The organism is Jannaschia pohangensis, from assembly GCF_900113875.1.
Classification (GTDB): Bacteria; Pseudomonadota; Alphaproteobacteria; order Rhodobacterales; family Rhodobacteraceae; genus Jannaschia; species Jannaschia pohangensis.
On the sequence record NZ_FORA01000002.1, the window covers coordinates 331045 to 440013 of the forward strand.

General features: G+C 66.7%; 118 protein-coding genes, 1 tRNA gene and 2 riboswitches (1 of these 121 only partly in view). Of the genes, 63 read left to right on the forward strand and 56 right to left on the reverse strand.

The annotated features are described in order from the left end of the window. Nucleotides 1–47: the 5' end (the start) of a hypothetical protein gene (locus BM002_RS08595; RefSeq protein ID WP_092779513.1), read on the reverse strand. The gene continues 253 nt to the left of window position 1, outside the view; only the first 47 of its 300 coding nucleotides appear in the window; it begins with the start codon at nt 45–47; its stop codon lies beyond the left edge, outside the window. Next, complete coding sequence (locus BM002_RS08600) at nt 44–643, reverse strand: riboflavin synthase (protein WP_092779515.1); 600 nt, start codon at nt 641–643, stop codon at nt 44–46. The genes BM002_RS08595 and BM002_RS08600 overlap by 4 nt, the downstream gene beginning before the upstream one ends. A gap of 138 nt (nt 644–781) precedes the next feature. On the opposite strand from BM002_RS08600, the gene BM002_RS08605 reads away from it, so the two are divergent. The 3 genes from BM002_RS08605 (at nt 782) to BM002_RS08615 (ending at nt 5239) form a co-directional block, all read left to right on the forward strand. Then, nucleotides 782–2065, forward strand: a complete 1284-nt coding sequence (locus tag BM002_RS08605; RefSeq protein ID WP_092779517.1) for a capsule biosynthesis protein — start codon at nt 782–784, stop codon at nt 2063–2065. A gap of 77 nt (nt 2066–2142) precedes the next feature. Continuing rightward, the gene (locus BM002_RS08610; protein ID WP_245749180.1) at nt 2143–3282 is read left to right on the forward strand and encodes a polysaccharide biosynthesis/export family protein; all 1140 of its coding nucleotides are present in this window, start codon (nt 2143–2145) and stop codon (nt 3280–3282) included. Next, on the forward strand, nt 3269–5239 hold the full coding sequence (locus tag BM002_RS08615) for a capsular polysaccharide biosynthesis protein (RefSeq protein ID WP_245749181.1): 1971 nt from the start codon (nt 3269–3271) through the stop codon (nt 5237–5239). The genes BM002_RS08610 and BM002_RS08615 overlap by 14 nt, the downstream gene beginning before the upstream one ends. On the opposite strand, the gene parA is transcribed toward BM002_RS08615, so the two are convergent. Both parA and BM002_RS08625 read right to left on the reverse strand, forming a co-directional pair. Beyond that, the gene (parA, locus tag BM002_RS08620) at nt 5240–5878 is read right to left on the reverse strand and encodes a ParA family partition ATPase (RefSeq protein WP_092780510.1); all 639 of its coding nucleotides are present in this window, start codon (nt 5876–5878) and stop codon (nt 5240–5242) included. A gap of 101 nt (nt 5879–5979) precedes the next feature. Continuing rightward, nucleotides 5980–6055, reverse strand: a tRNA-Ala gene (locus BM002_RS08625). 127 nt (nt 6056–6182) lie between these two features. Between BM002_RS08625 and BM002_RS08630 the strand changes: the two genes are divergently transcribed. Further along, the gene (locus tag BM002_RS08630; RefSeq protein WP_092779523.1) at nt 6183–7445 is read left to right on the forward strand and encodes a DUF2254 domain-containing protein; all 1263 of its coding nucleotides are present in this window, start codon (nt 6183–6185) and stop codon (nt 7443–7445) included. Here the strand turns inward: BM002_RS08630 and gcvP are convergent. The 3 genes from gcvP to gcvT form a co-directional block, all read right to left on the reverse strand. After that, nucleotides 7424–10258, reverse strand: a complete 2835-nt coding sequence (gene gcvP / locus BM002_RS08635; protein WP_092779525.1) for an aminomethyl-transferring glycine dehydrogenase — start codon at nt 10256–10258, stop codon at nt 7424–7426. The two genes, BM002_RS08630 and gcvP, sit on opposite strands and share 22 nt — an antisense overlap. Nucleotides 10259–10357: 99 nt before the next feature. Then, a complete protein-coding gene (gcvH, locus tag BM002_RS08640; RefSeq protein ID WP_092779527.1) occupies nt 10358–10717 on the reverse strand; it encodes a glycine cleavage system protein GcvH in 360 nt (119 codons plus the stop codon). Between the two features lie 15 nt (nt 10718–10732). Continuing rightward, on the reverse strand, nt 10733–11842 hold the full coding sequence (gene gcvT / locus BM002_RS08645) for a glycine cleavage system aminomethyltransferase GcvT (RefSeq protein WP_092779529.1): 1110 nt from the start codon (nt 11840–11842) through the stop codon (nt 10733–10735). A 40-nt stretch (nt 11843–11882) separates the two neighbouring features. Beyond that, nucleotides 11883–11948, reverse strand: a riboswitch (glycine riboswitch). 2 nt (nt 11949–11950) lie between these two features. Then, a riboswitch (glycine riboswitch) is annotated at nt 11951–12039 on the reverse strand. A 129-nt stretch (nt 12040–12168) separates the two neighbouring features. Here gcvT and BM002_RS08650 point away from each other — a divergent pair. After that, a complete protein-coding gene (locus BM002_RS08650) occupies nt 12169–12687 on the forward strand; it encodes a gamma-glutamylcyclotransferase family protein (RefSeq protein ID WP_092779531.1) in 519 nt (172 codons plus the stop codon). A 3-nt stretch (nt 12688–12690) separates the two neighbouring features. Here BM002_RS08650 and BM002_RS08655 read toward each other — a convergent pair whose 3' ends face one another. Further along, entirely contained in the window at nt 12691–14694 is a 2004-nt protein-coding gene (locus tag BM002_RS08655; protein WP_092779532.1) for a protein-disulfide reductase DsbD family protein, read from the reverse strand. Between the two features lie 140 nt (nt 14695–14834). Here BM002_RS08655 and BM002_RS08660 point away from each other — a divergent pair, with 140 nt between their 5' ends. Continuing rightward, the gene (locus BM002_RS08660; protein WP_092779534.1) at nt 14835–15566 is read left to right on the forward strand and encodes a DsbA family protein; all 732 of its coding nucleotides are present in this window, start codon (nt 14835–14837) and stop codon (nt 15564–15566) included. Here BM002_RS08660 and BM002_RS08665 read toward each other — a convergent pair. From BM002_RS08665 to metF, 3 genes are all read right to left on the reverse strand, one after another. Continuing rightward, the gene (locus BM002_RS08665) at nt 15563–15925 is read right to left on the reverse strand and encodes a PaaI family thioesterase (protein ID WP_092780512.1); all 363 of its coding nucleotides are present in this window, start codon (nt 15923–15925) and stop codon (nt 15563–15565) included. The two genes, BM002_RS08660 and BM002_RS08665, sit on opposite strands and share 4 nt — an antisense overlap. 53 nt (nt 15926–15978) lie before the next feature. Next, on the reverse strand, nt 15979–16461 hold the full coding sequence (locus tag BM002_RS08670) for a PaaI family thioesterase (protein ID WP_425431853.1): 483 nt from the start codon (nt 16459–16461) through the stop codon (nt 15979–15981). A gap of 80 nt (nt 16462–16541) precedes the next feature. Beyond that, entirely contained in the window at nt 16542–17399 is an 858-nt protein-coding gene (gene metF / locus BM002_RS08675; protein WP_092779536.1) for a methylenetetrahydrofolate reductase [NAD(P)H], read from the reverse strand. A 106-nt stretch (nt 17400–17505) separates the two neighbouring features. Here metF and BM002_RS08680 point away from each other — a divergent pair, with 106 nt between their 5' ends. From BM002_RS08680 to BM002_RS08690, 3 genes are read left to right on the forward strand one after another with little or no spacing between them, the layout of a single operon-like run. Further along, the gene (locus BM002_RS08680) at nt 17506–18417 is read left to right on the forward strand and encodes a LysR family transcriptional regulator (protein ID WP_092780518.1); all 912 of its coding nucleotides are present in this window, start codon (nt 17506–17508) and stop codon (nt 18415–18417) included. Between the two features lie 6 nt (nt 18418–18423). Next, nucleotides 18424–19023 (forward strand): nicotinamide riboside transporter PnuC, encoded by a 600-nt coding sequence (pnuC, locus tag BM002_RS08685; protein ID WP_217641162.1) that lies wholly within the window; start codon nt 18424–18426, stop codon nt 19021–19023. Continuing rightward, the gene (locus BM002_RS08690) at nt 19020–19997 is read left to right on the forward strand and encodes an AAA family ATPase (protein ID WP_092780524.1); all 978 of its coding nucleotides are present in this window, start codon (nt 19020–19022) and stop codon (nt 19995–19997) included. The genes pnuC and BM002_RS08690 overlap by 4 nt, the downstream gene beginning before the upstream one ends. Here BM002_RS08690 and BM002_RS08695 read toward each other — a convergent pair. Next, complete coding sequence (locus BM002_RS08695; protein WP_092779538.1) at nt 19994–20563, reverse strand: TetR/AcrR family transcriptional regulator; 570 nt, start codon at nt 20561–20563, stop codon at nt 19994–19996. The genes BM002_RS08690 and BM002_RS08695 overlap by 4 nt on opposite strands. Nucleotides 20564–20641: 78 nt before the next feature. Between BM002_RS08695 and BM002_RS08700 the strand changes: the two genes are divergently transcribed. Then, complete coding sequence (locus BM002_RS08700) at nt 20642–21310, forward strand: glutathione S-transferase family protein (protein WP_092779540.1); 669 nt, start codon at nt 20642–20644, stop codon at nt 21308–21310. A gap of 45 nt (nt 21311–21355) precedes the next feature. Continuing rightward, the gene (locus BM002_RS08705; protein WP_092779542.1) at nt 21356–21721 is read left to right on the forward strand and encodes a hypothetical protein; all 366 of its coding nucleotides are present in this window, start codon (nt 21356–21358) and stop codon (nt 21719–21721) included. Between the two features lie 88 nt (nt 21722–21809). On the opposite strand, the gene radC is transcribed toward BM002_RS08705, so the two are convergent. Beyond that, nucleotides 21810–22514, reverse strand: coding sequence for a RadC family protein (gene radC / locus BM002_RS08710; RefSeq protein WP_245749223.1), 705 nt, complete (start codon nt 22512–22514; stop codon nt 21810–21812). Between the two features lie 412 nt (nt 22515–22926). Here radC and BM002_RS08715 point away from each other — a divergent pair, with 412 nt between their 5' ends. Continuing rightward, entirely contained in the window at nt 22927–23721 is a 795-nt protein-coding gene (locus tag BM002_RS08715) for an inositol monophosphatase family protein (protein ID WP_092779546.1), read from the forward strand. A gap of 6 nt (nt 23722–23727) precedes the next feature. On the opposite strand, the gene BM002_RS08720 is transcribed toward BM002_RS08715, so the two are convergent. Continuing rightward, nucleotides 23728–24759 (reverse strand): phosphotransferase, encoded by a 1032-nt coding sequence (locus tag BM002_RS08720; RefSeq protein ID WP_092779548.1) that lies wholly within the window; start codon nt 24757–24759, stop codon nt 23728–23730. A gap of 112 nt (nt 24760–24871) precedes the next feature. Between BM002_RS08720 and deoC the strand changes: the two genes are divergently transcribed. Both deoC and BM002_RS08730 read left to right on the forward strand, forming a co-directional pair. Then, entirely contained in the window at nt 24872–25825 is a 954-nt protein-coding gene (deoC, locus tag BM002_RS08725) for a deoxyribose-phosphate aldolase (RefSeq protein ID WP_245749182.1), read from the forward strand. A gap of 65 nt (nt 25826–25890) precedes the next feature. Next, a complete protein-coding gene (locus BM002_RS08730; protein ID WP_092779553.1) occupies nt 25891–28200 on the forward strand; it encodes an aldehyde dehydrogenase family protein in 2310 nt (769 codons plus the stop codon). A gap of 49 nt (nt 28201–28249) precedes the next feature. Here the strand turns inward: BM002_RS08730 and BM002_RS19280 are convergent, their stop codons facing one another. Continuing rightward, nucleotides 28250–28414: a hypothetical protein gene (locus BM002_RS19280; RefSeq protein ID WP_175484843.1), complete on the reverse strand. Its 165-nt coding sequence runs from the start codon at nt 28412–28414 to the stop codon at nt 28250–28252. 292 nt (nt 28415–28706) lie between these two features. After that, a complete protein-coding gene (locus BM002_RS08735; RefSeq protein WP_092779555.1) occupies nt 28707–29627 on the reverse strand; it encodes a hydrogen peroxide-inducible genes activator in 921 nt (306 codons plus the stop codon). A gap of 99 nt (nt 29628–29726) precedes the next feature. On the opposite strand from BM002_RS08735, the gene BM002_RS08740 reads away from it, so the two are divergent. From BM002_RS08740 to mnhG, 7 genes are read left to right on the forward strand one after another with little or no spacing between them, the layout of a single operon-like run. Beyond that, nucleotides 29727–31964: a putative monovalent cation/H+ antiporter subunit A gene (locus BM002_RS08740; protein WP_092779557.1), complete on the forward strand. Its 2238-nt coding sequence runs from the start codon at nt 29727–29729 to the stop codon at nt 31962–31964. A gap of 13 nt (nt 31965–31977) precedes the next feature. Then, nucleotides 31978–32400, forward strand: a complete 423-nt coding sequence (locus tag BM002_RS08745; RefSeq protein WP_092779559.1) for a Na+/H+ antiporter subunit B — start codon at nt 31978–31980, stop codon at nt 32398–32400. Further along, on the forward strand, nt 32400–32759 hold the full coding sequence (locus BM002_RS08750; protein ID WP_092779561.1) for a Na+/H+ antiporter subunit C: 360 nt from the start codon (nt 32400–32402) through the stop codon (nt 32757–32759). The genes BM002_RS08745 and BM002_RS08750 overlap by 1 nt, the downstream gene beginning before the upstream one ends. Further along, entirely contained in the window at nt 32756–34255 is a 1500-nt protein-coding gene (locus tag BM002_RS08755) for a Na+/H+ antiporter subunit D (protein WP_092779563.1), read from the forward strand. The genes BM002_RS08750 and BM002_RS08755 overlap by 4 nt, the downstream gene beginning before the upstream one ends. Next, nucleotides 34252–34731, forward strand: coding sequence for a Na+/H+ antiporter subunit E (locus tag BM002_RS08760; protein WP_092779565.1), 480 nt, complete (start codon nt 34252–34254; stop codon nt 34729–34731). Before BM002_RS08755 ends, BM002_RS08760 begins: the two co-directional genes overlap by 4 nt. Continuing rightward, on the forward strand, nt 34728–35072 hold the full coding sequence (locus tag BM002_RS08765; protein ID WP_245749183.1) for an MrpF/PhaF family protein: 345 nt from the start codon (nt 34728–34730) through the stop codon (nt 35070–35072). The genes BM002_RS08760 and BM002_RS08765 overlap by 4 nt, the downstream gene beginning before the upstream one ends. Next, nucleotides 35062–35424 (forward strand): monovalent cation/H(+) antiporter subunit G, encoded by a 363-nt coding sequence (gene mnhG / locus BM002_RS08770; RefSeq protein WP_092779566.1) that lies wholly within the window; start codon nt 35062–35064, stop codon nt 35422–35424. The genes BM002_RS08765 and mnhG overlap by 11 nt, the downstream gene beginning before the upstream one ends. 11 nt (nt 35425–35435) lie before the next feature. On the opposite strand, the gene BM002_RS08775 is transcribed toward mnhG, so the two are convergent. From BM002_RS08775 to BM002_RS08825, 12 genes are read right to left on the reverse strand one after another with little or no spacing between them, the layout of a single operon-like run. Further along, a complete protein-coding gene (locus tag BM002_RS08775) occupies nt 35436–36086 on the reverse strand; it encodes a DUF1523 family protein (protein WP_092779568.1) in 651 nt (216 codons plus the stop codon). A 13-nt stretch (nt 36087–36099) separates the two neighbouring features. Then, a complete protein-coding gene (locus BM002_RS08780; protein WP_092779570.1) occupies nt 36100–36366 on the reverse strand; it encodes a hypothetical protein in 267 nt (88 codons plus the stop codon). A 1-nt stretch (nt 36367) separates the two neighbouring features. Further along, nucleotides 36368–37672: a DUF6638 family protein gene (locus BM002_RS08785; RefSeq protein WP_245749184.1), complete on the reverse strand. Its 1305-nt coding sequence runs from the start codon at nt 37670–37672 to the stop codon at nt 36368–36370. Next, nucleotides 37669–37803 carry a hypothetical protein gene (locus BM002_RS19635; protein WP_281243815.1) on the reverse strand — a complete coding sequence of 45 codons (135 nt, stop codon included), beginning with the start codon at nt 37801–37803 and terminating at the stop codon, nt 37669–37671. Before BM002_RS19635 ends, BM002_RS08785 begins: the two co-directional genes overlap by 4 nt. A 40-nt stretch (nt 37804–37843) precedes the next feature. Beyond that, complete coding sequence (locus BM002_RS08790; RefSeq protein WP_092779574.1) at nt 37844–38257, reverse strand: hypothetical protein; 414 nt, start codon at nt 38255–38257, stop codon at nt 37844–37846. Beyond that, nucleotides 38247–38624 carry a hypothetical protein gene (locus BM002_RS08795; protein ID WP_217641163.1) on the reverse strand — a complete coding sequence of 126 codons (378 nt, stop codon included), beginning with the start codon at nt 38622–38624 and terminating at the stop codon, nt 38247–38249. The genes BM002_RS08790 and BM002_RS08795 overlap by 11 nt, the downstream gene beginning before the upstream one ends. Then, a complete protein-coding gene (locus tag BM002_RS08800) occupies nt 38621–38932 on the reverse strand; it encodes a hypothetical protein (protein WP_092779578.1) in 312 nt (103 codons plus the stop codon). The genes BM002_RS08795 and BM002_RS08800 overlap by 4 nt, the downstream gene beginning before the upstream one ends. Nucleotides 38933–38937: 5 nt before the next feature. Next, nucleotides 38938–40854 (reverse strand): AAA family ATPase, encoded by a 1917-nt coding sequence (locus BM002_RS08805; protein ID WP_092779580.1) that lies wholly within the window; start codon nt 40852–40854, stop codon nt 38938–38940. A gap of 18 nt (nt 40855–40872) precedes the next feature. After that, nucleotides 40873–41988, reverse strand: coding sequence for a hypothetical protein (locus tag BM002_RS08810; RefSeq protein ID WP_092779582.1), 1116 nt, complete (start codon nt 41986–41988; stop codon nt 40873–40875). A 4-nt stretch (nt 41989–41992) separates the two neighbouring features. Beyond that, nucleotides 41993–42490 carry a hypothetical protein gene (locus BM002_RS08815; RefSeq protein WP_139212319.1) on the reverse strand — a complete coding sequence of 166 codons (498 nt, stop codon included), beginning with the start codon at nt 42488–42490 and terminating at the stop codon, nt 41993–41995. Further along, on the reverse strand, nt 42487–43272 hold the full coding sequence (locus BM002_RS08820) for a hypothetical protein (protein WP_092779586.1): 786 nt from the start codon (nt 43270–43272) through the stop codon (nt 42487–42489). Before BM002_RS08820 ends, BM002_RS08815 begins: the two co-directional genes overlap by 4 nt. Next, nucleotides 43262–44332: a coiled-coil domain-containing protein gene (locus tag BM002_RS08825; RefSeq protein ID WP_092779588.1), complete on the reverse strand. Its 1071-nt coding sequence runs from the start codon at nt 44330–44332 to the stop codon at nt 43262–43264. Before BM002_RS08825 ends, BM002_RS08820 begins: the two co-directional genes overlap by 11 nt. A gap of 131 nt (nt 44333–44463) precedes the next feature. Here BM002_RS08825 and BM002_RS08830 point away from each other — a divergent pair, with 131 nt between their 5' ends. Continuing rightward, nucleotides 44464–45732, forward strand: coding sequence for an acetylornithine deacetylase/succinyl-diaminopimelate desuccinylase family protein (locus BM002_RS08830; RefSeq protein ID WP_092779590.1), 1269 nt, complete (start codon nt 44464–44466; stop codon nt 45730–45732). Between the two features lie 47 nt (nt 45733–45779). On the opposite strand, the gene BM002_RS08835 is transcribed toward BM002_RS08830, so the two are convergent. Continuing rightward, entirely contained in the window at nt 45780–46418 is a 639-nt protein-coding gene (locus BM002_RS08835; protein ID WP_092779592.1) for a LysE family translocator, read from the reverse strand. A 287-nt stretch (nt 46419–46705) separates the two neighbouring features. Further along, the gene (locus tag BM002_RS08840; RefSeq protein ID WP_092779594.1) at nt 46706–47182 is read right to left on the reverse strand and encodes a GNAT family N-acetyltransferase; all 477 of its coding nucleotides are present in this window, start codon (nt 47180–47182) and stop codon (nt 46706–46708) included. A 51-nt stretch (nt 47183–47233) separates the two neighbouring features. Between BM002_RS08840 and BM002_RS08845 the strand changes: the two genes are divergently transcribed. After that, nucleotides 47234–47440: a hypothetical protein gene (locus BM002_RS08845; protein ID WP_092779596.1), complete on the forward strand. Its 207-nt coding sequence runs from the start codon at nt 47234–47236 to the stop codon at nt 47438–47440. Here BM002_RS08845 and BM002_RS08850 read toward each other — a convergent pair. Beyond that, nucleotides 47418–47822: a BLUF domain-containing protein gene (locus BM002_RS08850; RefSeq protein WP_092779598.1), complete on the reverse strand. Its 405-nt coding sequence runs from the start codon at nt 47820–47822 to the stop codon at nt 47418–47420. The genes BM002_RS08845 and BM002_RS08850 overlap by 23 nt on opposite strands. Before the next feature lie 347 nt (nt 47823–48169). Here BM002_RS08850 and BM002_RS08855 point away from each other — a divergent pair, with 347 nt between their 5' ends. From BM002_RS08855 to BM002_RS08880, 6 genes are all read left to right on the forward strand, one after another. Further along, nucleotides 48170–48517, forward strand: coding sequence for a YigZ family protein (locus BM002_RS08855; RefSeq protein WP_092779600.1), 348 nt, complete (start codon nt 48170–48172; stop codon nt 48515–48517). 38 nt (nt 48518–48555) lie between these two features. Next, a complete protein-coding gene (locus tag BM002_RS08860) occupies nt 48556–49194 on the forward strand; it encodes an endonuclease III domain-containing protein (RefSeq protein WP_092779602.1) in 639 nt (212 codons plus the stop codon). Nucleotides 49195–49250: 56 nt separating this feature from the next. After that, nucleotides 49251–49691, forward strand: a complete 441-nt coding sequence (locus tag BM002_RS08865; RefSeq protein WP_092779604.1) for a hypothetical protein — start codon at nt 49251–49253, stop codon at nt 49689–49691. Beyond that, nucleotides 49688–50269 (forward strand): hypothetical protein, encoded by a 582-nt coding sequence (locus tag BM002_RS08870; protein WP_092779606.1) that lies wholly within the window; start codon nt 49688–49690, stop codon nt 50267–50269. Before BM002_RS08865 ends, BM002_RS08870 begins: the two co-directional genes overlap by 4 nt. Then, on the forward strand, nt 50269–50865 hold the full coding sequence (locus BM002_RS08875; RefSeq protein WP_092779608.1) for an SCO family protein: 597 nt from the start codon (nt 50269–50271) through the stop codon (nt 50863–50865). The genes BM002_RS08870 and BM002_RS08875 overlap by 1 nt, the downstream gene beginning before the upstream one ends. Before the next feature lie 62 nt (nt 50866–50927). After that, nucleotides 50928–52385, forward strand: coding sequence for an ABC transporter substrate-binding protein (locus tag BM002_RS08880; RefSeq protein ID WP_092779610.1), 1458 nt, complete (start codon nt 50928–50930; stop codon nt 52383–52385). Nucleotides 52386–52416: 31 nt separating this feature from the next. On the opposite strand, the gene BM002_RS08885 is transcribed toward BM002_RS08880, so the two are convergent. Next, entirely contained in the window at nt 52417–53226 is an 810-nt protein-coding gene (locus BM002_RS08885) for a protein NO VEIN domain-containing protein (protein ID WP_092779612.1), read from the reverse strand. A 99-nt stretch (nt 53227–53325) separates the two neighbouring features. On the opposite strand from BM002_RS08885, the gene BM002_RS08890 reads away from it, so the two are divergent. From BM002_RS08890 to BM002_RS08900, 3 genes are read left to right on the forward strand one after another with little or no spacing between them, the layout of a single operon-like run. Next, on the forward strand, nt 53326–54258 hold the full coding sequence (locus tag BM002_RS08890) for a bifunctional riboflavin kinase/FAD synthetase (protein WP_092779613.1): 933 nt from the start codon (nt 53326–53328) through the stop codon (nt 54256–54258). Continuing rightward, entirely contained in the window at nt 54251–54727 is a 477-nt protein-coding gene (locus tag BM002_RS08895) for a YcgN family cysteine cluster protein (RefSeq protein WP_092779615.1), read from the forward strand. Before BM002_RS08890 ends, BM002_RS08895 begins: the two co-directional genes overlap by 8 nt. Continuing rightward, nucleotides 54720–55748, forward strand: a complete 1029-nt coding sequence (locus BM002_RS08900; protein WP_092779617.1) for a threonine aldolase family protein — start codon at nt 54720–54722, stop codon at nt 55746–55748. The genes BM002_RS08895 and BM002_RS08900 overlap by 8 nt, the downstream gene beginning before the upstream one ends. A 15-nt stretch (nt 55749–55763) precedes the next feature. Here BM002_RS08900 and BM002_RS08905 read toward each other — a convergent pair whose 3' ends face one another. Then, nucleotides 55764–56012 (reverse strand): accessory factor UbiK family protein, encoded by a 249-nt coding sequence (locus BM002_RS08905; protein ID WP_092779619.1) that lies wholly within the window; start codon nt 56010–56012, stop codon nt 55764–55766. A 95-nt stretch (nt 56013–56107) separates the two neighbouring features. On the opposite strand from BM002_RS08905, the gene lgt reads away from it, so the two are divergent. From lgt to BM002_RS19640, 4 genes are all read left to right on the forward strand, one after another. Next, entirely contained in the window at nt 56108–56995 is an 888-nt protein-coding gene (gene lgt, locus BM002_RS08910; RefSeq protein WP_092779621.1) for a prolipoprotein diacylglyceryl transferase, read from the forward strand. Then, the gene (locus BM002_RS08915; RefSeq protein ID WP_092779623.1) at nt 56992–58053 is read left to right on the forward strand and encodes a class I SAM-dependent methyltransferase; all 1062 of its coding nucleotides are present in this window, start codon (nt 56992–56994) and stop codon (nt 58051–58053) included. The genes lgt and BM002_RS08915 overlap by 4 nt, the downstream gene beginning before the upstream one ends. Further along, nucleotides 58050–58793 (forward strand): peptidoglycan editing factor PgeF, encoded by a 744-nt coding sequence (gene pgeF, locus BM002_RS08920; RefSeq protein WP_092779625.1) that lies wholly within the window; start codon nt 58050–58052, stop codon nt 58791–58793. Before BM002_RS08915 ends, pgeF begins: the two co-directional genes overlap by 4 nt. Before the next feature lie 99 nt (nt 58794–58892). Continuing rightward, on the forward strand, nt 58893–59021 hold the full coding sequence (locus BM002_RS19640; RefSeq protein WP_281243817.1) for a hypothetical protein: 129 nt from the start codon (nt 58893–58895) through the stop codon (nt 59019–59021). A 108-nt stretch (nt 59022–59129) separates the two neighbouring features. Here the strand turns inward: BM002_RS19640 and BM002_RS08925 are convergent, their stop codons facing one another. Together BM002_RS08925 and BM002_RS08930 are read right to left on the reverse strand one after the other, a co-directional pair. After that, a complete protein-coding gene (locus BM002_RS08925; protein ID WP_092779627.1) occupies nt 59130–60521 on the reverse strand; it encodes a pyridoxal phosphate-dependent decarboxylase family protein in 1392 nt (463 codons plus the stop codon). Next, the gene (locus BM002_RS08930) at nt 60518–62149 is read right to left on the reverse strand and encodes a thiamine pyrophosphate-binding protein (protein WP_092779629.1); all 1632 of its coding nucleotides are present in this window, start codon (nt 62147–62149) and stop codon (nt 60518–60520) included. Before BM002_RS08930 ends, BM002_RS08925 begins: the two co-directional genes overlap by 4 nt. 53 nt (nt 62150–62202) lie before the next feature. Between BM002_RS08930 and BM002_RS08935 the strand changes: the two genes are divergently transcribed. Continuing rightward, nucleotides 62203–62730, forward strand: a complete 528-nt coding sequence (locus BM002_RS08935) for an NADPH-dependent FMN reductase (protein ID WP_092779631.1) — start codon at nt 62203–62205, stop codon at nt 62728–62730. Here the strand turns inward: BM002_RS08935 and BM002_RS08940 are convergent. Continuing rightward, nucleotides 62714–63448, reverse strand: coding sequence for a sulfite exporter TauE/SafE family protein (locus BM002_RS08940; protein WP_092779633.1), 735 nt, complete (start codon nt 63446–63448; stop codon nt 62714–62716). The genes BM002_RS08935 and BM002_RS08940 overlap by 17 nt on opposite strands. After that, nucleotides 63441–63833, reverse strand: a complete 393-nt coding sequence (locus tag BM002_RS08945; RefSeq protein ID WP_092779635.1) for a VOC family protein — start codon at nt 63831–63833, stop codon at nt 63441–63443. Before BM002_RS08945 ends, BM002_RS08940 begins: the two co-directional genes overlap by 8 nt. Nucleotides 63834–63869: 36 nt before the next feature. On the opposite strand from BM002_RS08945, the gene BM002_RS08950 reads away from it, so the two are divergent. Next, nucleotides 63870–64664, forward strand: coding sequence for an HTD2 family dehydratase (locus tag BM002_RS08950; protein WP_092779637.1), 795 nt, complete (start codon nt 63870–63872; stop codon nt 64662–64664). On the opposite strand, the gene BM002_RS08955 is transcribed toward BM002_RS08950, so the two are convergent. Together BM002_RS08955 and sseA are read right to left on the reverse strand one after the other, a co-directional pair. Beyond that, nucleotides 64661–65845, reverse strand: coding sequence for an amino acid aminotransferase (locus BM002_RS08955; RefSeq protein ID WP_092779639.1), 1185 nt, complete (start codon nt 65843–65845; stop codon nt 64661–64663). The genes BM002_RS08950 and BM002_RS08955 overlap by 4 nt on opposite strands. A gap of 1 nt (nt 65846) precedes the next feature. Continuing rightward, nucleotides 65847–66707 carry a 3-mercaptopyruvate sulfurtransferase gene (gene sseA, locus BM002_RS08960; RefSeq protein ID WP_092780530.1) on the reverse strand — a complete coding sequence of 287 codons (861 nt, stop codon included), beginning with the start codon at nt 66705–66707 and terminating at the stop codon, nt 65847–65849. Between the two features lie 187 nt (nt 66708–66894). On the opposite strand from sseA, the gene BM002_RS08965 reads away from it, so the two are divergent. Further along, the gene (locus BM002_RS08965) at nt 66895–67545 is read left to right on the forward strand and encodes a 50S ribosomal protein L25/general stress protein Ctc (protein ID WP_092779641.1); all 651 of its coding nucleotides are present in this window, start codon (nt 66895–66897) and stop codon (nt 67543–67545) included. Between the two features lie 77 nt (nt 67546–67622). Here BM002_RS08965 and BM002_RS08970 read toward each other — a convergent pair whose 3' ends face one another. From BM002_RS08970 to BM002_RS08985, 4 genes are all read right to left on the reverse strand, one after another. Then, nucleotides 67623–68609, reverse strand: a complete 987-nt coding sequence (locus BM002_RS08970) for a Gfo/Idh/MocA family protein (RefSeq protein ID WP_092779643.1) — start codon at nt 68607–68609, stop codon at nt 67623–67625. A 181-nt stretch (nt 68610–68790) separates the two neighbouring features. Further along, nucleotides 68791–69150 carry a DUF1428 domain-containing protein gene (locus BM002_RS08975; RefSeq protein WP_092779645.1) on the reverse strand — a complete coding sequence of 120 codons (360 nt, stop codon included), beginning with the start codon at nt 69148–69150 and terminating at the stop codon, nt 68791–68793. 130 nt (nt 69151–69280) lie between these two features. After that, nucleotides 69281–70177, reverse strand: a complete 897-nt coding sequence (rpoH, locus tag BM002_RS08980; protein WP_092779647.1) for an RNA polymerase sigma factor RpoH — start codon at nt 70175–70177, stop codon at nt 69281–69283. 235 nt (nt 70178–70412) lie between these two features. Continuing rightward, the gene (locus BM002_RS08985; RefSeq protein ID WP_092780534.1) at nt 70413–71417 is read right to left on the reverse strand and encodes an RluA family pseudouridine synthase; all 1005 of its coding nucleotides are present in this window, start codon (nt 71415–71417) and stop codon (nt 70413–70415) included. Between the two features lie 13 nt (nt 71418–71430). Between BM002_RS08985 and BM002_RS08990 the strand changes: the two genes are divergently transcribed. Next, a complete protein-coding gene (locus tag BM002_RS08990; protein WP_139212320.1) occupies nt 71431–71709 on the forward strand; it encodes a DUF6476 family protein in 279 nt (92 codons plus the stop codon). 7 nt (nt 71710–71716) lie between these two features. Here BM002_RS08990 and BM002_RS08995 read toward each other — a convergent pair whose 3' ends face one another. Next, entirely contained in the window at nt 71717–72313 is a 597-nt protein-coding gene (locus BM002_RS08995; RefSeq protein ID WP_092779651.1) for a LysE family translocator, read from the reverse strand. Between the two features lie 73 nt (nt 72314–72386). On the opposite strand from BM002_RS08995, the gene BM002_RS09000 reads away from it, so the two are divergent. Continuing rightward, on the forward strand, nt 72387–72839 hold the full coding sequence (locus BM002_RS09000; protein ID WP_092779653.1) for an Lrp/AsnC family transcriptional regulator: 453 nt from the start codon (nt 72387–72389) through the stop codon (nt 72837–72839). Between the two features lie 4 nt (nt 72840–72843). On the opposite strand, the gene BM002_RS09005 is transcribed toward BM002_RS09000, so the two are convergent. Then, nucleotides 72844–73266 carry a GNAT family N-acetyltransferase gene (locus tag BM002_RS09005; RefSeq protein WP_092779655.1) on the reverse strand — a complete coding sequence of 141 codons (423 nt, stop codon included), beginning with the start codon at nt 73264–73266 and terminating at the stop codon, nt 72844–72846. Between the two features lie 224 nt (nt 73267–73490). On the opposite strand from BM002_RS09005, the gene BM002_RS09010 reads away from it, so the two are divergent. Further along, nucleotides 73491–75380 carry a PhoX family protein gene (locus BM002_RS09010; protein WP_092779657.1) on the forward strand — a complete coding sequence of 630 codons (1890 nt, stop codon included), beginning with the start codon at nt 73491–73493 and terminating at the stop codon, nt 75378–75380. A gap of 76 nt (nt 75381–75456) precedes the next feature. Here the strand turns inward: BM002_RS09010 and BM002_RS09015 are convergent, their stop codons facing one another. The 3 genes from BM002_RS09015 to BM002_RS09025 form a co-directional block, all read right to left on the reverse strand. Continuing rightward, a complete protein-coding gene (locus BM002_RS09015; protein ID WP_092779659.1) occupies nt 75457–76677 on the reverse strand; it encodes a type 2 periplasmic-binding domain-containing protein in 1221 nt (406 codons plus the stop codon). 359 nt (nt 76678–77036) lie between these two features. Beyond that, nucleotides 77037–78020, reverse strand: coding sequence for a glycosyltransferase family 2 protein (locus tag BM002_RS09020; RefSeq protein ID WP_092779661.1), 984 nt, complete (start codon nt 78018–78020; stop codon nt 77037–77039). A gap of 212 nt (nt 78021–78232) precedes the next feature. Beyond that, nucleotides 78233–78790, reverse strand: coding sequence for a DNA-3-methyladenine glycosylase I (locus tag BM002_RS09025; protein ID WP_092779663.1), 558 nt, complete (start codon nt 78788–78790; stop codon nt 78233–78235). Between the two features lie 140 nt (nt 78791–78930). On the opposite strand from BM002_RS09025, the gene BM002_RS09030 reads away from it, so the two are divergent. The 4 genes from BM002_RS09030 to phbB all read left to right on the forward strand — a co-directional run bounded on the left by BM002_RS09030 (nt 78931) and on the right by phbB (nt 82718). After that, on the forward strand, nt 78931–79764 hold the full coding sequence (locus BM002_RS09030; RefSeq protein ID WP_092779666.1) for an EAL domain-containing protein: 834 nt from the start codon (nt 78931–78933) through the stop codon (nt 79762–79764). A 150-nt stretch (nt 79765–79914) separates the two neighbouring features. Continuing rightward, nucleotides 79915–81090 (forward strand): acetyl-CoA C-acetyltransferase, encoded by a 1176-nt coding sequence (locus BM002_RS09035; protein WP_092779668.1) that lies wholly within the window; start codon nt 79915–79917, stop codon nt 81088–81090. Between the two features lie 34 nt (nt 81091–81124). Further along, complete coding sequence (locus tag BM002_RS09040) at nt 81125–81970, forward strand: patatin-like phospholipase family protein (RefSeq protein WP_175484845.1); 846 nt, start codon at nt 81125–81127, stop codon at nt 81968–81970. A gap of 22 nt (nt 81971–81992) precedes the next feature. Then, nucleotides 81993–82718, forward strand: coding sequence for an acetoacetyl-CoA reductase (gene phbB, locus BM002_RS09045; protein ID WP_092779672.1), 726 nt, complete (start codon nt 81993–81995; stop codon nt 82716–82718). A 72-nt stretch (nt 82719–82790) separates the two neighbouring features. Here phbB and BM002_RS19285 read toward each other — a convergent pair whose 3' ends face one another. Further along, complete coding sequence (locus tag BM002_RS19285; protein WP_175484846.1) at nt 82791–82931, reverse strand: hypothetical protein; 141 nt, start codon at nt 82929–82931, stop codon at nt 82791–82793. Nucleotides 82932–83043: 112 nt separating this feature from the next. Here BM002_RS19285 and BM002_RS09050 point away from each other — a divergent pair, with 112 nt between their 5' ends. Beyond that, entirely contained in the window at nt 83044–83985 is a 942-nt protein-coding gene (locus tag BM002_RS09050) for a LysR substrate-binding domain-containing protein (RefSeq protein WP_092779674.1), read from the forward strand. A 72-nt stretch (nt 83986–84057) separates the two neighbouring features. On the opposite strand, the gene BM002_RS09055 is transcribed toward BM002_RS09050, so the two are convergent. From BM002_RS09055 to BM002_RS09065, 3 genes are all read right to left on the reverse strand, one after another. Next, complete coding sequence (locus tag BM002_RS09055) at nt 84058–84234, reverse strand: YdcH family protein (protein ID WP_092779676.1); 177 nt, start codon at nt 84232–84234, stop codon at nt 84058–84060. A 104-nt stretch (nt 84235–84338) separates the two neighbouring features. After that, nucleotides 84339–85085: a tRNA1(Val) (adenine(37)-N6)-methyltransferase gene (locus BM002_RS09060; protein ID WP_092779678.1), complete on the reverse strand. Its 747-nt coding sequence runs from the start codon at nt 85083–85085 to the stop codon at nt 84339–84341. Further along, a complete protein-coding gene (locus BM002_RS09065) occupies nt 85082–85297 on the reverse strand; it encodes a putative signal transducing protein (protein ID WP_092779680.1) in 216 nt (71 codons plus the stop codon). The genes BM002_RS09060 and BM002_RS09065 overlap by 4 nt, the downstream gene beginning before the upstream one ends. A gap of 48 nt (nt 85298–85345) precedes the next feature. On the opposite strand from BM002_RS09065, the gene BM002_RS09070 reads away from it, so the two are divergent. Then, nucleotides 85346–86338 carry a polyprenyl synthetase family protein gene (locus BM002_RS09070; RefSeq protein WP_092779682.1) on the forward strand — a complete coding sequence of 331 codons (993 nt, stop codon included), beginning with the start codon at nt 85346–85348 and terminating at the stop codon, nt 86336–86338. Nucleotides 86339–86420: 82 nt separating this feature from the next. Here the strand turns inward: BM002_RS09070 and BM002_RS09075 are convergent, their stop codons facing one another. From BM002_RS09075 to BM002_RS09085, 3 genes are all read right to left on the reverse strand, one after another. Continuing rightward, complete coding sequence (locus tag BM002_RS09075) at nt 86421–87221, reverse strand: 4-(cytidine 5'-diphospho)-2-C-methyl-D-erythritol kinase (protein ID WP_092779684.1); 801 nt, start codon at nt 87219–87221, stop codon at nt 86421–86423. Beyond that, complete coding sequence (locus tag BM002_RS09080; protein ID WP_092779686.1) at nt 87218–88897, reverse strand: tetratricopeptide repeat protein; 1680 nt, start codon at nt 88895–88897, stop codon at nt 87218–87220. The genes BM002_RS09075 and BM002_RS09080 overlap by 4 nt, the downstream gene beginning before the upstream one ends. Nucleotides 88898–89021: 124 nt before the next feature. After that, entirely contained in the window at nt 89022–90671 is a 1650-nt protein-coding gene (locus BM002_RS09085) for an electron transfer flavoprotein-ubiquinone oxidoreductase (protein WP_092779688.1), read from the reverse strand. A 211-nt stretch (nt 90672–90882) separates the two neighbouring features. On the opposite strand from BM002_RS09085, the gene BM002_RS09090 reads away from it, so the two are divergent. From BM002_RS09090 to BM002_RS09110, 5 genes are all read left to right on the forward strand, one after another. Continuing rightward, nucleotides 90883–91191: a DUF2834 domain-containing protein gene (locus BM002_RS09090; RefSeq protein WP_092779690.1), complete on the forward strand. Its 309-nt coding sequence runs from the start codon at nt 90883–90885 to the stop codon at nt 91189–91191. Further along, a complete protein-coding gene (lysA, locus tag BM002_RS09095) occupies nt 91191–92459 on the forward strand; it encodes a diaminopimelate decarboxylase (protein ID WP_092779692.1) in 1269 nt (422 codons plus the stop codon). The genes BM002_RS09090 and lysA overlap by 1 nt, the downstream gene beginning before the upstream one ends. Before the next feature lie 39 nt (nt 92460–92498). Then, complete coding sequence (locus BM002_RS09100; protein WP_342707310.1) at nt 92499–95096, forward strand: DUF4175 domain-containing protein; 2598 nt, start codon at nt 92499–92501, stop codon at nt 95094–95096. Nucleotides 95097–95165: 69 nt separating this feature from the next. Next, entirely contained in the window at nt 95166–96233 is a 1068-nt protein-coding gene (locus BM002_RS09105) for a bifunctional transcriptional activator/DNA repair enzyme AdaA (protein WP_092779694.1), read from the forward strand. Beyond that, entirely contained in the window at nt 96230–96973 is a 744-nt protein-coding gene (locus tag BM002_RS09110; RefSeq protein ID WP_217641164.1) for an isocitrate lyase/PEP mutase family protein, read from the forward strand. Before BM002_RS09105 ends, BM002_RS09110 begins: the two co-directional genes overlap by 4 nt. On the opposite strand, the gene BM002_RS09115 is transcribed toward BM002_RS09110, so the two are convergent. Then, complete coding sequence (locus tag BM002_RS09115) at nt 96970–97950, reverse strand: zinc-ribbon domain-containing protein (protein WP_425431837.1); 981 nt, start codon at nt 97948–97950, stop codon at nt 96970–96972. The genes BM002_RS09110 and BM002_RS09115 overlap by 4 nt on opposite strands. A gap of 142 nt (nt 97951–98092) precedes the next feature. Here BM002_RS09115 and BM002_RS09120 point away from each other — a divergent pair, with 142 nt between their 5' ends. From BM002_RS09120 to BM002_RS09165, 10 genes are all read left to right on the forward strand, one after another. Further along, a complete protein-coding gene (locus BM002_RS09120; RefSeq protein WP_092780543.1) occupies nt 98093–98770 on the forward strand; it encodes a cell division ATP-binding protein FtsE in 678 nt (225 codons plus the stop codon). A gap of 41 nt (nt 98771–98811) precedes the next feature. After that, entirely contained in the window at nt 98812–99690 is an 879-nt protein-coding gene (locus BM002_RS09125; protein WP_092780546.1) for a cell division protein FtsX, read from the forward strand. Between the two features lie 9 nt (nt 99691–99699). Next, nucleotides 99700–100485, forward strand: a complete 786-nt coding sequence (locus BM002_RS09130; protein ID WP_092779698.1) for a lysophospholipid acyltransferase family protein — start codon at nt 99700–99702, stop codon at nt 100483–100485. A gap of 7 nt (nt 100486–100492) precedes the next feature. Continuing rightward, nucleotides 100493–101944: a cobyric acid synthase gene (locus tag BM002_RS09135; RefSeq protein WP_092779700.1), complete on the forward strand. Its 1452-nt coding sequence runs from the start codon at nt 100493–100495 to the stop codon at nt 101942–101944. 72 nt (nt 101945–102016) lie between these two features. Next, on the forward strand, nt 102017–102808 hold the full coding sequence (locus BM002_RS09140) for a lytic murein transglycosylase (protein WP_092779702.1): 792 nt from the start codon (nt 102017–102019) through the stop codon (nt 102806–102808). A gap of 138 nt (nt 102809–102946) precedes the next feature. Beyond that, complete coding sequence (locus tag BM002_RS09145) at nt 102947–104386, forward strand: FAD-linked oxidase C-terminal domain-containing protein (RefSeq protein WP_092779704.1); 1440 nt, start codon at nt 102947–102949, stop codon at nt 104384–104386. A gap of 15 nt (nt 104387–104401) precedes the next feature. Next, nucleotides 104402–105514, forward strand: coding sequence for an FAD-binding protein (locus BM002_RS09150; RefSeq protein ID WP_092779706.1), 1113 nt, complete (start codon nt 104402–104404; stop codon nt 105512–105514). Further along, complete coding sequence (locus BM002_RS09155; protein WP_092779708.1) at nt 105511–106662, forward strand: hypothetical protein; 1152 nt, start codon at nt 105511–105513, stop codon at nt 106660–106662. The genes BM002_RS09150 and BM002_RS09155 overlap by 4 nt, the downstream gene beginning before the upstream one ends. 11 nt (nt 106663–106673) lie before the next feature. Continuing rightward, complete coding sequence (gene glcF, locus BM002_RS09160) at nt 106674–108023, forward strand: glycolate oxidase subunit GlcF (protein WP_092779710.1); 1350 nt, start codon at nt 106674–106676, stop codon at nt 108021–108023. Between the two features lie 60 nt (nt 108024–108083). After that, on the forward strand, nt 108084–108899 hold the full coding sequence (locus tag BM002_RS09165) for a trypsin-like serine peptidase (RefSeq protein WP_092779712.1): 816 nt from the start codon (nt 108084–108086) through the stop codon (nt 108897–108899). Nucleotides 108900–108969 lie beyond the last annotated feature (70 nt).

Consider the following 108969-nt stretch of genomic DNA (forward strand, 5'->3'; position numbering starts at 1 on the left):
CGGTCGCCACCCTCATCCTCGAGCGAGGCGAGGACCAGGCGCTTCATCCCGCTTCGGCCAGCCGCGCAACATAGCGGGCGAGCGTGTCGATCTCGAGATTGACGGCATCGCCCACGGCCAGATCGCCCCAGGCCGTGACCTGTTGGGTGTGGGGGATCATGTTGATCCCGAAGCGGTTTCCCTCGACCTCGTTCACAGTCAGGGACGTGCCCTGAAGCGCGACCGACCCCTTGGGCGCGATGAACCGGGCGAGGGCCTGGGGCGCCTCGAAGAGGTAGCGCAGGGAGTCGCCCTCGGGCGTGATCGACAGGATCGTGGCGACACCGTCCACATGGCCCGACACGATGTGCCCACCCAGTTCGTCGCCCACCCGAAGCGCCCGCTCCAGATTGACGCGGGTGCCCTCCTGCCAGCGACCAAGCGCGGTCTTCGACAGGCTTTCGGCGCTGACGTCCACGTCGAACCAGCCGCCCGCGTCGTCCGCGCCCCGGTCCACGACGGTCAGGCAGCAGCCGTCGCAGGCGATGGACGCCCCCAGATCGATGCCCGCCGGATCATAGCGGGTGCCCACGCGAATCCGCAGGTCGCCCCGATTTTCCAGCGCGCGAATCCGTCCGATGTCGGTTATGATGCCAGTGAACATTGGAGCCCTTTCTGCGACGTCCATTCCAGCTAGCGCTGTGGGGAATTGGTCGCAAGTGCCCCAATCGTGCCACAAACGCGCCTTTCCCCTGCCAATGCGCGGCCCGATAAAAGGCAGGATACAATCTTGAGGGCCGCAATGCGTCCGACGCGCCGATTCCTGTTCCTGCAAGGGCCACATGGGCCTTTCTTCCACCGTCTGGGGGCTCTGCTCCGGTCGGCGGGGGCGGAGGTGTGGCGCGTGGGGTTCAACCGCGGGGACGAGGCGTTCTGGTTCCACCCGGGCAGTTACATCCCCTATCAGGACAGCCCCGAAAACTGGCCCGCGACCTGCGAAACCTTGATGGAAACCAAGGGGATCACCGATCTGGTCCTCTATGGCGACGTGCGCACCATCCACGCGCAGGCCATCGGGATCGCCAAGGCGCGGGGCATCACCGTGCATGTCTTCGAGGAAGGGTATCTGCGCCCCTGGTGGGTCAGCTATGAACGCGGCGGGTCCAACGGCAATTCGCGCCTGATGGACAAGAGCGTGCCGGAAATGCAGGCCGCGCTGGCCGAGCTGGACCTGCATCTGCCCGATGCGCCGGCACATTGGGGCGATATGCGCCATCATGTGTTCTATGGCGCGCTCTATCATTGGTTCGTGATCTCGCGCCCGGGCAAGTACCGCGCCTATCGCCCGCACCGCGATATCACCGTCCTCAAGGAATTCCGGCTCTACCTGCGTCGGCTGGTGATGATGCCGTTGACTTCACTTCGGCGGAGGATCGCCACCCGTGCCATCACGCGCGGCGGCTTTCCCTATCACCTGTGCCTGATGCAGCTGTCCCATGACGCCAGTTTCCGGGCGCATTCGCCGTTCAAATCGATGGATGAGTTCCTGGAATCGGTGATCGAAGGCTTCGCCAAGGGCGCGCCGACCCATCACCACCTGGTCTTCAAGGCGCATCCCCTGGAAGACGGGCGCACCCCGGTGCGGGCGACGTTGAACCGGCTGATTGCCGCCCATGGCCTTCGGGGCCGGGTGCATTACCTGCGCGGCGGCAAGCTGGCCTATCTGATGAACGAAGCGCGCAGCGCGGTGACCGTCAATTCGACTGCGGCGCAACAGGCGCTCTGGCGCGGCCTGCCGGTCAAGGCAATGGGCACTTCGGTCTATTCCAAGCCCGAATTCGTCAGCGATCAGGACATCGCCGACTTTTTCGCCGACCCCGCGCGGCCCGACAGCCGGGCTTACCGCGATTATCGCCACTACCTGCTGGAAACCAGCCAGGTCGCCGGCGGGTTTTATTCCGCCCGGGGCAGACGGCAACTTTTACGCCAAGTTGTGGACATGATGTTGTCCGACCTTGACCCGTATGATCGGCTGGCGACGGGAAAACCCGCGCCACGTCAGAATTTGAAACTGGTATCCGGATAAGGTACCTTTAACCAAGCAAAGCCCGGACGGGGGTCAACCCCCGCAAGAGGCAAGAGGCAGATCGAAAGGCAGTTCACGTGAGCAGACAGGCATCCCGACGGGCGCGGTCCATCGCCCTATTCCTGGTCGTGACCATGGTGGCATCCTGCGGGACGTTGCCCCGGTCCGGTCCGAACAAACGCGAAATCTTTGCGGGATCCGTCCTGCAAGAGGGCGACGCCTTCGTGGTAAGCGTGAATCCGCGCGTCACGGCGGCGACAGCTGTTGTGCCCGCCCTCGGGTTTTCGTCCGTCTTCCGCGACGCGGGCGAGTTGGGGGCCGATACGATCCGTCCCGGCGACACGCTCGGCCTCATCATCTATGAGAACGTCGAGGACGGCCTTCTGACATCGACCGGGGCCTCGGCCTCGCTGATCGACGAGGTTCAGGTCGACAGTTCCGGCTTCATCTTCATCCCCTATGCCGGCCGCTTGCGGGCCGCCGACAGCACGCCCGAGCAACTGCGCCGCCTGATCACGCGCCGTCTGGACGAGCAGACCCCCGACCCGCAGGTCGTGGTGCGCCGTCTCGCAGGCGACGGGGCCACGGTCAGCATCGTCGGCGGGGCCGGCGCGCAAGGCGTCTATCCCATCGAGCGACCGACCCGGACCCTGTCGGCCATGATCGCCGCCGCCGGTGGATTTTCGATCGCGCCGGAAATCGCGCTGGTCACCGTCACGCGCGGCAACCGGTCCGAGACGGCCTATCTGTCCGATCTCTACAAGAACCCGCACATGGACATCGCCCTGCGCAACGGCGACCGCATCTTCATCGAGGAAGACACGCGGGCCTTCACCGTCCTGGGTGCGACCGGCACGCAGAACCGGCTGGAGTTCGAGACCGAGACGTTGTCGGCCATCGAAGCCCTGGCCCAGGTCGGCGGTCTGAACGCGAATGTCGCCAACCCGACCGGCGTCTTCGTCTTCCGCAACGAACCCGAAGAGATCGCCCGCGCCGTGATGGGCCGCGACGACCTGATCGGGACGCAGCGGCTGGTCTATGTTCTCGACCTGACGCGGCCCAATGGCATGTTCGACGCCCGGGACTTCGTGATCCGGGACGGCGATACCGTCTATGTGACCGAGGCCCCGATCGTCGGCTGGAACCGGTCCGTCGCGGCTATCTTCGGCTCTCTCGGGCAGGTGACCGCTGCGGGGTCCGCCGTTGGCATCAACTGACGGCGGCGACAGGATCACCGCCCGATATGTTTCGGGCGGGTTTCTGAACCGCCGTATCCGCCGCATTGCATCGCTGGCCGGGGTCGATCTTCGCCCCGGCCTGCCGCGTTCCGGCGACTGGGTCGCGGCCTGGGGCCATGCGGGCACATCCGCGCGGGCCGAAGCCGTCGCCGCACGGCGCGGTGCCCGGATCCTGCGGATCGAGGATGCCTTCCTGCGCTCGCTCCACCCCGGGCGCAGCGGCGAGCCGACCCTGGGCCTGACCATCGACCGGCGCGGCGCCTGGTTCGACAGCCGCTCGCCGTCGGACCTCGAAGTCTTGCTGGCCACCGACAGTTTCGAAGACGGGTCCCTGATCGCGCAGACACGCGTGTTGATGGACGAATGGGCGCGGTCGGGGGTCACGAAATACGCGGCGACACGCGCCGACCTCACGGCCCCTGCCCCGGGCTATATCCTCGTCATCGACCAGACGCGGGGCGACGCCTCGATCACCCTGGGCAATGCGCGTGACACGACATTCCGCGAGATGCTGCTGATCGCGCGGGAGGAAAACCCCGGTCAGCCGATCCTGATCAAGACCCACCCCGAGACGAACGAGGGCCACCGACCCGGGCACTACGGCCTTGAAGACGTGGTCCATGGGGCGACGCTGGAAACCCGGCCCATTGCGCCGTCGATCCTGCTGTCGGGGGCGCAGAAGGTCTATACCGTCAGCAGCCAGATGGGGTTCGAGGCGATCCTGCACGGCCACCGGCCCGTCACCTTCGGACAGCCGTTCTATTCCGGCTGGGGGCTGGACGACGACCGGAACCCGCTGGATCGCCGCCACCGCAAGCTGACGCGGACGCAGCTGTTTGCGGGTTGTATGGTGCTCTATCCACATTGGTACGATCCGCATCGCGATGCGCTTTGCGACCCGGTCGATGTCGTCCGCATCCTGCAGGCGCGGGCGCGGGCCTGGGCCGAGGATCGGGCGGGGTGGTCGGCCCCCGGCATGCGCCTGTGGAAGCGCGCGCCCCTGCGCCGGTTCTTCGACGGGCCCCTCGATTTCAAGGATGGATCGGACAAGCCGCGCCTGCTCTGGGGGCAGGCGAAGGCACCCGAGGACCGGCCCGTGACCCGGCTGGAAGACGGGTTCCTGCGGTCGCGGGGTCTGGGGGCCGAGTTGATCCCGCCCCTGTCGCTCGTCCTCGACAGACAGGGACTCTATTACGATCCGACGAAGCACAGCGATCTGGAGGCGGCGGTGATCCGCGCCGCCGCCTTGCCGCCCGAGGCGCTGGACCGGGCGCGCCGCCTGCGGACGGCCATCGTGAAAAACAACGTCACGAAATACAATCTGCAAGGCACCCTGCCCGACCTGCCCGAAGGGCCGATCCTGCTGGTTCCCGGACAGGTGGCCGACGATGCGTCGGTCCGGCTGGGCACCACGGATGTGGCCGACAACGCCGCCCTTCTGGCCGCGGCGCGGGCGGCCAACCCGGACGCCTTCATCGTTTACAAACCGCACCCGGACGTGGAGGCGGGCCTGCGCGAGGGCGCCATCGACGCCACTGACGCGGACCTGGTGGCGACCCGCGCCGACCCGCTGGCCCTGATTGCCCGGGCCGAGGCGGTCTGGACGATGACATCCCTTCTGGGGTTCGAGGCGCTCTTGCGGGAAACCCCCGTCACCACGTTGGGCGCGCCGTTCTACGCCGGCTGGGGCCTGACCGATGATCGCGGAAAGATCCCGGCCCGGCGGCGCGCGGCGCGCCCGTCGCTCGATGCGCTCGTGCAGGCGGTATTGATCGACTATCCGCGCTATTTCGATCCGGTCACCGGCTCTGCCTGCCCGCCCGAAACGGTGGTCCATCGCCTGGCCCATGGGCCGCTTCCCACGCCCGGCCCGCTCAATCGCGTCCTGTCTAAGGCGCAGGGCGCGCTGGCCTCGCAGGCCTGGCTCTGGCGCTGATCAGAGGTCGAGGCGGCCCAGGATTTCATCCACAAGGGCGGCGATTTCGGCCGCCGCGGCCTTGGCCCCCGGATATTCGCGCACGCCCTGCCCCGTGCCCATGGCCTCGGCATAGGCGACGCGGTTGGCGATGATGGATGCGGCGGGGTCCGCCTCCAGATCCGACAGGGCGGCCTGCACCGATGCGGTCAGATTGGTGCCCGCCCGCGCGCGGTTCAGCACCGCAAGGGGGCGCTTGCCGTCACGTGCGGCCATTTCCAGCACGCCTTCGGTGGCCCAGAGGTCGACCTGGCTGGCCGTGACCGGCACCACGACCAGATCCGACACCTTGAGAGCCGGACGCAGGTCGCTGTCGATCTTGGGCGGTGTGTCGATCAGCACGAAGTCATGGCTGTCCTTGTATTTCCCGGCCTCGTAGCTGACGCCCCAGGCCGACGAGGTCGAAAAAGTCAGATCGCCCTGAAGGCCCTTGGTCCGCTCGTACCGGGTCATGAACCACCGCCCGAGCGAACCCTGCGGATCGCTGTCCAGAAGGGCCACGCCATGTCCGCGCGCCGCCAGTTCGACAGCAAGGTTGGCGCAGAGCGTCGTCTTGCCGGAGCCGCCCTTCTGCTGGGCAAGGGTGATGATCGTGGCCATGGGCCCTCCGATGCTGCGTTGCAGCATTTACCTTGCGGCATATCCGGGGGCGGGTCAATGGAGAGGCAGGCTTCGCGGCAGGGTTGAACCCGAAAGGCGCTTGGTGGAGCCGAGGGGAATCGAACCCCTGACCTCGTCATTGCGAACGACGCGCTCTACCAACTGAGCTACGACCCCAACGGCTGCCGATATGGCCGCGCCCCCGGGCCCTGTCAAGCGAGGGGGCACGGGATGGAACCCGGGGCCCCGGCTTGCGCGTTGGCAGCCGTGGCCTTACGGCTGAACAGGCGGAAGGGCCCGTTGCATGTTTCTGACCCAGAACATTTGGAAATTGCGCGAATGGGCGCGACAGGTCTGGCCGCGCGTCGCGATCTTCTGCGTCGGTGCAATCATCTCTGCGGCCATCGCGCCGCTGATCTCGCCGTTCGTCCCCGACCGCCTGCGCCAGACGATCGACGAGGTGGCGGTGCTTGCCCTGCTGTCGATCCTGACGAGTTCCATGCTGGGTGTCGCCGCATTCTCCCTGACCGTGATGGTGACCGCGCATCACTTCGCCTCCGGTCAGGTCACCCCCCGCTCGCACCGGCTGCTGCGGCAGGACGGCCGCACCCAATCGGTGATCGCGACCTTCATCGGGGCCTTCGTCTTCGCGCTGGTGACGACGGCGGCGATTCATGCCGACCTTTATGGCGGCCTCGATTTTGTGGTGATCTATGGCGTGACCATCCTGGTCATAACGGCGGTGATCGTCGCGCTGATCCGGTGGGTCCATCAACTGGCCAGCCTCGGCTCGATCGAGACGACGACGGCGCGGGTCGAGGATGTGACACGCGATTCCCTGTCGATCCGGATGCGCGCGCCCTTCCTTGGGGGGCATCCCCTGCGCTCGGACGATCGGGAAACGGGCGAGCCGGTGGTCGCCACGGCTTACGGCGTTGTCCGGCATGTCGACGTGCAATCGCTGTCAGAGATCGCCGAGGAGGAGGATGGCTGGGTGCATCTGATGGTTGCGCCGGGCGACCAGGTGGTGCCGGGCGATCTGATCCTGCGGCTGGACAGGTCCGACGGCGGTGCCCTGTCGGACGAACTGACGGACAAGCTGCGCGACCGGGTGTCGGTCGGCGATATGCGATCTTTCGATCAGGACCCGGTTTTCGGTCTTCAGGTCCTGTCGGAAATCGGCCAGCGCGCCCTGTCGCCCGGCATCAACGACCCGCGCACGGCCGTCGACGTCGTGTCTCGCCTTATGGGGCTTTTGGGAAGCTGGGCACCCGATGATGGCAATGACCCGCTGCCCCGGCTGCGCGCCCCCGATCTGGACCGGCGCGTCATGGTCGAGGCGGCCTTCGATGCCATTGCCCGCGACGGCGAGGACCTGCTGGAAGTGCAACTGGCCGTGCAGGCCGCCCTCTCCCATCTGGCCGGGCACGAGGACGGCGCACTGGCGCGCGCGGCGCGGGAGATTTCCGCCCGCGCACTCGCCCGATCCGACACTGCCCTGACTCTGGAGGAAGATCGCGCCCGGGTCAGGGCCGCAGCCCCCGCCTATTCCGCCGCTTCGAGATAGGTGTCGAGCGGCGGGCAGGTGCAGATCAGGTTGCGGTCGCCCGCCACGTTGTCGACCCGATTGACCGGCGGCCAGTATTTGTCGACGCGGAAGGCACCCGGCGGGAAGCACCCGGCCTCGCGGCTGTAGGGGCGGTCCCAGTCGCGGACCAGGTCCTCCATCGTGTGCGGCGCATTCTTGAGCGGGTTGTTCACCGCGTCCATGTCGCCCCGCTCGATCGCCCGCACCTCCTCGCGGATGGCCAACATCGCGTCAATGAAGCGGTCGAGTTCGGGCTTGGGCTCGCTCTCGGTCGGCTCTACCATTAGGGTGCCCGCGACCGGCCAGGACATGGTCGGCGCATGAAAGCCGTTGTCGATCAGGCGCTTGGCAACGTCGTCGACGGTCACATGGGCGGTCTCGTCGAAGGGCCGGGTGTCGAGGATGCATTCATGAGCGATGCGTCCGTTCCGCCCGGTGAAGAGGATGTCATAGGCCCCCTCCAGCCGCTTGGCGATGTAGTTGGCCGACAGGATCGCGACCTTGGTGGCCTGGGTCAGACCGGCGCCGCCCATCATCATCACATAGGCATAGCTGATCGGCAGGATCGACGCGCTGCCATAGGGGGCGGCGGACACCGGCCCCTCGCTCGACCCTTCGGCCTCGGGGTGGCCGGGCAGATAGGGGGCCAGATGCGCCTTGACGCCGATGGGCCCCATGCCGGGGCCGCCGCCGCCGTGCGGGATGCAGAACGTCTTGTGCAGGTTCAGGTGGCTGACGTCGGCCCCGATCTCCCCGGGTTTGGCCAGGCCCACCAGCGCGTTCAGGTTCGCACCGTCGAGATAGACCTGCCCGCCATGCTTGTGGGTGATCTCGCAGACCTTCCGGACGGTATCCTCGAACACGCCGTGGGTGGAGGGATAGGTGATCATGCAGGCGGCCAGATCGTCGCCCGCCGCTTCGGCCTTGGCCGCCAGATCCTCGAGGTCCACATCGCCGTTGTCGGCGGATTTCACCACCACGACCTTCATCCCCGCCATCTGGGCCGAGGCGGGGTTGGTCCCATGGGCCGAGGTCGGAATAAGGCAGATGCGCCGGTTCGCCTGACCGTTCGCACGGTGATAGGCGGCGATGGTCAGAAGACCCGCGTATTCGCCCTGTGCGCCGGAATTGGGCTGCATCGACATGGCGTCATAGCCGGTGATGACACAGAGACGCTGCGCCAATTCGTCGATCATCTCCCGATAGCCCTGCGCATCCTCGGCGGGGGCAAAGGGGTGCAGACGCCCGAATTCGGGGAAGGTCACCGGCATCATCTCGACCGCGGCGTTCAGCTTCATGGTGCAGGACCCGAGAGGGATCATCGCGCGGTCCAGCGCCAGATCGCGGTCGGCCAGGCGGCGCATGTAGCGCATCATCTCGGCTTCGGCGCGGTTCATGTGAAAGATCGGATGGGTCAGGTAATCGCTGCGCCGCTGCAACCCTTCGGGAATGTCGATGCGGGGGGTCGGCGTCGCCTCTACCCCGAAAGCCCGCAGCAGACGGGCCAGGATGTCGCCATCCGTCAGCTCGTCACAGGCGATCCCGATCCGGTCCGTCCCGATCTTGCGCAGGGTGATTCCTTCGGCGCGGGCCGACCGCCAGATGACACCCTGCATCGCGCCCACCTTGACCGTCAGCGTGTCGAAAACATGGGCAGGGTTCACGTCGAAACCCGCACCGGCAAGGGCGTCTCGCAGGGCCACAGCATGGCTGTGAACATGGGTGGCAATGTGGTGAAGGCCCTTGGGGCCGTGGAACACCGCATAGAAGCTTGCCATTACGGCCAGCAAGGCCTGCGCGGTGCAGACGTTGGACGTCGCCTTTTCGCGGCGGATGTGCTGCTCGCGGGTTTGCAGCGACAAACGGTAGGCCTTGTTGCCGTGGCTGTCGACCGAGACGCCGACCAGACGCCCGGGGATCGACCGCTTGTAGGCATCCGCACAGGCGAGGAAGGCGGCATGCGGCCCACCATAGCCGAGCGGCACGCCGAACCGCTGCGCCGAGCCCACGGCGATGTCGGCGCCCATGGCCCCCGGCTCCTTGAGCAGGCAGAGCGCCAGCAGGTCCGTCGCCACGATACCCAGCGCCTTGGCCGCGTGCAGCGCCTCCATCTGGGGGGTCAGGTCGGTCAAGCCGCCGAAGGTGTCGGGATACTGGAAGATCGCGCCGAACACCGCCTCGGGGTCGAGATTGGCCACCTCGTCCACGATGACCTCGATCCCCAGCGGTTCGGCCCGGGTCCGCATGACGGCGATGTTCTGCGGATGGCAGCGCGCGTCGATGAAGAACCCGGTGGCCTTCGACTTGGCGACCCGCTGCGCCATGACCATGGCCTCGGCACAGGCGGTCGATTCATCCAGCAGGGACGCGTTTGACACCGGCAGCCCGGTCAGGTCGCTGACCATGGTCTGGAAGTTCAGCAGCGCCTCGAGCCGACCTTGGGCGATTTCGGGCTGATAGGGGGTATAGGCCGTGTACCACGCCGGGTTTTCCAGGATGTTGCGCTGGATCGCCGGGGGGGTCACCGTGTCGGAATAGCCCTGCCCGATCATGCTGACCGTGACGGTGTTGCGGCTGGCGATGTCCCGCATCCGCGCCAGGATCGCGTGTTCCGTCATCTGCGGCCAGGGCAGCGGGTCGGCCTGACGGATCGACTGCGGCACGGTTTCGTCGATCAGCGCATCGAGGCTGTCGCAGCCGACGACCGCCAGCATCTCTGCCATCTCGGCGGGCGAGGGTCCGATGTGGCGGCGGTTGGCGAAATCGTAGGTGTCGTAGTCGGTCAGGGACATGGGATCGCTCCGGGGGGATTGGCACGTGGTCTGGAAGGTGGGGCCGCGACGGTCACATCCCGTGACCATCGCCATGCCGCCGTCGGGTTCGGTGGAACCCTAGTCTCCGATGAATTCCTTGTAGCCGTCTTCATCCATCAGGCCGTCCATCTCCTCGGGGGTGGTGGTCGTCATGCGGAAGAACCAGGCGGCTTCGGCATCTTCGTTCACAAGGCCGGGCGTTGCGGCCAGCGCGTCGTTCACCTCGACGATCTCGCCGTCGAGCGGGGCCATGATGTCGGACGCGGCCTTGACCGATTCGATCACGACGATCTCTTCGCCCTTGGTGACGGTCTGGCCGATCTCGGGTAGCTCGACAAAGACGACATCGCCCAGTTGGGTCGCCGCATGTTCGGTGATGCCGACGGTGATGACGCCGTCATTGTCGTCAAGCCATTCGTGGTCTTCGGTGTATTTCATCTGGGCCTCTCGGAGTCAGCGCTTGTAGCGCGGCTGGTGGAAGGGAAGTTCGGCCACGGCAACCGGCAGGCGTTTGCCCCGGACGTCGCCGAACAGGATGGTCCCCGGCGCAATATCCGCAGGAATGTAGCCCATGGCAATCGGGGCGCCGACCGTGGGGCCAAAGCCGCCCGAAGTGACGATGCCGCAGGGTTGCGCGTCCGTCTCGGACGCATAGAGCGCGACACCGGCCCGCATGGGCGCGCGGCCTTCGGGGCGGAGACCCGCGCGGCGACGGGCCGGCCCGCCGTCCAGTTCCGCGAGGATCCGGTCAGCCCCGGGAAAGCCCCCGGCCCGGTCGCCACCGGTGCGCCGGACCTTCTGGATGGCCCAGGCCAGATCGGCCTCGACGGGCGAAATCTCGGCCGTCAGGTCCTGTCCATAGAGCGGCATCCCCGCCTCGAGACGCAGGGAATCGCGCGCGCCCAGACCGATGGGCAGAACCGCGTCATCGGCCAGGATCGCGCGGGCCAGCGCCTCGGCGCGGTCCACCGGCACGCTTATCTCGAAGCCGTCTTCGCCGGTATAGCCCGACCGGCTGATCCAGAGGTCCGCGCCGTTCCAGGCCAGCGTCGCCACGTCCATGAACCGCAGGGCGGCCACGCCCGGCACCAGCGCCTCGAGCACCGTTTCGGCGGACGGACCCTGCAACGCCAGAAGGGCGCGGTCCTCCAGCATCTCGACCGACAGTCCGGGCAGGCCCGCGCGCAGGATTTCCATGTCCTGATGCTTCATCGCCCCGTTGACCACGAGGAACAGGTGATCGCCCCGATTGGCGAACATCAGGTCGTCGGCCACACCGCCATCGGGCAGGGTCAGCAGGCCGTAACGTTGCCGCCCTTCGCCCAGGCCCATGACGTTCACCGGGATCAACGCCTCGAGTGCCGCCGCAGCGCCGTCGCCCCGCACGATCACCTGACCCATGTGGGACACGTCAAACAGACCCGCCTTCGACCGCACGTGCAGATGTTCGGCCATCACCCCGGCGGGATACTGAACGGCCATCGAATAGCCCGCGAAGGGCACCATCTTGCCGCCAAGGTCCGCGTGGAGCGCCGCCAGCGGCAGGGGGATCGGATCGGACATGGTCGCACCTCGCAGGGGTCGGGTTGACCCGGTCAGTGCCCCCTCTGTCCCTTCGCCTGAGATCGCTATCCCTTCGGCGGACGCAAATGCGCCTCTCTCCAGAGTGTTCCGCGCGACAGGTCCGTTTGCCTGAGAGTTTACCGGGGCGGTTGCTCCTTCGGCCCTGCCCATCCGGCAGAGTCTCCCGTGTCGCGCGTTTCCTATAGGAAACTACCCCCTGCCCCCGCAAGTGCGAAAATGCGGGGTCCGTGGCCAATCGACCGGCTTGCGTCCGACGCGGCGGTCTGTTCACCCTGCCACCTGTCGACCAACCCCGCAGGACCCGCATGACACCGCGCTTTTTCGGCTATGGCAGCCTCGTCAACCTGACCACCCATGACTATCCGAACCCGCAGCGTCTACGCGTTGCAGGCTGGCGGCGGGCCTGGCGTCACACGCCACTGCAACCTGCGGCCTTCCTGACTGCCGTGCCCGACCCGGGCAGCGTCATCGACGGGATCATGGCGGACGTGCCCGCCGACGACTGGGCCGCGCTGGACCAACGCGAAAGCGGCTATATCCGCAGCCCGGTGGCCGAAGGGGCGCAGATCTATCACATCCCCCACGACCTGCATGGCCCGGCGACGCAAGCCTGCACCATTCTGCTCAGCTATCTGGATGTCGTGGTACAGGGATATCTGCGCGAATTCGGCACCGACGGCGTGGCGGCGTTCTTCGAGACGACGGACGGATGGGACACCCCGATCCACGATGATCGCACCGCGCCGCTCTATCCCCGGGCGCGAACGCTCAGCCCCGAGGAGCTAGCGCTGGTCGACCGCCAATTGGCCCGGGTCCGGTCCTGAGGGTCAGTCGGCCGCACGGGCCAGCGCCTCCAGCACGACCGCCTCGGTCAGAAGCTCGGGCAGCACGATGCCGTCCGGCGCGCCAGGGCCGAAAACCTGATTGAACGGAATGCCGAACCGCCCGTTGGCGCGCAGGTATTCGGTGATCGTGTCGCTTGGACGGGTCCAGTCGGCCTGAAGTGCGGTCACCTGCGACAACGCCTCGGCCACCGCGCCCTGATCCAGGACAAGCCGCTTGTTGGCCTTGCAGGTGAGGCACCAATCGGCGGTGACATCGACGAAGACGACTTGGCCCGCGGCCACCTCATCGCGTACCCGATCCTCGGACCAGACATCCCAGCCGGTCGCAACCGAGGCGACCGCGACCGGTGCCGTGGGCACGACCATCGCGACGGCCAGCACGGCGGCAAGGCCCACCGATCCGACCAGAACCGGCCAGCGACGCAGGGCCAGCGCGGCGAACATCGCGGCGGCAAGACCGCTGACGGCCAGCGCCAGGGGCCAGCCCGCCGAGGCTGCAAGAACGCTGACCAACCAGACCGCCGTCAGCAGCAGCAGGCAAGCCAGACCCGCCTGCACCGTCTTCATCCAGCGCCCCGGGCGGGGCAGCAACCGGATCAGCCCGGGCCAGACCGCCACGGCCAGATAGGGGGCCGACAACCCGAGCCCCATGGCCAGAAACACCGCCAGCACTTCGGTCGGGCCATGGGTCAGCGCATAGGTGACGGCGGTCCCGATGAAGGGCGCGGAGCAGGGCGTCGCCATGACGGCGGCAAAGGCCCCCGTGGCGAAATCGCCGCCAAGGCCCCCGCGGCTTTCGGTGCGGGCCATGCCGGTCATGGCCCCCGACCCGATTCCCACGGCAAAGAAGCCCAGCATATTGGCGGCGAACAGCACTATGAGGCCGATCATCAGCGCAAGGAACACGGGGTTCTGGAACTGGATGCCCCACCCCACGGCGACGCCCGCCGCACGAAGGGCGATCACCAGTCCCGACAGGACGGCGAAGAAGGCGAGGACACCGGCGACCGACGCAAGGAACCCTGCCCGGACCCGGGCCCGCGACTGGTCGGCCATGGCCAGCGCCGAGGTCAGCTTGATCGACAGAACCGGAAGGACGCAGGGCATGACGTTGAGGATCAGCCCGCCCAGCATCGCCACCAGCAGGATGCCCCAGAGGCCGGTCCCGGTCGTGGGCCTTGCGGGCGGTGCGGCCCCGGGATCGGCGCGCAAGGTGGCCGCGCGGTCACCGTCCACCAGCGTCAGGTCCAGTGCGCCGTCACCCGGCGACAGGACCGGCAGGCGCGCCCAGAGGGTCTGACCCCCGTCCGCCAGCACGATTTCGGGCAGACCGAAGGCGGCGTAGTCGCCATGTTCCGGGAAGACGTCGACACCGCCGAATGACACCTCAGAGCGGGCCAGGAAGGTGAGCGCGGCGTCGTCCAAATGGACCTGCTCCAGGGTGATTCCCGCCTCCTCGCCCGTCTTTGGAACTTGCGCGATCCAGGTCGACAGCCGGTCGGCAGCGGCCATGTCGATGCCGCCCCCCCGAGGCAGGTCGAGCGTCATGGACAGCGTTTCGGGGATGCAGACATCGGCGCAGACGAGGATATTCGCATCCAGGGACAGGCGCGCGGGCTTCCCCGCCTCGGTCAGCATCACGGTCAGGGGAAAGAGCACCTCTTGCCCATAGCCGAAGTTCTGAATCTCGAAGGCCTCGAACCGGGTGGGGGCGGGATAGGACAGGGTAACGGAGGCGATGTTCTCGCTGCCGTCCCAAGACAATTCCGGCGGCAATCCGACCTCGCCCGGCGACCGCCAATAGGTCTTCCATCCGTCATCGAGCGCGATGGCCAGGCCCGCCGAAACGGTGCGGCCACCCGGCCCGACCCCGTCTTCGACCGAGATGATCTGTCCGCGCGACACGGCGCCCGCGGACACCGGCGATTCCGCCGCCCAGAGCGGTGCGGCAAGAATCGAAAAAAGGGCGACAAGTCGGGCAAACATGGCCTTTCAATATGTCCTCTGCGCCGCACCAGCGAGGGGGTGCCGCACAGAATGACGCGAACGTGACCATCTGTCCCGCTTGCGCCCGCCCGCATCCGCGTCCAACCTGTCACGGACCCGTGACCGTACTGGAGCCCCGGATGCCCCGTCTCGCCCCCCTCGCCATCGCCGCGGCCCTTGCCATGTCGCTGGCCGCCCCTGCCACGGCGCAGGACTTCACGCCCGAGGAAATCAAGCAGCTGGCCCTGCAGGCGATCCTGGAAAACCCCGAGATCGTGATGGAGGCCGTCGGCATCCTGCAGGCCCGCGACGCCGCCGAAGCCGAGGCGCAGGCGCAGGCCACCCTGGGCGACAACCGCGACCTGCTGGAGCGCGACCCGAACGCCCCAGTCCTTGGCAACCCCGATGGCGATGTGACCGTGGTGGAGTTCTTCGACTACAATTGCCCCTATTGTCGGCGCGCCGGGGACGAGGTGGCCAAGCTGAAGGATGCCGATGACAACGTCCGGATCGTCTACCGCGAATGGCCGATCCTGGGCGAAGGGTCCGACTTTGCGGCACGGGCGGCGCTCGCCTCTCGGGCGCAGGACAAATACGGCGAATTCCACGAGGCGCTGATGGGCGCTCGGGGCCGGGTGGACGAGACATCGGTGCTGCAGATCGCCGTCGAAGTTGGTCTGGATCTCGACCGGCTGCGCGCCGACATGGAAGCCCCGGACGTGCAGGCGCATATCGACACGTCGATGCGGCTGGCACAGGAGCTGGGCTTTACCGGCACGCCCAGTTTCGTGATCGGCGACACCCGCGCCCCCGGCCTGATCGAGGCCGCGCGCATGATCGAACTGGTCGAAGCGGAGCGCAACGGCGGCTAGACCAGGCTGGCCCTGACCGGCACCATCGTGCCCAAGGCGGTCGCCACATGGGCACCGTCGTCCCCGTAGACATCGGCAGCCACCGCAATCAGGCGACGGCCCGGGCGCAGAACGCGGCCCTCGGCCACCAATTGCCCGCGCGCGGGGGCCAGAAGGGATATCCGAAATTCGCTGGTGACGACCTCCGCATCGGGGTCCATCAGGGTGAGCGCGGCATAGCCGGCGGCGGAATCGGCCAACGCAAAGGTCAGCCCGGCGTGGCCAGCCCCCTGCTGCTGACTGCTGGCCTCGGTCACCTGCGCCTCGACCCGGACGCGGCCCGGTTCGACATGGGCCAGCGTCGCGCCAAGGGTGCGCATCAACCCCTGCTGTTCGAAACTCCGACGAATGCGCGCCCGCAACGCGTCGTCGGTCACGGTCTGCCCGCCATGATGAGGCACGTCGTCGACCCGGTGGCATAGAGCTTGCCGTCCTCGACCCCCCGGATCACACCCTCGGCGACACCCGTGGATCGCCCGGCGTGGGACACGGTGCCGATCGCCTCGATCGCCATGCCGATGGGCAGGGCGCGGGTCACGTTCACCTTGTATTCGAGGGTGGTGTAGTAACTGCCCTGCGGGACGCGGGTCATCACCGCACAGGCCATGCAGCTGTCCAGAAGGGTGCCGTACCAGCCGCCGTGAACCGTCCCGAGCGGGTTGCAGTGATCGAATGTCGGCGTGCCCGCGAAAACGACGCGTCCGGGGGCCACCTCGGTCACGCGGTAGTTCAGGAGCCGCCCGATGGGCGGTTGCGGCAGGGTGCCGTCGCGCACCGCCTCCATGAATTGCAGGCCGGACATCGACAGGACGGTGTCGCGGCTGGCCAATGCGTCAGGGCCGTTTGCATAGAACAGCGGCGGAAGATCGTCGGTTGTCTTGGTCAAGGTCGTCCCCGCAGGCAATCAGCCCGCGAAGACTAGCCGCATGGGCGGGGTCAGGCCACCCTGCTCAGTGCCGGTTCCGGGACCAGACCCAGGGCGGAACAGACATCGCGGGTCAGCTCCGGACGGTTGAGCGTGTAGAAGTGCAGATGCTCGCAACCTTCCTCGACCAGACGGTCCGCCAGCTCCGCCGCCTGTGCAATCGCCAGCAGGTCGGCGCGGTCGTCCCGCAGCGCGACTTCGAAGGCGGCGGCCAGATCGTCGGGGATATAGGCGCCGCAGCTGCGGGCGAATTTGGAGGCCTTGGTCCAATCCTCGATCGGCAGCAGACCGGGTACGATGGGCGCATCGATGCCCGCCTTTACGCAACGGTCGCGGAACCGCAAGAAGCTGTCAGCATCGAAGAAGAACTGGCTGATCGCTTCGGAGGCCCCGGCGTCGATCTTGCGCTTGAGCCATGCGATATCGGCCTCGGCGCTGGCGGCTTCGGGGTGAACATCGGGATAGCAGCCGACACGAACGGTGAAATCCTCCTGAGCCAGCGCCGCGATCAACTCGACCGAATCGGCAAACCCGTCGGGATGGGGCACGAAGCCCTTGGCGCCCTTGGGCGGATCGCCCCGCAAGGCGACGATGTCGGTGACACCGGCGGCCTTGAAGCCGCGGGCGACCTCCAGCGTTTCCTCGCGGCTGGCATCGACGCAGGTCAGGTGTCCGGCCACGCGCAGGCCGAACTGCTTGCCCAGCGTCGCCACCGCTTCGCGCGTCAATTCGCGGGTGGTTCCGCCCGCGCCATAGGTGACGCTGACCCATTCGGGGGCAAGCGGAGCAAGAGTGTTGACGCAATCCCACAGGCGGAAGCTGCCTTCGAGGGACTTGGGCGGGAAGAATTCGAACGAAACGGTGGGCATGACAGGCATCCTTTGACGGTTGTCCTGTTGTGCCCTGTTCCGGTATCGTGAGACAGGCTCATAATCTTCAACATCAACATGAGCGATCCGGGGATTGGACATGAAGCTGCATCTGGAATTCCGGCACCTGCGGACGATCCGCGCGATCCACGATTGCGGCGGGTTGGCGCGGGCAGCGGACCGGTTGAACATCACGCAGAGCGCGCTCAGCCATCAGGTCAAGAACCTGGAGGATCAGATCGGCGTCGAGCTGTTCGTGCGTCGCTCCAAGCCGATGAAGCTGTCGGCGGCCGGGCAGCGCCTGCTCAAGCTGGCGGATCAGGTGCTCCCTCAGGTCGAGGCGGTGGAGCAGGATTTTGCGGGCCTTCTGTCGGGCAAGACGGGTCGACTGCACATCGCCATCGAATGCCACGCCTGTTTCGAATGGCTGTTCCCTGTGCTGGAGCAGTTCCGCCGCGCCTGGCCCGAGGTCGACGTCGACATTCGCCCGGGCCTGCAATTCCAGGCCCTGCCCGCACTGGAGCGGGAGGAGGTGGACCTTGTCGTCTCCTCTGACCCCGACACGATCCCCGGCGTGGAATTCGCGCCGCTCTTCGACTATGAGCCGGTCTTTCTGGCGTCGTCGCAGCACCCTCTGGCGACGAAGCCCTTCATCGAAGCGCAGGATTTCATCGGCGAAACCCTCATCACCTATCCGGTGGAGCGGCCCCGCCTCGACGTCTTCAGCCAACTTCTGACCCCCGCCGGGGTCGAGCCCGCCGCCATCCGGCAAGTGGAGCTGACGGCAGTGATCCTGCTGCTGGTGGCGTCGAACCGGGGGGTCAGCGTGTTGCCCGATTGGGTGGTGCGCGAGGTGCGGTACAATTCCGACTACGTGACCCGGCCCCTGACCGAAAAGGGCCTGACCCGGCGTCTCTATGCAGCCGTGCGCGAGACGGACGCCGCCAAACCCTTCATGGCCCACGTGCTGCGCCTGATGCGGACGGAACCGCTGAAACTGCAACGGCAACCCGCCTGAGACCCCATGCTCGACTTCCTGATCCAGATGATCGGCACGCGCCCGATCGAAATCACCGCCGTGCTGTGCGGCCTGGCCAACGTGATCCTGATCGTCCGGCGGTCGATCTGGAACTATCCCTTCGGCTTCCTCGTGGTCATTCTCTATGCGCTGATATTCTTTGAATATCAGCTCTATAGCGACGCGCTGTTGCAGGTGTATTTCTTCTTCATCCAGATCTACGGCCTATGGAACTGGCTGCGTCACCGGCAGGATGACGGGCGGATCGTTGTCGAGGTGCTGACCCTGCGGGAACGGGCGATCTATGGCGCGGTCACGGTTGCGGGTTGGGCCACGCTCGCCACGCTGATGGGCCGCTACACCGACGCCTCCTTCCCCTGGTGGGACGGGGCCATCGCGGCGCTGTCGGTGCTGGCGCAATTCCTGCTGTCTCGGCGCAAGCTGGAGAACTGGGTTCTGTGGATTGCCGTCGACGTGCTGGCCATCGGCCTTTTCTGGATCAAGGGGCTGCAACCGACGGCGGCGCTTTACGGGGTGTTTCTGGTCCTGGCCACCATGGGCCTCCTGCAGTGGCTGCGGGCCTGGCGCGAACAGCGGCCCCTATGACGACGCGCGGTTTCCTTCTGGGAAAGTTCATGCCGCTGCATGCGGGCCACCTGTTCCTTATCGACGTCGCCGCGCGGCACGTGGACCAGCTGTCGGTGATGCTCTGCACAAGGGACGTCGAACCGATTGCCGCCGACCTGCGCGCGGGCTGGATGCGCGCCTCGCTGCCCCTGGGCGTCCGACTCCTCCACATGCACCGCGACATCCCGCAGGAACCCGCCGACCACCCCGACTTCTGGGCGATCTGGCGGGCGGCGGTGCGCGAACACCACCCCGCGCCCATCGACGTCGTCTTCGGCTCCGAGCCCTATGTGGAGCCATTCGCCCGGGTGCTGGACGCCCGCCCCTTCCCGGTCGACATCGACCGGCAGACCGTGCCGATTTCGGCCACGGACATCCGCCTTGATCCGGCGGCGCATTGGCCGCATGTGCCGCCCGCCGTCCGTCCGCATTTCCAGCGGCGCATCTGCCTGATGGGGCCGGAAAGCTGCGGCAAGTCCACTCTGGCCGAGACGCTGGCCCACGATCTCGGCACGCTGCACATCCCGGAACAGGGTCGCGCCTATGATGCGCTGTTCCGGCAGGGGGCCGACTGGACGCCGGACGATTTCACCGACCTGGCCCGGCGGCACATGTCCGTAGCCGGGGCCATCGCGGCGCGCGCGGGGCCGGTACTGCCCGAGGATACCGACCTGCTTCAGACGATGATCTGGGCACGGTTCCTGCTGGGTCATGTGCCGGAAGCCCTGCTGCGGGTGCTGGCCGAATTCGTGCCCGCCCACCTCTATCTGCTGATGACGCCCGATGTGCCCTGGGTGCAAGACGGCACCCGGTATCAGGTGGACCCGAGCGAGCGGCGCGCCTTCTTCGAGGAATGCAGGGCTCTCCTCGACCGGGTCGGGGCGTCCTATGTCGTGGTGAGCGGGCCCGACCACGGCGATCGCCTGCGCCAGGCGCGCGCGGTCATAGCCTAGATCAGGCGCAACGCCGCCGTCCGAAGCGTCTGATCGTCCATCCCGGACCGGGCCGCTGCCGACAGGCCCATCATCGCGACGGAAATCGCGCTGACCTCTGCCCGGGCGGTGTCCGCATCGGCCCCGAGCTCCATCGCCCGCGCCATCATGGCGGCCCGGCGCGCGGCGACGATCGCGCCCAGATCGTCGCGAAGGGCGCTGTCCCCGGTGCTGCCAAGGGTGCCGAGCACGAGGCACCCGACTCCGCCATCGCGCAGATAGAGGTCCAGCGCCGCCAGCAGCACCCGACGCCGCAGATCGGCAAGATCCGACGCCCCGGATATCGCCTCCTCATAGACCTGACCGCTGGCCGCACCATAACGTGCCACGGCCCGGTCAAAGAGCGCCCGCTTGGAACCATAGGCCGCGTAAAGGCTGGGCGGTTTGATCGCGAGCGCATCGCACAGGTCGGACACGGACACATCGTCATACCCCCGTCGGGCAAACGCCCGCAGGGCCAGATCGACGCCCGCCTCGGCATCGAAGGTGCGGGGACGGCCCCGGCAGGGTTTTTCTATAGGGGCCACTAATCAATCCTTGACGGCACAGCCTTTCTATAGCACCCGCTATACATATCTCTCAACCCCCACCCGAAAGGTCGCGTCATGCAGTTCTATTTCCACACCACGCCCAATCCCTTCAAAGTCGCCCTGATGATCGAGGAACTGGGCCTGTCACCGGAGATCATCCCCGTCGACACCCGCAAGGGTGAGCAGCATGCACCCGATTTCCTGAAGGTGAACCCGAACGCCAAGCTGCCCGCGCTGGTCGACGGGTCGCAGGCCATTTTCGACTCCGGCGCGATCATCCTCTATCTTGCGCAGAAGCACGGAAAGTTCCTGCCCACCGGCGACGCGGCCATGGGCGAGGTCCTGTCGTGGTTCTTCTTCATCGCCTCGGGGATCGGTCCCTATTCGGGTCAGGCAGTGCATTTCACCCGCGTCCACAAGGACAGCGCCTATGCGACGAACCGCTATAGCAGGGAAATCGCCCGCCACTACAAGGTGCTCGACGACCGGCTGGGGGCGTCCGACTGGATCGGCGGTGCGGACTACGGCATCTGCGACATCGCCGCCTGGGGATGGGTCCGCGCGGCGGGCTTCGTGATGGAGGGTCAGGGAGGTCTGGCCAATTATCCGAACGTCCAGGCGTGGTTCGACCGCGTCAATGCCCGCCCCGCTGCGACCCGCGCCGACGAATACGCCAAGAAGTTCGAATTCAAGGCCGAGATGGACGAAGCCGCCATGCGCGCGATGTTCCCGCAGAACTTCTGATCCGATCTTGAGAACCCGCCCCGGGACCACCATCTCGGGGCGGTCATGAACAGGCTAGTCGCGATCCTGACCGCAGCGGTCCTCTTGCCATCCGCAGTCCATGCGGACGCCGCAGATCAACTGGCCGTTTGCGTGGGCGATACCCTCGCGACCCTGAACCAGGACGAGCCGGTCGAGACGATATCCGTGCGCCACGAAGAAGATCGGCCGGACGGCATTGGGACCTTCATCTCCGGTCGCGTTGGCCAACATGAGATCTGGGTCGTTCTGTTCGACTCCGAGCAGACGCCACCCGTTGTCTGGGAAACCGACACCGGCGAAACCGGCATCCCTTTCCGAACCCCGGTTCCAGCCAAGGTTCTTGCCGCTTTCGCAGGGTGCGGTGCGGGATTCGCGGGGACATGGCGGTAAGAGCTTTGGACGGAACCGGTCATGCCGGATCGGCCATCGTCGAACATGACCCCCAAAGATTTCCCCTCGCCGGAACGCGATCGAACCGTCACCCCTCGATCAGGCCGAGCGAGCGGAAAGACACTTCCTGATCCTTGCCGATGATCATGTGGTCGTGGATCACGATATCTAGCGCGCCGCAGGCGGCCATGATCCGCCCCGTCATTTCGATATCCGCCTCGCTCGGCGTGGGGTCGCCCGAAGGGTGGTTGTGGACGAGGATCAGCGCGCTGGCATTCAATTCCAGCGCCCGGCGCGTCACCTCGCGCGGATAGACGGGGACATGATCGACCGTCCCCTCGCCCTGCGCCTCGTCCGCGATGACGCGGTTCTTGCGGTCCAGAAAAAGGATGCGGAACTGTTCGGTGTCGCGGTGCGCCATGGTCGTGCGGCAATAGGTGACGACATCCGACCAGGACGACAGAACCTCCCGATTGAGGATCTTGGCTTGACCCATGCGATGCGCAAAGGCTTCGACGATGCGCAGTTGCAGGAACACCCTGTCCGTCGCTCCCTCCACCCGAAGGATGTTGCGCTCGGATGCCGCGACGACGCCGTTGAGATCGCCGAAGGCCAGCAAGAGACGTTTCGCCAGGGGTTTCACGTCGATCCGGGGGATGGCGTTGAACAGCATCAGCTCCAGAAGCTCGTATTCCGGCATCGCCTGATGGCCGCCCGACAGGAACCGGCCGCGCAGCCGTTCGCGGTGCCCCCAGTAGTGCGGCCGCTGCGCGCCATCGGCGTCGCGCACCATGCCGCCCCCGGCGCTCTCCGAGGGGGCAAGCCGGTCCGGTCGGCGCCATGTCCTGGCATGTGCGGGTTGCGTGACGACACCGGGCGGCGGCAGGCGCGCCTCCAGTTCGTCCAATCCGCGCTGCGCGGCCTCGCCGAACCCACCGGCTGACCGGTCCTCAGCGGCGACATAGATCGGGATTTCGGGGCGGGTGGTGGCAGACGCCGGCAGTTTGTCCTGAACCCAGTTCTTGAGCGTGGAAAGATCGAAACGAGTGTTCTTCATGCGCCCCCCGGCCCTGCGATCCGACGACACTAGGGCGACACTGGTAAACGGATCGTTAATGGCGCGCCATCTCGGGACCTCCGCCGCCCGTTGCCCATTGCCGCAACACCGGTTACACGCGCCGCCTGACCGGACCCGGAGTGCGACGATGCAAGGCAGTGCCAACCTCAACGTGATGATCAAGGCCGCCCGCAAGGCCGGACGCTCCCTGCTGAAGGATTTCGGCGAGGTCGAGAACCTTCAGGTGTCGACCAAGGGCCCCGGCGATTTCGTCAGCCGGGCCGACCGCCGGGCCGAGGAGATCATTCGCGAAGACCTGACCGAGGCGCGCCCCTCCTATGGGTGGCTGGGCGAGGAATCGGACCCGGTCGAAGGCAAGGATCCGACCCGCCGCTGGATCGTGGACCCGCTGGACGGCACGACGAACTTCCTGCACGGGATGCCCCATTGGGCAGTGTCCATCGCGCTGGAACACAAGGGCGAAATCACCTCTGCCGTCATCTACGACCCGACCAAGGACGAGCTGTTCTGGGCGGAAAAGGGCACCGGTGCCTGGCTTGACGGGCGCTCGCGTCTGCGGGTGTCGGGTCGCACCTCGATGATCGAGACGGTCTATGCGACGGGCCTGCCCTTTGCCGGGGGCAGATACCTGCCTGCCGCGCTCAAGGATCTGGGGAACCTGCTGCCGGTCTGTGCGGGCGTGCGCCGCTTCGGGGCCGCCTCCCTGGACCTCGCCTATGTCGCTGCGGGCCGCTACGACGGCTATTGGGAGCGGGGCCTGAAGCCCTGGGACATCGCGGCAGGCATCCTGATCGTGCGCGAGGCAGGCGGCTTTGTGGAGCCGATCCGCGCGGCGCAGAACATGCTGGAAGACGGGCACCTGATCGCGGGCTCCGGCGGCGTGTTCGACAAGTTCGCCAAGATCATTCGCGACGGCGACTGACGTCCCTCAGGCCTGCGCGGTCGGATAACGGTTGCGCAGCGCGCCTGCGACATCGGCGAACCAGGGTGCAAACCCTGCTGTCTGGCTGTCGGTGTCTGCAATCTCGCCCATCCGATGGCAAAGCCCGTCGACAACCGACGGCACCGCCCCCATCCGGTCCAGGCGCAGGGCCTCCTCCGCGTCGGTCCAGCCCGCTTCGGCCAGCCGCATCGCGATCTTCTTGAGACGGTTGGCCGCCACCAGCACCGCAAGGCGCCGCGCAAGTTTGCGAGCGGTCTCGTCAGGGATGAATTCCGCCAGCAAATCGTCGGTCGGGGCCCGGTCGATCCCCCACCAATCGTCGGCGATCATCCAGCTCAGATCCTCGACCCCGCTGCGGCGACCGAACATGTCCCAGTCAAACCACAGGACGGTTCCGTCGGGCTGCACCGATCCGTTGGCCAGCCGCGCGTCCCAACGGGTGAAGCGCGACGGTGCCGCGGTCAGCGACCGGGCAAGGGCATCGGCATCGACCTGAGGGCGGGCGATGGCCAGATCACCCGACAGGAAATACGGCTGTGACACCAGATCCTCGGCCCAGCCGGGACGGGTGCCGAGACCGGGCAAGCGGGCCAGGACATCCAGACGGCGGTCCATCGCGGCGCGGCAGGCATCAAGCGATGCCATCGCCGCGCGGGCAAGGGCAATCCGCCGGTCGGGGTCGGCCTTGACCATCGCATGGGACAGGCGGTTCCGGCCCCCGTCCTGCTGGAGCAGCAAGCCCTCGCGAAAACCGATCACACGCGGCACCGGGGCGCCTTCGGAGGACAGAACCTGCAGCAGCCCCGCCTCGGCTTCGGCCCGGGCGGCGGCGGCCCGTCGCGTGGCGATCACGGTGCTGCCGTCGTCGAGTTGCAAGCGCACCGACTGACGTCCCTTGCCGCCGGGCGCGGTCACGGCATCGACCGACTTGCCGGTCATCTGAACCGTCAAGGCCTTGATCCAGCCCAGAGAGCCTGGCTTGAAAGAGATCGTCGGGGCGTCGGACACGGTCAGCATACTCCTGAAAACGTCGATCGGCCCCCAGATCGTCGCAGGGGCAAGGTTGCACTCAGGCCTTGGGCCATGCAACGCTTTTCCAGAAACCTGATGGCAAAATCCCGGAATTTCCGTGTCCAATACCGAACTGCCCCGAAATGACGGCCTGGCCTTCGACCCCGCGGTGGTCGAAGCGGTCCGCGTCAACACACCCGCATCCCAGCGTCGGGCGGCCTCTCTGCCCGCGCGTCGGTCGCTCAAGAAAGACCATCAGGCGGCCTGGCTGGCCCGCGCGATCAGCATGATCGACCTGACGACGCTGTCGGGCGACGACACGCCGGGCCGGGTAAAACGCTTGTGCGCCAAGGCGTTGCAGCCGGTGCGTCCGGACCTGCTGGAGGCCATCGGCCTGCCGGACCTGACGACCGGGGCGATCTGCGTCTATCACGAGATGGTGCCGGTCGCGGTCGAAGCGGTCCGGGGTCGCATCCCTGTCGCCGCCGTGTCGACCGGCTTTCCGGCGGGCCTGTCGCCCTTCGATCTGCGCTTGGCCGAGATTGAGCGGTCCGTCGCCGAAGGCGCCACCGAGATCGACATCGTCATCTCGCGTCGCCATGTCCTGACCGGAAACTGGGCCGCACTTTATGACGAGACGGCACAGATGCGCGCCGCCTGCGGGCCCGCCCACATGAAGGCGATTCTGGCGACCGGAGAGCTTGGGACGCTGAAGAACGTGATGAAGGCCAGCATGGTCACGATGATGGCCGGGTCGGATTTCATCAAGACCTCGACCGGCAAGGAAGCCGTGAACGCCACGCTCCCCGTCTCGCTGACCATGATGCGTGCGATCCGCACCTATGAGGCGATGAGCGGGTTCAAGGTCGGCTACAAACCGGCGGGCGGCGTGTCGAAGGCCAAGGATGCGGTGACCTATCTGGCGCTCCTGAAGGAAGAACTCGGCGATCGTTGGCTGCGCCCGGATCTGTTTCGCTTCGGGGCCTCGTCCCTGCTCGGTGATATCGAGCGGCAGTTGGAGCATCACGTGACGGGCCGGTATTCGGCCAGCTATCGCCACGCCGTAGGCTGAGGGCGGGAGCGAGGGGCCAGCCCCTCGCGCTCCCCGGAGTATTTGGAAAGCAGAGAAGGCGCAAAATGACCGTGGCCGAGATTTTCGAGAGCATGGAATGGGGCCCCGCCCCCGAGAGCCGCGCCGAGGCGGATGCCTGGTTGGACCGGCATGGACGCAGCTTTGGCCACTACATCGGCGGCACGCGCGGCAAGCCGGGCAAGACATTTGACACCGTGAACCCCGCGACGGGCGAGGTTCTGGCGCAGGTGACCCAAGGGACGGACGCGGATGTGACGGCGGCGGTCAAGGCCGCGCGCAAGGCCCAGAAGGGGTGGGCCGCGACGTCAGACCATGACCGGGCGAAGGTGCTTTATGCCATCGCGCGGGGGCTGCAAAAACACGCGCGTCTGTTGGCCGTGCTCGAGGTGCTGGACACCGGCAAGCCCATCCGGGAGGCCCGCGATATCGACGTGGCCCTGGCCGCGCGGCACTTCTATCATCATGCGGGCCACGCGGAGTTGCGCGCCGAGCTGATGCCGGACGCGGAACCATGGGGCGTCTGCGGGCAGATCGTGCCGTGGAATTTCCCCCTGCTGATGCTGGCCTGGAAGATCGCCCCGGCGCTGGCCATGGGGAACACGGTTGTGTTGAAGCCCGCCGAATGGACGCCGCTGACCGCGCTGGCCTTTGCCGACATCTGCGATGGAGCGGGCGTGCCGCCGGGGGTCATCAACATCGTCACCGGCGACGGCGAAACCGGGGCCGCGCTGACCGCCGCCCAGATCGACAAGCTTGCCTTTACCGGCAGCACCGAAGTGGGCCGCATCCTGCGCCGGGCCACGGCCGGGCGCGAGATGGGGCTGACGCTGGAGTTGGGGGGCAAATCCCCCTACGTCGTCTTCGAGGACGCCGATATCGACGGTGCGGTCGAGGGGCTGGTCGATGCCATCTGGTTCAACGGCGGACAGGTCTGCTGCGCCGGATCGCGCCTGTTGGTGCAGGAGGGGATCGCCGAGGATTTCCTGACCCGGCTCAAAACCCGCATGGCCCGCATCCGTGTTGGCGATCCCTTGGATAAATCGGTCGACATGGGTGCGCTCGTCCATGCCGACCACAAGGCCCACGTCGAGGCGATTCTGACCCGCACCACTGGCACCATCACCCGGGGCGAGGCGCCCGAGGGGTGTTATCTGCCGCCGATCCTGGTGACCGACCTGCATTCGGCCGATCCGCTGATGCAGCAGGAGGTGTTCGGCCCGGTCCTTGCCGCGATGACCTTCCGCACCCCCGCCGAGGCGGTGCAGCTGGCCAATGACACGCCCTATGGTCTGGCCGCGTCGGTCTGGTCACAGGACATCGACATGGCGCTGGACACCGCGCCGCGCATCCGGGCCGGTGTGATCTGGGTCAATGGCGCCAACATGCTGGACGCCGCCGCACCCTTTGGCGGCATGCGCGAGTCGGGGTTCGGTCGCGAAGGCGGGGTCGCCGGACTGGCCGCCTATGTGCGCCCCGTGCAGGGGGCCAACCTGACCGCGTTGAAGGTCTACGACGACCCGAAAGGCGTGACCCCGGCGATGGACCGGACCGCGAAGATGTTCATCGGCGGCAAGCAGGCCCGGCCCGACGGGGGCTATACCCGCGCCGTCATCGGCCCCAAGGGTCGGGTGGGCGAGGTCGGCATCGCCAACCGCAAGGATCTGCGCAATGCGGTCGAGGCGGCCCACGCCGCGAAATCCTGGAGCGGGTCGACGGGGCATCTGCGGGCGCAGATCCTCTATTACCTGGCCGAGAACCTGTCCGCGCGCGAAGCGGAGTTCGACGCGCGGCTGACGGCTCAGACCGGCAGCAAGGGCGAGACATCCGAGGCGATCCGCCACCTGTTCCGATGGGCCGCCTGGGCCGACAAGAATGACGGGCGGACCCTGGGTGTGCCGATGGGGGGGCTGGCGCTGGCGCTCAACACGCCGATGGGCGTGGTCGGAGCCTTCGCCCCGGAGGAGGCCCCGCTGACGGGTCTGGTGCAGATCATCGGGGCGGCGCTCGCCACCGGCAACCGGCTGGTCGTCGCGGCACCGGAAACCGCGCCGCTGACCGCGACGGACCTGTATCAGGTTCTGGAGACGTCGGACGTCCCCGCCGGCGTGGTCAACATCCTGACCGGAGACCACGCCGAACTGGCCGCGCAAATGGCGGGCCACCGGGACATCGACGCGGTCTGGAGCTTTTCGTCAGCCGATATCTCTGCGGTGATCGAGAGGGAGGCCGCAGGCGACCTGAAGCGCACATGGGTCAACAACGGTCGCACGCGCGACTGGTCATCGGGCGACACGGCACCGTGGCGCGCGGCGTCCACGGACGTCCAGACCATCTGGATCCCGTTCGGCGTCTGACCCCGATGCGAAGGCAATTCCGGGCGCAACCGGCGCCCGGACCGGCGGATCAGCGAACCGGCGACCGGAAAATGAACACGCCGAGCACGACAATCGTCACGAGGGCCGCTCCCCATCCGGGGTGAGTCGGATTGATCTGGTAGCCCGCGAATTCAAAGGCGAGATCACCGATGCAGGTCATGCCAAGGACCGGAATATCAAAGCAATTCGTCATTTTCGATTACCTGTGTTTTACCAATTCAAACCCGGGGCCACACCACCCCTTCGTGACAACCATACCGCCGAAATGAGGCGCGCATGGGGCATTGTCGTGGCGGCCTTTTCCACATTTGGGCAACAGGACCTGGCGCCGGACCATCGCCGTAGGGCGCGTTCGGAGAATGCAGGCCACAGGCAAGTGTCCTCAAACAATTCCCGAATGGCCGACGTGGCGCGACGACCCGCGCCTTGGAATGGACGTCATTGCCCGAATCCTCCGCGCCCGAAAACGGCAAATCCGAGATGTGTCAGCCGATCACGCGGACCTCCGGGGCGGCGCGCGACAGGGTGGTGCGGATCGCATGGGCGAGCTCTGAATAGGCGTCCCCCGGTCCCGCCGTGCGACGCCAGATCATGCCGATGTCGCGTCCCGGTGCCGGGTCGGACAGGGGGCGCGCGACCACCAGCGCCTCGCGCGCGACTTCGGACCGGACGTAGAGCGCGGGCAGGATGGACAGGCCAAGACCCGTCGCAACCATCTGTCGAAGCGTGTCCAGCGATGTCCCCGCATAGTCGAGCGACAGCAGAGCCCCCGTCTCTTCGGCCAGGGCCGCGACGGTGTCGTGCAGGCGGTGCCCGGCCTCGAGCGTCATCACCGTCTCGCCGCGCAGAGCGTTGCGGGGCAGAACCTCATGGGTGCAAAGCGGGTGATCCGCCGGAAGCACCGCCAGAAGCGGTTCGTGGAACAACGGCTCCACATGCAGGTCGGGCGCTTCCAGCGGGACCGGAAAGAACAGCGCATCCAGACTGCCGTCGCGCAGCCGTCCGAGCAGGTCGGATGCCGTCCCTTCGCGGACATAGAACTTCAGCTTGGGGAACTTGCTGTGAAGGTCGGGAATGATCAGCGGCAGGAAATATCCGCCAAGCGATCCGACGATGCCGACCCGGATCGTGCCACCAAGCGGATCGGCCCCACCCCGCGCGACGGCGGCGATATCGGCCACGTCGCGCAAGACGACCCGCGCCCGCGCCACCACCTGCGCCCCGACGGGCGTGAGGGTGACACCTGACCGGGACCTCTCGACCAGCTGGACACCCAGCTTGCCTTCCAGCTCCCGCAGTTGGGCGCTAAGGGTGGGTTGGGTCACGTGGACGCTTTCGGCGGCACGCCGGAAATGGAGCGTATCCGCGACGGCGACCAGATAACGAAACTGCTGTAGCGTGGGCATCAGCCCTCCGATAGCTCAGGACTATTGAACTTTATCTAGTCGCATGACTTGAACAATCAAACCCCGCTGCTATCTGGCCACCAGACGCGAAGGAAGACGATGGCACAGACCGAACAGACAGGACGTTTTCTCGGGGGCCCCGCCGGATGGGTTTCTGTGGCCGTGCCTGCCGCGTTGTTCGTCTGGTTCCTGCAATTCCTGCCCCAGATCGGCGCGGGCGAGGTCGTTCGCCTCAGCATCGACTGGGTTCCGTCGCTTGGCGTCTCGATCGGGCTGCTGATCGACGGGTTGTCGCTGTCGTTCGCGCTGCTGATCACCGGGATCGGCGCGCTCGTCACGCTCTATTCGACGTCATACCTTGGTGGCCACGTCCACTACAGCCGGTTCGTGATCTTCCTTCTGGCTTTCATGACCGGAATGCTGGGCCTTGTCCTGTCCGACAACCTGCTGGCGCTGTTCGTCTTCTGGGAAGTGACGACGATCTCCTCCTACCTGCTGATCGGGTTCGATGCCGATGCCGCCAAGGCCCGGCGCAATGCGCTTCAGGCGCTTCTGGTGACGGGCACGGGCGGGCTCGCCTTCCTGGCCGGGATCGTCCTGATCGGGGTCGCGGCGGGCACCTTCGATCTGTCGCAGATCGAGGGCACGCTGACCGAGCATCCGCTCTATCTGCCGATCTTCCTGCTGGTTGTTGCCGCCGCCTTCACCAAATCGGCGCAGGTGCCGCTGCACTTCTGGCTGCCCAACGCAATGGCCGCGCCGACGCCGGTATCGGCCTATCTGCACTCGGCCACCATGGTGAAGGGCGGCGTCTATCTGCTGGCGCGGATGAACCCGACGCTTGGGGGCACCGACATCTGGTTCTGGACGCTGGTGATCTTTGGCGGCGTGACGGCGGTTTTCGCCAGCATCCTCGCCATCCGCCAGACCGACATAAAGCAGGTCCTGGCCTATACGACGCTCATGGCGCTCGGCACGCTGGTGATGTTCATCGGGGTCGGCACGGACAAGGCCATCGAGGCGGCGATGACCTTCCTTCTGGTCCACAGCTTCTACAAGGCGTCGCTGTTCCTGATGATCGGCGTGGTCGATCACGGCACCGGAACGCGCGAGTCCACGGTGCTGCGCGGCCTCTGGCGCGCGATGCCGGTGACGGCGCTGGCGGCAATGCTGGCCGCGCTCAGCATGGCGGGCGTGCCGCCGCTCTTCGGCTTTGTCGGCAAGGAATTCCTCTACAAGGCGTCACTCGATGCCCCGGCCTGGCTTTGGGTCACCTGCGCGATCTTCGCCGCTTCGGCGTTGATGTTCGCGGCGGGGGGCATCGTCGCCTGGCGTCCCTTCGTGGGCGAGCTGGCCGAGACGCCCGTCAAGCCGCATGAGGGGCCGTTGCCCATGCTGGTCGGCCCGTTGCTTCTCGCGGTCTTGGGCCTGGGGGCGGGGCTTTTCCCGGATTACGCGGAATGGCTGGTGCGCCCGGCCGCCGCCGCCGTTGCGGGTGCGCCGGTCGAGGTCGACCTCTATCTCTTCAAAGAGGTGAACTCCGCCTTCCTGCTGTCGATGGTGACCTTCGCGACGGGCTTCGTCCTCTACCTGCTGCACCCCCGCCTGCGCGACGGTCTCGCGCGCTTCAAGCCGCGGTTCGACCCCGGGTGGGACAGGGTGATGGACGGCGTGGCCGCCGGTGCCGCCGGGCTGACCGGGGTGATCCAGACGGGCCAGCTGCGCCGCTACGTGTTCATCACCTTCGCGACCCTCGCCATCCTGGTTGCCATCTCGGTGGTGCGCGGCCGGATCGACACGCCTCTGGCCAGTTTCGAGGATCTGCGGATCAAGCATTGGGCCGTCCTCCTCTTCATCATGGCGGGCGCGCTGCTGACGGCCTTCACCAATTCGCGCATGACGGCGGTCGCGGCCCTTGGAACGGTCGGAATCGGCGTGGCGCTGGTGTTCATCATGTTCGGCGCGCCTGACGTGGCCATCACCCAGCTTCTGGTCGAGGTGCTTCAGGTCGTGCTGGTCGCGGTCGTCATGCTGAAGCTGCCCCATCTGAACCCGGAATCAATCAGCCGCGTGCGGCCCTGGGATCTGGCCCTGGCGCTCAGCATCGGCGCGCTCACCACACTCGTGCTGCTGGCGGTGATGGCGGCCCCCCTCGACCTGCGCCTGACCGCGTTCTTCGAGGCGACCTCGGCCCCAATCGCCTATGGCCGCAACATCGTGAACGTGATCCTCGTCGATTTCCGCGCCCTCGATACCTTCGGGGAAATCGCGGTCGTCGCCGTCGCGGCCCTGGGCGCCTTCGCGCTGCTGCGCGGCACCAGGCGGCCCAGCCCATGACGGAGGCGCACCAATGACAACCTCCCTCATCGTGCGGGCGGCGACCCGGATCCTCGTGGGTCTGCTTCTGGTCTTCTCGATCTACATGCTGCTGCGCGGCCACAATGAACCGGGCGGCGGTTTCATCGGCGGGCTGATCGGGGCGACCGGCTTCATCCTCTATGCCATCGCTCATGGCTGCCGCGCCGCGCGCGAAGCACTGCGCCTGGAGCCGCAGACCATCGCGGTGGCGGGGCTGGGCATCGCGCTGGTCTCGGGTCTGGCGGGTGCGATCCCCGGCGATGCCATCTTCACCGGCCAATGGCTGTTCCTTGGTGCGACCGAGACGGACAAGGGCTGGCCCCTGTCGACCATCCTCGTGTTCGATATCGGCGTCTACCTGGTCGTTCTGGGCGCAGTCCTGACCCTCGTCTTTGCGCTGGAGGAGGAAGTCTGATGGAAACCCTTGTCGCCCTCATGGTCGGAGCCTTGGTCGCCGCCGCCGTCTATCTGATGCTGGCCCGCAATGTGCTGCGCTTTCTGTTCGGCCTGATCCTGATTTCCAACGCCGCGAACCTGCTGATTTTTGCCTCGGGTGGGCTGACGCCGGATTCGCCGCCGCTCATCGACGAGGGCGCGATTGCCCCGGCCGCGGGCGCGGCCAATGCGTTGCCCCAAGCGCTGGTCCTGACGGCCATCGTGATCGGCTTCGGCCTGTTCGCCTTCGCGCTGGTCCTCGTCTACCGCGCCTATCAGACGATGGGCACGCTCAATTCCGACGACATGCGCCTGGCCGAGCCGGAGGAGCGGTCTTGACCCTTCTGCTGCCGCTTCCCATCGTCATCGCCTTTGCCACCGCGATCCTCGCCTTCTTCTTCCGCAACGGATCGGAGGGGCGCTGGATCTCGGTCATCGGCTCGGCCCTGATGCTGGTGACCGGCTGCATCCTGCTGTCGGAGGTCATGGCCAACGGCCCGCAGGCCGCGCAGATGGGCAATTGGCCCGCCCCCTTCGGCATCACGTTGGTGGCCGATACGCTTTCGGCGGTGATGGTCGTCATCACCGGCATCACGGCGCTGGCGGTCAGCGTCTATGCCACGGCGGACGTGACCCGGGACATGGAGCAGCAGGGCTATCACGCCCTCTTCCAGGTCCTGATCGCGGGCGTGACCGGTGCCTTCCTGACCGGCGACCTCTTCAACCTCTACGTCTGGTTCGAGGTGATGCTCATCTCCTCCTTCGGCCTGCTCGTCATGGGCGGCAAGCGGGTGCAGATGGATGCGGGAATCAAATACGTCACCCTCAACCTGATCTCCACGATCCTGTTCCTGTCGGGCATCGGGCTGCTTTACGGGGTGACCGGAACGCTGAACCTGGCCGACCTGCACCATGCGGTAAAGCTGGCCGACCCCGGTCTGGTGACGGTGATCGCGACGATGTTCCTCGTGGGCTTCGGCATCAAATCGGCGGTCTTCCCGCTCTTCTTCTGGCTGCCCGCCTCGTATCACACCCCGTCCTTCGCGGTCTCGGCGGTCTTCGCGGGCCTGCTCACCAAGGTGGGCGTCTATGCGATGATCCGCATGTTCACGCTGGTCTTCACGCAAGACATCGCCTGGACACACGGCCTCCTCCTCTGGATCGCCTGCCTGACCATGGTGACGGGCGTTCTGGGCGCGGCGGCGCAGACCGACTTCCGCCGCGTCCTGTCGTTCCACATCGTCAGCCAGATCGGCTACATGATCCTGGGCCTTGCCCTGCTGACGCCGCTGGCGCTGATGGGGGCGGTCTTCTACCTGGTCCACCACATCATCGTGAAGGCGAACCTCTTTCTGGTGGCGGGCGTGGCCAACCGCATCGCGGGCGGCACGGAAATCGACCGCATCGGCGGCCTCTACAAGGGCGCGCCCTTCCTCGCCTTCCTGTTCCTGATCCCGGCGTTCTCGCTGGCGGGCTTTCCGCCCCTGTCGGGCTTCTGGGCGAAGTACGTGCTGGTGAAAGCCTCGATGGATCTCGAGCTCTGGATCGTGGCGGCAACGGCGCTGGCCGTGGGCCTGATGACGATCTATTCGATGACCAAGATCTGGGGCCGCGCCTTCTGGAAGCCGCATCCCGCCGGCACCGTCCCGACCCTGTCCAGCCTCTCGCTCGGAACCCGCATGGCCATGTTGCTGCCGATTTCGGGGCTGGCTCTGCTCACCGTGCTGATCGGCCTCTTCCCCGAGACCTTCGTGCAACTGGCCACGACCGCCGCCGAAGAATTGCTCGACCCGACCGCCTACCTTGCCGCCGTCCTGGGGGAGGAGCCCGCATGAACCTGTTCCTGCTGAACATCCTGCTCGCCGTGTCCTGGGCGGGCCTGACCGGCGAATTCAACCTACTGGGCCTTGGCATCGGGTTCGTGGTGGGCTTTCTCGCCCTCTGGATGGTGCAACCGCTGTTCGAAAACCGGGGCGGCAGTTATTTCCTGCGCGTCTTCCGGGTACTCAAGCTGATCGTGCTGTTTCACTGGGAGCTCATTATCTCCTCTGTCTCGGTCGCCTGGGATGTGCTGACCCCCCGCCACCGGGCGCGTCCCGGCATCATCTGCGTGCCGCTCAAGGCCAAGGGCGAAGCGGAGGTGCTGCTCGTCACAAACCTCATCTCGCTGACCCCGGGCACCCTGTCGCTGGACGTGACCGAGGATTGCAACACACTGGTCATCCACGCCATGTTTGCCGATGACCCCGAGGCCATCGCGGCCCAGATCGAGAACGGCATGGAGAAATGGGTGCGGGAGGCGCTGGCATGATGTCCCCGTCCCTCACCGACCAGATGCCGATCCTGTCCGTCTGCGTCCAGATTGCCTTTGGCATGGTCATGGTCGGCGTCATCCTGGCCATGTTCCGCCTGATCAAGGGGCCCAGCCTGCCCGACCGGGTCGTCGCGCTGGACACGATGACCGTCCTCATCGTCAGCTTCTGCGGCCTCTTCGCGCTGGATACCGGATCGACGGCCTATCTCGACGTGGCGGTCGTGCTGGCCCTGATCGGGTTTCTGGCCACGGTCGCCTTGGCCCGCTTCGTGGAGCGCAAGGCGCGACGCCCCGAGGCGGATCACCTGAACACCGCAGGGGACGACCATGATACTTGAGATCTTCCTGTCGGCCTGCGTCCTTCTGGGCGGCTTCTTCGCCTTCATCGCGGGCCTTGGCATCCTGCGCCTGCCGGACGTTCTGATCCGGATGCACGCGACGACCAAGGCGGGGACACTGGCCAGCGGCCTCATCATCCTTGCGGTGGCGATCGGCTTTGCCGATGCCTCGACAGTCGCGCGGTCGGTAGCGATCATGCTGTTCCTGCTGCTGACCGCCCCCGTCGCCGCGCATATGATCGGCCGCGCCGCCTTCCGCTCGGGCGTCCCGCTCTGGAAGCCCACCAAGATCGACCCCGAGGCACGGATCAAGCTGGGCGTGCGGGACGTCGACACGCCACCGCGAGACTGACCCTCCGGGCGTCAAACCCGCGGCTTGCCCTTCCAGGTGTCGAGCCACGCGCGGAAACCCTTGCGACGTTCGTTCACGCTGTCCACGGCATCGTCCCATTGCTCGTCCGCAGCCTCCAGCAGGGGGTCGATGCGATTGCGGCGAAAGCGGATGATCCGCACGGTGATCGCCCAGAGGATCGCGGCCAGGATCGTCAGGAAGACGATGTTGAACCAGGGGATGACCGTGACATCCGGCCCCTCGACCGGGCGCACGCCGACGGCGTTCGGAAAGATCGTCAGGAATTCAGACCGCCAACCATAATGCGTCAGCGCGACCCACTGCGGCGCGGCGGCCGTCGAGGTAAGGTCACGCGCCTCTGCCTGAAGGTTCGAGGAATCGAGCTTGAAGTACGGCGGCCAGCCCCAGCCCGTATCCTCGTTGCGATAGACGGAGGGGCGGCCATTGGGTTTCACCGTCTCGATGAAGCGCACGTCACGGGTCGCCCCGGCCACGGTGCCCACATCCGGCGAGGCCCAGAAGATCGAGTTCTCGCCAAAATCGATGCGCCGGTTTTCCGACCCCACGATGCGGACGATATCCGTCTGCGGCAGAGTGTAATGCAGGAACCCGCCGAAGAACGTCACGACGACAAGCAGCAGGATCCATTTCACATAAGTCATCGGCAGCGCCCCCTCAGGCGTAGTTCACGAGATACACCAGAAGACATATGAGCGTGATCGGCACGACATACACCCCCCAGAGCAATTTGCGGCGCAGACTGCGTTTGTATTCCGCCATCCCGATATCCACGAAGGTGTGGCGCGGCAGCGGGGGTTTCTCGGTCTCCCACTCGGCCTCCAGGCGGTCGCGTTCGCCCGCGCGAAACCAGAACACCATGCACCAATAGACGACCGTCAGGACGACCAGCAAGACCACGACAAGTCTCAGCAATCCGAGCATATCACCCCCAGGGCCCCTTGACCCGTTTCTGCACCTTCGGGACCGGATGCGTCACGTCGGAGGCATACAGATGCGCCCAAACCCCGTCCCGGTCGGCAGCATAGTCGGTTGCCAGCCTTTCCGCGACCCAGGTCTTCAACGTGTCGGGGCTGGCCGCGTAACGCGCATAGAACAGCGGCTTGTGGCAGATGTGGAGCTGGCGGAAATCCTGCGGGGCAAGTTCCGCCAGAAGCATGTTGGTCAGGTCGCGCAACGGTCCGGGCGCGGCCCGCAGGGTGTGGAAATAGGCCGGGTTCGCGCTGTCGATCCGGGGCCAGGCGCCCCGCCCCTCGGCCCAGGCCAGCATCGCCCCCAGGGCATGCACCTCCGGCGGCAGGACCGCGGCATGAACCTGCATCGCCCGCCTGAGCGCCCGGTCGGACACTGCATCCGGCAGGTGCCCCGCGTGACCCAGCGCATCGATGGCCAGATGCTCCAGCTTTTCGCGCAGGATGTCGGCCGCCGCCACACCCCGTCCCTCGACGATGGGCTGCACCAGGTTGTTCATCTGCAGGAAGGTCGCCACGACGTTGCGCATCGACAGGTCGATCACCTCGATCCCCGGCGCGGGGAACGGGCGATTGGCCAGAACGGCCTTCGACCCGACCGACCGGAAGACATAGACCCCGCCATGGTGCGCGGTCCAGAAATCGTCCTGCTGGAACGACGCCGTCTCGAAGGTCACGGGCGCGCGGGTCACGTCGCCGGTCGCCTGCGCCAGCCCGATCATCTTCGACACCAGCACATCGTCCCACCAGGCGTCCTCTTCCTCGCGGAAGCGGCGGATCAGGGTGTCGAGCTTCGCCGCATCCCGCACCACGCCAGTCGTCGTATCCGCCTCGACCGTGACGGTCCGGATATCGAGCAAATGCGCCGGATCCGCGACCGAATAGACCGAATTCTGAAGCTCTCCGGCGACGGCATCCCGTGCGGTCAGCGTGAAAAGCTGCGCCTCGTTGCGGGCGATGAAATCGCGGATGATCTGTGCCGACGTCGAGAATTTCATCTCGAGCAGCGGGGCCTCCCGCTGACGGGTCGACAGCAGGATGATCTGCCGATTGCAGCCACCGGGATTGAGGTAGTCCATATCGTCCAGCTCATCCCCCACCTCGGGGGAAAAGCCGCTCAGGTCGATGTGGAAATGATCCAGCGTGGTCCGCTTGCCCGTCAGATGCTCCAGCGCCCGGTTGTACCGCTCGATAAGCGCCGGTGAAGCGACTTCGAACAGACCGCCGAACATCAGGCCGTGTTGGATGAGGCGTTTCATGCGCCCGCTCCCATCACGAGGCATGAGGGCCCGATGATCGGCACACCCATCATCGCCGCGTCACCCGGATTCACCGCCTGACCCAGCGCGAAGCTGGCCAACAAGCACCCGATCAGGAACGTCCTGAGCATGTCGTCCCCCTTCGCATCAAGTGCTGGCGTCCCAAATCCATCACGCGACCCCCCATCGCCGCCACAGCGTCGCGCCGAAGGCCCCTGTGGCCAGCACCGTCGTCACCGCACTCCCCAAGAGGGTAGCCCCGAAGTTCTTCAGCGCTTCCCCCGCCTGCGCCAGAACCGGTAGGATGAACAGCGGTGCTGCCAAGGGGCCCAGGTTTTCCGCCGTTAGCGCCATATCCTCTTCGACCGGATTGGCGACGGCCAGCACGTTTTCCAACGCCACAAGAGCAAAGAACCCGACCACAGGGATCAGCGCACAGCCCGCCACCAGCCGGATCCACGCGCGGTGGCGCGAGATCCATCGCCCCAGCAGAACTGCCGCGATCACGGGAAATCCGACCACCGAGATCAGCAAGTAGCCATGCGACAGCAGCGCGTTCCACAAGATGGCAAGGTCACGCATCATTCGCGGACACCTCCTGCTTGCGCAACATGCCACCCACGGCCGCGCCGATCACAGCAAAAAGCGTCACGGCCAGCGCCCCCAGAACCGAGGCGATGACCATGAAGACCATATCGAACAGGTCCAGCGCCACGACGGCCGGCAAGGCATAGCCAAGCGCCGGCTCTTGCTCCAGGGCCGTGAAGGTGTCGACCGGATCGGCAAAATGGCGGCGTAACATGATCCAGCTTACCACCACTCCCAGGGGAAACCCGAACAGCAGCGCCAGTGTCTTCGGCCCAAGGTTCGCCGCCCCCGGAGGCCGCGTGTCGAACCGCGCGCAGGCCCCGGCCGCGACGGCGACAACGGCGCAGAAGAGGCCAAACATCACCACACCGCCTCCTTCCAGCCGCGCGGCAGGTTGGCGACCGACAGGATCATGACCGGCGCCCAGATCAGCGCGGCCTTGGTGGACAGCAACAGGAAATGCCACGGCGCAGCACTCAGGATCACATCGCCTGCGTCCCCGTAGAGCACATAGAACCCGCCCGCCGCGATCAGCGCCAGAAGGCAGGCCGACAAAAGCGCGATGACGAAGAGCCAGCCGACCCCCTCGGGCAGCAGCTTCGACAAAAGCCACGGCACGACCCAGGCCGCCAGCCCGAGCAGCACGAGAGGAAGGGCGACATCCGTCAGCATCCGCCTCAGCCCTTCCCTGCCAGATAGCGGCGCTTGGCCTCTTCCATCCGGCCCATGTCGCGCACGGCGTTGTCGATGGCGACCTCGTCGGACTTGTCGGCATAGCGGAATTCGCTGTCGGCGTAGCGGTTCACCTCCTGCAGGACCATCTCGGTCGTGATCGGCACCCGCATCTCGTTCACCATGCCCATCTTGTCGTCATAGGCCTTGTGCATGAAGGCCTCGGGCGTCTCGAACCATTCGTCGGGCAGCTCCACATCCATCGCCCGCACCTTCACGGCGTCGGTGATATTCTTGATGGCGCGCCCGGTGAACCGCTCGTCCGCCATATGGATGCCCTTCAAATAGGTGCCGATCTTGGCGATCGTGTCCAACTCCCCGATCCGGCCGCGCACATCGTCGAAAACCTGCGCCAGCTTCTGTTCCGCCGGGCGGGAATGCTTGGCGAAACTCTCGGCCACGGCGCGGGTCAACTCCTGAGCGGCATAAAGCTCGTGCTCGCCCATCGGAATGTCATGCCGCTTGCCCAGCAGAAGGGCGAGGATGTCGATGTAGTCTTCCCGCGTCTGCGGCCCGTCCACCAGGAACCGCGCGCCCGCCCGCTGGCGCAGGGCGTCGTCCACATTCTCCGGATAGTTCGAGAACATGCCGAAGGTGCAATTGCCCCGCACGACCGTATTGGCCCCCGCGAAACTCTCCATCAACACGGCGGTGATCTCCAGCTGGCCCGCCGAGGCCTGCCGGTCGCCGCGCTTGCCCGCCAGCTGGTCGATGTCGTCGATGGTGCCGAAGCCGATGACATTGGGGTCCAGCACGCCGTTGATGAAGGCCTTGGCATTCTGCGCCGACTTGCCCTGATAGCTGTCGATACTGTCGGTCGACAGGTTCTCATAGCGGAAGGGATAGCCCGCCACCTCGCAATAGCCGTGGATCAGACCGGCCATCATCTGGATCAGGGTCGTCTTGCCCGTGCCCGGCGCACCGTCGCCCATGAAGGTGAAGATGAAGCCGCCAAGATCGGCAAAGGGGTTCAGCTTGCGCTCGAAATCATAGGCCATCAGCATCTTGGACAGCTTGAGCGCCTGATGCTTGGCGATATGGTTCCCCACCACCTCATGCGGTTTCTTGAACTGCATCACCAGCGGTTTGCCCGCCGCCCGCAAGGCCGGTGCAAATCCGTTCAGCGTCAGGTCATCCGCCTCGATCCGGTAGCTGGCCGCCCCGAAAATCGCGCCCCGCGCCGCGTGCTGCGCGCGGTCGGCCAGACGCGCCAGCAGCGCCTCGCATTGCGCGGCAAGCGTCGCGACCATCTGGTCGTCGTCCAGCCCGTCCAGCCGCTGGTCGATCTCCCACAGCAGACCTTCGAGCATCGCCTGCGCGTTGTCGGTCAGCACCTCTTCGGGCGAGGCGACCTCGGTCGATGTCGTGCCCCGCAGCGGCGCGATCAGGAAGGCCAGCGCGTTGGCGAAGACATGGCCCACGGCCAGCGCCTCGGCCTCCAGCAGCTCGGTGAACTTGGCGCGGTCCCCCTCTGGCAGACGCCCGGCCAGGTTCGCGGCCTTGAGCGCATCCAGACCCGACCGGTCCTCCAGCGCCCCGCCGATGGCCAGCGCAATCGCCAACGCGCGGAGCATCCCCTGCAAGACCTGCGCGCGGGCGGGCGTCACCAGCCCCTCACCCTCGATGGTGTCGCGCAGGTGGACGGCCCCCGCGGGCGTGGTCCGCCGCGTTACCAATCCCGGCGTCGTCGACCGGAACCGCGACCGCGTGCCGATGCCGGGTGACCGCTCCGGGGCGGTCCGCTCGCTCGCCTTGCCCAGGCGGGGCGCATGATCGAAGCCCGACAAAAGCGCCAGCGCCGCGTCATAGCGGGCCGTGATCTCGGCTTCGGTCAATTCCATCGCGTCCGCAGACATGCTCATCTCGTCGTTCCTTCCAATTCACCCGACCCGCCACAGCCGACCGTCACCCACCACATATTTCACGACACCGGCGAACCCCGGCGGGGACGTCTCGGCCAACGCCTGAAAGACCGGTTCGGGCAGGATGGCCGCACGCTCGGTCCGGGTCGCACCACTGTCCTGCGCCGCCAGATCCGGCAGCGACCAGACCTGCTTGTCCACCGACGAAAACCATCCCGCCTTTTGGGACAGGACCCGCTCGGAAACCAAGGTCTCCAGCGTCCAGGCCAGCGCCCAATCCTGCCCGGCGGGCGCGCGCGCCGCGGCCATCACCTCGCCCAGCCCCTCGGTCTGGAGCGTATAGGCCGAGGAATACATCGGCCCCACCGTCAGCCGGGTCAGGCGCTTGGGGTGAATGTCCTCGAAATCGTCGTCGAACCCCTTGGCCACGGTCAGCAGTTTCAACTCCGGCAAGGCCTGCGCCATCAGGTGGCCCTGCACCCGCTCCCACCGGGCGAAATCGGCGGACAGGGGCCTGCGCCCTGCGTCTTCCGCCTCCATGATCCAGATCACCGGCAGGTTGCGCTGACCGTCCCAGGCCGACCAGTCGATCGACACCCGCATGGGATCACCTGCCGCACCCCGAAGCTGCGCATCGTTGCGCGGCCAGAACATGTCCCCCTGCAACAGCTCGTCGTGATAAAGCCGCTGCGACATGGCGTATTGCAGGTCGGTCGGAATGCGCCGCTCACCCACGATGGCGGCGATCATCGCCTCCTTCAGGGTGTCGGGGTCGGGGATGCGCTGCAGATGGCCAACCGATTGCGCGGCGTCCGAGGCCATCGACAACAGCTCCTGCAGGACCGGAAAGCCGCTGGCCGACCGGTCCACGGTCAGGCTGCCCAGAAAGACGCCCGTATCCCGCCCCGTCATCAGGTACTTGTGGCTCAGCGCGCGGAAGGTGTGGTTCAGGCCCGACAGATGCGCGGCCACCGCGTCCAGCTCCAGACGGGTCAACCGCCCGCTCTGCTCCATCTCGGCGGCGACGCGCGGCAGGTGGCTCAGGATCGTCTCGAACTTCGCGAAATAGCGCCGTGCCTGACGGTTTTCCTGCAGGACTGCGTGGTCACGGACAAGGTCTTGCTTGAGCGTCATCGTCTCAGAAACTCTGCAATCGCAGAAGGCCGGTGCCGTCCTGCAGGCGGTAAAGGATGATCTGGTCCCGGCCCGTCGTCTCTTCGGTCCGCCCGGTGACGGCACCATGGGACGCGATGTCGAGATGCCAATATGTCTCGATCAGCCGATCCAGCACGCCCGCTTCATGGTCCAGGGTCGGCCCCATCTCGATCGCGCCCATCGCCGCCGCGGGAATCAAGGCCACCGCGCTCAGGTCGCTGTTGAAGGCGGATTTCAACTCGCCGTAGCCCGCGAATTCCACGCCCGCCAGGGCCCCTCCGAAAACTTCCGCTGCGGCCCGCTCGGTATAGCCGCGATTGGCCTGCGACGCGGGGTCGATGTCCGTTGCGGACGGGAAGGCGAGGAACAACGGCAGGACCGCCGCAATGATCGCCGACGCCATGGCCCCGAGGACGACAAGAACCCAGACCCACCACCGCTTGTAGAGCGGCCTGCGGGGTTTAATCACGTCACCGCTCATGGCGCGGCCCCGGTCGGCCAAGCAAGCCAGAGCGCGGCGCAAAAGCAAAGACCCGAAAGCCCCGCCAACCGCAGCCAGAGCCGCCGCGATATCGCGGGCCGGGGGAACAGCGGGGCACCGCGCGGGCGGGTCGCCCAGAGAACCATCGCCTCGGCCCGCGCATCCACCGCGTCATGGGCCCGAATACGCCACGCCCGATGCGGGATCGCCGCGGCGCCCAGATGTCCAAAGGCAAAGACCGCCTCGATCACCGGATCCCCGATGGTCAAGACAAGCCACCAGACCGCCCCGAGGATCAGGCCCAGCAGGATCGGCGCGAACATGGCGAAGCTCAGCCCCTGCATCACCGCCTCGAAGACATCGACCCGATGCACGCCGATGGCCCAGATCACCCCCATCGCGCTGAAAACCGCCATCGTCGCCAGAATGCCGCGCCCGGTCACGATCGGCGCCCCCTCATCCACGAGCGACGGTGCCGGTGGCCCCGAAACCGGCCCCAGCCTTTCGATCCGCGCCTCCAGCGTCGGCGCAATCGCCAGACCGCCCCTGCGGGCAGAGGGTGTCCGCCTGCGCAGGATGAAGGCCACATGGCTCACCTCCCGCAGCGCCGCAAATGCGAAGAGAGCCCCGCCAACGACCGGAAAGAACCAGCCGATGCATCCGCAGATGACGCTCCACGTCAGCAACCGGACAGCCACGCCATCCCACCCGTCCGACAGATAGCGGCCGATGCCCCGAGCCGGTTGCGCCGCGCCGTTCATCGCCAGGGCCTCAGCCCCCATAGAGGTTCTTGTCGTGCTTCTCGACGATGGCGCTGAACCGGCGGGCGAACCGCTCGTCGGCCTTGGCCTTGGCTTCCAGCACATCCCGCGCGAAGACCATGTGATCCTCATGCGCTTCCAGCATCTCGGCCATCCGCGTGTTGGTTGCGGCCCCGATGGCCGCCATGGCCTGCTGCGCTTCCTGGTCCGTCTTCACGCCGATCTCGTTGATGCGGTGCGCCACGTCCTGCTGCTGCGCGGTCTTGAGCGACTTGGACAGCGCGTCATAGAGCACGACCCGCTGCTTGGTGTCGGTCTGCAGCTTGTTGATCAGCACCATCTGCGTCGCCGCCTGGTTCTGAAGACTGTCGACCCAGGTCTTGCCCTTCTCGATATAGCGCTCCAGCGTCTGGCTGCGCGCCAATGCGACCTGCTCCTGCTGGACCAGTTCGTTGTGACGGGTGTTCGCCTCGGCCAGATCGCTCTCCAGCTGGGTGCGCACGCTCGCGTCCTGCTCCACGCTGATCTTGTTCTCCAACTCGATCAGGCGCGGATCCATCGCCGTGATCTCCGCCCGGATCGTCTCCAGCTCGGCCACGGCCGCCTCGCGCTCCTCAAGGGTCAGCGACAGGTTCCCCTCGACCTTGGTCTTCTGGTCGTTGAGCATCGCCAACTGGCTTTCCAGTAGCTTGGTGATCGTGTCCGACTTGGAAATCAGGTCCTGCAACTTGTCGTCGATCGAGGCGGAGCGCAGACGCTCCTGTCGCATCGCCTCGGATTTGCCGCGCGCGAAGATGCCGATAAAGCTCTCCATGCCGGTCTTGGACCGCATCTCGTCGAAATCCTTGGAGAAGCCCGCCGTCACATCGTCCAGCCCCATGATGAGCTCGGCGATATTGGCGTTCATCAGGTCGGTATGGGCGTGCACCTCCTGAAGGGTCGCATTCTCCACGTCGATGGAAATGCCCTGATCCAGCTTGGACCGCGCCGCTTCAATCCTGCTCGTCACTTCTGTAATCTTCGTCTGGGCTTCGGCCACCTGTGCCTGGCTTTCCCGTACCTGCGCGTCAAAATCGGCCACCGGCGGCGTCCTCCCCTTCTTGGTCAAAACCTGTGTGTCATCGACATATGGGAACGATCTTGGCGGTTTGGAGTGGTATCGCAAGGCCTTTCCGGCAACTGTGTCCCCGCAAACACGACAAGGCCGGGCAAATGGATCAATTGCAAAGCGAAATCGAGGCAAGGACCGACGATCTTGTTTCCCTGACGCAGGACCTGATCCGCATCCCGACGCTGAATCCCCCCGGCCTGCACTATCGCGACATCTGTTCGCTGGTGGGCGAACGCATGGGCGCGCAGGGCTGGCAGGTGGAGATGGTCCGGGCCGAAGGCGCCTTGGGCGACAGCTTCAAGCACCCCCGCTGGAACGTCATCTGCCGGCTGGAGGGCAAGCGGCCCGGCGACTGCCTGCATTTCAACAGCCATCACGACGTGGTCGCCGTGGGCGACGGCTGGACCTTCGATCCCTTCGCCGCAACCCTGTCAGACGGGCGCATCTACGGGCGCGGCGCCTGCGACATGAAGGGCGGCCTCGCCACCTCGATTATCGCCGCCGAGGCCTTTGCGGCCACCCACCCCGACTTCGCCGGCGCCATCGAGATCAGCGCCACCGCCGACGAGGAATCGGGCGGCTTCGGCGGCGTCGCCTACCTGGCCGAAAAGGGTTTCTTCGACCCCGCCCGCGTCCAGCACGTCATCATCCCGGAACCCCTCAACAAGGACCGCATCTGCCTTGGTCACCGGGGCGTCTGGTGGGCCGAGATCGAGACGAAGGGCCACATTGCTCACGGCTCCATGCCCTTCCTCGGCGATTGCGCCGTCCGCCACATGGGCGCCGTCCTCGACGAGATGGAGGCGACGCTCTTCCCCCTGCTGGCGGGCAAGCGCACCGCCATGCCCGTCGTCCCCGAAGGCGCGCGGCAATCCACCCTCAACCTCAATTCCATCCACGGCGGCGAGCCGGTGCAGGACGCCGACTATACCGGCCTGCCCTCTCCCTGCGTGCCCGACCGCTGCGTCCTGACCATCGACCGCCGCTTCCTGATCGAGGAGGACATCGCGGAGGTGAAACGCGAAATCACCGCCATGATGGAACGTGTCCGCGCCCGCCGCCCCGACTTCCGCTACGAGATCCGCGATCTCTTCGAAGTCATGCCCACCATGACCCCCGAAGACGCCCCCATCGTGCAGGTGGTGCAGGACGCGGTGCAGGACATCCTGGGCAAATCCGCCGAATACGTCGTCTCGCCCGGCACCTACGACCAGAAACACATCGACCGCATCGGGCGGCTGAAGAACTGCATCGCCTACGGCCCCGGCATCCTCGACCTCGCCCACCAGCCCGACGAATGGATTGGCGTGCAGGACATGGTCGACAGCGCCAAGGTCATGGCACTGGCGCTTCGTCGATTGTTGGGGTGAGGCGGGAGGTCGGCTGTTCGGACTTTGCTGCCGTTTGTTCGAACGTATCAGATGTTAGGCTTGTAGGTCGCCAGCTTCGCGCCGAACCCGATAAAAACAACGCCCGTAATGCCTTTAAGCCACCGCTGAAAATTACCGCTTCTGGCGATCGAAGTGAGGCGAGACATCAAAAGAACCATCGCACCGAACCAAATCCCATTAATCATCGAATGGATGAAAACCAGCATGAATGATGCGGTCGCAGTCGTCTCGCCTAACGTGATGAATTGCGGGAATGCGGCCAGATAGAACATTGACACCTTAGGATTGAGCGCATTGGTCAGTAAGCCTTCTATATATGCCTTAAACAACGTTCGCCTTCTCTCGGCAGGCTTCACTTCGCCTGTGGTTTCAATGCCTTGCCAAGCGGAAACGAGTGCTTTGACGCCGATCCAACACAGATAGGCCGCGCCAAGAAATTTCACGATGGAAAATGCGGTTGCCGACTGGACCAATATGATCGAGAGGCCAAGTATCGCCATCGCTCCGTGAAGATAAAAGCCAGTGACGAACCCTGCAACGTTGGCAAACCCTGCCGCTCGCCCGGACGTCGGAACGGTCTTGGCGATCAAAACCCCATTTGGTCCAGGAGACATCACGAGCAGGCTTGCGACAAATGCAAATGCGACGATTTCGGACAACTCCATGAGCGTGTCTCCTTAATTTTCTCGTCAAGGATCGCCGAATTTCTGCGATCGCACAATACGTTAAAATGGGATCGAAACCCAACCTTCGCCACCCAATCCACCCAGAATCCCACAGCTACATCCCGGCATCCTCGACCTCGCCCACCAACCCGACCAATGGATCGGCGTGCAGGACATGGTCGACATCGCCAAGGTCATGGCCATGGCGCTTCGCCGATTGTTGGGGTGAGGCGGAATGTTGGATGTGCGGACGGAGCGGCCTATCGCGATTGTGACTCAGATGGCAGCTAGACAGTGAAAGCCACGGAAGCCCATTCCGCTCCATCAAACGAAACGGTTTGCTTCTTGGTAATGTCTGGGATCACGGTTTGCCAAAATTCGGTCGCAGGCTTGTTGTCGTTACCCCATGAAATCTCCCAGTCACCGGGGTGTCTTTCCAAAACTGCAAACAGGGCAGAGCGGCCTGCTCCCTTAAGCTGGTAGGGTCGCAAGATACAGAATTCCGCCATGAACCAGCAGGGAGTTCTTTCCCTTATCGGGCAATGGCTTATGACCATGCAAAAACCAGCAATCTCACCGTTCACCAGGATGAGGTAAGGATATTCCCAGAATTGATCAAGAAAGTCGTATTCGTACCGCCCCTGAGCATTTAAAGGAAATTTAGACTGCGCCGCCATATCGTACAGATAGAGCTGAATCAGGTTTTCAATCACCGGTTTCTGCGCGTCGTTGGCTGCAAACAGTTCGACTGTTTGATCAGCCATTTAGAACCTCATCAAAGAAGTTTTTCATACATTGGTTGCATTGCAGAAAATATGCAAATTGGCATCAAACCCGACCTTCGCCACCCAATCCACCCGGCATCCCACAACTATATCCCCGCCATCCTCGACCTCGCCCACCAACCCGACGAGTGGATCGGCGTGCGGGACATGATCGACGCCGCCCTGGTCATGGCCCTGCCGCGCCGTCCGGGCGGCGCGGGGCGCCGCGCGGGCGTCAGGCCGGGTCGCCCTCCCTGACCCGGGCCGCCAGGTCCTCGAACACCGTCACGATGTCCTCGGGCGAAGCGCGTTCCGGAACGCCCTGCGCAATCTCGTCCTCGGTCCAGATCCAGGATTTCGCGGGATCATGCAGCATCGCCCAATCGCCGAAGATCCGCTCGGTGACCTGTCGCCGAACCAGCTGCCGCACCCCCGCGTGGCGATCATCGCGCAGGATGCGGGCATAGGCCGCCGACACCATCCGGTCAGGTCCCTCCAGCAGTTGCAGATAGGTGTCGTGCCGACAGACCAGCGCCCCGGTGATCCCGTCGCGGGTGTTGTTGGTGCGCGCATCCAGAAGGATGCCCCCCAGAATGCCATCGTCGTAACCGAAGGGCTGGGAAATATAGACAAGTTGCATGAGGGTCGTGATGGCCGTCGCTCCCGCTGGACCCGGGGCGGGGCTGGGACCGGAACCGGACCTGTCGCGCCGCTGCGGGATGCGGAGACCCTAGCCCCTTGCCGCATCGGTGTCATTCCTCGAATCGCGGCGGGGTCGAACGCCCGCCATCGCGATGCCGCCGCCCCGGACGAATAGGCGCCGTGGTCGCGCAGGGTGCGGCGGAACATTTAAGATCGGGTAAAGCCGTGCGGTTTGTCTGTACGGAGGGTGTACAGGGGGTGTACCGGGGGTGACAGCCGTAACCCCTTGATCGTGAACGTCCCGTTCCGACGGCATCACGCTCCGAAAGTTTTTTTCATCCCGCAATGAAAACCCTCTCACTCGACATCAACGACCGCGGCAGCCGCTATGCCGTCACCGGCGCCCCCGCGACGTCGGCCGAGGCGGCGAGGGCAGTGGTCACGGCCCTCTGCCGCGACAAGAAATTCGCCCGCGCCACCCACAACAGCTGGGCGCTGATCTGTGCCGACGGCCCCGTCAAGACCGACGATGGCGAGGCCGGGGCGGGCATGGTCATCCTGCGCATGCTCGAGCGCGCGGGTCTGCGCGACCACGTCGTCATCGTCACCCGCTGGTACGGTGGCAAGCCCCTGGGCGGAGACCGGTTCCGCCACGTCCAGACCGCCGTTCGCAGCTATCTGGAAACGCTCTGAAAATCGACTTTCCGGCGTGTCGCCCTAGGTTCGCCCGCATGCTGACCGATGCTCAATGCCTTGATCTCATGTCCCGCCTCGGGGCCGCCTTTCCCGACGCCCGTGCGCCCGACTCCAAGGGCGGCGGCGATCCGTTCCGGTCGGTGGTGTCCTGCATGCTCTCGGCCCAGAGCCTCGATCGCAACACCGCCGCCGCCAGCCGAGCACTCTTTGCCCTGGCCGCCACGCCCGAGGGGATCCTGGCGCTGTCCGAAGACCAGATCGCCACCGCGATCCGCCCCTGCGGCCTCTACAACGTAAAGACCCGGAACCTGCGCCGGATGTGCCGCGCCCTGATCGACGATCACGGCGGCACGGTGCCCCGCACCCGCGCGGGCCTGATGTCCCTGCCCGGCGTGGGCCGCAAATGCGCCGACATCGTGCTCAGCTTCACCTTCGGCGAGGCCGTGGTCGCCGTCGATACCCATGTGCACCGGGTTTGCAACCGCACCGGCCTCGCGTCCGGAAAGACCGAGGAGCAGACCGCCAAATCCCTCGATATCCGCATCCCCGATGCCTTCCGTCGCAGGGGTCACGTCCTGATCCTCGCGCATGGAAAACAGGTCTGCAAAAGCCGCGCGCCGCGCTGCGACACCTGCATTCTCGCCGACCTCTGCGAGGGGCGAACGAAAACGTGAGTTGATCTGCGGGGCATGGTCGGCCCACACTTCCCTTGATCAAAAGGGAGCCACCGATGCGATTTCTGATCCCCCTGCTACTGCTGGCCCAGCCCCTCTCTGCGCAGGAACGTGTGCAGCTGACCGGCGAAGTCATCGACACCTGGTGCTATTTCTCGGGCGTCATGGGCGGGCCTGATTCCGTGGTGGGTTCGGCCCATCACACCTGCGCGCTCTGGTGTTCGGCGGGCGGCATCCCGGTCGGCCTTCTGGCCCCCGACGGTCAGGTCTATATGGTGCTCAAGATGGCGGGCGACGCCACGACCAACGGCGGCGACACCAATCTGCACGTGGCGTCCCACACCCTCGACGTCGACGGGATGCTCTATCGCCGCGACGGGCTCAATTACATCGTGGTCGAGACGGTGACCGCCGATCAGGACATCATCAACGCAACCCACGAGGATTTCGGCGTGATCCCCGGTTTCGCCATTCCCGAAGACGAAGCCGCCCGATGATCCGCCCCCTGTTTCTTGCGGCCCTTCTGGCCGCCCCGATTGCCGCTCAAGCGCAGGATTTCGCCGCCGGATCCGAGGCGAAGACATGGAACCTCTATGCCGAGGAGCCCGCCCGCTTCACCGCCCGCGTCACCGATCCGCTGTGCGAATTGACGGGCGATTGCGCCGCCGATTGCGGCGCAGGCAGCCGACAGCTCGTCCTGATTCGCGAGGCGGATGATGCGATGATCTTCCCGCTCAAGAACAAGCAACCGGCCTTTACCGGCGCGGTGAACGAACTTGCCCCGTTCTGCCAGCAGGTGATCGAGGTCGACGGCCTGATGCTCAACGACCCGGACATCGGGGCGGTGAATGTCTACCTCGTCCAGCGGCTCAAGCCCGAGGGCGGGGATTGGCGCAACGCGGACCAATGGACGAAGGACTGGGCCGAGGCGAACCCGAACGCCCTGCGTCCCGACGGCGAGGCCAAGGGTCCCTGGTTCCGCCGCGACCCCCGAATCCGCTCGGAGATCGAGGCCGAGGGCTATCTGGGTCTGGGCCTCGAAGTGGACGGCCCCTTCATCGCGGATTGGTTCTGATGCGCCTGGCCTGGGCCGTTCTGGCCGCCATCCTGGCCAGCGCACCCCTCTCCGCCGGGGAGGCCCCGAAACCGACACTGAACGCGGCCCTGCCCGACTCGCTCTTTCCGACGAACTTCGGCGGGGCCTACCGTCTGACCGATCATCACGGTCGCACCCGGACCGAAGCGGACCCCGACGGCAACCTGCAACTGGTGTTCTTCGGCTATGCCACCTGCGAGGCGATCTGCACCGTGGCGCTGCCGATCATGTCGGAGATGGCCGCCGATCTTGCGGCACAGGGCATCGGGGTTACCCCAATCGTCATCACCGTCGACCCGGAGGTCGATACCGTCGACTCCATGGGCCCGGCCCTTGCCGCGCACGCCCCGGGCCTTCTGGGCCTCACCGGTAGCGCCGACGATCTGGCCGCCACCCGCGCCCTGTTCCATGTAGAGGCCGAGCCCCTTTTCGTCGACCCGCTCGGCCAGACGATCTATGCCCACGGCTCCCATATCTACGTCATGGATGCGCGGGGCGGCTTTCTCACCCTGCTGCCCCCGGTCCTGTCGACCGAACGGATGGTGGAGATCGTCGCGGGCTATGCCGCCGGTTGATCTCTTGAATACGCGCCGCTCTGCTGCCTAAGCTGTCGCCAGACAACCGGGAGGGAGCCCCCATGTTCATCCGATCCGCCGCCGCCATTCTGGCGCTGACCACTGCCGCCGCCATGGCGCAGCAGACAGACATCACCATCGGCATGCAGCTCGAGCCGCCCAACCTCGACCCGACCGGGGGCGCCGCCGCCGCCATCGACGAGGTGGTCTATGCCAACGTCTTCGAAGGGCTGACCCGCTTCGGCCCCGATGGCGCGGTGCTTCCGGCCCTCGCCTCCGCCTGGCAGGTGTCCGAAGACGGCACGGTCTGGACCTTCACCCTGCGCGACGGCGTGACCTTCCACGACGGCACGACGATGGATGCCGAAGACGTGGTCTTCTCGCTCGACCGCGCACGCGCCGAAGACTCGACCAATGCGCAAAAGGCCCTGTTCGCCGGCATCGAAAGCGTCGAGGCGACTGACCCGGGCACTGTGACCATCACCCTGTCGGCCCCGAACGGGAACCTTGGCTTCAACCTGGCCTGGGGCGATGCCGTGATCGTCGCGCCCGAATCCGCCGAGACGAATGCAACCAACCCCGTCGGCACCGGCCCCTTCACCTTCACCGACTGGGTGCAGGGCGACCGGGTGGAGCTGACCCGCAACCCGTCCTATTGGGGTCCGGCCCCGGCGCTCGAGACAGCGACGTTCAAGTTCATCTCGGACCCGAACGCGGCCTTCGCGGCGATGATGGCGGGCGACATCGACGCCTTCCCGAACTTTCCCGCCCCCGAAACCCTGGCCAGTTTCGAGGCCGATCCGCGCTTTTCGGTCATCGTCGGCTCCACCGAGGGCGAGACGATCCTGGGCATGAACAACGCCACCCTGTCGGACATCCGGCTGCGCCAGGCGATCAGCTTTGCGATCGACCGGCAGGCCATCATCGACGGCGCGATGTTCGGCTTCGGCACGCCCATCGGCTCGCATTTCGCGCCGCACAACCCCGATTACGTCGACCTGACCGATGCCGCGGCCTATGACCCCGACCGGGCCCGCGCCCTGGTTGCCGAAATCGGCGAGGTGCCGACCCTGCGCCTCATGCTGCCGCCCCCGGCCTACGCCCGTCGCGGCGGCGAGATCATCGCCAGCCAGTTGCGCGAAGTAGGGATCGAGACCGAGATCACCAACCTCGAATGGGCCCAATGGCTGGAGCAGGTGTTCAAGGGCAAGGATTTCGACCTGACCATCGTGAGCCACACCGAACCCGCCGACATCAACATCTATGCCCGGCCCGATTACTACTTCCAGTACGACAACGCCGACTTCCAGGCGCTGATGGAGAAAATCGGGACGACGACCGACGGGGCCGAGCGCAGCGCCCTTCTGAAGGACGCGCAGAAAAAGATCTCGGACGATTTCGTCAACGCCTACCTGTTCCAGCTGGCCAAGACCGGCGTCGCAAATGCGAACATCGCGGGCCTGTGGGAAAACGCGCCGACGCAGGCGAACGACCTGACCGGCGTCAGCTGGACCCAGTGATCGCAGCGGGGGGCGGAAGCGCCCCCCTTTTTCAATGCAGATCGGCGCGGAAATCCGTCGCCGTCAGGGCCACATGCGCCTCCAGAGGCGGGCGCAGCGCATAGGCCCGGACCCCGCGCCGGAAGTTCCACAACCGAACCAGATGCCAGGTGTCGCGGTTGTCCTCGGCCACGGCCAATTCGTTTCGGGTGATGTGAAACGGCGTCCGCTCCCATCCGTTCGTCGTCTTGACCTCGATCAGGCGGTCGCGGCCATCGACCTCGAAACTGCGCACGTCATAGCCCGCGCCATCGCCTTGGTCGCGCGCGGTCCATTCGACCCGCGCGGCCAGGTCGGGCCGCCCCCGGTCGGTCAGGGCCGCGCGTTCATGGGCCACCACGGCGGCCTCCCCGGCCTGCCCAAGGGCGCGATTGGCGGCGTCGCGGTCGGCCATGCCCAGACGGATCGACACCTCCAGCCGCTTGGCATCCTCGACCGAGGGCGGCGCGTTCCGCCGGTGCGGGGCGGGCGCGATGAAGAAACCGCCCGCTTCCGCCATCCCGCCAGTCGGTTGATGCAGCGGCACCTCCGAGAATTGCGCCAGATAGCGCCCCACGGCATCGGCCAGCGACAGCTGGATGTTGTGTCTGGGGGGAAGGCCACCAACCCAATCCATCCCGATGGTATCAAGAACCGAAGACACGTTCTGAAACTTGAACTCGACGGCCTTGGCACTGCGGGAAATCTGCCGTGCCACGTCGCGATAGACGGCCGACTTCACCAAATCGCCATCGGCCCGCAGTGCGAAATACGCGGCCACGGTCGCGTCGTTCTCTGCATCGCTCCAGGGATCACCGGCCATGGCCGTTGATGGCACAGCCCGAACGCCGGGACCAGGTGGCCCGACATGTGACGGCCCGTCGCGTCTTGCGCCCGCCTGCCCTGCAAGCTAGCCGAAGGCATGCGGATTTTCCGGGATCATCGCCATATTCCAGCGGACGCGCGGGGAGCCTCGGCGGCAGTCGGGAACTTCGACGGCGTCCACCTGGGGCACCAGCACGTCCTCGACCGCGCGCGCCGCGACGGGGTGCCCCTCGCCGTCGTCACATTCGAGCCGCACCCGCGCGAGGTCTTTGCCCCGGACGCCCCGCCCTTCCGCCTGACCTCCCCCGAGGCGCGGGCCAACCGGCTGGCGAAACTGGGCGTGGACCTTTTGTTCGAACTGCCGTTCGACCGGATCATGCCGCTCACCGCCGAGGCCTTCATGGCCGATGTGCTGGCCGGCGGCCTGGGCCTGTCGCATGTGGTGACCGGGGCCGATTTCCGCTTCGGCAAGGGCCGGGCGGGGGACGTGGCCACCCTGCGCGACGGCGGCGCACGCCTCGGGTTCGACGTCTCGACCGCCGACCTTCTGGGCGGGTCCGAACCCGTCTCCTCCACCGCGATCCGCACCGCCTTGACCGAAGGCCGCCCCGGCGACGCGCGGGCCATGCTGGGCCATTGGCACCGGATCGAAGGCCCCGTCCTCCACGGCGAAAAGCGCGGGCGCGACCTGGGCTATCCGACCGCGAACCAGTCGGTCGACGGCCTGCACCTACCGCGTCTGGGCGTCTATGCCGTCTTCGTCGACGTTCTGTCGGGGCCGCACGCCGGCACCTATCACGGCGTCGCGTCCCTGGGGGTGCGCCCGATGTTCGGGGAGAATACCCCCAACCTCGAAACCTTCCTCTTCGACTTCACGGGCGACCTCTACGGCACACCGATATCCACTGCGCTGGTGGAATTCCTGCGCCCCGAAATGACCTTCGACGGCCTGCCCGGCCTCATCGCCCAGATGGACGACGACAGCGCCCGCGCCCGCGCCATCCTGCGCGGCGAGGTTGCCCATGGCTGACCCCATCGACCGCAGCGGCCTGCGCCCCGCGTTCTGGACCCGGCCCTTGGGCGATCTTTCGACCCCCGAATGGGAAGCGCTCTGCGACGGCTGCGGCAAATGCTGCCTCAACAAGCTGGAGGACGACGAGACCGGCGAAGTCATCCTGACCCGCGTCGCCTGCCGCCTGTTCGACGACAGCACCTGCCGCTGTTCCAACTATGAAAGCCGGCTGTCCCATGTGCCCGAATGCGTGGTCCTGACCCCCGAGAGCCTGCCCGCAGCCGCCTATTTCATGCCCGAAACCTGCGCCTATCGCCGCCTGCACGAGGGGCGCAGCCTGCCCCATTGGCACCCCCTGCTGACCGGTGACCCGGACAGCCCCCACAAGGCCGGCGCCTCGCTCATGGATGAGACGGTGAGCGAGACGTTGATCCACGAAGACGACTGGGAAAACTTTCTCGTCGAGGAGCCTTTGGGAAATGCCTGAACTCAACCTCAACTTCGCCTCCGACAACACCGGCCCGGTCGCTCGCCCGGTGATGGAAGCCATGGTCGCCGCCAATTCCGGGGGCGCGATGCCCTATGGCAACGACCCCTGGATGCCGCAGGTGACCGACCGCCTGCGCGCCCTCTTCGACTGGCCCGAGGCCGAGGTGGTGCTGGTCACCGTCGGCACGGCGGCCAATGCGCTGGCGCTGGCGGGGATTGTGCACCCCTGGCAGAGCATCCTCTGCCACCCGATCGCCCATATCGACGAGGACGAATGCGGCGCGCCCGAGTTCTACACCGCCGGGGCCAAGCTGGTGCATGTGGCGGGCGACAACGGGCGTATCGACCCCAAGGCGCTGGCCCGCAAGATCGCCGGGACCGGCGGGTCGGTCCACAACGTCCAGAAGGGAGCGCTGAGCCTGACGAACGTGACCGAGGCCGGGACGCTCTATTCGCTTGAGGAGTTGGCGGCGCTGACGACCCTCGCCCGGGACGCGGGCATCGCCACCCATCTGGACGGCGCGCGCTTCGCCAATGCCTGCGCCGCACTCGGCTGCTCGGCTGCAGACATGGTGCGGGGCTTCGACATGGTCAGCTTCGGCGGCACCAAGAACGGCTGCATGGGGGTCGAGGCCGTCGTGATGCGTGACCCTGCCCATGCCCGTGAACTGCACCTGCGGCGCAAGCGGGCCGGCCATCTGTGGTCCAAGCACCGCTTCCTGTCGGCGCAGATGCTGGCCTATCTGACCGACGATCTGTGGCTGACGAACGCCTGCGCCGCCAATGCCGCCGGTCAGCGTCTGGCCGCTGGCCTGCGCGACATCGGCGCGGTGATGGCATGGGAGCCGCAGGCGAACATGATCTTCTGCCGTCTGCCGCGCGCAGCCCATGACCGCGCGCAGAAAGAGGCGCAATACTACGTCATGGACGATACGGATGCGCCGCTCTGCCGCCTGGTCTGCGACTTCACCAAGACAGATGCCGAGGTGGACCGCCTGCTGGAATTGCTGGCGGGCTGACCCGCCAGACCGACCTCAGGCCTTTTTCTTGCGCTCCATCGCGTCGAGACGGGCCTTCAGGGCGTCATTCTCCTCGCGGGCCTTCTGGGCCATGGCGCGCACGGCGTCGAACTCCTCGCGGGTGACGAAATCGCGGTCCGCCATCCAGCGGTCCAGCATCGACTTCATCGCCGTCTCGGCTTCGGCCTTGGCGCCCTGGGCCACGCCCATTGCGTTGGTCATCAATTGGCCGATGTCGTCCATGATACGGTTACGGGTCTGCATTTTTCGGGCCTCCGGGCTGTTCCCAACCGATATGGGGCCAAGTCGTCCGAGTCTCAAGGATTGACCGTGTCGCGGGGGCCGGGCATTGCAGGCGGATGTTGTTCGCTCTCCCCTTTCCCGACATCTCGCCCGACATCTTCCGCCTGTCGCTTGGCGGGTTCGAGATCGCGCCGAAATGGTACGCCGCCGCCTATATCCTGGGAATCCTCGGGGGCTGGCTCATGGCGCGCTGGCTGGTGACGCGGTCGGCGCTCTGGCCTGCGGGCGTCACGCCGATGACCCGCACCCAGGTCGAGGATGTGATGACCTGGGTCACCCTTGGCATCGTCCTGGGCGGGCGGCTTGGCTATGTGGTGTTCTATCAACCGGCCTACTACCTTCAGAACCCGCTCGAGGCGCTGATGCTCTGGCAGGGCGGCATGTCCTTCCACGGCGGGATGATCGGCACCGGGCTGGCCGTGCTGATCTTTGCCTGGCGTCACGGCATTGCGCCCCTCGCCATCGTGGACATCGCGGCTCTCTGCACGCCCCTCGGCCTCGGTCTGGGCCGGGTGGCGAACTTCATCAACGCCGAACTCTGGGGCCGCCCGTCGGACGCGCCCTGGGCCGTGATCTTTCCGGGCAATGCCGCGCAGGCCTGCGCCAACGTGGGCGAGTTCTGCGCCCGCCACCCGAGCCAGCTCTACGAGGCGATCCTCGAAGGCGCGGTCCTTCTGGTCCTGCTCTGGGTCGTCGCCCTGCGCGGCGGGCTTCGGGTGCCGGGCCTTGTCTTCGGACTGTTTCTTCTGGGCTACGGCGCGGCGCGGACCTTCGTGGAATACTTCCGTCAGGCCGATGCGCAATACATAACCCCCGAAAATCCGCTCGGCCATGTGATCGGCGGCGCGGACTTCGGCCTGACCATGGGGCAGCTTCTGTCGCTGCCGATGGTGGCCGCGGGTCTGATCGTGATCTTCCTGGCGCTGCGCCTGCGCAAGGCATGACCGGCGCGCTGCGCGACCACCTGCTGCACCGCATCCGCACCACGGGGCCGATGACGGTGGCCGACTACATGGCCGACTGCCTGCTGCATCCGACGATGGGCTATTACACCACGCGCGATCCTTTCGGCGCGGCGGGCGACTTCACCACCGCCCCCGAGATCAGCCAGATGTTCGGCGAAATGCTCGGCCTGTGTCTGGCCCAGACCTGGCAGGATCAGGGATCACCCGCGCGCTTTGCCCTGGCCGAGCTTGGACCGGGGCGCGGAACGCTGATGGCCGACATCCTGCGGGTGGGCCGCGCCGTCCCGGGCTTCACCGCCGCCGCACGGGTCCACCTGGTCGAGGCCTCGCCGACCCTGCGCGACGTTCAGGCCCGGACACTCGCCGGTCACACCCCGATCTGGCACGCCGGCGTCGACGACCTGCCCGACGACCTGCCGCTCTTCCTTGTGGCCAATGAATTTCTCGACGCCCTGCCGATCCGCCAATACGTCCGCGCAGTGACCGGCTGGCACGAACGGTTGGTGAGCGCGGCGGACGAAGCGCTGACCTTCGCCCTCTCCCCTCCGATGCCGGTGCCGGAACTGGACCCCCACAGCGTACAGCCCGGCACCATGGTCGAACGCTGCCCCGCCCTGCCCGCCGTGGTGGGCGCCGTGGCCGCGCGCGTCGCCCGGGGCGGGGCCGCGATCTTCGTCGACTACGGCCATTGGGACAGCCGGGGCGACACGCTTCAGGCGCTGCGCGACCACGCGTTCGACGATCCGCTGGCCCATCCCGGTCAGGCCGACCTGACCGCCCACGTCGATTTCGCCGCGATTGCCGCTGCCGCCCCGCCCTGCGAGGCCTCGCCCATGGTGACCCAGGGCCTGCTGCTGGAACGTCTGGGCATCACCGCGCGCGCGCAGGCCCTGGCGCGCGGCCTCACTGGCCCGGCACTCGACACCCATGTCGCGGCGCATCGACGCTTGACGCACCCGGCCGAGATGGGTGACCTGTTCAAGGCACTGGCGCTCGTCCCTCCGGGCGCGGCCATGCCGCCGGGGTTCGCTGCATGACGCTGGAGATCATCACAACCGACCTGCTGGCCGACGTCCGCCACGGCTTCTTCACGCGCAGGGGTGGCGCGTCGTCCGGCATTTTCGAGGGGCTGAACTGCGGCACCGGATCCTCGGATCAGGCCGAAGCGGTCGAGATGAACCGCGCCCGCGTATCGCAGGCGATGGACGGCCCGCTGCGCGCCGTTCATCAGGTGCATTCCCCCGACGTGGTCACGGTGACCGGCCCCCTGCCCACGCCGACGCCGCGCGCCGACGCCATGGTGACCGCGACGCCCGGCGAATGCCTGACCATCCTGACCGCCGATTGCCAGCCGGTCCTGTTCCATTCGCCCGATGGCGTCATCGGCGCGGCCCATGCGGGCTGGCGCGGCGCGCGGGCCGGCGTTCTCGAGGCGACGGTCGACGCGATGGAAGCGCTCGGGGCCACCCCCGGCAGCATCCGCGCCGTCATCGGCCCCTCCATCAGTCAGCGCGCCTACGAAGTCGGCCCCGAGTTCATGGAAAGCTTCATCGACGAAGACCCCGCCACCGCGCGCTTCTTCGCCAATGGCAACGGCGACCGGATGCTGTTCGATCTACCGGGTTATGGCCTGTCCCGCCTGCGCAGCCGCGACGTGCTGGCCGAATGGACCGGCCATTGCACCTTTTCGGACGAACAGCGCTTTTATTCCTATCGGCGGACCACCCACCGGGGCGAGGCCGACTATGGCCGCCTGATCGCCGCCATCCGACTTTAGACACAATCGTGCCGCCGAAAGACCCCCGTCGGGTCGCCGTGCTGCCGCGCCCGCCTGCGACCTTGATCTCAGTTAATTCGGCTGATCGAGGAGCAGGCCATGTCCCGCAAAATCTGGATGGATCGGACTATCGAAGCCGCCCGCGAGGCTGATATCCGCATGCCGTGGTCGCGCAAGCCCGCGCCGCAACCGGCACCCGAGCCGTTGCCCCTGCGCGCCAAGGCCTGACGCCCCAAACGACATTCCCACAGGCCGGACCCTTGGAATCGCGGGATCCGGCCGAGACCGGACGCGGCCTAGTCTGCCAATGGGGCCGCGTCCGGCGAAATCCCGACTTCAGACCGCCGCCACTGCCGCTTCCAGCGCGTGGATCGATGCCGTAACGTCTGCCATTGTCGTGCGGTGGTTCACGATCGCCGCCCGCAGGCAGCTTTGCCCCGCGACCATCGTCGTCGAGAACACCGCCTCTCCGGAGATCTGCAATTGCGCCGCCAGCGCCGCCGCATCGCCGCGCCGGGGTCGGATCACGCAGAGGTTCGACACCACCGGCGCCGCCAGATCCAGCAGGTCCGAGGCCTCGGCCATCTCCCCCATCCGCGCGGCCTGTCGGCAATTGTCGGTGATCTGCGCGCCCAGGGCCGCGACGCCCAGACCCTGCACCGTCGCCCAGACCTTGAGCGCCGAAAATCCGCGCGACAGCTCTAGCCCGTAATCCGTCGCCCACCAGTCGCCGCCCGCAAGCCCCGCACCGCCGGCGGCCAGGTATTCGGGCCGCTCCCGGAAGGTCGCCAGATGCAGCGCCTCGTCCCGGATCAGGACCGCGCCCGCCGAATAAGGCACCGCCATCCATTTGTGAAAATCCATCGCGATGCTGTCGGCCCGCTCGATCCCGGCGGACAGGTCGCGCCACGGCGCATCGGCCAGCCGCGTCCAGAACCCGAAGGCGGCGTCGGCGTGGAACCAGAGACCCTCGGCCCGGGCGACATCGGCCACACCCGCCAGGTCGTCATAGGTGCCCAGGTTAACCGATCCCGCCGTTCCGACCACGGCCAGCGGATGCCGCCCCGCGGCCCGGTCCGCCGCAATCGCCGCCCGCAAGGCATCAAGGTCCATGCGCCCGCCCGGGGCCGCGACCTGCACGATGGCATCGGCCCCGTGGCCCATGACCTCCAGCGCCTTCTTGACGCAGGAATGCCCGCCCATCGCGATATAGACCCGCATTGGGGGCAGGCCGCCGATCCCGCTCTGGCGCACCTGCGGCAAGGCCCGCATCCGCGCACAAGACAGCGCCAGGATCGTCGCCTGCGACGTGCCCGACGTCATCAGGCCGGACCCCTCGGGCCAACCGGCCACCCCGCGCAGCCAGTCAAGGACCGCCCGCTCCACATAGGCCCCGCCCTGATCGCGCCCGCCAAGGTTGGCGTTCATCGTCGCGGCGATCATCTCGGCGGCGACACCCGTCGCCGTGCCCGTGCCGTGAACCCAGCCCCAGAAGCGCGGGTGGGTGTTGCCCGTGGCATAGGGCATCACGTCGCGCAGGATGCGGTCCAGAACGCCCGGATCGGCCGCGTCGCGAATCGCGACACGGGCGGCCATATCGGCGGGCGGTTCCTGCCACGGCAGGTCGCGCGCCGCGCGCAGACGGTCCACGCAGGCCTCTGCCGTGCGGTGCAGATCGGCGGCGAAGGCGTCCCAGTCCGAGGGGTCGAGGCGATGGCCTTCGGTCATGTCCGCATCTCCGAAAGGGATGTGCCCGTCGACAGCATGTCGGGGTCCAGTTTCAACTCGATCACCGCGAGCGTGCCACAGGCCAGTGCGGCCTCAAGCGCGGGGGCGAAATTCGCCTGCGTCTCGACGACCCACCCCTGCCCGCCATAGGCCCGCGCCAGGGCCGCAAAATCCGGATTGACCAGTTCGGTGCCCGACACGCGGCCCGGATAATGCCGCTCCTGATGCATCCGGATCGTTCCATAGCGGCCATTGTTGGCGACGATGACCACCGGGGTCGCGCCGTGCTGGATCGCCGTCGACATCTCGTTGCAGGTCATCTGGAAGCACCCGTCGCCCGCAAGGCAGATCACCGCCCGTCCCGGCGCATGGATCGACGCCGCCACCGCCGCCGGAAAGCCGTAGCCCATGGAGCCGGAGGTGGGCGCCAGCTGTGTGCCGAACCGTTTCCAGCGATAGTAGCGGTGCAGGAAGGCCGCGTAATTGCCCGCCCCATTGGTCAGGATCGCATCCTCGGGCAGCACCCGGTCCAGATGGGCGATCACCTGCTCCAGCTTCACCGCGCCCGGCGTCGGCTTCGGGGTAATCCAGGCCTCGTATTCGGCCCGCGCCTCTGCCTGCTGCGCGTGCCAGCCGGGCAGATCATCATCGCGGGCGAAGAGCGCCATCGCCACGTCGGGCGCGCGCGCCACGATGGGGTCGACCGCCGTCCAGACCCGGTTCAACTCGTCGGCACCGGGATGCACATGGATGATCGCGGGCCGGTCCCGGACCGGGTCCAGCACCTCGTAGCCGCCGGTGGCGATATCCCCGAGCCGGGTGCCAAGCGCCAGGATCAGGTCGGCCTCTTTCAGCCGCGCCATCAGCCTGGGGTTCGGGCCGACGTTCAGGTCGCCCACATAGCTGGCCGACCGGTTGTCGATCCGGTCCTGCCGCCGGAACGCGACCGCCACCGGCAGGCCATGGCGCTCCGCCCAATCCTGCAGGCAATCCCCCGCCGCAGGCGACCACTGCGACCCGCCCACGACCACCAGGGGGCGCTTGGCCGCCCGCAGACGCTCCACCAAATCCTCCAGATCGGGAACGGCAGGCGTCGGCACGACCACGGCGGGCCGGTTGGGCACATCGGCCATCGCCGACAGCATGTCTTCGGGCAGGGCCAGCACCACCGGACCCGGCCGCCCGGACCGGGCCACGGAAAACGCCCGCGCGATATATTCGGGCAGCCGCTCGGTCTGGTCCACCTCGGCCACCCATTTCACGAGGCCGCCGAACAGGGCGCGGTAATCGACCTCCTGAAACGCCTCCCGGTCCCGATGTCCGCGCGCGATCTGACCCACGAAACAGACCAGCGGCGTCGAATCCTGCATGGCGATGTGCAGCCCGGCGCTCGCGTTCGTGGCCCCCGGACCGCGGGTGACAAAAACGACTCCCGGCTCTCCGGTCAGCTTGGCGGTCGCCTCGGCCATCATCGCCGCCCCGCCCTCCTGCCGACAGACGATGTTGCGAATGCCGCTGTCGTACAGACCATCCAGCGCGGCAAGGAAGCTCTCTCCGGGGACCGAGAACACCCGGCGAACCCCCTGAAGATGCAGTTGATCGGTCAAAATCTGGCCGCCGTGCCGCATCGCGCTACACCTCCCTTGTCGCCCTCGGGCAGTCGAATATGAAAGGTCAGTCAATGTCCACCGCTCTCGGTCTCTGCGGATCGCTCCGCGCCGCCTCCTTCAACCGCCAGCTGATGCAGGAGGCCGGCCGCATGTTCGGCGGCCTGACCGAAGGCGATCTGCGCCTGCCGCTCTATGATGGCGACCTCGAGGCCGAGAAGGGCATTCCCACCGAAGTGACCACCTTGGCCGACAAGATCGCGGGCGCATCGGCGGTTATCATCGCGACGCCGGAATACAACAAGGCCCCGTCCGGTGTCTTCAAGAATGCGCTCGACTGGGTCAGCCGGGTGCCCGGCGGCGTCTGGAAGGACAAGCCCGTCGCCCTAATGTCGGCCACCGCCGGCCGCGCCGGGGGCGAGCGGGCGCAATTCGCCCTGCGCCTCTGGATGATGCCGTTCGGGGCGGATGTCCTGACCGGGCCCGAGGTTCTGGTGGGACAGGCGCAGGATCAGTTCCGGGACGGTCGGCTCATCAACGAGATCAACCTCAAGATGCTGGAGCAACTGATGGACAACCTGCGCGTCAAAGCAGGCTCCTGACGATCAGGACGGAGGCCGCCGTCGCGGCCAGCCCCAGGGCCCAGGGCCGGATCGACCTGCGTCCGACCCGCGCCGCAAAGGGCCGCACCGCCCAAAGTGTCAGCGGCACCGCCGGGGCCAGCGTCGCGGCAAAGACCACATGCCGCGTCCCGATGACCCCCGCGACCGCCAGCGCCGTAATCGACACCGCCATCCCGAAGGCGAAGAAGACGTTCTGGGTCGCCGCCGACCGCCGCGCCTCGGTGTTGGCATAGAGGATGGCCATCGGCGGCGCGCCGATCCCCGTCAGGGTGCCCATGATCCCCGCGACCGTGCCCGCCCCGAACAGCGTGCCGTCCCGGATCGGCAGGCGCAGGCCCGCCAGCGACAGCAGGACCGCCACCCAGACGATGCCCCCGATCACCAGCGGCAGGGCGGGTGTGCCGACCACCCGCGTGGCAACCCAGGCGGCGAGCACTGCGCCCAGGGCACGCCCCGCGAACCCCGGCGGCAGATCGCGCCCCACCACCGCCGAACGGTCCGCGAGGAACGATCCCGCCCCCACCAGCAAGCCGACCAGAAGGACCGACCCCGGCAGATAGGCGGGCGCGACCAGCGCCAGCATCGGCGACGCGACCATTCCGAACCCCTGCCCCGCCAGCCGCTGGATCGCCGTGCCCAGGATCACGGCCAGCAGACAGGGCAGCCAGACCGCCACGGTCGGCAAGAGGTCAGTCAAGCCTGGAAACCTCGATCAGGTTGCCATCCGGGTCGCGCAGATAGATCGAGGTGATGGGCCCCTGCGCCCCGGTCCGTGCCACCGGGCCCGCCTCGACCGCCACGCCCCGGGCGGCCAGATGGACCTGCCAGTCGCTCAGTGCCGCCTCGGTCAGAAAGCACAGATCGGCGGTGCCCGGCCCCGGGCGCGCGGCCTTCGGCTCCCATTCCGCCCCGGCCTGGTGGAGGTTGATCTTCTGTCGCCCGAAGGCCAGCGCCACGCGCCGCGACCCGTCAGCCGGATGAAAGACCTGTGCTTCCATCCCCAGGACCGCCGCATACCACTCCGCCGTGGCCGTCACATCCGCCACGGTCAGAACCAGATGATCGAGCGATGTCACCTGCATCTTGCCAAGTCCCCCGGCGTTCCCCTTGATGGTCCCATGTCGCAAGCGCCAAGCCAGACCGTCAAGGATGTCATGGACCCGGCCCGTGCCGCCGCCATGGCCGCCGCCCTGAACCGCGCCGCGCCGTCGGGCGATCTGCCGCCCTTCTGGCACCATGCCTACTTCTGGGACATTCAGCCCGCCGATCACCTTGGCCGCGACGGTCATTTCCGCACCGGCACGGGTCTCATTCCCGACCTCGGGCTGCCGCGCCGGATGTGGGCGGGCGGGCGGCTCGAATGGCACGCGTCCTTGGTGACGGGCACGCCCGCGACGCGCCTGACCACCCTCGGCCCCGTCACCCGCAAGTCGGGACGCAGCGGTGCCCTGGGCCTCGTCACCCTGCATCACCGGATCACCCAGGGCGACCGGCTGTGCCTGACCGAGGACCAATCGCTGGTCTACCGCGAAGACCCGCAGCCCGGCGCGCCGCGTCCCGTCCCCGCACAAGCCGACAGTGCCCCCGTCGAGGAGACGCGCAGCTTCGGGGCGATGGCGCTGTTTCGCTATTCCGCCGTCACCTTCAACGGCCACCGCATCCACTATGACGCGGCCTATGCCCGGGATGTGGAGGGGCACGCGGGCCTTGTCGTCCACGGGCCGATCCTGGCCGAGGGGCTGATCGACCTCGCCACCCGGCATCTCGGGCCGCTGGCGGGCTTCGACTATCGTGCCCTGGCCCCCGTTGTCGCGGACGAGACGGTCACCTTCTGCCTTGCCGGGCACCGGGCCTTCGTGCGGGGCAGTGACGGGCGCCTCTGCATGGACGCGACCGTGCGCCCCGCGACCTAGACGCCCGCGGCGACGATGGCATCCGCCAGAAGCGGCACCGTCGCGGCGTTCAGCCCCGCGATGTTCATCCGCGAATCGCCCACCATGTAGATGCCGTGGTCGCGCCGCATCGCCTCCACCTGCTCGGGCGTGGCCCCAAGCAGCGAGAACATGCCCCGGTGCGCCGCCAGAAATCCGAACCGGTCCGACCCGACCCGGTCGCGCAGCGCCGTCGCCAGCGACTCGCGCAGGGACAGCATGCCCCGGCGCACCTCCTCCAGCTCACCGGCCCAATCGGCGCGCAGCTCCGCGTCGGTCAGGATCATCGTCACCACACGCGCGCCATGGTCCGGCGGAAAGCTGAAGTTCAGCCGGTTGAGCGCGGACATCGCGCCCTGGGTGACCTTCAGTTGCGCGGGCGAGGCGGCGATGGCCATCAACAGGCCCGTCCGCTCGCGGTAGATGCCGAAGTTCTTGGAACACGACGCGGCGACCAGCGCCTCGGGCACCCGTGTCAGCAACGCGCGCATTCCGGCGGCATCCGCCTCGAGACCGTCCCCGAACCCCTGATAGGCGATGTCGACGAAGGGCACCGCCCCGCGCGCGGCCAGCAGGTCCGCGACCGTCGTCCATTGATCCAGCGTCAGGTTCGCCCCCGTCGGGTTGTGGCAGCAGCCGTGCAGCATGACGACATCGCCCACCGCCACGCCCGCCAGATCGGCCATCATCCCGTCGAAATCCACGCCACCGGTGCCTGCGTCGAAATAGCGATAATCCGACACCGGCACGCCCAGGTACTTCGCGATCGCCGGATGGTTTGGCCAGGTCGGGTCCGACAGCCACAGCCGCGCCGTGGGCGACGCCATCCGCACCAACTCCAAACCCTGCCGGATCGCCCCTGTCCCGCCCGGCGTCGCCACGCAGGCCAGCCGATCCGCCGCCCGGGCCGGGCCCAGAACCAGCGTCGACAGCGCCTCGGCAAAGGCCGGATCGCCCGCAAGGCCGGTATAGACCTTGGTCGACTGCGTATCGACCAGTTGCCGTTCGGCGGCCTTGACGGCGCGCATCACGGGCGTGTTGCCGCCCGCGTCCTTGTAGACGCCGACGCCGAGGTCGATCTTGCTGTCGCGCGGGTCTTCGCGGTAGGCGGCCATCAGCGCCAGGATCTTGTCGGGGGCCTGCGGGGTCAGGGCGTTCAACATGTCAGCGGGCCTCTCCGGTTTCGATTTTCAGGTCGGGATACATGCCCCATTCGGACCATGACCCGTCATACAATGCGTGATCCCCGTGGCCCAGACGCGCAAGGCCCAGGTTCAGGATCGCCGCCGTCACCCCGCTTCCGCAGGTGGTGATGACCGGCTTGTCCAGGTCGACCCCGGCGGCGATGAAGGCCTGCGCCAGATCGGCCCCGTCCTTCATGGTGCCATCGGGCCGGAACAGCGTCGCATAGGGCACGTTGCGCGATCCCGGGATGTGACCCGCCCGCAGGCCGGGGCGCGGCTCGGCGGCGTCACCCCGGAACCGGGCGGCCGACCGGGCGTCGACGACCTGCGTCTGGCCCAGCTTGGTCGTCTGCGCCACTTCGGTCACGTCGCGGATCAGGTGCGGCGCCTGCGTCACCGTCATGTGCCGGTCGCGGATGGTCGGCAGGTCGGTCACGATCCGCCGCCCCTCGTCCCGCCACTTGGCAAGCCCGCCGTCCAGCACCGCTGCCTTCTGGCCGAACAGCCGGAACAGCCACCAGATCCGCGCCGCCGAGAACACGCCGCCCGCAGCGCCGTCATAGATCACCACCGTATGACCGTCGCCCACGCCCATCTTGCGCATCCGGGACATGAATTTCTCGGCCGGCGGCGCCATGTGCGGCAACTCCGAACGGGCATCGCTCACATCGTCGATATCAAGGAACCGCGCCCCCGGAATATGGCCCGCTTCATACTCGGCCCGCGCATCCCGCCCCATGTCCGGCAGGTACCACGAGGCGTCGATGATCCGCAGGTCCGGCGACGTCAGCCGCGCCGCAAGCCACTGGGTCGACACAAGCGTCGTCGGGTCGTCGATCATCGCAGTCATCCAATCGGGGGTCCGTCGGCAGGCGGCTTACGCCCGCGCGGCGCGCGTTGCAACGTCGCAGCGGTGACCCGTGGCGGCAAATCGGGCTTGCCATGTGCCGCATCGGGCATTAGAGGGCGGCGTTCACACATGGGCGGACACCCTTGGAGGCCGCCCGAAGACATATTGGAGATACATCATGGCTGGTGAGATTCCGGATCTCGTGGCTCATGCCCGGACGGGGACAGGCAAGGGGGCCGCTCGTCAATCCCGCCGCAACGGCATGGTGCCGGGCGTCGTTTACGGCGGTGGCGCCGAGCCGATGGCGATCGAACTGCCCTTCAACGATCTTCTGGCCAAACTGCGCGCCGGCCGTTTCCGCGCCCAGCTGTGGAACCTGAAGGTCGAAGGCCAGGAAGACGTCCGCGTCATCTGCCGCGACGTGCAGCGTCATGTCGTCAAGGACCTGCCGACCCATGTCGACCTGATGCGCCTGCGTCGGACCTCGCTGGTCAACCTCTACATCCCCGTCGAGTTCATCAACGAGGACAAGGCCCCCGGCATCAAGAAGGGCGGCGTCCTGACGGTCGTGCGCGCGGAAGTCGAGCTGCGGGTCACCGCGGGCGACATCCCCGAGAAGATCACCGTGGACATGTCCGGCCTCGAGATCGGCGACACCGTCACCATTTCGTCGGTCACCCTGCCCGAGGGCGCCAAGCCCACGATCGACCGCGATTTCGTCATCGCCAACCTCCAGGCCCCGTCGGGTCTGCGTTCGGCCGGCTCCGATGACGACGAAGACGACGCGGCCGAGGCCACCGAGGTCGAGGCGACTCCGACCGAAGAATAAGCCGCAGAGGCAGCTTTCACGGACAGTGAACGACAGGGCGCACCGGGCAACCGGCGCGCCCTTTTGCCATTCCGGCCCTAGACCTGCGGCCTGCCCCCCGCCGCCGCATAGGCGGCATCGATCACCGCCTGGGTGCCCCGCGCATCCTCCAGCTTCCAGGGGAACGCCGCCTCGCCCCGGATCGCCGCGCCGAAGGCCGCGACCTGCCGGACGTATTGGTTCGCTCCGGGCCAGCGCTCCACCCGCGTCACCCCGGTCTTGTCGCGCAGCGTCAATTCCGCGGGGCCGAAGATCGAAGGATTGAACGGCGCCGTCAGCCGCATCAACCCGGCGTCGCCATGGAACGTCATCACCTGTTCGGGCAAAAGCCGCATCGAATTGACCCAGTGGGCCGTGAACCCCGGAAACCGCGCCGACACCCGCGCCAGCACATCGCAGCCGTCTTCCCAATCGATGTCCGCATGGGTGATCGCCTCGGGCTCCGCCCCGGTCGCCCAGCGGGTCGAGCCATAGGTATAGACCCCGATATCCGGAAGTGCGCCGCCGCCCAGCCGCGCATCGTTGCGCAGGTTCCCCGGATCGCCCGAGTTGTCATAGGTGAACACGCCCTCCACATGGCGCAGCCGCCCGATGGCTCCCTCGGCCAGAAGCGCGCGCAGCCTTTGCCACTGCGGATGGTGGACGATCATGTAGCCTTCGGTGCACTGCAATCCGCTGCGGTCGCGGGCCGCGATCAGGGGCGCAATCGCCTCCACCGACATCGCCACCGGCTTCTCCACCAGGACGTGCTTGCCCGCCGCCAGCGCCTTCATCGCCCATTCCACGTGCATCGTATGGGGCAGCGGCACATAGACCGCGTCGATCCCGTCATCCGCCAGAAGCGCGTCGTAACCGTCGTGAACGCGCAATCCCGGCGCCATTGCGGCAAAGGGCGCGGCCTTGTTGGGCGTGCGGCTGGCCACGGCGGCCAGAACATGGCCGGGTGTCGCGTGGATTGCGGGGCCCATCTGCTCGCGGGCGAACTTCGCGGCCCCCAGAATGCCCCACCGGATCGGATTGTTCATGACGCCCTCCCTGACGGCTTTGCCGCGCAGGGTCGCGCCTCAGGCAGCCAAGGACAAGCCCTCGCATCCAGTCGGGTCATGGCCGTGCCACAGCCCATCGCCGCCCGCCGAAACACCCGGCATTCCGAGACGGACGAGAGACCGGACCGCACGCCCCAAAAAAATCATCCGCCCCGTCGGGTCAGGCCCGTCGGGTCAGGATCGGGGCGAAGCCGCCAAAGATCACCCTTTTCCCGTCGAATGGCATCTCGGCCATCTCCGGTGCGAAATCCGGCGACATCATCGCGGCGTTGGCCGCGTCATGGGTCGCCTTGTCGGGCCATTCGACCCAGGACATCACGACCGTCTCGTCGGGCTTGCACTGCACCGCCATCGGGAAGGACGTGACCTCGCCCTCGGGCACGTCATCGCCCCAGGTCTCGACCATGCCGAGCGCGCCCATGGGCTTGAAGATGAGATCCCAGGCCTCCTCGGCGTGGGCGATATAGGCGTCGCGCTTGGCCGTCGGAACGGCTGCGACGAAGGCGGAGAAATAGCTCATCGGGCACTCCTGTGCGTGGGTGACCGAGTCTACCACATCCGCACCGCGCGCCCAAACGCCGTCCGAACCACACAAAAAAGGCCGACCCCACCGTCACGCGGCGGGATCGGCCCCTGTCTTCGCGGCACCGCTAGGCCGGGACCATGCCCTTTTCGGCGGCCAGCTCACGCACCCGGGTCGACAGCTTCTCGAAGGCGCGCACCTCGATCTGGCGGATCCGCTCGCGGCTGACGCCGTACTTCTCGGACAGGTCTTCCAGCGTGACGGTCTCCTCGTTCAACCGGCGCTCGGTCAGGATGTCCTTCTCGCGCTCGTTGAGCACATCCATCGCTTCGGTCATCAGCGAGATCCGCGTCTGATACTCGTCCCTCTCGGCGTAGTCGCCGGCCTGGTCCGCGTCGTCATCGGCCAGCCAGTCCTGCCACTGGGTCGAACTGTCGCCATCCGATCCGACCATGACGTTGAGCGAGGCATCGCCGCCCGACATGCGCCGGTTCATCGACGTCACCTCCGCCTCGGTCACGCCCAGATCCTTGGCGATCCGCTGCACGTTCTCGGGGCGCAGATCGCCCTCTTCCAGCGCGCCGATCCGGTTCTTGGCCTTGCGCAGGTTGAAGAACAGCTTCTTCTGCGCGCTCGTCGTGCCCAGTTTCACCATCGACCAGGACCGCAGGACATATTCCTGAATCGCGGCGCGGATCCACCACATGGCATAGGTCGCCAGGCGAAAGCCCTTCTCGGGGTCGAACTTCTTGACCGCCTGCATCAGGCCCACATTCGCCTCCGAAATGACCTCGGCCTGCGGCAGGCCATAGCCGCGATACCCCATGGCGATCTTCGCGGCGAGGCGCAGGTGCGACGTCACCATCTTGTGCGCCGCCTCCGTGTCCCCTTCCTCGACCCACCGCTTGGCGAGCATGTATTCCTCTTCGGGCTCCAGCATCGGAAACTTGCGGATTTCCTGCATGTAGCGGTTGAGCCCCTGCTCCGGCGAGGGTGCGGGAAGATTTGTATATGTCGCAGCCATCTCAGGCCTCCCTCATGTTAATGGGATTAACACCCGTTTCTTCCAAGTTGGGCATTCCCCGGCGTCAGTTCAAGATCCATCCGGTCACAGACCCGTCATTGCGCTGATCTTGACGTCGGATTCCTCTCTATACCCTGCGCAAACGCTGGAACAGGGCTGAGACGACCCCCTCTCTGTGCCCTGTCGCACGGAAAGTTTAAGAATTGATGAACCCCGGATCGGACGAAAACGACCATCAGCCCCGCAAACGGGCCAGCAGCGCCTCGAAATCCTCGGGCACGGGCGACTGGAACGACATCTCGTCCCCGCTGACCGGATGCACGAAGCCCAGCGTTTCGGCGTGCAGCGCCTGCCGCGGGAACTCCTGCACCGCCTCGGCCGCCGGGTGGTCGCGGGGCAGACGCCGGTGCCCGCCATAGGTCGGATCGCCCACCAGAGCATGTCCGGCATGGGCCATATGTACCCGGATCTGATGGGTCCGCCCCGTCTCCAGCCAGCATTCCACCAGCGCCGCATGCCCGAACCGCTCCAGCGTGCGCACCCGCGTCACCGCATGTCGCCCGCCGTCCCAGCACACCGCCTGCCGCTGCCGGTCCGTGCGGTGCCGGGCCAGGCGCGTGGTGATCTTGAGGATGTCGCCCCCCTCCCACGATACACCCTTGGTGCCGCGCAGCCGGGGGTCGCCCGCATCCGGCACCCCGTGGCAGACGGCCAGATAGCGGCGATTGACGCTGTGCGCCTCGAACTGCGCGGCAAGCCCGTGATGCGCCGCATCCGACTTGGCCACCACCAGCAGGCCAGAGGTATCCTTGTCGATCCGGTGGACGATACCGGGCCGCTTCTCGCCACCGACGCCGGACAATTGTCCGCCGAAATGATGCAGCAGGCCGTTGACCAGCGTGCCCCCCGGCGATCCGGGGGCCGGGTGGACGACCATGCCCGCGGGCTTGTCGATGACGATCAGGTCGGCGTCCTCGTGCACGACGACCAGATCCAGCGCCTCGGGCCGCGTTTCGGGATCGTCGGCCAGGGGCACGGTGACCGTGATCTCGTCGCCCTCCGCCACCCTGTCGCGCGCCCCCGCCACGCCGCCGTTGCAGGTCACGCGTCGCTCCTCGATCAGGCGGGCAAGGCGCGACCGGGACAAATGGGCATCCGCTGGCACGTCGCGCGCGATTGCCTTATCGAGGCGCGGCGGCGGATTGGCCGCGATCAGGAAGCTGACGACCTGCGAGGAGATGGGCGTGTCGGACATGGAACCCCAATTGCCGGCCGATCTGCGCTTTCTGAAGGCGCTTGTCACGGTGCTGACGGCGGTAATGATCCTGGGCGTGATAACCATCGTCGCCGTGCTTGTCACGCGGCTGCCCGGGGCCGCCGTCGATGCCCCCGAGGCGCTGGCCATCCCGCCGGGCACAACCATCGTCGCCGTCACCCGCGCGCCGTCGTTCTTTCTGGTGACGACCGACGACGACCGCCTTCTGGTCTTCGACGTCGACGGCAGCTTCCGGCGCGAGGTCTCGCTCGACTAGGGCGGTTTCAAAGCAGCGGCGCCAGGCTGGGCCAGAGGCTCGCCACCAGCAGGGCCGCCATCGTCCAGTTGAATGCCCTGAGCCGCCCCGGCGACGTCAGGAACCGGCGCATCTGCACCCCCATGACCAGCCAGAGCGAGATCGACGGCAAGTTGACCACCGTGAAGACCGTCGCCACCGGCACCACCGCCCAGGGCCCGCCCGCCGTGTAAAGCGTCACCGCCGTCAGGGCCATCGTCCAGGCCTTCGGGTTCACCCACTGGAACGCCGCCGCCTGTCCGAAGGTCATGGGCTGTCCCTCTGCCGTCCTGCGGTCGGGGGGTGCGGCATTGGCGATCTTCCAGGCCAGCCACAGCAGGTAGACGACCGACACCACCGCCAGAGCCGTCTTCGCGACCGGCCAGCGCACAAAGATCTGCGCAAGACCCAACCCCACCAGCACGATCATCACCCCGAACCCCAGCGAGATGCCAAGCGCATGGGGCACCGACCGGACCACCCCGAAGTTCGCGCCCGACGCCATAATCATAAGGTTGTTGGGCCCCGGCGTGACCGAGGAGACGAAGGCAAAGGCCACAAGACCGAGGAAGAGATCGTATGTCATACGCCACACTCTCCCCCATCTGACCCGACAAGTCCTTGCGAAAATCGCGCCGCTTGCCCATAATTCGCAAGACATGCCCAGCCATGATAAAATTGACGACAGGATCTTGCGCCACCTCACCCACGACGGCCGGATCACCAATCAGGCCCTCTCGGACGCCGTGGGCCTGTCGCCCTCGGCCACGCTGCGGCGGGTGCAGGCGATGGAGGCGATGGGCCTGATCAAGGGCTACCGCGCCGTCATCGACCCCGAAAAGGCGGGCATCGGTTTCACCGCCTATATCGCCGTCGGCCTGAACGACCACACCAAGGCGGGGCAGGAATCCTTCGAGCAAGCCGTCGCAACCGCCCCCGAAGTCCGCGAATGCCACAATATCACCGGCAATGTGGAATACCTGCTGCGGGTCGAGGCGCGGGACCTCATCGCCTACAAGCACTTCCATACCGAGGTTCTGGGCGTCCTGCCCCAGGTCGCGCGCCTGACCACCTATGTGGTAATGGGCTCCCCCAAGGACGAACGCGGCTGACGGCTCAGGGCAGGAACAGGCTCATCCCCGCGCCCTGCCCCGCATTCGGTCGCGCCGCGAACCCGAAGCCCGCATAGAACTCTTCCAGACCCGTCGCCGCCATCAGGCCCACCGATATGCCCGATGAATGGGTCGCCCGCAGCCGCTCCAGCAGATCGCCGACAAGTCGCCGCGCGATCCCTTGACCGCGCCAGTCAGGGTGCACGATCACATCCTGAAGATAGAAATACAGCGCCCCGTCCCCGATCACCCGGCCAAGGCCCACCAAGGCCCAGTCCGACCGACACGTCAGGGTCAGCACACCGCCCGCCAGCGCCCGGCGCGCCTGTTCCCCTCCGATCTCGCCCCAGCCACAGGCCGCCCGAAACGCAGCGAACTCTTCGGCCGACGGCGCCGTCCATGCAAATCGCAAAGCGCTGTCCGTCATGTCTGGCTCCGCCTGTCCGGCCCTGTCCGGCACGTCCCTGCGGACACCACCGACCACAGAAGACTACCCGCCGGACGCCACTGGACCCCTGCGACACAAAGGACCGTCATATCCCTGTCACGAATCCGTCACCGGCGTGTAAGATAGCCCCCATAACACCCCGCTCGAACGGGGTGCGGCTGGGGGCCGCTTCCGCATGTTCGCCACATGAAGGAGAGATTGCCATGAAAGACCTCGATCACCTGAGCGCCGACGACTGGGACGAAGCCAAGTTCCCGCGTCCCCATACCTGCGACTTCGACGCCGTCGTCGAATCCGCCCTCAGCCGCCGTGGCTTCCTGTCGGGCGTCGTGGCTTTCGGCTCGGGCGCCGCCGCCCTGGGCACCGGCATCGCGGGCAGCCTTCTGTCCTCGACCTCCGCCGCCCGCGCACAGGGTGCCACCTTCCCGTTCGAAGCCCTGCCGATCCACACCGATGCCACCGTCCACGTGCCCGGCGGCTACGAATGGGACGTGCTGGTCCGTTGGGGCGACCCGCTCTTTTCGGATGCCGAGGCCTTCGATCCGACCACCGGCATCACCCTCGCCTCCTCCGACCGGGTCTTCGGCGAGAATACCGACGGGATGGAGGCCTTCACGGTCGATGGCCGCCAACTCATCGCCGTGAACCACGAATACGCCAATATCGACACGAACCTGCCGTGGAAGGGCGACAACGCCTTCACCGCCGATGACGTCACCATCCTGCAGCACATCCAGGGCGTCACCGTCATGGAAGTGGCCGAAGGGGCGGATGGCTGGGCTGTCGTCGTCGACAGCCCCTACAACCGCCGCATCCACCATAACACGCCGATGCGGATCGCGGGACCGGCCGCCGGTCACCCGCTGATGCGCACCTCCGCCGACCCGGACGGGGTGCTGGCGCTCGGCACGATGAACAACTGCGGCTCGGGCAAGACGCCGTGGGGCACCTATCTGACCTGCGAAGAGAACTTCAACGGCTACTTCGGAGCCTCCGATCCGGCCTCGGTCGAAACCCCGGGTCTCAAGCGTTACGGCGTCGCCGCCGAGGGCCGCTATGGCTACGAGCTGCACAATGCCCGCTTCGACGTCACCCAGGAACCCAACGAGCCGCACCGCTTCGGCTGGATCGTCGAAATCGATCCCGCCGACCCCGACAGCACGCCCGTCAAGCGCACCGCCCTGGGCCGCTTCAAGCACGAGAATGCCGCCTGCGCGATCGCTCCGAGCGGTCAGGTCGTCGTCTATCTGGGCGATGACGAGCGGGGCGAATACCTCTATCGCTACGTCTCGAACGGCACCTATACGCCGGGCGGGCCGACCGAGGGCCTGCTGGACGACGGCAAGCTCTATGCCGCGAAGTTCAACGACGATCTGACCGGCGACTGGGTCGAACTGACCCCCGAAGCGACGGGAATGGAAGCGGCCGAGATCCTCGTACATACGCGCATGGCCGCCTCGGCCGTGGGTGCCACCACCATGGACCGCCCCGAATGGGTCGCCGTGAACCCGGTTGCGGCGCAGGCCTATGTCGCACTCACGAACAACCGCAATCGCGGTGTGGGCAAGACCAATGCCGGCGGCGATCCGCTGGAGGTCAACGGCCCGAACCCGCGCGCGGAAAACAACTATGGCCAGATCGTCCGCTGGATGCCCGCGGGCGACGACCATGCCGCGGATCAGTTCGCCTGGGATCTCTACGTCATGGCGGGCAATCCCGTCGTGGGTCAGGGGCCCTACGCCGGGTCCGAGAACGTGACCGAGGGCAATCTCTTCAACTCGCCCGACGGGATGATGTTCGACACCACCGGCATGCTCTGGATCCAGACCGATGGCGACGACAGCAACGAAGGCCCCTTCACCGGCATGGGCAACAACCAGATGCTGGCGGGCGATCCGGCGAGCGGCGAAATTCGTCGCTTCCTGACCGGCCCGAAAGGGTCCGAGGTGACGGGCCTGACCTGGGCCGCCGACCTCAAGACGATGTTCGTCGGAATCCAGCACCCCGACGCGCCATTCCCCGATGGCGAAGGTTCCCTCCCCCGCTCGTCCATCGTGACGGTCAAGCGGACGGACGGGGCGCTGGTCGGCTGACCCCGCAGCCACACGACGAATCCTGGGCGCGCCGGCAACGGCGCGCCCTTTTTCTTTCGCGATTTCTGCCGAGCCGTTACCGCATGGCGCGCAGCGTGCGGGGGATGATCTCATACAACTCCCGCGCCGGAAGGCCCAAGGCGCTCTTCTCGGCGATCCACTTGCTTGTCGACGGGCCCGCGACCTCGTTGCTGATTGCACTGATCATCTCGTCGCTGAAGGTCAGTTCGATGATCTGCTTGTCCAGAAGCGCCGTATCCCAGGCCGCCATTGTCGAGCTGTTGTAGTTGTCGATGAAATGCTCCAGCGCCTCGTCCACCGACGACAGCAGCGCGATGCGGCTCGATGCCGGGAGCGTGTCCAGCGCCCGTTTGCTCACCACGATGGGGCAGTTTGCCGTCCCGGGGTTGAGGTTCGATGTCCACCAGACGGCGTTGTCCACGGTCTTGAAGGCCATGTGGGCGTGGGGCGCAAAGGCCACCGCATTGATTTCGCCATTGGTGAGCGCCGCGTTCACCTGCGGTGCCGGCAGGTTGACCGACGCCGCGCCCAGGGCCTGAACGGCTGCGCCGGTGCCGCCAGTGGCGCGGATCGTCATCTTCTCGAACGCCTCGATCGTCGTCGGCGGAGAGCCGACACCGATGATGTTGTATTGCGGTTGCGGGGTCGGCATCAGAAGCGTGGCGTTCCAGCGGGCAAGGTCCGCAATGACGGCCGGATGCTCATAAACGGCGCGCGAAACCGCCAGCTCCTCCCGAAGGGTCGACACCCCGAGGAACGGGAGTTCCAGCACCGTGATCGACGGGTTCTTGTCGGGATGGTAGCCCGCGCAGAACTGCGCCATCTCGAAGTCACCGGCGGCAATACCGTCAAGGTTCTCTCTGCTGGGCGCCAGCCCGCCATAGGACAGGTTCAGGGTCAGTTGTCCGCCCGTCTTCTCGTCCACCAGCTCGGCCAGCTTTTCCACATGCTCGGTGAAGGCGCGACGGTTTCCCCAGAGCGACACGTCCCAGACCACCGGCCCTGTCACGATGGACGCCTGGATGACCGGACAGGCCTCACCGATACATTCGAGGCCGGCGGCGCGAAGGCTCACTGTCCCCAGGCTGGTATCGATGGTGTAGACGTCGTCCTCGAAGGAGATCAGGTCTCCCGAGATATTGATCGAACTGCTGGTCGTGGACCGCAGCGTGATTTCCTGCGCGCTTGCCTGAAACGGCGTGAACAGCGCGATGCCAAGCGAACACGCCGAGACGACCAGGGACGTGCGCACTGCAGATTTTGGTTTCTTTTCCATTCGAGCCTCTTGTTTGCATCCTGCCCGGAGCCCCAATGGCGCGCAGTCGGATTTGTCTGTCGGTTCAACACTCCTGAAATCGTCAACAATGATTGGATAGCCGACAAATTGGGCAGGAATTTGCTCAAACACCGTCACAATGCTGGCCGGTATCGGGTCGCGCGGGGCGGTCCGGCGCACCCGTTCAGTGACGTTCGACAGGCGCCGGACACCCGGCGCGCCATAACCGCGAACACGGGCCGTTGCGCGCGACGACCCCGGCGACCGCAGGGGGTGCCTGTTTGTCTGTACGGGGGGTGTACGCGGGGTGTACCGGGGGTGACAGGCGTTTCAGCCATGAAAACAAAGGTTCTGCGCGCTCACTGCGGGAATTTGCCCGATTTCGTTTCCGTGCCGCGACCGTGTCCTGCTCGCATCAGTCGCGCCCGCCGGACGGCCGCTTTTCCGACTTGCAAAGACCTGCTGCCCGCCCGACGGACAACCAGCGACAGCATCCCGGCCGGGTCCAGAACCGCCACTTTCAAAAAGGCTCTGCACAGCTCCCACGGCATCCGCGCCGACCGTCTGGACAGGCAGTAGTTCACGAATCCCGACTGGATCTGGCGGGCCGTCAGAAGACCCTCCTCCCGACAAATCGCGAACCATTCCAATGATGCGCGGATGTTTCCTCGCTTCTGACTGATGCGGCCAAACCGGTCGCCGATGTCATACCAGGACAGCGATGACGGCACGTACCGAAGCGCAATCTCAGCCTGCTCCAGCCGCAGCACGAAGTCCCAATCCTGGTGCCGACGCAGCCCGGGACGAAACCGCACGGCCCGCGCGACATCCCGGGGCACGACCAGGGTCGACGTCTGAAGCGCACCCCTTTCGCAGAGCAGGAAATCCGCAAGGCTCCGTCCGTCCGCAGGCCCCTCCGCATTGTGATCCCCGATCAACACGCCGCCATTGCCGATCAGCAGGCAATTGCTGGCCGAAAACACCCGCGCCGACCCATCGGCATGCTCGAAATGGCACATCTGCGTCTGCAGTTTTTCGGGTAGCCACAGGTCATCGGCGTCCAGAAACGCAACCACCGCAAATTCCGCCAGATCAATTCCGGTGTTGCGCGCGGACGGCGCCCCCAGATTTCTGGAATGCCGGACGATACGCAGGGGACACGGCAGGTCGGGCAACCCGGACTCATCTATGCAATCGTCCGAGAAATCGTCGACGATGATGACCTCTGACGGCGGCAAGACCAGCGCAGCAACGCCGGACAAAGCCCGCGGCAATGTCTTCGCATTGTTGAAATACGGGATGACGACCGAGACGGAAGCCCTTGGTGATCCACCCTGATTCATTTCTATCACGTCCGATCTTCACGATTTACAACAAGCGGCTTTGGACACGGACGTCTCACCAACCCATGTCGAAATTTTTGCCATCTGGCAGCATCATTGCGGCGAAACACGGCGATACAACGCGCTAGACCGGCACAGGACCGACAAGGCGAGACTGCGGCGCGCCCGCCACAACGTTCCGTCAACACGCCGCGGCGGATACATCGCCACCCTCATTTCAACCCGGCCACCGTGTCGTGCCGGTGACAGGTCAGCACGTGGTCGTTCACCATCCCCGTCGCCTGCATCCAGGCATAGACGATCGTCGGGCCGCAGAACTTGAAACCCGCCGCCTTCAGGTCCTTCGACATCCGCACCGACACCGGCGTCAACGCAGGCACATCCGCCAGCGTTGCGGGCCGGTTCTGCAGAGGTGTCCCATCCACGTAAGCCCAGCACCACGCGCTGAAATCCTCGATCTCCAGATAGGCGCGGGCATTCCCGATGGTGGCCTCGATCTTGCCCCGATGCCGCACGATTCCCGGGTCGCCCAGCAACCGCGTCACCTCCGCCTCGCCCCAGGTCGCGATGACCTGCGGGTCGAAACCCTCGAAGGCCGCCCGAAAGGCCTCGCGCTTCTTCAGGATGGTGATCCAGCTCAGCCCGGCCTGAAATCCGTCCAGGATCAGCTTCTCCCAAAGCGCCCGCCCGTCCCGTTCCGGCACGCCCCATTCGGTGTCGTGATAGTCGCGGTAAATCTCCTCCGACCCCACCCAACCACATCGTTCCATTGGAGTTTCCCTCATGATCCATTCGTATTTGAAGGATTTTTCGCGCCATATCGACCGGAAAAAGCCCCTGTCCGTCCTCCCGTTTAACGAAGCCTGAACCATCCCCGTGCCATCCCCGACTCGGACAACAAGGATGACCGATGGCACGACGATCCTTCTCTGAACCGGGCACGGAAGACCCGTTGACCTACGCCGTCAACGAACGCGACAAGTCGATCTTGTCGATGGTGCGGTCCGCGCTCGCGACGGGCAACACCATGCTGGCCTTTCAACCCGTCATCGGGTCCGTCACCGGCGAACCGGCCTTCTACGAAGGATTGATCCGCATCCTTGACGACAGCGGGCGCATCATTCCTGCCAATCAGTTCATGGATGTCGTCGAAACCCAGGAACTGGGCCGCGAAATCGACTGCGCCGCCCTGCGCAACGGCCTCGGCGCGCTGGCCCGCCATCCGTCGCTGCGCCTGTCGATCAACATGTCCGCCCGCTCCATCGGCTATCCGAAATGGACCCAGATCCTCAAACGCTTCCTGACCCGGGACGAGACGATCGGCGAACGCCTGATCCTCGAAATTACCGAAAGCTCGGCCATGCAGGTGCCCGAACTGGTCAAGACTTTCATGGCCGACCTGCAGGACAAGGGCATCACCTTTGCGCTCGACGACTTCGGCGCGGGCCAGACATCCTTCCGCTATCTCAAGGAGTTCTACTTCGACATCATCAAGATCGACGGCCACTTCGTCCATGACTGCGACTCCGATCCCGACAATCAGTGCATCCTGAACGCTCTGATCACCATCGGGCAGCAGTTCGACATGTTCACCGTCGCCGAACGCGTCGAAACCCGGGGCGAGGCGCAGTTCCTGGTCGATGCGGGCATCGACTGCATGCAGGGCTATTATTACGGCGCGCCCGAAGTGCGCCCCTCCTGGTTCCTTCCGGCCAAGGCCGCGGGAATACGACAGGCCGGATGACGGTCACGCAATGCGGGCAAAGCCGCTCTTCGCTCAGAGCATTTGCCCAACCGGCTCGGGCGCGCTAATCCCAAGACATCTCTTGCAGCCGGGGTCTGTCACTCCGGGGCCTTACGCCCCCCTCCGGACTGCACCGGAAAGGATGTCAGAATGACCAAAGTCGTGATCGCCTCCGCCGCCCGCACCCCGGTCGGCAGTTTCCTCGGCAGCTTTGCCAACACGCCCGCCCACGATCTGGGCGCCGCAGTGATCGAGGCCGTGGTGGCCCGCGCGGGTGTCGACAAGTCGGAGATTTCCGAGACGATCCTGGGCCAGGTCCTGACCGCAGGACAGGGCCAGAACCCCGCCCGCCAGGCCCATATCAACGCCGGCCTGCCGCAGGAAGCGGCCGCCTGGGGCATCAATCAGGTCTGCGGTTCGGGCCTGCGGGCCGTCGCACTCGGCGCGCAGCACATCATGCTCGGCGACAGTCACATCGTCGTGGCCGGCGGCCAGGAGAGCATGTCCCTGTCGATGCACGCCCAGGCGATTCGCGCCGGACAGAAGATGGGCGACATGAAACTGGTCGACACCATGATCAAGGACGGCCTCTGGGACGCGTTCAACAACTACCACATGGGCCAGACCGCCGAGAACGTCGCCGAAAAATGGCAGATCAGCCGCGAAGCCCAGGACGAATTCGCCGTCGCCTCCCAGAACAAGGCCGAGGCCGCGCAAAAGGCGGGCAGGTTCGCCGACGAGATCACCGCCTTCACCGTCAAGGGCCGCAAGGGCGATACCGTCGTCGATCAGGACGAATACATCCGCCACGGCGCGACCATGGACGCGATGCAGAAACTGCGCCCCGCCTTCACCAAGGACGGCACCGTGACCGCCGCCAACGCCTCGGGCCTCAACGACGGGGCCGCCGCAACGCTGCTCATGTCCGCGGACGAGGCCGAAAAGCGCGGCATCGAACCGCTCGCCCGCATCGTCAGCTATGCGACCGCCGGTCTCGACCCGTCGATCATGGGCGTGGGTCCGATCTATGCGTCGCGCAAGGCGCTGGAAAAGGCCGGCTGGAAGGTCGACGACCTCGACCTGGTCGAGGCGAACGAGGCCTTCGCCGCCCAGGCCTGCGCCGTGAACAAGGACATGGGGTGGGATCCGTCCATCGTGAACGTGAACGGCGGCGCCATCGCCATCGGTCACCCCATCGGCGCTTCGGGCTGCCGCGTGCTCAACACCCTTTTGTTCGAGATGAAGCGCCGCAATGCCAAGAAGGGCCTCGCCACGCTCTGCATCGGCGGCGGCATGGGCGTCGCCCTCTGCGTCGAGCGTCCCTGACGGAACGGGGCCGGGCTCCGGCCCGGTCCTTGCGATGACCGACGCGCCCTATCCTTACCGGCAACTGGTGTTTTCCGGCGGCGGCCTGCGGTGCTTCTGGCACGGCGGGTTCCTCGAGGCATTCACCGAGACACGCGCCCTCCGCCCCGACCGCATCACCGGCAGTTCGGGGGGCGCGCTGTCGGCGGCGGCGTGGGTTCTGGGGGCCGAGCGTCGGTTGCGCGACATGTTCGCCGACGCGATGGCCGGGCTCGACTCGAACGTCACCCTCGACGATCTGGGCTCTGACGACGGGCGCTCGGTCCACCAGCGTACTTATGATGCCATTCTCGACAAACTGCTCGACGCATCGGCGTTGGCCCGCATCGCCGAAGGTCCCGCCTTCCAGATCAACGTCGCGACCCCCGGCACCTCCCGCGCGCCGACTGCCCGGGCCCTGTTGGGCGGAACGATCTATCAAGCGGAACAGCTGCTCTCGCCCACACCACGTCCCCGCCTGTCGACCCTTGCCGGGATGGAGCAGCGCCTGATCGACGCGCGACAGGCGGCGCAGAACGGAACCCTGGCCGACCTGATCCGCATGGCCGCGACCGTGCCGCCCGCGTTCCGCCCCGACGACTGGAACGGCGAGACGATCTTCGATGGCGGCATGGTCGACAAGGCCCCCATGCCCGACCCTGACGACGGCCCGACCCTTGTCCTGCTGACCAAGCGGTTTCATGCGCTGCCCGACGACGAAAATGGCCGGATCACCTTCGTGGAGCCGGGCGAGGACATTCTGCCGGGCCGCAAACTCGATTTCACCGACCCCGGCCTTCTTGTCGAAGCCTGGGATCAGGGCCGCGACGATGGACGCCGCTGGCGAAACAAAATAGCCTGAATTTCACAGAGGAGGAGACACAATGACTCGCATCGCACTCGTCACCGGGGGGTCGCGCGGAATCGGCGCGGCCATTTCCGAGGCGCTCAAGGCCCAGGGCTGCACCGTCGCCGCGACCTATGCCGGCAACGACGAGAAGGCCGCGGCCTTCACCAAGGAAACCGGCATCAAGACCTACAAGTGGAACGTCGGCGATTACGAGGCCTGCAAGGCCGGGATCGCCCAGATCGAGGCCGACCTCGGCCCCGTCGACATCCTGGTCAACAACGCGGGCATCACCCGCGACGCGCCCTTCCACAAGATGACGCCACAGCATTGGCACGAGGTCATGGACACCAACCTGAACGGCGTCTTCAACATGACCCACAACGTCTGGAACGGCATGCGGGAGCGCAAGTTCGGGCGCATCGTTACCATCAGCTCGATCAACGGGCAAAAGGGCCAGTTCGCTCAGGCCAACTATGCCGCCACCAAGGCCGCCGACATCGGCTTTACCAAGGCGCTGGCTCAGGAAGGTGCGCGCGCCGGAATCACCGTGAACGTCGTGGCCCCCGGCTACATCAACACCGAAATGATGAGCACGATCCCCGAAAAGGTGATGAACGAGGTGATCCTGCCGCAGATCCCCGTCGGTCGCCTGGGCGAGGCGTCGGAAATCGCGCGCGCCGTGGCCTTCCTTGCGTCGGACGACGCGGGCTTCATCACCGGCTCGACCCTGTCGGCCAACGGCGGCCAGTACATGAGCTGAGGCGCATCGCCGTCACATGAAAAGGCCCGGTCCCAAATCCATGGGGCCGGGCCTTTTTGTCGGCGACGTCGATCAGGCCGCGCGCATCCCGCGCAGCGGACGGGCCGATGGCAGGCGGAAGAAGCTGAACATCGCGCGGAAGGCTTCGGCACGCTCACGGCGGGCGCGGGCAAAGGCTTCGTCATAGGTGGTGGAGGTATGCGTCTCGAACATATCGGGTATTCCTTATGGTAAAGTGTCTCTTGTTGATCTCAATATGATGATCCCGATCACAACTTACAAACGAGACTTTCCAAACCATCGGACAAGTATTACTTAACTGACTATGACGGATCGCCTGCCCCCGCTGACCGCCCTACGCGCCTTCGAGGCCGCCGCCCGCCACCTGTCGTTTCAGGCGGCTGCGGGCGAATTGAACGTGACCCCGGCGGCCCTGTCGTTTCAGATCAAGTCGCTGGAGGATCATCTGGGCGCGCCGCTCTTCCGTCGCCTGAACCGCCGGGTGGAGCTGACCGAGGCCGGGGCGGCCCTTGCCCCGCATGCCTCCGAGGGGTTCCAGTCGCTCAGCGTCGGGTGGCGCGCGGCCAAGCGCACGCTCGACAGCGGGATCCTGACCGTTACGGCCGGCCCCGCCTTCACCTCGAAATGGCTGGCGCCCCGTCTGTTCAACTTCGCCGGGCGCCATCCGGAAATCGAACTGCGCTTTGCGGCGACCTTGCGGATGCTGGACTTTCGCACCGACGACATCGACATCGCGATCCGCTTCGGCCCCGACGACGATGCCCGCGACGACGGTCTTTACCGCGCGCTGACGATCGAGGAATGGGTGACGCCGATGATGCACCCCGACCTGGCCGCGCGCTTCCCGACACCCCAAAGCCTTCTGGACGCCAATATCATCTTTGACGATTCCCTCGCCTTTCTGAAGAATTCAGTCGATTGGTCCGACTGGCTCGGGGTTCACGATCTGGACGCCTCGGGCCTGCACGGCACGCATTTCAGTCAGGCCGACCACGCCATCGACGCCGCCCAATCAGGGGCCGGTGTCGTTCTGGGGCGCGTCACCCTGGGCGAGGCCGCGTTGCGGCAAGGCCAGCTGGTCGCGCCGTTTCCCACGGCGCTCATGCCTCGCGCCAGCTTCCGCGTGCTATGTCCGCTCGGGGCCGAGACCCGCCCCGCCACCCGCGCCTTCCTCGACTGGCTGGCCGAAGAGGCGGCGCGTCTGATCGACCACCGCACGGGCCGCGACATGATCCGGATGCCCTGACCGGCCACCCGCTGCGCGCAACGAAAAAGGCCCGCCGGTCGGGCGGGCCATCGTGTCGGATCAGGGTCGAGGTCAGTGCGACGCAGCGCTCGTCAGCTTTTCGATCTGCTGCTTGATCGCCAGTTTGCGCTTCTTCATCTCGGTCAGAGCGATGCTGTCGATGGCGGGGCTGCGCGCCTCCTCCTCGACCTGTCGAGAAAGGACATCATGCTTCTTCCGCAGTTCCGTCAGATGGGACGTGAGCGACATGGACTTCTCCTCTGATGTTTTGGGTGAGATCAGTGCACCACAAGTGTCATGCACCTGTCACGTCTTTTGATGTCACCTCGGCGGAATGTTGCAGCGCATTTGAATTAGCTTAACGGGAGCGCCTCTGCGTGCCGCAGCACGGCCTGGGCCGCGTCGGTATGGCTGTCACGGTCGCCCGTATGCGCCGCGCCCTCGTGCAGCACGAAGGGCGGCAACAGGCGAAGGGGCGCGCGCGCGCCCTTGCGACCTTGAAGAATGACGCGATTTGCGGGGGTTCCGGCCCGCCCGGCAATCGGCAGGACGATCAGCCCGCCAAGACGCTCGGCCATCGGCGTCAGGACATCCGCCAGGCGGTCGGCGCGCAGGATGAAGGTGACGCTTCCCTTCATCGTGACCCGGCGACAGGCCGCCTGTGCCCAAAGACTGACCGCGCCTGCCTCCGTTTCGCGCAGTGCTGTCTCGCGCGAGGTGTCCTGCGCCGCCGACCCCGCCCCGGCGGGAAAGTAGGGCGGATTGCAGATCACGTGATCGAAGGAGCGTTTGAGGGTCGGAAGACTGTCGAAGATATCGCCCGTCACCACATCAGCCGGACCGTTGCGCCGGGCAAGGTCCGCCGTGGCTCCATCCCGCTCCACCCCGGTCAGCGACAGGCCCGGAATACGGGCGGCGAGACAATACATCGCAGCGCCCACACCGCACCCCAAATCGAGCACGCTTTGCCCCGCCACCGCCGGACAGGCCGCCGCCACAAGCACCGCGTCAGAGCCCGCGCGAAACCCCCGGGCCGGTTGCCAAAGCTGCAAACGCCCGCCCAGAAAGGCGTCGCGGGTCAGCGCGGGCGCGTCATTCATTCGGTGACGGCGATGTCGTTGTCGCGCATCGCGGCCCGCGCCATGAACAGGTCACGGTCGGCCACCATCATGCGACGGGGCAGAATGCCGATGGATCCTTCGAGCGCGGAGATATTTGCATCCAGCACGAAGCACTCTATACCCTCGCCGTCCAGCAGGGCCGTGGCGAAGGCGATGACCGTAGGGTCGTTGGTGCGCAACAGTTCTTTCATGTCTGGACAGCTAGGGGCGACGGCCCCCCTTGTCGAGATAGGGACCGCATGACCGACGCCACCGCGATCAAGCCGCACGAGAGACTCGCCGCCGCCCTGTCGGACGACATGGAGGCCGTGGGCACCCTGATCCGCACCCGGATGGCCAGCGAACATGCCCCCCGCATCCCCGAGGTCACCGCCCATCTGGTCGAGGCCGGGGGCAAGCGGGTGCGTCCCCTTCTGACCCTCGCGGCGGCGCGGCTGTGCGGATACGACGGCGGCGATCACATCAAGCTGGCCGCGACGGTGGAGTTCATCCACACCGCGACGCTGCTGCACGACGACGTGGTCGACGAGAGCGCGCAGCGGCGCGGGCGTCCGACGGCGAACCTGCTGTGGGACAATCAGTCGAGCGTTCTGGTCGGCGATTACCTGTTCGCGCGGTCGTTCCAGCTGATGGTCGAATGCGGATCGCTTCGCATCCTCGACATCCTGGCCGGAGCGGCGGCAACGATTGCCGAGGGCGAGGTCCTGCAACTGACCGCCGCGCGCAATCTGGCGACCACGGAAGAGACCTATATCAAGGTGGTGCGCGGCAAGACCGCCGCCCTGTTCGAGGCGGCCTGCAAGGTGGGAGGTGTCGTGGCGGATGCGTCCGAAGATCACGTCGCGGCGCTGGCCGAATTCGGCGACGCGCTTGGCGTGTCGTTTCAGATCGTCGACGACTGGCTGGATTATGGCGGGGCGGGCGAAGGGATCGGCAAGAACCTGGGCGACGATTTCCGCGAGGGCAAATTGACCCTGCCCGTCATCCGCGCCGTAGCACGGGGCGACGCGGAGGAGCGGGCCTTCTGGAAGGCGGCACTTGAGCAAGGGAAGGCCGACGACCTGGACCGGGCGCGCGCCATCCTGGCGCGGCATGGCACGCTGGAGGAGACCCGGCTGGAGGCGCTGGCCTGGCGCGACCGGGCGAAGGCGGCCTTGATGCGCCTGCCCGAAAGCGAGTTGCGCGGGATGTTGGCCGATCTGGCGGACTACGTGGTGGCGCGGGCCAACTGAGGCTCGGGTTACCCCGCACGTGGGGTTACCCATGGGTAACCGTAAACAACTGATTAACTTAATTTTTCGTTAACGGCGCGACCTAGAACAGGCTGCAGGCCTGCACCCACCAGCCGCCGCGCGCCATGCTTTGGGCCGCGTCCTCGGCCGCGATCCGGCTGGGCCAAAGACCGAAGCATGTGGCCCCCGACCCCGACATCCGGGCCAGGGACGCGCCCGCCTGCCGCAGGGCGGACAGCACATCCGCGATGCCCGGTGCTATGGCAAGGGCCGGGGTTTCAAGGTCGTTGCGTTGCGCCGACAGCCAGTCCGTCAACGCCGTCGCATCGGGCCAGTGGGGCAGATCACCGTGGCCCGCGTTGTCGGCGGTCGCCATACGGGCAAAGACCGCGCCCGTGGGCACCGCAAGGCCGGGGTTGACCAGAACGCCGTGCAGACGCGGCAGGGTCACCGGGTCGACCGCGCCGCCGATGCCGCGCATCCGGGCCGCGCGCGCGCCCATGCAGACGGGAACATCGGCCCCGAGGGTCAGCAGCGCCGCGACCCCGGGATCGGCCCCGACGAGGCGCAGGGCGGCGGCGGCATCCGAGGACCCGCCGCCGATGCCTGCAGGGTGGGGCAGCGCCTTGGTCAGGGTGACGGCGCGGGGCTGACCGGCCAGGGCCAGCGCGCGGCGGATCAGGTTCGTGTCGTCGGTGGGGACGCCGGCGGCGAAGGGGCCGGTCACCCGCAACGCGTCACCGGGCGAGACCGAAAGGCCATCGCCCACATCGGCGAAGGCCACCAGCGAGTCGAGCAGGTGATAGCCGTCGGCGCGCCGCCCCGTCACATGCAGCGTCAGGTTGACCTTGGCGGGCGCAAAGCCCCGAAGGGCCTCGCTCACTCGTTTGCCGCCTCGATCGGGCCTGCGCCGCCCTCTTCCTCGAGCACGACGTCGAGGCCGACTTCCAGCTTGCGGCGAATGCGGTCCTCCTGCTCTTCGGGGTCGAGGCTGAGGGCGCGCTTCCACTGGAATTCCGCCTCGCGCTGGCGGCCCACGGTCCAGAGCACGTCGCCCAGATGGTCGTTGATGAGCGGATCGAGCGGGCGCAGTTCCACGGCCCGCTCCATCGGGGCGACCGCCTCTTCGTAGCGACCGAGGCGATAGAGGACCCACCCGAGGGAGTCGGTGATGTAGCCGTCGTCGGGCCGCCCCGCGACCGCGCGTTCGATCATGTCGAGCGCCTCGTCCAGCTTCATCCGCTGCTCCACCAGGCCATAGCCCAGGTAGTTCAGCACGTTCGGGTCTTCGGGGTTCAACTCCAGCGCGCGACGGAAGTCGGACTCGGCCCCCTCCCAATCGCCGGTCCGTTCGCGGGCGATGCCGCGGGCATAGTACAGGAACCAGTCGCGGGGCGTGATCTCGCCCTGCATCTCGATGGTGCGATCATAGCCCGCGGCGGCTTCCTCGAAGCGCTCAAGCCTGCGCAGCGCATCGGAATAGGCCAGCCAGACGGAGGGTTCGTCGCCGTGGGAGCGGGTAAGGGCCTGGAACACCTCGAGTGCGGCTTCGGTCTTGTCGGCGGACAGCAGCACCTCGCCCCGGGCGATTTCCGCCCCGAAGAAGGACGGATCGTCAGAGGGCACGGTAGCCAGGACGTCGTTGGCCAGATCGTATTGGCCCTGCTGCTCCAACAGATTGGAGACAAGGATAAGGCCGTCGACATGGTCGGGGCGCAGCGCGACGGCCGCCCGGGCGTTGAGCAGGGTGAAGGTGGTCGAGCTTTCGCCCACCAGAAGGGCGGCAAGGGTGAAATAGGCCTCGGCCGCGCCGTCGGTCGCGCTCCGGACCATGTCGAAGGGCACGGGCGCGCCCGCGTCGAGGCGGCGGGCCAAATCCTCCAGCATGGGGCTGTTGGTCGCCTCATTGGCCTGGGTCAGCAATTCGCGGGCATCGTCGGCGCGGTCCAGTTGGACCAGCACCTGCACGTGGGCGGCGATCATCCGGGTGTTGGCGCTGAGCGGGCCATGGGCGCGCCCCGAGAAGATCTCGTCCGCACCCTCGTAATCGCCGGCCAGCGCCAGGGCGAGAGCCTTGTGCTGATAGGCGAAGGTGGCAAAACCCTCGGCCTCGGCCATCGTGTCGAAGGCGGCAAGGGCCTCGTTCATCTCGCCCGCGCCGGCGGCGATCCAGGCGGCGAGCAACCCGTCCAGAAGCGCGCCCCCGACGCCGTCCTCTTCGAGCAGGGCCGGAGCCTCGGAGAAGTTGCCGTCGCGCAGGAGCGTGACCATTCGGGCGCTGTCGCTGAACTGGCTGGGCTGGCCTGCGGCGGCCAAGGCATCGGCGGCCTCGACCGCCTTGTCGAAACGCCCGAGGACCGAGAAGATGATGACGGCGTTCTCCAGGACACCGGCCGTCGCCTCGTCGCGCCGCATGAGCCGGGCGTAATACTCGCCCGCCGCCGCATAGTCGTTGGAATAGCCGGCGATCCGCGCCGCGAGATACGGCCCCGCGATCCCCTGGGCCGTGGCGGCCATGGGTGTCAGGAGCGTGGCGGCCAGCAAAAGCGATCGAAACATCAAGAACCCCTTTCAGGCGGGTCTTCGCATGGGTTTCGATCAAGCTAGGGGTGCAAGCGCTCGGATGCAACGCGCGCCCTGCCGCAAGGCGCACGTCTTTCAAGGATGTGACCGCCGTGGAGCGTCACATGTTGGGGTAATTCGGCCCGTCGCCACCCTGCGGCGTGGTCCAGACGATGTTCTGACTGGGGTCCTTGATGTCGCAGGTCTTGCAGTGAACGCAGTTCTGGAAGTTGATCTGGAACCGGGTATCAGCGCCCTCGCCCACGAATTCGTAGACCCCCGCCGGGCAATATCGCGCCGACGGACCGGCGTATTTTGGCAGGTTCACCTTCACCGGCACATCCGCATCCTTGAGGGTCAGATGCGCGGGCTGGCTTTCTTCGTGGTTGGTGAAGCTGAAGGCGACGTTGGTCAGCCGGTCGAAAGACAGCACGCCATCGGGCTTGGGATAGTCGATGGGCTTGTGCTTGGAGGCCTCTTCGGTGGCGGCGGCGTCGGTCTTTCCGTGGTGCATCGCGCCAAGCGGGTTCCAGCCGGTCACGTTGGCCACCCACATGTCGGCCCCGCCCGCCATGAGCGATGCGATCAGCCCGTGCTTGGACCAGAGCGGTTTGACGTTCTGGACGCGCTTGAGATCCTTGGCGATCGGACCGGTGCGGACCAGCGCCTCGTAGCCGTCCAGAAGGTCGCCACCCCGCCCGGCCTGGATCGCGGCAAAGGCGGCTTCGGCGGCGGCGATGCCCGACAGCATGGCGTTGTGGTTGCCCTTGATGCGCGGCACGTTGACCATGCCTGCGGCACAGCCCAGAAGCGCGCCGCCCGGGAATTCCAGTTTCGGCATCGACTGCCAGCCGCCTTCGGTGATGGCACGCGCGCCGTAGGCCACGCGCTTGCCGCCCTCGAGCAGGTCGGCGACCATCGGGTGATGCTTGAACCGCTGGAATTCCATGTAGGGGAACAGGTGCGGGTTGCGGTAATTCAGGTGGACGACAAAGCCCACGTAGACCTGGTTGTTGTCGAGGTGATAGATGAACGACCCGCCGCCCGCGTTCTTGCCAAGCGGCCAGCCCATGGTGTGAACGACCTTGCCGGGGCGATGCTTTTCGGGGTCGATCTCCCAGATTTCCTTCATGCCGAGGCCGTATTTCTGCGGCTCGCTCTTGGCGTCCAACTCGTATTTGGCGATGACCTGCTTGGACAGGCTGCCGCGCACGCCTTCGCCCAGGAAGACGTATTTGCCGTGCAGCTCCATCCCCGGCTCATAGTTGGGGCCGTGGGTGCCGTCGGGGTTCTTGCCGAATTCGCCGGCCACGACGCCCCTGACTTCGCCGTTGTCGCCGTAAACCAGTTCGGAGCAGGACATGCCCGGGAAGACTTCGACGCCAAGCGCCTCGGCCTGTTCGGCCATCCAGCGGCAGACGTTGCCCATGGAGACGATGTAATTGCCGTGGTTGTTCATCAGGGGCGGCATGACCGCATTGGGGACGCGAACCTTCCCCGCCTCGCCCAGAATATAGAATGCATCGGAGGTCACGGGCACGGTGATCGGCGCGCCCTTTTCCTTCCAGTCGGGGATCAGCTGATCGATGCCCGCAGTGTCCAGAACCGCTCCCGACAGGATGTGCGCCCCCACTTCGGAGCCCTTTTCCAGAACCACGACCGACAGATCCGCGTCCAGCTGCTTGAGCCGGATCGCAGCCGACAGGCCGGCAGGTCCGGCGCCCACAATGACGACATCGTAATCCATCGTTTCGCGTGTCGTATCGGTCATCGGTGCCGTTCCTTCCGGGATGTGAAAAAGCCTGCCTTCATATGCGGGTGGCCGCCAGACAGGTCAATCGCCGCGCAACATAGTGTCGCAGCGTTTCCGGGCGGTTCGCGCCCCCTGCGGCATCGTGGACGCGGCGGGCCCCGCGTCTGGGCAGTTTCCACCGGCCACCGGGTCGGATAAGGGAACGCGACCCTGAATCCCGGAGGCCGACATGAAACCGATCCGCATCATCTGGCTTCTGCTCTGCGTGGCGGGCGTGATCCTGCCCATGCGGTATTTCCTGCCCTGGCTGTCGGCCAACGACTGGGACCTGGGCGCGATGATCGACGCCTGGCATGTGAACGACGCGGCCAGCGGGCTTGTCTGGGATCTGACGGTGGCGGCCATCACCCTGACGGTCTGGATCGTCTGGGAATGCTGGAGCACGAAGCGCTGGCTCGGCCTTGTCGCCATTCCCGCCACCTATTTCGTCGGCGTGTCGCTTGGCCTGCCGCTCTACCTGTTTCTGCGGAGCCGTTGATGGACCACTTCCTGTATCGCGACGGTGTGCTGCACGCCGAAGACGTGCCCTTGACCGAGATTGCGCGGCATGTCGGCACCCCGGCCTATGTCTATTCCGCCGCCACCCTGCTGCGGCATTTCAAGCTGTTCGACGATGCACTGGCCTGGGGGCCGCATCTGGTCTGCTATGCGGTCAAGGCGGCGAGCAATGTCGCCATCCTGAAACTGCTGGGTGATGCGGGCGCGGGGATGGATGTCGTGTCGGAGGGCGAATACCGCCGCGCCCGCGCCGCGGGCGTGCCAGGCGACCGGATCGTGTTTTCCGGCATCGGCAAGACCGAGACCGAAATGCGCCACGTGCTTGCGGGCGGCGTGCGCCAGATCAATCTCGAGAGCGAGCCCGAGATGCGCCTTCTGTCGCGCATCGCCACCGAGATGGGCGTGACCGTGCCCGTGACCGTGCGCGTGAACCCGGACGTGGACGCCAAGACCCACGAGAAGATCGCCACCGGCAAGTCCGAGAACAAGTTCGGCATCCCGATCGCCAAGGCCCGCGCCGTCTATGCCGAGATCGCGACGCTGCCCGGGCTGCGGGTGGTGGGGATCGACGTGCATATCGGCTCGCAACTGGTCGACCTCGACCCCTTTCGGCAGGCGTACCGCAAGGTGGCCGACCTGACCGAAGCGCTGCGCGCGGACGGGCACAGCATCGAGCGGCTGGATCTGGGCGGGGGCCTTGGCATTCCCTATGCGCGGTCGAACCTCGCCCCGCCGGTGCCGCAGGAATACGGGCAGGTCATCCAGGAGGAAGTCGGGCACCTCGGCTGCGAGATCGAGATCGAGCCGGGGCGGCTGATCGCGGGCAATGCGGGCATCCTGATGACGCAGACCATTTTCATCAAGGAGGGCGAGGGCCGCGATTTCCTGATCGTGGATGCCGCAATGAACGACCTGATCCGCCCGGCGATGTACGGCGCGCATCACGACATCGTCCCGGTCATCGAACCCGCGCCGGGCGCCGAGCAGCAGCCCTATGACATCGTCGGGCCGGTCTGCGAAAGCGGCGACACCTTCGCCAAGGGCCGCCATATGCCGCAGGTCGGGTCAGGCGACCTGATCGCGTTCCGGTCGGCAGGGGCCTATGGCTCTGTTATGGCAAGCGAATACAACTCCCGCCCGCTGGTCCCCGAGGTGCTGGTCCAGGGCGATCACTACGCGGTGATCCGCGCTCGCCCCACCTTTGACGAGATGATTTCGAGAGATACCATTCCCGAATGGCTCGACTGACACTAGGTTGAGGGAAACGACCACATCAAGGGGACCCCGGTGGCCGACAAACGACCCGACGTGACGCGCCAGCTCTGGCTGACCCGGATGGGCCTTTGGGCCGAACGGATCACCCGTGCGTTCTGGCCTGCGTGGACGGCGGGGTTCGCCGCGCTGGCGGTCTGGGCGTCGGGGCTCATGCCGGATGCGGCGGAATTGCTGGCCGTTGTGGGCCTTGGCATTCTTGCGCTGGTCCTGGCCGGTTTGGGTCTGCGCGGCTTTCGGGCGCCCACGGCGGGCGAAGCGCGGACGCGGCTGGACGCCACCCTGCCGGGTCAACCGCTGGCCACTCTGGACGACGACATGGCCATCGGGGCGGGCGATGCCGGGGCGGCGGATGTCTGGGCCGCGCATCGGCGGCGCATGGCCGAACGGCTGGCGGGTGCGAAACCCGTGCCCCCCGACCTGCGCGTGTCGCGGCGCGATCCCTATGCGCTGCGCTACATGGCCGTGCTGCTGGCCGCCGTCGCGCTGATGTTCGGCACGCTCTGGCGCGCGCCGGTGATGCCCGACCTGCCCGGTGTCGCCGAGCAGGTCGCCGCCGGTCCCGCTTGGGAAGGCTGGCTCGAGCCGCCGCGCCACACCGGTCTGCCGACGCTCTACCTCAACGATATCGCGCCCGGACCCGTCGAAGTGCCGCAGGGCACGCGAGTCATCATGCGCCTTTATGGCGAAGTGGGCGCGCTGTCGGTCACCGAAACCGTGTCGGGGCGCGACGTGGTCGACCCGTCCGAAGCACTGCAGGAATTCACCGTCACCCAGTCGGGCACGCTGACCGTCGACGGGGTCGAGGATGCGCCGCTCTGGACCTTGACGGCGACGCCGGATGCAATGCCCGAAGTCTCGCTGAACGGCGAAGCGGTTTACGAGCATCCCGATCAGATCCTGATCCCATGGCAGGCCCGGGACGATTTCGGGATCACCTTTGGCGAAGTGACGCTGGCCCTCGACCCCGAGGCGTCGGACCGCGCCCATGGCCTGGCGATCGAGCCGGAACCCCGCGACTCCGAGACATTCGACCTGGCCCTGCCGATCTCGGGCGACCGGACGGAGATCGAGGAAATCTTCCGCGAGGATCTGACCCGTCACCCGCTGGCCGGGATGCCCGTCACCGTCACCCTGCTGGTGCGCGACGCCGCCGGGCAGGAGGGGACACATCTGGGCACGATGATCCTGCCGGGGCGCGCGTTCTATGATCCGGTCGCCGCCGCCCTGATCGAGCAGCGCCGCGATCTGAACTGGTCCCGCGCCAACCGCGACCGCGTCGCGCGCCTGCTGAGGTCGGTGACGTGGAAGGCGGACGGGACGTGGAACAACCCGACCGCCTATCTGATCACCCGGATGGCGATCCGGCGGCTGGACGAAGGTCCGCTGACCATCGAGAGCCGGGACGAGATTGCCGAAATGCTCTGGCAGGCCGCCGTGCGGATCGAGGACGGGTCGCTCGACTCCGCCCTAGCCCGTCTGCGGGAGGCCCAGGAGCGGCTGAGCGAGGCGATCCGTCAGGGGGCCTCGCCCGAGGAAATCCAGCGCCTGATGGCCGAGATGCGGCAGGCGATGGACGACTATACCCGCCAGTTGGCGCAACAGGGTCAGCAGGGCCAGCAACAGCAGCAGGCTCAGGGCGAGACGCAGGAAATCACGCCGGACATGCTCGACCAGATGATGCAGCGCATCGAAGAGTTGATGGCGCAGGGCCGCACCGCCGAGGCGCAGGAATTGCTGCGACAGCTTCAGGAAATGATGGAGAACATGCAGGTGACCCAAGGCCAGGGCGGCGGTCAGGGCGAGCCGGGCGAGGGTCAGCAGGCCATGGACGAGCTGCGCGAATCCCTGCGCGACCAGCAGGAGCTGAGCGACGAGGCCTTCCGTGAATTGCAGGAGCAGTTCGGCGAGCAGGGGCAGCAGGGCCAACAAGGGCAGCAGGGCCAGCAAGGACAACAAGGCCAGCAGGGTCAGGGTCAACAGGACGGCCAGGGCCAGCAATCCGGTCCCGGCCAACCCGGCCAGCAGGGTGAAGGTCGCCCCTCCGATCAGCCCGGACAGGGCGGCGGCGGACGCGAGCAGGGTCAGGCACAGGGTCAGGGCGGCAGCCTTGCGGATCGTCAGCAGGCGCTCCGTCAGGGCATCGACGCCCTGCGGCGTGGCCTGCCCGGAGCCGGAACCGAAGCGGGCGACGCCGCCCGTGACGCCCTGGGCCGCGCCGAAGACGCCATGCGCGACGCCGAGGAAGACCTGGCCGACGGCAACCTGGGCGGCGCCCTCGACGACCAGAGCCGGGCGATGGATGCGCTGCGCGACGGGATGCAGGAGTTGGGCCGCGCCCTTGCCGGCGATCGCGCGCCCGAAGGCGAGCAGCAGCAGGGCGGCGCAGACGGACAGGGTCAGCCCCGCGGCGCGCGCGGCATCGACCGCGACCCGCTCGGGCGGCAATCCGGTCAGGGCAGCCAGCTTGGCACCGGGGAAAACATGCTCGACGGTCCGGACGCACAACGCCGCGCGCGCGACCTGATGGACGAGATTCGCCGCCGCTCCGGCGAGCGGGAACGCCCGCAGCTGGAACTCGACTACCTGCGGCGCCTGCTCGATCGGTTCTGACGTCCGACATTCCGAAATAGACGCCCGATTTCCGGCGGCACGCGCCGTCGGGCCGGGCTATTCAGGCCCATGCTGTTCGACCTGCCCGATGATGATACCCTGTACCGCGCCCTGATCGCGCGGGACGACCGCTTTGACGGACAGGCCTTCGTCTGCGTCGCGACAACCGGCATCTTCTGTCGGCTGACCTGCCCCGCGCGTAAACCGAGGCGCGAGAATTGCACCTTTCACCCAAGGACCGCCGATTGCCTGAGCGCCGGTTTCCGCCCCTGCAAGCGGTGCCATCCGCTGGCCCCCGTGGCGCAGGCCGATCCCGCCGTGACCCGCCTTCTGGCCGCCGTCGACGCCGACCCCGACCGCCGGTGGACCGAGACGGCCGTGGCCCGCATGGGGTTCGATCCGTCGACGGTGCGGCGCGCGTTTCAGCGGCATTTCGCCATGACCTTCCTGCAACTGGCGCGACAACGGCGCGTGTCATTGGGGGTTTCGGCGCTGGCGGACGGCGACCGGGTCATCGCCGCGCAACATGCGGCGGGGTTCGAATCGCCCGCCGCCTTCCGCGTGGCCTTTGCGCGATTGCTGGGATGCGCGCCCGGGGCGCTGTCGTCCGACCCGCTGCTCTGGGCCGACTGGATCGCCACGCCGCTGGGCGACATGGTGGCGGTGTCCAGCCGGACGCATCTGCACCTTCTGGAGTTCGTGGACCGCCCCGCCTTGCCCGCCGAATTGCGACGCCTGCGCACGGCGACGAAGGGCGCGCTCGGGTTGGGACCCACCGATCCGACGCGGCAACTGCGCGGCGAATTGGCCGCCTTTTTCGAGGGACGGAGTGCGAGGTTCGAAACACCGCTCCATCTGGACGGCAGCGCGTTTGCCCGGATCGTCTGGGACGCCCTGCGCGCGATTCCGGCAGGCGAGACCCGGAGTTATTCCCGCCTTGCCCGCGACATTGGCCGACCCGAGGCCGTGCGCGCCGTGGCCCGCGCGAACGGCACCAACCAGATCGCGCTGCTCGTGCCCTGTCACCGGGTGATCGGGGCGGATGGCGCGCTGACCGGATACGGTGGCGGGCTTTGGCGCAAGCAGCGGTTGCTTGAAATCGAAGCGCAATATCTCTCTGAAGGACGCCCCGAATGACCAAAATGACCGACAGGATCGCCCGCCTGCACGCCCTGCACCGGCGCGGTGATCCGCTGATCCTCTGCAATGTCTGGGACGCGGGCAGTGCCACCGCCGTGGCGCGTGTCGGCGCCAGGGCCATCGCGACCAGCAGTTGGGCCGTCGCCGCAGCCCGCGGGTTGCCCGATGGGCAGGCCGTCACGTTTGACGCGCTGATCGCCCTGACCGAAACACTGGCCGCGGCGACGGACCTGCCGGTCAGCGTCGACGTTGAGGCGGGATACGGTGACACGTCCGATGCGGTGGCCGCGAATGTGATGCGGGTGGAGGGGGGCGGGGCCAGCGGCGTCAACCTGGAGGATCAGGTGATAGACGGCCCGGGCCTGATCGGGATCGCGGCGCAGCTCGCACGGATCGCCGCCATCCGCAACCGGGGCGTCAAACTGTTCCTGAACGCCCGCACCGATGTCGTGTTGAAAGCCGCAAAGGATACGGTCCACGCCGACCTGTTGCCCGAAGTGATCGCTCGGGGGCAGGCCTATGCGGCGGCGGGCGCCGATGGGTTCTTCGTGCCCGGGCTGACCGCGCCCGACCTGGTGGCGCGGGTCTGCGATGCGGTCGCCTTGCCGGTCAACGTGATGGTGACGGAACTGACGGCGGATCTGTCCCCCCTGACGGGCGTCGGCGTTGCGCGGATCAGCCGGGGCCCCGGCCCCTATCTTGCGGCGATGGCAACGCTGGAGAAGATGGCATCCTAGGGATCGGGCGAGATCGAATCCGTCAACGCCTCGACCCCGGAGGCAAGCGAGACGCGCTGCGCATCGACCCAGGCCACGTAGTTGGTCAGGATGTCGCCGAGTTGCGGCGCGGCGGCCGCGATCTGATCGGCGAAGACATAGACCGCGATCAGGATCACGATCACCAGGAAGGCCACGACGAACCCGATCCGGAAGCCGGACATGCGCTTCTGCCGGGGTTCCACTTCCTCGGCGTCGTCGACCTCGCCCGCTTCTGCGGCGGCTTCGGCGGCGCGCTCATCGGGGCGCAGGGACGAATTGATCTCTTCGATATCGGGCAGCAGTTCCTTGCGCGCCGCACGGGCCGACAAGGGGGCGGCGGCGGCGGCCAGCGCTTCGCCCGCCGATCCATCGGAGGATGTGTCGGAGGCCCCGTCGGAGGCCGGATTGGCCGCGCGGAGGGTTTCGGCGATGACATCCGCGATGTCGTCGTCCGATTGCTCGTCATTGGACTGGGGCAGGACTGTCGATTGACGACGGCCTCGCGCGCGCTCCGCCGCACTGTTCAGACGGGAACGTTCGGCCGCGGCAACGGCGCGCGGATCGCCTTCGTCCATGATCTCTGCGTCGGGCACGCCGGTCGAGGTCTGCTTGGCACCGGAGCGCAGACGCTCGGCGCGTTCCCGTTCCTCGCGCAGGATGTCGAGGGTTTCGGCATCGGGTGTGGGCCGTTGGGGCCTGGCGGCGCGGGCGTTGGCATTCGCATCCGCTTCTTCGCGCGGGAGGGGACGGCTGGGGCGGCGGCGCTCGCCCGGTGGCAGTGCCTCACGGCCCCGGCCTTCCTGAAACCAGGTGGTCCCGCAATTCGAACATTGCACATCCCGACCTTCCGCGGGGATCATGTCCTGGCCGACTTCGTATTTGGCTTGGCAATTGGGGCAGGTGATGCGCATTCGCTGCTGTCTCGTCATTCTTTCCGGCGGCGGAACAATTCCCATTACCGCGCCCGATTGACAACAAAGTGTCAACCCTGAGGGAGGACCACCCGGCGCGATTTGTGACCTTTGGGCATAGATCAACGCGGATTGCGTCGAAATCATGGCTGGGGCACAAGCGCCGGAACGCAACGGGGACCACTTCGTGATCGAGCTTCAGGGCGCAGGATATTCCTATGACGGAACCGGATTGCTCAGCGATCTGACCACGGCCTTTGCGCCGGGCTCGTTCCAGTTCCTGACCGGGCCGTCCGGCGCGGGCAAGTCGACCCTGCTCAAACTCTGCTACGGCGAGCTGAAACCGACCAAGGGCGCGGTCCTGCTGGACGGGCGCGACAGCCGACAGGTTGGCCGCGACGGCCTGGCGCGGCTCAGGCGGCGGATCGGCGTGGTGCATCAGGATTGCCAGTTCGTCGATCATCTGACGGTGCGCGACAATGTCGCCCTGCCGCTGACGGTGGCGGGGCGCGATCCTGCGGCGGAGGCCACGAACCTGGATCAACTGCTGGGCTGGGTCGGGCTGGCCAACAGGGCCAATGCCACGCCGCCGCAATTGTCCGGAGGGGAGCGTCAGCGCGCGGCCCTGGCCCGCGCGATCATCATGGACCCCGATGTCATCATCGCCGACGAGCCGACGGGCAACATCGATTGGGAGATGTCGCAGCGCCTGCTGGCCCTGCTGGCCGAGCTGAACAAACTGGGCAAGACCATCCTTGTCGCGACGCACGATCTGGCGCTGATCCGGGCGGCCAAGCCGCTGGTGGCGGCGCGCGTCCTGCGGCTGGCCGGTGGCACGCTGACCACGGCGGGGGCCGAATTGTGAGCCGCCTGCGCCTTCTTCTCAACCGGCTGGTCACCCATCTGATGGACCGGATGTTCGGCGACTGGCAGGCCGACCGCGTGGTCCCGCCCACGGGCCAGACCGTCTGGCTGACCGTCTTCGCCGCCGCCACGATGGCCTATCTGGCGGTCTTCGCAATGGCGCTCGCGCTGGCGACCGGGCGACTTGCCGCGACCTGGGAGGCGGACCTGGCGCAGGCCGTGACCATCCGCATCACCGCACCAGACGCGCAGGCCGATGCGCAGGTGGCCGCCGTACTGACCCTGCTCGGCACGACCGAAGGGGTCGAGACGGCGCGCGCGCTGGATGCCGACGACCAGAAGGCGCTGCTGGCCCCCTGGCTTGGCACGGACCTGCCGCTCGACCGTTTGCCGCTGCCGCGTCTGGTCGAGGTGGTGCAGGACGGCGATCTGGACGTCGAGGGCCTGCGCCTGCGCCTGGTGGCCGAGGTGCCGGGCGCCGTTCTGGACGACCACGGCCGCTGGCGCGAGCCGCTGGTGCGGGCGGCGGGCGGGCTGCGCACCCTGGGCTGGTCGGCCCTGGCCTTGATCGCCGCGACGCTGGCCGCCGTGGTGACGCTGGCCGCGCAATCGGCCCTGTCGGCCAATGCGCAGATCATCCGGGTTCTGCGTCTGATCGGGGCGCAGGATGCCTATGTCGCGCGCGCCTTCACCCGCCGCTTCACCCTGCGCGCCGCCGCCGGGGCGGCCTTCGGCACGGTCGCGGGGCTTGTCACCATCGCCTTCCTGCCCGAGGCGGAAACGGCGGGCGGCTTTCTGACCGGCCTCGGCTATCGCGGTGTGGGCTGGCTGATGCCGGTGCTGATCCCTTTCTTTGCGGGCCTCATGGCCTTTTTTGCCACCCGCCGTGCGGCCTTCCGCGCGCTGGTCCGTTTCGAATAGGAGCCCGCGATGCAGCACGTCAAATCGATGTTCTTCAACCTGCTGATGTATATCTGGATGCCGATCTGCGGGCTGCTCTATGCGCCCTGGGCCATCGCCTCGCCCGAGGGGGCGCGGGCCGGTTGCGACGCCTATGCGAGCACGACGCTCCGGATGCTGGCCGCCATCACGGGCCTGCGCACCGAGATCCGGGGCGAGGTGCCGACGGGCGGGTGTCTGGTGGCGGCCAAGCACCAGTCGTTCCTCGATATCATCCTGATCTGGAACCCCCTGAGCCGTCCGTTCTTCATCATGAAATCGATCCTGCGCTTTGCGCCGGTCTTGGGCGTCTATGCGTTGCGGCTTGGCTGCATCCCCGTGCATCGCGGCAAGCGGACCGAGGCGATCCGCCTGATGCTGGCCGAAGTGAAGTCGGGCAAGCGCGATGGCGGCCAACTGCTGATCTATCCGCAGGGCACGCGCGTGGCCCCGGGTGTCAAGGCGCCCTACAAGGTGGGGACTTTCGCGCTTTATGAGTTGCTGGGTCAGCCCTGCGTGCCCGTGGCAACCAATGTCGGTGTCTTCTGGCCCAAGCGCGGCATCCTGCGCAAACCGGGGCTGGCGGTGGCCGAGTTTCTGGAGCCGATCCCCCCGGGGCTGGACCGGGCGACCTTCATGGGCCTGCTGGAAGAGCGGATCGAGACCGCGTCCAACCGTCTGATGGAAGAGGCGGGCTTTCCCGTCGCCGCCGACCCGCAGGCCATGGGCGACCCGGTGGACGCAGCCGTGCGCGACGTGGCCAAGACCGACCGCTAGGTCCCCCGTGGCACGGGCCATCATGATCCAGGGCGCGGGGTCCAACGTCGGCAAGTCGATGCTGGTCGCGGGCCTATGCCGCCATTTCGCGCGGCAAGGCCTGCGCGTGCGCCCCTTCAAGCCGCAGAACATGTCCAACAACGCCGCCGTCACCGCCGACGGGGGCGAGATCGGGCGGGCGCAGGCGCTTCAGGCGCGGGCCTGCGGGGTGGAGCCGATGGTCGACATGAACCCCGTCCTTCTGAAACCCGAGAGCGAGACGGGCAGTCAGGTCATCGTGCAGGGCAAGCGCCTGACGACGGTCCGGGCGCGGGACTACGCGGCACTCAAACCGCAACTGCTGACCGCCTGTCTCGACAGTTTTCACCGACTGGCCCACGACGCCGATCTGGTTGTGATCGAGGGGGCAGGCAGTCCGGCGGAAATCAACCTGCGCGCGGGCGACATTGCCAATATGGGCTTTGCCGAGGCCGCTGATGTGCCCGTCATTCTGGCCGGTGATATCGACCGGGGCGGCGTCATCGCACAGCTGGTGGGCACCAAGGCGGTGCTGGACCCCGCCGATGCCGCGCGGATCAAGGGCTTCCTCGTCAACAAGTTCCGCGGCGACGTGACCCTGTTCGACGACGGGATGACGGCGATTGCGGATCATACGGGATGGGCGCCCCTGGGTGTGGTCCCGTGGTTCGACGCGGCCTGGCGCCTGCCAGCCGAAGACATCCTCGACATCCGGTCGGCGCGGCGCGACGGGGCGTTTCGCATCGCGGTGCCGAAACTTGGCCGGATCGCGAATTTCGACGACCTCGACCCGCTGAGCGCCGATCCCGCCCTGTCGGTCGAGGTCATCGCCCCCGGCACGCCCCTGCCCGTCTGCGACTTGATCCTGATCCCGGGATCGAAGTCGACGATTGCCGATCTGGCGGCGTTTCGGGCCAACGGGTGGGACATCGACCTGATGGCGCATCACCGGCGCGGCGGTCACACGTTGGGGATTTGCGGCGGCTATCAGATGCTGGGCCGGACCATCGCCGACCCGGGCGGGATCGAGGGGCCACCCTGCGAAGTGCCCGGCCTGGGCCTGCTGGATGTGGCCACGGTGATGCAGCCGATGAAACACCTGTCGCGCGTCTCGGCCCGCGACCGCGACAGCGGGGCCGACGTGTCGGGCTATGAGATCCACCTGGGCGAGACGACAGGCCCCGATACGCGGAACGGCTGGCTGCTGCGCGACGGCGTGGCGATCGGGGCGGCCAGTGGCGACGGACGGGTGCGCGGTTGCTATCTGCACGGCCTGTTCGAAGGGGATGCCTTTCGCGCCGCCTTCCTCGCCCGGTTGGGCGCGCAGGCTTCCGCGATGGACTATGGCGCGGGGGTCGAGGCGACGCTGGATGCGTTGGCCGACCATCTGAATCGCGCCCTCGATCTGGCGGCATTTCATCGCCTCGCCGAACCAATCTGACGGCGGAACGTTGCCGAGCGCGCAGAGCGTGATAGTCTTCGGCAAACTGCGCCATTGTTTCAGGAGATTCCCATGCTTCGCGCCCTTGCCGTTATCGCTTCCCTCGCCGCCACGCCGGCCCTTGCCGCCACCTGCGGCAACGACGCCGGAGGATGGGAGAGCTGGAAACAGCAATTCGCCCAGGAAGCCAGCGCCGCAGGCATCGGGCAGCGCGGCCTTCAGGCCCTGTCGGGCGCGCGCTATGCCACCCGCACAATCGCCGCCGACCGCAACCAGCGCGGCGTGCGCTATGCACTCAACGACTTCATCCGCATCCGCCTGGGCAGCCTCGACAGCTTTGCCTCGCAGGCGACCCGTCGGCTGGATCAGAACCGCGCCTTCTTCCAGTCGCTGGAGCAGCGGTATGGCGTGCCCGCCGGCATCCTGCTGGCGATCCACGGGATGGAGACGGGCTTCGGCAACAACATGGGGAACGAGAATGTCGTCTCCTCGATCTTGACGGTGGCCTATGACTGCCGCCGGTCGGATTTCTTCACGCCTCATGCGCTGGCCGCGTTGCAGATGGTCGACCGCGGAATGCTGGCCGTGGGCCAGAACGGCGCCGCCCACGGCGAGCTTGGGCATACCCAGTTCCTGCCGGGCAATGCGCTGCGCTACGGCCAAGACGGCAATGGCGACGGGCGGGTCGATTTCTACAACATGGCGGATGCCATGGCCTCGACCGCCAACTTCCTGCGTCAGAAGGGCTGGCAGCCGGGTCAGCCGTTCAGCGAAGGCACGCCGAACTTCCGCGTGTTGAACGAATGGAACGCGGCGACCGTCTATCAGCAGGCCATCGCCCTGTCGGCGGAACGCATCCGCTGATCCTTCGGGGCACTGGAACGGATTTGAGGGGGCGGTCATCCGCCCCCTTTTCATATCTGCCAAGGGCGGCATTGGTCTTGCGTTCTGGGAAATTGGTTATATTATCTTACCAATCTTGGCCGCCGGAGGAGATCGCCCATGGAAATGCCCAAAGTCGACCCGTTCATCCTGGCCAAGAAGGCAACTCTGGTCGCCCGCCTGTCCGAGGTGTTGCCCGCCGATGCCGTCATCCACGACATCGAGGAAACCCGCGCCTATGAATGCGACGCGCTGACGGCCTATCGGTGCCCGCCGTTGGCCGCCGTTCTGCCGCGCAATACTCGCGAAGTGGCCGACGTGCTGCGCATCTGTCACGATCTGGGCGTGCCGGTGGTGCCGCGCGGATCGGGCACCTCGCTGGCTGGGGGCGCGCTGCCGACGGCGGATTGCGTCATCCTGGGTGTGGCGCGGATGAACGATGTGCTGGAGGTCGATTACGACGACCGCATCATCCGGGTGCAGACCGGACGCACCAACCTGAGCGTCACCGGCGCGGTCGAGGCGGACGGGTTCTTCTATGCCCCCGACCCGTCGTCGCAGCTGGCCTGCGCCATCGCGGGCAACATCGCGATGAATTCGGGCGGGGCGCATTGCCTGAAATACGGGGTGACGACCAACAACCTTCTGGGCGTCACCATCGTGCAGATGGACGGTACCGTGGTCGAGATCGGCGGCGCGCATATGGATGCGGCGGGTCTGGACCTGCTTGGCGTCATCTGTGGGTCCGAAGGCCAGCTTGGCGTCGTGACCGAGGCGACGTTGCGCATCTTGCCCAAGCCCGAGGGCGCGCGGCCCGTCCTTATCGGCTTTGATTCGCTCGAGGTGGCGGGAGCCTGTGTCGCCGACATCATCAAGGCGGGCGTCCTGCCGGTGGCCATCGAATTCATGGACCGGATCATCATCCGGATCGTCGAGGATTATGCCCACGCGGGCTATCCCGATTGCGAGGCCCTTCTGATCGTCGAGGTCGAGGGGTCGGAGGCCGAGATCGACGAACAGCTGGCCCTGATCGAGGCGATTGCCCGCAGGCATGACCCCGTCGAACTGCGCCAGAGCCAATCGTCGGACGAAGCCGCCAAGATCTGGCTGGGGCGCAAGTCGGCCTTTGGCGCGACAGGCCGGATCAGCGACTACATGTGCCTCGACGGGACCATCCCGGTGAGCGAGCTGCCCCGGGTCCTGGCCGGGATCACCGCGCTGTCGCAGAAATACGGCCTGCGCGTCGGCAACGTGTTCCACGCGGGCGACGGCAACATGCACCCGCTGATCATGTACGACGCCAACAAGCCGGGCGATCTGGAGCTTTGCGAAGACATGGGGGCCGAGATCCTGAAGCTCTGCGTCGAGGTGGGCGGTTGCCTGACCGGCGAGCATGGCGTCGGCATCGAAAAGCGCGACCTGATGGGGCATCAGTTCACCGCCGAGGACATGGAGGCGCAGATGCGCGTCAAGGATGTCTTCGACCCGAAGTGGTTGCTGAACCCCGCCAAGGTGTTCCCGCTGGCCACCACGCAATCGCGCCGCGCGACGGTCGCCTGACGCAGAAATCCGTCCATGGGACAGGAAGGGGACGCGGTGCTGACACCCACGACCGAAGAAGACCTGGCCGACATCGTGCGCGGCGCGAACGGACCCTTGTCGGTGCGCGGCGGCGGCACGCGCGGCCCCCTGCCTGAAGGCGAGGCGGTGACGACCACGGGCCTGACCGGCATCACGCTCTATGAGCCGGGTGCGCTGACCATCGTGGCCCGCGCGGGAACCCCGATGGAGGAGATCGAGGCCGCCCTCGCGTCCGAGAACCAGCGCCTTCCGTTCGAGCCGATGGACCACCGCGTCCTTCTGGGCACCACTGGCACGCCGACCATCGGCGGGGCGGTTGCGATGAATGTGTCCGGGCCGCGCCGGGTGCAGGCCGGAGCCTGCCGGGACAGCCTGATCGGTGTGCGCTTCGTCGATGGCACCGGGACCATCGTCAAGAACGGCGGGCGGGTGATGAAGAACGTGACCGGCTATGATCTGGTGAAACTGCTGGCCGGATCGCGGGGCAGTCTCGGGGTGCTGACCGAGGTCAGTTTCAAGGTTCTGCCTTCCGCCGCGACCGAAGCCACACTTGTTCTCGACGGGCTGGACGTGGCCGGAGCCGTTAAGGCCATGGCTGCCGCCCTGTCGTCCCCCTTCGAGGTGAACGCCGCCGCCCACGACCCGCAGTCGGGCAAGACAAGCCTGCGGATCGAGGGGCTGGAAGGGTCGGTCGCCTATCGCACCGACGCGCTGACCAAAGTTCTGACCCCCTTCGGGACGGTCACTTCCATCGCGGGCGCCGGGTCGGCGGACCTCTGGCGCGCTGTGCGGGACGGGCAGGCCGTGGCCGGTGAGGGCGACATCTGGCGCGTCCACACCAGGGCCAGCGCCGCCGCGCAGGTCGTGGCGGATGCCAAGGCCACGGCGAGTCTGCTTGATTGGGGCGGCGGCCTTGTCTGGCTGCGCGTCCCCGAGGGGCTCGACCTGCGCGCCCGGCTTGGCCCGCACGGCGCGCAGGCGATCCGCGTTCGGGGCACCGGCGCAGGCGCATTGCCGCCCGAACCCCCGGCCCTTGCGGCCCTGACCGACGGCATCCGCGACCGCTTCGATCCGCGCGGCCTGTTCAAGGCGGGGCTGGCCGGGTGAGCGATCCCTACGATTACGCGGCCTTGTCCCTCCCATCGGCAACACGCGACGCCATCGGCGCATTCTGGGCAGAGTTCGCGGCGCAGGAGGCGGGTCTGGATGCGCTGTTCACGACGGGTTCCAGAGAGACGGACCCCGTCGCGGTGATGGCCGCGCTGCACGATGTCTCGCCGGAACTCATGTGGGAATTCGGCAAGGCCGAAACCGGGCATAAGGTCGTCATCACGGCGGAATGGAACGACGACAATCGCGCCCTCGCCCGTGCGGTCGTCCAGAGCGCGCCGCAATTGCGGTATTTCACCCCCGAAGACGTCCGTACGCCCAATCCGCCCGAGGCGATTGCCGAGCTGTTCGCCGCCCGGACGCGGGCAGCTCTGGACATCACGACCGTCACCCCCTCGGTCAGCGCGACGGGCCGGATGGACATTCACTTCACCGGGGCCGCGTCGGATCAGGTCCTCTTCGAGCAGGGTTTGACCTTCGCAAGCCTGGCCTTGGGCGAGACGGCTGAGCGGGATTGGCTGGGGCAGGTGACGACCGAAAAGGTCAAGGCGGACGGGTTCTTTCGCCGCGCCAAACTGCCGCCGCTCGATATCGCGGCAGCGGTCGAGGCGTGCCATGCGGCCATCGAGGCCGCGAAAGCCAACCGCCCCGGGCGACCCTATGGCAATGAGCCGCCGGAGGCGCGACAGCAGCTTCTTTTCAACATCGGTGGCCAGTCGGGCGAAAGCCATCCCCGCGCCGACCTCATCACCTATGTCGCGTCGAACGAGGCGTTCGCACAAAACCTACTGCAGGCGGAGCGGTTCAGTTCCGTCTGCCACAGCGCCCATGGTGAATGGTTCGTCGGACTGCGCATTCCGAACGAAGCGGATGGACCGATGGATGTGAGCCTCCGAAGCACCCTTGAAGATCGCCTACACGATGCGCTGTCACAGGCGGGGCTCGGGGGGTTCGCGGCGGCGGGTTCGGGAGCTGAGTTTACCTATATCGACTTGGCGCTGACCGATGTGACGCGGGGCCTTGCCTGCGCCGCCGACGCGCTGCGCGGTGCTGACGGCGCGGAAGATGCCATTGTCCAGTTCCTCGATCCCGGCCTCGCCACCCAAGACATGCCGCTGAGCAAAGCGGCCGTGACGCTTCACTGAAAGGTTCCGCCATGCAAACGACCTTCACGCCCGAACAGCTGGCCGATCCGGCCACCGCGCGTTCGAACGAGATCCTGCGGTCCTGCGTGCATTGCGGGTTCTGCACGGCGACCTGTCCGACCTATCAGGTGCTCGGCGACGAGTTGGACAGCCCCCGGGGCCGCATCTACCTCATCAAGGACATGCTGGAGAACGACCGGCCGGCGGACGCAAAGACCGTCAAGCACATCGACCGTTGCCTGTCGTGCCTGGCCTGCATGTCCACCTGTCCGTCGGGTGTGCATTACATGCATCTGGTCGACCATGCGCGCGAGCATATCGAAAAGACCTACAAGCGGCCGGTGATGGACCGGCTGCTGCGCTGGACGCTGGCGCAGATCCTCCCCTATCCGACGCGGTTCCGGCTGGCCCTGCTTGGCGCGAAGATCGGCAAGCCCTTTGCCTTCCTGATGCCCGATGCGCGGCTCAGGGCGATGCTGGCGATGGCGCCCAAGGTCGTCCCGCCGGTCAGCCGCAACGACGATCCGCAGACCTTCCATGTGTCCGAACCGAAGATGCGCGTGGCGCTCATGACGGGCTGTGCGCAAAAGGCGCTGAACACCGACATCAACGACGCGACCATCCGTCTGCTGACCCGGCTCGGGGCCGAAGTCGTCATCGCCGAGGGCATGGGCTGCTGCGGCGCGCTGACCCATCACATGGGCAAGACCGACGCCAGTCATGCCTCTGCCGCCGCCAACATCAACGCCTGGACGCGCGAGATGGAGGGCAAGGGCCTCGACGCGATCGTCATCAACACCTCGGGCTGCGGGACCACGGTCAAGGACTACGGCCACATGTTCCGCAACGACGCGCTGGCCGACAAGGCCGCGGCAGTGTCCGCTATCACGCGGGACGTGTCGGAGGTTCTGTTGCAGCTGATGGACAAGGACCGCGCCTACACCACGCCACAGGTCGACGGCGCGCCGATGCAGGTGGCCTATCACGCGGCCTGTTCGCTGCAACACGGCCAGCAGATCAAGGGCGCGCCCAAGGACCTTCTGAAACGGGCGGGCTTCACGGTGCTGGAGCCGCGCGATCCGCATCTGTGCTGTGGTTCGGCCGGCACCTACAACCTGATGCAGCCCGAGATTTCAGGGGAGCTGAAGCGCCGCAAGGTCGCCACCCTGGAGGAGCGCAAGCCCGACGTGATTTCCGCGGGCAACATCGGCTGCATGATCCAGATCGGCAGTGCCGCGTCCGTCCCCACGGTGCATACCGTCGAACTGCTGGACTGGGCGACGGGCGGTCCGATCCCGCCCGCGATTGCGACATTCGAGCCCGGAACGCCCAAGGACACGCCCGTGCCGCGATTGCGCTAGGGTTTCGCCACAACGGGGCGGCAGGGTCGCGGGATTGACCTGCCCTGCCGGAGCTGCCCGATGCGTCAAATCCTTGCCACTGTCGCCCTGTGTCTTCTTGCCGTCCCGGCCATCGCCGCCGGGGACGGTCCTCAAAGCCTGAACACCGCCGATGAGGTGCGCGGGCTGGAAGGGGTGGGCCGCCTTGACATGCTGACCACATCGGGCCAGAGCGGGTTCTGCACCGCGACACTGGTCAGCCCGACGCTCGTTCTGACAGCGGCCCATTGCGTCTTCGACCCGGCCACCGGCGCGGCGCATCGCACCGAAGAGATCGTCTTTCGCGCGGGCCTGCGCCACGGGCGCGAAGATGCCCGGCGCACGATCCGCCGCATGGTCGTGCACCCCGGCTATGACTTTTCCGCCAAGCCGAGTGCCGAAAGCGTCGCCGCCGACCTCGCGCTTCTGGAGTTGGACCGCGCGTTGCAGATGCCGAACGTGCAGCCCTTTCCCGCCAGCGGACGGCTGCGCGAAGGCGACGTCGTCCAGGTCGTGAGCTATGCCCGTGACCGGGCCGACGCCCCGTCGAGCGAGGACGATTGCACCGTCCTGCATCGAAACCTGCGGGTGCTGGCGCTGGATTGCTCGGTCAATTTCGGCGCATCGGGCGCGCCTGTCTTCGTGAACACCACCGACGGGCTGCGCATCGTCTCGGTGATTTCCGCCATGGGAGAGATCGACGGCGAACCCGCCGCCTTTGCCGTGACCGTCGAGGCAGGGCTGGCGACGCTGATGCAGGAGTTCGGGCGGTCCAGCCGACTCACCGCGACGCGCAAGACCATCCGCGTGGGCGAAAGCGCATCGGGGAACATTCGGTTCGTCAGGCCCGGGGAGTGACACAATCCCGCGGATTGGCCCCGAAAGTGTCCTGAACGGGTGCCAATCGCGTCCAGTTGCCGCCGGGTTC

Excerpts from the sequence above, each read along its gene's own strand:
- BM002_RS08600 (WP_092779515.1), bottom strand. The coding sequence starts at position 643 with ATGTTCACTGGCATCATAACCGACATCGGACGGATTCGCGCGCTGGAA.
- BM002_RS08605 (WP_092779517.1), top strand. The coding sequence starts at position 782 with ATGCGTCCGACGCGCCGATTCCTGTTCCTGCAAGGGCCACATGGGCCT.
- parA (WP_092780510.1), bottom strand. The coding sequence starts at position 5,878 with ATGGCCACGATCATCACCCTTGCCCAGCAGAAGGGCGGCTCCGGCAAG.
- BM002_RS08630 (WP_092779523.1), top strand. The coding sequence starts at position 6,183 with ATGTTTCTGACCCAGAACATTTGGAAATTGCGCGAATGGGCGCGACAG.
- gcvP (WP_092779525.1), bottom strand. The coding sequence starts at position 10,258 with ATGTCCCTGACCGACTACGACACCTACGATTTCGCCAACCGCCGCCAC.
- gcvH (WP_092779527.1), bottom strand. The coding sequence starts at position 10,717 with ATGAAATACACCGAAGACCACGAATGGCTTGACGACAATGACGGCGTC.
- gcvT (WP_092779529.1), bottom strand. The coding sequence starts at position 11,842 with ATGTCCGATCCGATCCCCCTGCCGCTGGCGGCGCTCCACGCGGACCTT.
- BM002_RS08650 (WP_092779531.1), top strand. The coding sequence starts at position 12,169 with ATGACACCGCGCTTTTTCGGCTATGGCAGCCTCGTCAACCTGACCACC.
- BM002_RS08655 (WP_092779532.1), bottom strand. The coding sequence starts at position 14,694 with ATGTTTGCCCGACTTGTCGCCCTTTTTTCGATTCTTGCCGCACCGCTC.
- BM002_RS08660 (WP_092779534.1), top strand. The coding sequence starts at position 14,835 with ATGCCCCGTCTCGCCCCCCTCGCCATCGCCGCGGCCCTTGCCATGTCG.
- BM002_RS08665 (WP_092780512.1), bottom strand. The coding sequence starts at position 15,925 with ATGCGCACCCTTGGCGCGACGCTGGCCCATGTCGAACCGGGCCGCGTC.
- metF (WP_092779536.1), bottom strand. The coding sequence starts at position 17,399 with ATGCCCACCGTTTCGTTCGAATTCTTCCCGCCCAAGTCCCTCGAAGGC.
- pnuC (WP_217641162.1), top strand. The coding sequence starts at position 18,424 with ATGCTCGACTTCCTGATCCAGATGATCGGCACGCGCCCGATCGAAATC.
- BM002_RS08690 (WP_092780524.1), top strand. The coding sequence starts at position 19,020 with ATGACGACGCGCGGTTTCCTTCTGGGAAAGTTCATGCCGCTGCATGCG.
- BM002_RS08700 (WP_092779540.1), top strand. The coding sequence starts at position 20,642 with ATGCAGTTCTATTTCCACACCACGCCCAATCCCTTCAAAGTCGCCCTG.
- BM002_RS08705 (WP_092779542.1), top strand. The coding sequence starts at position 21,356 with ATGAACAGGCTAGTCGCGATCCTGACCGCAGCGGTCCTCTTGCCATCC.
- radC (WP_245749223.1), bottom strand. The coding sequence starts at position 22,514 with ATGGTGCGCGACGCCGATGGCGCGCAGCGGCCGCACTACTGGGGGCAC.
- BM002_RS08715 (WP_092779546.1), top strand. The coding sequence starts at position 22,927 with ATGCAAGGCAGTGCCAACCTCAACGTGATGATCAAGGCCGCCCGCAAG.
- BM002_RS08720 (WP_092779548.1), bottom strand. The coding sequence starts at position 24,759 with ATGCTGACCGTGTCCGACGCCCCGACGATCTCTTTCAAGCCAGGCTCT.
- BM002_RS08730 (WP_092779553.1), top strand. The coding sequence starts at position 25,891 with ATGACCGTGGCCGAGATTTTCGAGAGCATGGAATGGGGCCCCGCCCCC.
- BM002_RS19280 (WP_175484843.1), bottom strand. The coding sequence starts at position 28,414 with ATGACGAATTGCTTTGATATTCCGGTCCTTGGCATGACCTGCATCGGT.
- BM002_RS08735 (WP_092779555.1), bottom strand. The coding sequence starts at position 29,627 with ATGCCCACGCTACAGCAGTTTCGTTATCTGGTCGCCGTCGCGGATACG.
- BM002_RS08740 (WP_092779557.1), top strand. The coding sequence starts at position 29,727 with ATGGCACAGACCGAACAGACAGGACGTTTTCTCGGGGGCCCCGCCGGA.
- BM002_RS08745 (WP_092779559.1), top strand. The coding sequence starts at position 31,978 with ATGACAACCTCCCTCATCGTGCGGGCGGCGACCCGGATCCTCGTGGGT.
- BM002_RS08750 (WP_092779561.1), top strand. The coding sequence starts at position 32,400 with ATGGAAACCCTTGTCGCCCTCATGGTCGGAGCCTTGGTCGCCGCCGCC.
- BM002_RS08760 (WP_092779565.1), top strand. The coding sequence starts at position 34,252 with ATGAACCTGTTCCTGCTGAACATCCTGCTCGCCGTGTCCTGGGCGGGC.
- BM002_RS08765 (WP_245749183.1), top strand. The coding sequence starts at position 34,728 with ATGATGTCCCCGTCCCTCACCGACCAGATGCCGATCCTGTCCGTCTGC.
- mnhG (WP_092779566.1), top strand. The coding sequence starts at position 35,062 with ATGATACTTGAGATCTTCCTGTCGGCCTGCGTCCTTCTGGGCGGCTTC.
- BM002_RS08775 (WP_092779568.1), bottom strand. The coding sequence starts at position 36,086 with ATGACTTATGTGAAATGGATCCTGCTGCTTGTCGTCGTGACGTTCTTC.
- BM002_RS08780 (WP_092779570.1), bottom strand. The coding sequence starts at position 36,366 with ATGCTCGGATTGCTGAGACTTGTCGTGGTCTTGCTGGTCGTCCTGACG.
- BM002_RS08785 (WP_245749184.1), bottom strand. The coding sequence starts at position 37,672 with ATGAAACGCCTCATCCAACACGGCCTGATGTTCGGCGGTCTGTTCGAA.
- BM002_RS19635 (WP_281243815.1), bottom strand. The coding sequence starts at position 37,803 with ATGCTCAGGACGTTCCTGATCGGGTGCTTGTTGGCCAGCTTCGCGCTG.
- BM002_RS08790 (WP_092779574.1), bottom strand. The coding sequence starts at position 38,257 with ATGATGCGTGACCTTGCCATCTTGTGGAACGCGCTGCTGTCGCATGGC.
- BM002_RS08800 (WP_092779578.1), bottom strand. The coding sequence starts at position 38,932 with ATGCTGACGGATGTCGCCCTTCCTCTCGTGCTGCTCGGGCTGGCGGCC.
- BM002_RS08805 (WP_092779580.1), bottom strand. The coding sequence starts at position 40,854 with ATGAGCATGTCTGCGGACGCGATGGAATTGACCGAAGCCGAGATCACG.
- BM002_RS08810 (WP_092779582.1), bottom strand. The coding sequence starts at position 41,988 with ATGACGCTCAAGCAAGACCTTGTCCGTGACCACGCAGTCCTGCAGGAA.
- BM002_RS08815 (WP_139212319.1), bottom strand. The coding sequence starts at position 42,490 with ATGAGCGGTGACGTGATTAAACCCCGCAGGCCGCTCTACAAGCGGTGG.
- BM002_RS08820 (WP_092779586.1), bottom strand. The coding sequence starts at position 43,272 with ATGGGGGCTGAGGCCCTGGCGATGAACGGCGCGGCGCAACCGGCTCGG.
- BM002_RS08830 (WP_092779590.1), top strand. The coding sequence starts at position 44,464 with ATGGATCAATTGCAAAGCGAAATCGAGGCAAGGACCGACGATCTTGTT.
- BM002_RS08835 (WP_092779592.1), bottom strand. The coding sequence starts at position 46,418 with ATGGAGTTGTCCGAAATCGTCGCATTTGCATTTGTCGCAAGCCTGCTC.
- BM002_RS08840 (WP_092779594.1), bottom strand. The coding sequence starts at position 47,182 with ATGGCTGATCAAACAGTCGAACTGTTTGCAGCCAACGACGCGCAGAAA.
- BM002_RS08845 (WP_092779596.1), top strand. The coding sequence starts at position 47,234 with ATGCAAATTGGCATCAAACCCGACCTTCGCCACCCAATCCACCCGGCA.
- BM002_RS08850 (WP_092779598.1), bottom strand. The coding sequence starts at position 47,822 with ATGCAACTTGTCTATATTTCCCAGCCCTTCGGTTACGACGATGGCATT.
- BM002_RS08855 (WP_092779600.1), top strand. The coding sequence starts at position 48,170 with ATGAAAACCCTCTCACTCGACATCAACGACCGCGGCAGCCGCTATGCC.
- BM002_RS08860 (WP_092779602.1), top strand. The coding sequence starts at position 48,556 with ATGCTGACCGATGCTCAATGCCTTGATCTCATGTCCCGCCTCGGGGCC.
- BM002_RS08865 (WP_092779604.1), top strand. The coding sequence starts at position 49,251 with ATGCGATTTCTGATCCCCCTGCTACTGCTGGCCCAGCCCCTCTCTGCG.
- BM002_RS08870 (WP_092779606.1), top strand. The coding sequence starts at position 49,688 with ATGATCCGCCCCCTGTTTCTTGCGGCCCTTCTGGCCGCCCCGATTGCC.
- BM002_RS08875 (WP_092779608.1), top strand. The coding sequence starts at position 50,269 with ATGCGCCTGGCCTGGGCCGTTCTGGCCGCCATCCTGGCCAGCGCACCC.
- BM002_RS08880 (WP_092779610.1), top strand. The coding sequence starts at position 50,928 with ATGTTCATCCGATCCGCCGCCGCCATTCTGGCGCTGACCACTGCCGCC.
- BM002_RS08885 (WP_092779612.1), bottom strand. The coding sequence starts at position 53,226 with ATGGCCGGTGATCCCTGGAGCGATGCAGAGAACGACGCGACCGTGGCC.
- BM002_RS08890 (WP_092779613.1), top strand. The coding sequence starts at position 53,326 with ATGCGGATTTTCCGGGATCATCGCCATATTCCAGCGGACGCGCGGGGA.
- BM002_RS08895 (WP_092779615.1), top strand. The coding sequence starts at position 54,251 with ATGGCTGACCCCATCGACCGCAGCGGCCTGCGCCCCGCGTTCTGGACC.
- BM002_RS08900 (WP_092779617.1), top strand. The coding sequence starts at position 54,720 with ATGCCTGAACTCAACCTCAACTTCGCCTCCGACAACACCGGCCCGGTC.
- BM002_RS08905 (WP_092779619.1), bottom strand. The coding sequence starts at position 56,012 with ATGCAGACCCGTAACCGTATCATGGACGACATCGGCCAATTGATGACC.
- lgt (WP_092779621.1), top strand. The coding sequence starts at position 56,108 with ATGTTGTTCGCTCTCCCCTTTCCCGACATCTCGCCCGACATCTTCCGC.
- BM002_RS08915 (WP_092779623.1), top strand. The coding sequence starts at position 56,992 with ATGACCGGCGCGCTGCGCGACCACCTGCTGCACCGCATCCGCACCACG.
- pgeF (WP_092779625.1), top strand. The coding sequence starts at position 58,050 with ATGACGCTGGAGATCATCACAACCGACCTGCTGGCCGACGTCCGCCAC.
- BM002_RS19640 (WP_281243817.1), top strand. The coding sequence starts at position 58,893 with ATGTCCCGCAAAATCTGGATGGATCGGACTATCGAAGCCGCCCGCGAG.
- BM002_RS08925 (WP_092779627.1), bottom strand. The coding sequence starts at position 60,521 with ATGACCGAAGGCCATCGCCTCGACCCCTCGGACTGGGACGCCTTCGCC.
- BM002_RS08930 (WP_092779629.1), bottom strand. The coding sequence starts at position 62,149 with ATGCGGCACGGCGGCCAGATTTTGACCGATCAACTGCATCTTCAGGGG.
- BM002_RS08935 (WP_092779631.1), top strand. The coding sequence starts at position 62,203 with ATGTCCACCGCTCTCGGTCTCTGCGGATCGCTCCGCGCCGCCTCCTTC.
- BM002_RS08945 (WP_092779635.1), bottom strand. The coding sequence starts at position 63,833 with ATGCAGGTGACATCGCTCGATCATCTGGTTCTGACCGTGGCGGATGTG.
- BM002_RS08950 (WP_092779637.1), top strand. The coding sequence starts at position 63,870 with ATGTCGCAAGCGCCAAGCCAGACCGTCAAGGATGTCATGGACCCGGCC.
- BM002_RS08955 (WP_092779639.1), bottom strand. The coding sequence starts at position 65,845 with ATGTTGAACGCCCTGACCCCGCAGGCCCCCGACAAGATCCTGGCGCTG.
- sseA (WP_092780530.1), bottom strand. The coding sequence starts at position 66,707 with ATGATCGACGACCCGACGACGCTTGTGTCGACCCAGTGGCTTGCGGCG.
- BM002_RS08965 (WP_092779641.1), top strand. The coding sequence starts at position 66,895 with ATGGCTGGTGAGATTCCGGATCTCGTGGCTCATGCCCGGACGGGGACA.
- BM002_RS08970 (WP_092779643.1), bottom strand. The coding sequence starts at position 68,609 with ATGAACAATCCGATCCGGTGGGGCATTCTGGGGGCCGCGAAGTTCGCC.
- BM002_RS08975 (WP_092779645.1), bottom strand. The coding sequence starts at position 69,150 with ATGAGCTATTTCTCCGCCTTCGTCGCAGCCGTTCCGACGGCCAAGCGC.
- rpoH (WP_092779647.1), bottom strand. The coding sequence starts at position 70,177 with ATGGCTGCGACATATACAAATCTTCCCGCACCCTCGCCGGAGCAGGGG.
- BM002_RS08990 (WP_139212320.1), top strand. The coding sequence starts at position 71,431 with ATGGAACCCCAATTGCCGGCCGATCTGCGCTTTCTGAAGGCGCTTGTC.
- BM002_RS08995 (WP_092779651.1), bottom strand. The coding sequence starts at position 72,313 with ATGACATACGATCTCTTCCTCGGTCTTGTGGCCTTTGCCTTCGTCTCC.
- BM002_RS09000 (WP_092779653.1), top strand. The coding sequence starts at position 72,387 with ATGCCCAGCCATGATAAAATTGACGACAGGATCTTGCGCCACCTCACC.
- BM002_RS09005 (WP_092779655.1), bottom strand. The coding sequence starts at position 73,266 with ATGACGGACAGCGCTTTGCGATTTGCATGGACGGCGCCGTCGGCCGAA.
- BM002_RS09010 (WP_092779657.1), top strand. The coding sequence starts at position 73,491 with ATGAAAGACCTCGATCACCTGAGCGCCGACGACTGGGACGAAGCCAAG.
- BM002_RS09015 (WP_092779659.1), bottom strand. The coding sequence starts at position 76,677 with ATGGAAAAGAAACCAAAATCTGCAGTGCGCACGTCCCTGGTCGTCTCG.
- BM002_RS09020 (WP_092779661.1), bottom strand. The coding sequence starts at position 78,020 with ATGAATCAGGGTGGATCACCAAGGGCTTCCGTCTCGGTCGTCATCCCG.
- BM002_RS09025 (WP_092779663.1), bottom strand. The coding sequence starts at position 78,790 with ATGGAACGATGTGGTTGGGTGGGGTCGGAGGAGATTTACCGCGACTAT.
- BM002_RS09030 (WP_092779666.1), top strand. The coding sequence starts at position 78,931 with ATGGCACGACGATCCTTCTCTGAACCGGGCACGGAAGACCCGTTGACC.
- BM002_RS09035 (WP_092779668.1), top strand. The coding sequence starts at position 79,915 with ATGACCAAAGTCGTGATCGCCTCCGCCGCCCGCACCCCGGTCGGCAGT.
- BM002_RS09040 (WP_175484845.1), top strand. The coding sequence starts at position 81,125 with ATGACCGACGCGCCCTATCCTTACCGGCAACTGGTGTTTTCCGGCGGC.
- phbB (WP_092779672.1), top strand. The coding sequence starts at position 81,993 with ATGACTCGCATCGCACTCGTCACCGGGGGGTCGCGCGGAATCGGCGCG.
- BM002_RS19285 (WP_175484846.1), bottom strand. The coding sequence starts at position 82,931 with ATGTTCGAGACGCATACCTCCACCACCTATGACGAAGCCTTTGCCCGC.
- BM002_RS09050 (WP_092779674.1), top strand. The coding sequence starts at position 83,044 with ATGACGGATCGCCTGCCCCCGCTGACCGCCCTACGCGCCTTCGAGGCC.
- BM002_RS09055 (WP_092779676.1), bottom strand. The coding sequence starts at position 84,234 with ATGTCGCTCACGTCCCATCTGACGGAACTGCGGAAGAAGCATGATGTC.
- BM002_RS09060 (WP_092779678.1), bottom strand. The coding sequence starts at position 85,085 with ATGAATGACGCGCCCGCGCTGACCCGCGACGCCTTTCTGGGCGGGCGT.
- BM002_RS09065 (WP_092779680.1), bottom strand. The coding sequence starts at position 85,297 with ATGAAAGAACTGTTGCGCACCAACGACCCTACGGTCATCGCCTTCGCC.
- BM002_RS09070 (WP_092779682.1), top strand. The coding sequence starts at position 85,346 with ATGACCGACGCCACCGCGATCAAGCCGCACGAGAGACTCGCCGCCGCC.
- BM002_RS09080 (WP_092779686.1), bottom strand. The coding sequence starts at position 88,897 with ATGTTTCGATCGCTTTTGCTGGCCGCCACGCTCCTGACACCCATGGCC.
- BM002_RS09085 (WP_092779688.1), bottom strand. The coding sequence starts at position 90,671 with ATGACCGATACGACACGCGAAACGATGGATTACGATGTCGTCATTGTG.
- BM002_RS09090 (WP_092779690.1), top strand. The coding sequence starts at position 90,883 with ATGAAACCGATCCGCATCATCTGGCTTCTGCTCTGCGTGGCGGGCGTG.
- lysA (WP_092779692.1), top strand. The coding sequence starts at position 91,191 with ATGGACCACTTCCTGTATCGCGACGGTGTGCTGCACGCCGAAGACGTG.
- BM002_RS09105 (WP_092779694.1), top strand. The coding sequence starts at position 95,166 with ATGCTGTTCGACCTGCCCGATGATGATACCCTGTACCGCGCCCTGATC.
- BM002_RS09110 (WP_217641164.1), top strand. The coding sequence starts at position 96,230 with ATGACCAAAATGACCGACAGGATCGCCCGCCTGCACGCCCTGCACCGG.
- BM002_RS09115 (WP_425431837.1), bottom strand. The coding sequence starts at position 97,950 with ATGGGAATTGTTCCGCCGCCGGAAAGAATGACGAGACAGCAGCGAATG.
- BM002_RS09125 (WP_092780546.1), top strand. The coding sequence starts at position 98,812 with ATGGACCGGATGTTCGGCGACTGGCAGGCCGACCGCGTGGTCCCGCCC.
- BM002_RS09130 (WP_092779698.1), top strand. The coding sequence starts at position 99,700 with ATGCAGCACGTCAAATCGATGTTCTTCAACCTGCTGATGTATATCTGG.
- BM002_RS09140 (WP_092779702.1), top strand. The coding sequence starts at position 102,017 with ATGCTTCGCGCCCTTGCCGTTATCGCTTCCCTCGCCGCCACGCCGGCC.
- BM002_RS09145 (WP_092779704.1), top strand. The coding sequence starts at position 102,947 with ATGGAAATGCCCAAAGTCGACCCGTTCATCCTGGCCAAGAAGGCAACT.
- BM002_RS09150 (WP_092779706.1), top strand. The coding sequence starts at position 104,402 with ATGGGACAGGAAGGGGACGCGGTGCTGACACCCACGACCGAAGAAGAC.
- glcF (WP_092779710.1), top strand. The coding sequence starts at position 106,674 with ATGCAAACGACCTTCACGCCCGAACAGCTGGCCGATCCGGCCACCGCG.
- BM002_RS09165 (WP_092779712.1), top strand. The coding sequence starts at position 108,084 with ATGCGTCAAATCCTTGCCACTGTCGCCCTGTGTCTTCTTGCCGTCCCG.